Source organism: Polaromonas sp. P1_F2 (assembly GCF_056405735.1).
The window spans coordinates 1-111064 of record NZ_JBFUBN010000011.1; the positions used below are offsets into that span (position 1 = coordinate 1).

At 64.4% G+C, this 111064-nt stretch carries 112 protein-coding genes (1 of these 112 cut by a window edge); 51 read left to right on the forward strand and 61 right to left on the reverse strand.

All coding sequences use genetic code 11. The features are described from left to right. The 23 genes from AC1D0O_RS19415 to AC1D0O_RS19525 form a co-directional block, all read right to left on the reverse strand. On the reverse strand, nt 1-146 hold a 146-nt coding region (locus AC1D0O_RS19415; RefSeq protein ID WP_477655287.1), incomplete at its 3' end, for a helix-turn-helix domain-containing protein. Nucleotides 147-296: 150 nt separating this feature from the next. Further along, nucleotides 297-821 (reverse strand): YgjP-like metallopeptidase domain-containing protein, encoded by a 525-nt coding sequence (locus AC1D0O_RS19420; protein WP_477655126.1) that lies wholly within the window; start codon nt 819-821, stop codon nt 297-299. 35 nt (nt 822-856) lie between these two features. Beyond that, a complete protein-coding gene (gene lysS, locus AC1D0O_RS19425) occupies nt 857-2422 on the reverse strand; it encodes a lysine--tRNA ligase (RefSeq protein ID WP_477655127.1) in 1566 nt (521 codons plus the stop codon). A gap of 142 nt (nt 2423-2564) precedes the next feature. Further along, nucleotides 2565-3224, reverse strand: coding sequence for an LON peptidase substrate-binding domain-containing protein (locus AC1D0O_RS19430; protein ID WP_477655128.1), 660 nt, complete (start codon nt 3222-3224; stop codon nt 2565-2567). A gap of 116 nt (nt 3225-3340) precedes the next feature. Next, nucleotides 3341-4213 carry an acetyl-CoA carboxylase, carboxyltransferase subunit beta gene (gene accD, locus AC1D0O_RS19435; protein ID WP_477655129.1) on the reverse strand — a complete coding sequence of 291 codons (873 nt, stop codon included), beginning with the start codon at nt 4211-4213 and terminating at the stop codon, nt 3341-3343. A 108-nt stretch (nt 4214-4321) separates the two neighbouring features. Further along, nucleotides 4322-5140 carry a tryptophan synthase subunit alpha gene (trpA, locus tag AC1D0O_RS19440; RefSeq protein WP_477655130.1) on the reverse strand — a complete coding sequence of 273 codons (819 nt, stop codon included), beginning with the start codon at nt 5138-5140 and terminating at the stop codon, nt 4322-4324. Further along, nucleotides 5137-6438: a tryptophan synthase subunit beta gene (gene trpB / locus AC1D0O_RS19445; protein ID WP_477655131.1), complete on the reverse strand. Its 1302-nt coding sequence runs from the start codon at nt 6436-6438 to the stop codon at nt 5137-5139. The genes trpA and trpB overlap by 4 nt, the downstream gene beginning before the upstream one ends. Further along, the gene (locus tag AC1D0O_RS19450) at nt 6416-7144 is read right to left on the reverse strand and encodes a phosphoribosylanthranilate isomerase (RefSeq protein WP_477655132.1); all 729 of its coding nucleotides are present in this window, start codon (nt 7142-7144) and stop codon (nt 6416-6418) included. The genes trpB and AC1D0O_RS19450 overlap by 23 nt, the downstream gene beginning before the upstream one ends. Continuing rightward, nucleotides 7141-7935, reverse strand: a complete 795-nt coding sequence (gene truA / locus AC1D0O_RS19455; RefSeq protein ID WP_477655133.1) for a tRNA pseudouridine(38-40) synthase TruA — start codon at nt 7933-7935, stop codon at nt 7141-7143. Before truA ends, AC1D0O_RS19450 begins: the two co-directional genes overlap by 4 nt. A 39-nt stretch (nt 7936-7974) precedes the next feature. After that, the gene (locus AC1D0O_RS19460) at nt 7975-10689 is read right to left on the reverse strand and encodes a FimV/HubP family polar landmark protein (RefSeq protein ID WP_477655134.1); all 2715 of its coding nucleotides are present in this window, start codon (nt 10687-10689) and stop codon (nt 7975-7977) included. Nucleotides 10690-10942: 253 nt separating this feature from the next. Continuing rightward, nucleotides 10943-12082, reverse strand: coding sequence for an aspartate-semialdehyde dehydrogenase (gene asd / locus AC1D0O_RS19465; protein ID WP_477655135.1), 1140 nt, complete (start codon nt 12080-12082; stop codon nt 10943-10945). A 286-nt stretch (nt 12083-12368) separates the two neighbouring features. Next, a complete protein-coding gene (gene leuB, locus AC1D0O_RS19470) occupies nt 12369-13439 on the reverse strand; it encodes a 3-isopropylmalate dehydrogenase (RefSeq protein ID WP_477655136.1) in 1071 nt (356 codons plus the stop codon). Nucleotides 13440-13506: 67 nt separating this feature from the next. After that, nucleotides 13507-14157 (reverse strand): 3-isopropylmalate dehydratase small subunit, encoded by a 651-nt coding sequence (leuD, locus tag AC1D0O_RS19475; RefSeq protein WP_477655137.1) that lies wholly within the window; start codon nt 14155-14157, stop codon nt 13507-13509. Continuing rightward, nucleotides 14158-14295 (reverse strand): entericidin A/B family lipoprotein, encoded by a 138-nt coding sequence (locus AC1D0O_RS19480; protein WP_477655138.1) that lies wholly within the window; start codon nt 14293-14295, stop codon nt 14158-14160. 24 nt (nt 14296-14319) lie between these two features. Continuing rightward, on the reverse strand, nt 14320-15741 hold the full coding sequence (gene leuC / locus AC1D0O_RS19485) for a 3-isopropylmalate dehydratase large subunit (protein WP_477655139.1): 1422 nt from the start codon (nt 15739-15741) through the stop codon (nt 14320-14322). A gap of 44 nt (nt 15742-15785) precedes the next feature. Beyond that, entirely contained in the window at nt 15786-16760 is a 975-nt protein-coding gene (locus AC1D0O_RS19490; protein WP_477655140.1) for a LysR family transcriptional regulator, read from the reverse strand. Nucleotides 16761-16944: 184 nt separating this feature from the next. Further along, a complete protein-coding gene (gene gltA / locus AC1D0O_RS19495; protein ID WP_477655141.1) occupies nt 16945-18255 on the reverse strand; it encodes a citrate synthase in 1311 nt (436 codons plus the stop codon). 49 nt (nt 18256-18304) lie between these two features. Then, nucleotides 18305-18613 (reverse strand): FAD assembly factor SdhE, encoded by a 309-nt coding sequence (locus tag AC1D0O_RS19500; protein WP_436153627.1) that lies wholly within the window; start codon nt 18611-18613, stop codon nt 18305-18307. A gap of 19 nt (nt 18614-18632) precedes the next feature. Beyond that, nucleotides 18633-19337 (reverse strand): succinate dehydrogenase iron-sulfur subunit, encoded by a 705-nt coding sequence (locus AC1D0O_RS19505; RefSeq protein ID WP_436153628.1) that lies wholly within the window; start codon nt 19335-19337, stop codon nt 18633-18635. Nucleotides 19338-19388: 51 nt separating this feature from the next. After that, nucleotides 19389-21182, reverse strand: a complete 1794-nt coding sequence (gene sdhA, locus AC1D0O_RS19510) for a succinate dehydrogenase flavoprotein subunit (RefSeq protein ID WP_477655142.1) — start codon at nt 21180-21182, stop codon at nt 19389-19391. 52 nt (nt 21183-21234) lie between these two features. Beyond that, nucleotides 21235-21600, reverse strand: a complete 366-nt coding sequence (gene sdhD / locus AC1D0O_RS19515) for a succinate dehydrogenase, hydrophobic membrane anchor protein (RefSeq protein WP_436153630.1) — start codon at nt 21598-21600, stop codon at nt 21235-21237. Nucleotides 21601-21618: 18 nt separating this feature from the next. Continuing rightward, nucleotides 21619-22065 (reverse strand): succinate dehydrogenase, cytochrome b556 subunit, encoded by a 447-nt coding sequence (gene sdhC, locus AC1D0O_RS19520; RefSeq protein ID WP_477655143.1) that lies wholly within the window; start codon nt 22063-22065, stop codon nt 21619-21621. Nucleotides 22066-22186: 121 nt separating this feature from the next. Next, nucleotides 22187-22984, reverse strand: coding sequence for a GntR family transcriptional regulator (locus AC1D0O_RS19525; protein ID WP_477655144.1), 798 nt, complete (start codon nt 22982-22984; stop codon nt 22187-22189). A gap of 327 nt (nt 22985-23311) precedes the next feature. Here AC1D0O_RS19525 and AC1D0O_RS19530 point away from each other — a divergent pair, with 327 nt between their 5' ends. The 6 genes from AC1D0O_RS19530 to AC1D0O_RS19555 all read left to right on the forward strand — a co-directional run bounded on the left by AC1D0O_RS19530 (nt 23312) and on the right by AC1D0O_RS19555 (nt 30037). Continuing rightward, nucleotides 23312-24298, forward strand: a complete 987-nt coding sequence (locus AC1D0O_RS19530; protein WP_477655145.1) for a malate dehydrogenase — start codon at nt 23312-23314, stop codon at nt 24296-24298. 56 nt (nt 24299-24354) lie between these two features. Beyond that, nucleotides 24355-25140, forward strand: a complete 786-nt coding sequence (gene tam / locus AC1D0O_RS19535; protein WP_477655146.1) for a trans-aconitate 2-methyltransferase — start codon at nt 24355-24357, stop codon at nt 25138-25140. Then, nucleotides 25137-26138, forward strand: coding sequence for an HpcH/HpaI aldolase/citrate lyase family protein (locus AC1D0O_RS19540; protein ID WP_477655147.1), 1002 nt, complete (start codon nt 25137-25139; stop codon nt 26136-26138). The genes tam and AC1D0O_RS19540 overlap by 4 nt, the downstream gene beginning before the upstream one ends. Before the next feature lie 38 nt (nt 26139-26176). Further along, on the forward strand, nt 26177-26803 hold the full coding sequence (locus tag AC1D0O_RS19545; RefSeq protein WP_477655148.1) for a hypothetical protein: 627 nt from the start codon (nt 26177-26179) through the stop codon (nt 26801-26803). Between the two features lie 65 nt (nt 26804-26868). Then, nucleotides 26869-29484 (forward strand): bifunctional aconitate hydratase 2/2-methylisocitrate dehydratase, encoded by a 2616-nt coding sequence (locus AC1D0O_RS19550; RefSeq protein WP_477655149.1) that lies wholly within the window; start codon nt 26869-26871, stop codon nt 29482-29484. 55 nt (nt 29485-29539) lie between these two features. Beyond that, nucleotides 29540-30037, forward strand: coding sequence for a BON domain-containing protein (locus tag AC1D0O_RS19555; RefSeq protein ID WP_477655150.1), 498 nt, complete (start codon nt 29540-29542; stop codon nt 30035-30037). A gap of 39 nt (nt 30038-30076) precedes the next feature. On the opposite strand, the gene AC1D0O_RS19560 is transcribed toward AC1D0O_RS19555, so the two are convergent. Next, nucleotides 30077-30451, reverse strand: a complete 375-nt coding sequence (locus AC1D0O_RS19560; protein WP_477655151.1) for a hypothetical protein — start codon at nt 30449-30451, stop codon at nt 30077-30079. Nucleotides 30452-30467: 16 nt separating this feature from the next. Then, the gene (locus AC1D0O_RS19565; protein WP_477655152.1) at nt 30468-30971 is read right to left on the reverse strand and encodes a pyridoxamine 5'-phosphate oxidase family protein; all 504 of its coding nucleotides are present in this window, start codon (nt 30969-30971) and stop codon (nt 30468-30470) included. A gap of 326 nt (nt 30972-31297) precedes the next feature. On the opposite strand from AC1D0O_RS19565, the gene AC1D0O_RS19570 reads away from it, so the two are divergent. The 4 genes from AC1D0O_RS19570 to AC1D0O_RS19585 all read left to right on the forward strand — a co-directional run bounded on the left by AC1D0O_RS19570 (nt 31298) and on the right by AC1D0O_RS19585 (nt 35615). After that, the gene (locus AC1D0O_RS19570; protein ID WP_477655153.1) at nt 31298-32323 is read left to right on the forward strand and encodes an iron ABC transporter substrate-binding protein; all 1026 of its coding nucleotides are present in this window, start codon (nt 31298-31300) and stop codon (nt 32321-32323) included. 34 nt (nt 32324-32357) lie between these two features. Beyond that, the gene (locus AC1D0O_RS19575) at nt 32358-33947 is read left to right on the forward strand and encodes an ABC transporter permease (RefSeq protein ID WP_477655154.1); all 1590 of its coding nucleotides are present in this window, start codon (nt 32358-32360) and stop codon (nt 33945-33947) included. 4 nt (nt 33948-33951) lie between these two features. Then, the gene (locus AC1D0O_RS19580; protein ID WP_477655155.1) at nt 33952-35052 is read left to right on the forward strand and encodes an ABC transporter ATP-binding protein; all 1101 of its coding nucleotides are present in this window, start codon (nt 33952-33954) and stop codon (nt 35050-35052) included. A gap of 200 nt (nt 35053-35252) precedes the next feature. Continuing rightward, nucleotides 35253-35615 (forward strand): DUF1428 domain-containing protein, encoded by a 363-nt coding sequence (locus AC1D0O_RS19585; protein WP_477655156.1) that lies wholly within the window; start codon nt 35253-35255, stop codon nt 35613-35615. 13 nt (nt 35616-35628) lie between these two features. On the opposite strand, the gene AC1D0O_RS19590 is transcribed toward AC1D0O_RS19585, so the two are convergent. Beyond that, complete coding sequence (locus tag AC1D0O_RS19590; protein ID WP_477655288.1) at nt 35629-36465, reverse strand: helix-turn-helix domain-containing protein; 837 nt, start codon at nt 36463-36465, stop codon at nt 35629-35631. 153 nt (nt 36466-36618) lie between these two features. Between AC1D0O_RS19590 and AC1D0O_RS19595 the strand changes: the two genes are divergently transcribed. The 3 genes from AC1D0O_RS19595 to AC1D0O_RS19605 all read left to right on the forward strand — a co-directional run bounded on the left by AC1D0O_RS19595 (nt 36619) and on the right by AC1D0O_RS19605 (nt 41232). Then, complete coding sequence (locus AC1D0O_RS19595; protein ID WP_477655157.1) at nt 36619-37032, forward strand: hypothetical protein; 414 nt, start codon at nt 36619-36621, stop codon at nt 37030-37032. Nucleotides 37033-37159: 127 nt separating this feature from the next. After that, nucleotides 37160-40048: an aconitate hydratase gene (locus AC1D0O_RS19600; RefSeq protein WP_477655158.1), complete on the forward strand. Its 2889-nt coding sequence runs from the start codon at nt 37160-37162 to the stop codon at nt 40046-40048. Further along, a complete protein-coding gene (locus AC1D0O_RS19605) occupies nt 40048-41232 on the forward strand; it encodes an FAD-dependent monooxygenase (protein ID WP_477655159.1) in 1185 nt (394 codons plus the stop codon). The genes AC1D0O_RS19600 and AC1D0O_RS19605 overlap by 1 nt, the downstream gene beginning before the upstream one ends. A 91-nt stretch (nt 41233-41323) precedes the next feature. Here AC1D0O_RS19605 and AC1D0O_RS19610 read toward each other — a convergent pair whose 3' ends face one another. From AC1D0O_RS19610 to kynB, 4 genes are all read right to left on the reverse strand, one after another. Then, nucleotides 41324-42424, reverse strand: a complete 1101-nt coding sequence (locus tag AC1D0O_RS19610) for a hypothetical protein (protein ID WP_477655160.1) — start codon at nt 42422-42424, stop codon at nt 41324-41326. A 217-nt stretch (nt 42425-42641) separates the two neighbouring features. Then, nucleotides 42642-43487 (reverse strand): tryptophan 2,3-dioxygenase, encoded by an 846-nt coding sequence (kynA, locus tag AC1D0O_RS19615; protein ID WP_477655161.1) that lies wholly within the window; start codon nt 43485-43487, stop codon nt 42642-42644. A 138-nt stretch (nt 43488-43625) separates the two neighbouring features. Beyond that, entirely contained in the window at nt 43626-44906 is a 1281-nt protein-coding gene (gene kynU, locus AC1D0O_RS19620) for a kynureninase (RefSeq protein ID WP_477655162.1), read from the reverse strand. Between the two features lie 13 nt (nt 44907-44919). Further along, the gene (kynB, locus tag AC1D0O_RS19625) at nt 44920-45579 is read right to left on the reverse strand and encodes an arylformamidase (protein WP_477655163.1); all 660 of its coding nucleotides are present in this window, start codon (nt 45577-45579) and stop codon (nt 44920-44922) included. Nucleotides 45580-45804: 225 nt separating this feature from the next. On the opposite strand from kynB, the gene AC1D0O_RS19630 reads away from it, so the two are divergent. Then, the gene (locus AC1D0O_RS19630; RefSeq protein ID WP_477655164.1) at nt 45805-46569 is read left to right on the forward strand and encodes an SDR family oxidoreductase; all 765 of its coding nucleotides are present in this window, start codon (nt 45805-45807) and stop codon (nt 46567-46569) included. Nucleotides 46570-46614: 45 nt separating this feature from the next. Here the strand turns inward: AC1D0O_RS19630 and argF are convergent, their stop codons facing one another. Then, on the reverse strand, nt 46615-47559 hold the full coding sequence (argF, locus tag AC1D0O_RS19635) for an ornithine carbamoyltransferase (RefSeq protein WP_477655165.1): 945 nt from the start codon (nt 47557-47559) through the stop codon (nt 46615-46617). Beyond that, complete coding sequence (locus AC1D0O_RS19640; RefSeq protein ID WP_477655166.1) at nt 47556-48773, reverse strand: acetylornithine/succinylornithine family transaminase; 1218 nt, start codon at nt 48771-48773, stop codon at nt 47556-47558. Before AC1D0O_RS19640 ends, argF begins: the two co-directional genes overlap by 4 nt. A 283-nt stretch (nt 48774-49056) precedes the next feature. Here AC1D0O_RS19640 and AC1D0O_RS19645 point away from each other — a divergent pair, with 283 nt between their 5' ends. Next, nucleotides 49057-49374, forward strand: a complete 318-nt coding sequence (locus AC1D0O_RS19645) for a DUF3579 domain-containing protein (protein WP_477655167.1) — start codon at nt 49057-49059, stop codon at nt 49372-49374. A gap of 21 nt (nt 49375-49395) precedes the next feature. On the opposite strand, the gene AC1D0O_RS19650 is transcribed toward AC1D0O_RS19645, so the two are convergent. Together AC1D0O_RS19650 and rpsT are read right to left on the reverse strand one after the other, a co-directional pair. After that, nucleotides 49396-50373 (reverse strand): hypothetical protein, encoded by a 978-nt coding sequence (locus AC1D0O_RS19650; protein ID WP_477655168.1) that lies wholly within the window; start codon nt 50371-50373, stop codon nt 49396-49398. Between the two features lie 201 nt (nt 50374-50574). Further along, nucleotides 50575-50886, reverse strand: a complete 312-nt coding sequence (rpsT, locus tag AC1D0O_RS19655; protein WP_007864125.1) for a 30S ribosomal protein S20 — start codon at nt 50884-50886, stop codon at nt 50575-50577. A 308-nt stretch (nt 50887-51194) separates the two neighbouring features. Between rpsT and murJ the strand changes: the two genes are divergently transcribed. Next, nucleotides 51195-52754, forward strand: a complete 1560-nt coding sequence (gene murJ, locus AC1D0O_RS19660) for a murein biosynthesis integral membrane protein MurJ (protein WP_477655169.1) — start codon at nt 51195-51197, stop codon at nt 52752-52754. A 75-nt stretch (nt 52755-52829) separates the two neighbouring features. Continuing rightward, on the forward strand, nt 52830-53684 hold the full coding sequence (locus AC1D0O_RS19665) for a SirB1 family protein (RefSeq protein ID WP_477655170.1): 855 nt from the start codon (nt 52830-52832) through the stop codon (nt 53682-53684). Nucleotides 53685-53696: 12 nt separating this feature from the next. Here AC1D0O_RS19665 and AC1D0O_RS19670 read toward each other — a convergent pair whose 3' ends face one another. Next, nucleotides 53697-54620: a LysR family transcriptional regulator gene (locus tag AC1D0O_RS19670; protein ID WP_477655171.1), complete on the reverse strand. Its 924-nt coding sequence runs from the start codon at nt 54618-54620 to the stop codon at nt 53697-53699. Nucleotides 54621-54741: 121 nt separating this feature from the next. On the opposite strand from AC1D0O_RS19670, the gene metE reads away from it, so the two are divergent. Next, nucleotides 54742-57093 (forward strand): 5-methyltetrahydropteroyltriglutamate--homocysteine S-methyltransferase, encoded by a 2352-nt coding sequence (gene metE / locus AC1D0O_RS19675; protein WP_477655172.1) that lies wholly within the window; start codon nt 54742-54744, stop codon nt 57091-57093. A 15-nt stretch (nt 57094-57108) separates the two neighbouring features. Here metE and AC1D0O_RS19680 read toward each other — a convergent pair whose 3' ends face one another. Together AC1D0O_RS19680 and AC1D0O_RS19685 are read right to left on the reverse strand one after the other, a co-directional pair. After that, complete coding sequence (locus AC1D0O_RS19680) at nt 57109-58086, reverse strand: ParA family protein (RefSeq protein WP_477655173.1); 978 nt, start codon at nt 58084-58086, stop codon at nt 57109-57111. An 87-nt stretch (nt 58087-58173) separates the two neighbouring features. Continuing rightward, nucleotides 58174-59100: a LysR family transcriptional regulator gene (locus tag AC1D0O_RS19685; protein WP_477655174.1), complete on the reverse strand. Its 927-nt coding sequence runs from the start codon at nt 59098-59100 to the stop codon at nt 58174-58176. Nucleotides 59101-59220: 120 nt separating this feature from the next. Between AC1D0O_RS19685 and AC1D0O_RS19690 the strand changes: the two genes are divergently transcribed. Together AC1D0O_RS19690 and AC1D0O_RS19695 are read left to right on the forward strand one after the other, a co-directional pair. Next, nucleotides 59221-59736 carry a hypothetical protein gene (locus AC1D0O_RS19690; protein WP_477655175.1) on the forward strand — a complete coding sequence of 172 codons (516 nt, stop codon included), beginning with the start codon at nt 59221-59223 and terminating at the stop codon, nt 59734-59736. Next, nucleotides 59733-60602, forward strand: coding sequence for an EamA family transporter (locus AC1D0O_RS19695; protein ID WP_477655176.1), 870 nt, complete (start codon nt 59733-59735; stop codon nt 60600-60602). The genes AC1D0O_RS19690 and AC1D0O_RS19695 overlap by 4 nt, the downstream gene beginning before the upstream one ends. A 5-nt stretch (nt 60603-60607) precedes the next feature. On the opposite strand, the gene AC1D0O_RS19700 is transcribed toward AC1D0O_RS19695, so the two are convergent. Beyond that, nucleotides 60608-61843, reverse strand: a complete 1236-nt coding sequence (locus AC1D0O_RS19700) for an MFS transporter (protein WP_477655177.1) — start codon at nt 61841-61843, stop codon at nt 60608-60610. Between the two features lie 28 nt (nt 61844-61871). Then, the gene (purM, locus tag AC1D0O_RS19705; protein WP_477655178.1) at nt 61872-62912 is read right to left on the reverse strand and encodes a phosphoribosylformylglycinamidine cyclo-ligase; all 1041 of its coding nucleotides are present in this window, start codon (nt 62910-62912) and stop codon (nt 61872-61874) included. A gap of 190 nt (nt 62913-63102) precedes the next feature. Between purM and AC1D0O_RS19710 the strand changes: the two genes are divergently transcribed. The 6 genes from AC1D0O_RS19710 to AC1D0O_RS19735 are packed head-to-tail and all read left to right on the forward strand — an operon-like array spanning nt 63103 to nt 69090. Continuing rightward, nucleotides 63103-64176 (forward strand): AI-2E family transporter, encoded by a 1074-nt coding sequence (locus AC1D0O_RS19710; protein ID WP_477655179.1) that lies wholly within the window; start codon nt 63103-63105, stop codon nt 64174-64176. Nucleotides 64177-64209: 33 nt separating this feature from the next. Then, the gene (gene hda, locus AC1D0O_RS19715) at nt 64210-64896 is read left to right on the forward strand and encodes a DnaA regulatory inactivator Hda (RefSeq protein ID WP_477655180.1); all 687 of its coding nucleotides are present in this window, start codon (nt 64210-64212) and stop codon (nt 64894-64896) included. Continuing rightward, complete coding sequence (locus tag AC1D0O_RS19720) at nt 64893-65570, forward strand: HAD family hydrolase (RefSeq protein ID WP_477655181.1); 678 nt, start codon at nt 64893-64895, stop codon at nt 65568-65570. The genes hda and AC1D0O_RS19720 overlap by 4 nt, the downstream gene beginning before the upstream one ends. Nucleotides 65571-65576: 6 nt before the next feature. After that, nucleotides 65577-67190, forward strand: a complete 1614-nt coding sequence (gene pcnB, locus AC1D0O_RS19725) for a polynucleotide adenylyltransferase PcnB (protein ID WP_477655182.1) — start codon at nt 65577-65579, stop codon at nt 67188-67190. A 25-nt stretch (nt 67191-67215) separates the two neighbouring features. Next, the gene (folK, locus tag AC1D0O_RS19730) at nt 67216-67704 is read left to right on the forward strand and encodes a 2-amino-4-hydroxy-6-hydroxymethyldihydropteridine diphosphokinase (protein WP_477655183.1); all 489 of its coding nucleotides are present in this window, start codon (nt 67216-67218) and stop codon (nt 67702-67704) included. Nucleotides 67705-67734: 30 nt separating this feature from the next. Then, nucleotides 67735-69090, forward strand: coding sequence for an ATP-dependent Clp protease adaptor ClpS (locus AC1D0O_RS19735; protein WP_477655184.1), 1356 nt, complete (start codon nt 67735-67737; stop codon nt 69088-69090). A 30-nt stretch (nt 69091-69120) separates the two neighbouring features. Here the strand turns inward: AC1D0O_RS19735 and pdxH are convergent, their stop codons facing one another. After that, nucleotides 69121-69771: a pyridoxamine 5'-phosphate oxidase gene (pdxH, locus tag AC1D0O_RS19740; protein ID WP_477655185.1), complete on the reverse strand. Its 651-nt coding sequence runs from the start codon at nt 69769-69771 to the stop codon at nt 69121-69123. 136 nt (nt 69772-69907) lie between these two features. On the opposite strand from pdxH, the gene AC1D0O_RS19745 reads away from it, so the two are divergent. The 4 genes from AC1D0O_RS19745 to AC1D0O_RS19760 all read left to right on the forward strand — a co-directional run bounded on the left by AC1D0O_RS19745 (nt 69908) and on the right by AC1D0O_RS19760 (nt 73981). Beyond that, complete coding sequence (locus tag AC1D0O_RS19745) at nt 69908-70480, forward strand: TetR/AcrR family transcriptional regulator (RefSeq protein WP_477655186.1); 573 nt, start codon at nt 69908-69910, stop codon at nt 70478-70480. Nucleotides 70481-70656: 176 nt separating this feature from the next. Further along, nucleotides 70657-71115, forward strand: coding sequence for a (2Fe-2S)-binding protein (locus AC1D0O_RS19750; RefSeq protein WP_477655187.1), 459 nt, complete (start codon nt 70657-70659; stop codon nt 71113-71115). 11 nt (nt 71116-71126) lie between these two features. After that, nucleotides 71127-73421, forward strand: a complete 2295-nt coding sequence (locus AC1D0O_RS19755) for a xanthine dehydrogenase family protein molybdopterin-binding subunit (RefSeq protein ID WP_477655188.1) — start codon at nt 71127-71129, stop codon at nt 73419-73421. Continuing rightward, the gene (locus AC1D0O_RS19760) at nt 73421-73981 is read left to right on the forward strand and encodes a nucleotidyltransferase family protein (protein WP_477655189.1); all 561 of its coding nucleotides are present in this window, start codon (nt 73421-73423) and stop codon (nt 73979-73981) included. Before AC1D0O_RS19755 ends, AC1D0O_RS19760 begins: the two co-directional genes overlap by 1 nt. A 5-nt stretch (nt 73982-73986) precedes the next feature. On the opposite strand, the gene AC1D0O_RS19765 is transcribed toward AC1D0O_RS19760, so the two are convergent. Beyond that, on the reverse strand, nt 73987-74502 hold the full coding sequence (locus AC1D0O_RS19765) for a superoxide dismutase family protein (RefSeq protein ID WP_477655190.1): 516 nt from the start codon (nt 74500-74502) through the stop codon (nt 73987-73989). Nucleotides 74503-74594: 92 nt separating this feature from the next. Next, entirely contained in the window at nt 74595-75143 is a 549-nt protein-coding gene (locus tag AC1D0O_RS19770) for a gamma-glutamylcyclotransferase (RefSeq protein ID WP_477655191.1), read from the reverse strand. 109 nt (nt 75144-75252) lie between these two features. Here AC1D0O_RS19770 and AC1D0O_RS19775 point away from each other — a divergent pair, with 109 nt between their 5' ends. From AC1D0O_RS19775 to eda, 3 genes are all read left to right on the forward strand, one after another. Continuing rightward, nucleotides 75253-75849, forward strand: a complete 597-nt coding sequence (locus AC1D0O_RS19775; protein ID WP_477655192.1) for an OmpA family protein — start codon at nt 75253-75255, stop codon at nt 75847-75849. 211 nt (nt 75850-76060) lie between these two features. After that, nucleotides 76061-77878, forward strand: coding sequence for a phosphogluconate dehydratase (gene edd / locus AC1D0O_RS19780; RefSeq protein ID WP_477655193.1), 1818 nt, complete (start codon nt 76061-76063; stop codon nt 77876-77878). Then, nucleotides 77869-78528 (forward strand): bifunctional 4-hydroxy-2-oxoglutarate aldolase/2-dehydro-3-deoxy-phosphogluconate aldolase, encoded by a 660-nt coding sequence (gene eda, locus AC1D0O_RS19785; protein ID WP_477655194.1) that lies wholly within the window; start codon nt 77869-77871, stop codon nt 78526-78528. Before edd ends, eda begins: the two co-directional genes overlap by 10 nt. Before the next feature lie 3 nt (nt 78529-78531). Here the strand turns inward: eda and gloA are convergent, their stop codons facing one another. The 4 genes from gloA to AC1D0O_RS19805 all read right to left on the reverse strand — a co-directional run bounded on the left by gloA (nt 78532) and on the right by AC1D0O_RS19805 (nt 80199). Next, nucleotides 78532-78942, reverse strand: coding sequence for a lactoylglutathione lyase (gene gloA, locus AC1D0O_RS19790; protein ID WP_477655195.1), 411 nt, complete (start codon nt 78940-78942; stop codon nt 78532-78534). Nucleotides 78943-79011: 69 nt separating this feature from the next. Then, nucleotides 79012-79428: a DUF6691 family protein gene (locus tag AC1D0O_RS19795; protein ID WP_477655196.1), complete on the reverse strand. Its 417-nt coding sequence runs from the start codon at nt 79426-79428 to the stop codon at nt 79012-79014. A gap of 10 nt (nt 79429-79438) precedes the next feature. Continuing rightward, a complete protein-coding gene (locus tag AC1D0O_RS19800; RefSeq protein WP_477655197.1) occupies nt 79439-79873 on the reverse strand; it encodes a YeeE/YedE family protein in 435 nt (144 codons plus the stop codon). Next, nucleotides 79870-80199 (reverse strand): ArsR/SmtB family transcription factor, encoded by a 330-nt coding sequence (locus AC1D0O_RS19805; RefSeq protein ID WP_477655198.1) that lies wholly within the window; start codon nt 80197-80199, stop codon nt 79870-79872. Before AC1D0O_RS19805 ends, AC1D0O_RS19800 begins: the two co-directional genes overlap by 4 nt. A 94-nt stretch (nt 80200-80293) precedes the next feature. Between AC1D0O_RS19805 and AC1D0O_RS19810 the strand changes: the two genes are divergently transcribed. Next, nucleotides 80294-81169, forward strand: a complete 876-nt coding sequence (locus AC1D0O_RS19810) for an MBL fold metallo-hydrolase (RefSeq protein WP_477655199.1) — start codon at nt 80294-80296, stop codon at nt 81167-81169. Between the two features lie 230 nt (nt 81170-81399). Continuing rightward, nucleotides 81400-82125: a purine nucleoside phosphorylase YfiH/LACC1 family protein gene (locus tag AC1D0O_RS19815; protein ID WP_477655200.1), complete on the forward strand. Its 726-nt coding sequence runs from the start codon at nt 81400-81402 to the stop codon at nt 82123-82125. On the opposite strand, the gene AC1D0O_RS19820 is transcribed toward AC1D0O_RS19815, so the two are convergent. From AC1D0O_RS19820 to AC1D0O_RS19835, 4 genes are all read right to left on the reverse strand, one after another. Next, nucleotides 82115-82762, reverse strand: a complete 648-nt coding sequence (locus AC1D0O_RS19820; RefSeq protein WP_477655201.1) for a P-loop NTPase family protein — start codon at nt 82760-82762, stop codon at nt 82115-82117. The genes AC1D0O_RS19815 and AC1D0O_RS19820 overlap by 11 nt on opposite strands. Nucleotides 82763-82766: 4 nt before the next feature. Then, nucleotides 82767-83219, reverse strand: a complete 453-nt coding sequence (locus AC1D0O_RS19825; RefSeq protein WP_477655202.1) for an NUDIX hydrolase — start codon at nt 83217-83219, stop codon at nt 82767-82769. Between the two features lie 13 nt (nt 83220-83232). Next, the gene (locus AC1D0O_RS19830; protein WP_477655203.1) at nt 83233-83736 is read right to left on the reverse strand and encodes a GNAT family N-acetyltransferase; all 504 of its coding nucleotides are present in this window, start codon (nt 83734-83736) and stop codon (nt 83233-83235) included. Nucleotides 83737-83842: 106 nt separating this feature from the next. Continuing rightward, complete coding sequence (locus AC1D0O_RS19835) at nt 83843-84400, reverse strand: PaaI family thioesterase (RefSeq protein WP_477655204.1); 558 nt, start codon at nt 84398-84400, stop codon at nt 83843-83845. A 39-nt stretch (nt 84401-84439) separates the two neighbouring features. Between AC1D0O_RS19835 and AC1D0O_RS19840 the strand changes: the two genes are divergently transcribed. The 4 genes from AC1D0O_RS19840 (at nt 84440) to AC1D0O_RS19855 (ending at nt 87735) form a co-directional block, all read left to right on the forward strand. Next, nucleotides 84440-84919 (forward strand): MarR family winged helix-turn-helix transcriptional regulator, encoded by a 480-nt coding sequence (locus AC1D0O_RS19840; RefSeq protein WP_477655205.1) that lies wholly within the window; start codon nt 84440-84442, stop codon nt 84917-84919. Beyond that, nucleotides 84912-86189, forward strand: a complete 1278-nt coding sequence (locus AC1D0O_RS19845) for an MFS transporter (RefSeq protein ID WP_477655206.1) — start codon at nt 84912-84914, stop codon at nt 86187-86189. The genes AC1D0O_RS19840 and AC1D0O_RS19845 overlap by 8 nt, the downstream gene beginning before the upstream one ends. A 28-nt stretch (nt 86190-86217) precedes the next feature. Continuing rightward, entirely contained in the window at nt 86218-86694 is a 477-nt protein-coding gene (locus AC1D0O_RS19850; RefSeq protein WP_477655207.1) for a MaoC family dehydratase, read from the forward strand. Between the two features lie 66 nt (nt 86695-86760). After that, complete coding sequence (locus AC1D0O_RS19855) at nt 86761-87735, forward strand: magnesium and cobalt transport protein CorA (protein ID WP_477655208.1); 975 nt, start codon at nt 86761-86763, stop codon at nt 87733-87735. Nucleotide 87736: 1 nt separating this feature from the next. Here AC1D0O_RS19855 and AC1D0O_RS19860 read toward each other — a convergent pair whose 3' ends face one another. Continuing rightward, nucleotides 87737-88417, reverse strand: a complete 681-nt coding sequence (locus AC1D0O_RS19860; protein ID WP_477655209.1) for a DNA-3-methyladenine glycosylase I — start codon at nt 88415-88417, stop codon at nt 87737-87739. Between the two features lie 90 nt (nt 88418-88507). On the opposite strand from AC1D0O_RS19860, the gene AC1D0O_RS19865 reads away from it, so the two are divergent. Then, nucleotides 88508-89134, forward strand: a complete 627-nt coding sequence (locus AC1D0O_RS19865; protein ID WP_477655210.1) for a LysE family translocator — start codon at nt 88508-88510, stop codon at nt 89132-89134. Between the two features lie 629 nt (nt 89135-89763). Here the strand turns inward: AC1D0O_RS19865 and AC1D0O_RS19870 are convergent. The 6 genes from AC1D0O_RS19870 to AC1D0O_RS19895 form a co-directional block, all read right to left on the reverse strand. Then, nucleotides 89764-90177, reverse strand: coding sequence for an SRPBCC family protein (locus AC1D0O_RS19870; protein ID WP_477655211.1), 414 nt, complete (start codon nt 90175-90177; stop codon nt 89764-89766). Between the two features lie 78 nt (nt 90178-90255). Further along, a complete protein-coding gene (locus AC1D0O_RS19875; protein WP_477655212.1) occupies nt 90256-91047 on the reverse strand; it encodes an SDR family NAD(P)-dependent oxidoreductase in 792 nt (263 codons plus the stop codon). After that, entirely contained in the window at nt 91044-91685 is a 642-nt protein-coding gene (locus AC1D0O_RS19880) for a 2-dehydro-3-deoxy-6-phosphogalactonate aldolase (RefSeq protein ID WP_477655213.1), read from the reverse strand. The genes AC1D0O_RS19875 and AC1D0O_RS19880 overlap by 4 nt, the downstream gene beginning before the upstream one ends. A gap of 26 nt (nt 91686-91711) precedes the next feature. Further along, nucleotides 91712-92593, reverse strand: a complete 882-nt coding sequence (locus AC1D0O_RS19885) for a 2-dehydro-3-deoxygalactonokinase (RefSeq protein ID WP_477655214.1) — start codon at nt 92591-92593, stop codon at nt 91712-91714. Next, nucleotides 92590-93522, reverse strand: coding sequence for a sugar kinase (locus AC1D0O_RS19890; RefSeq protein WP_477655215.1), 933 nt, complete (start codon nt 93520-93522; stop codon nt 92590-92592). Before AC1D0O_RS19890 ends, AC1D0O_RS19885 begins: the two co-directional genes overlap by 4 nt. 137 nt (nt 93523-93659) lie before the next feature. After that, nucleotides 93660-95399: an IlvD/Edd family dehydratase gene (locus AC1D0O_RS19895; protein WP_477655216.1), complete on the reverse strand. Its 1740-nt coding sequence runs from the start codon at nt 95397-95399 to the stop codon at nt 93660-93662. Nucleotides 95400-95489: 90 nt separating this feature from the next. Between AC1D0O_RS19895 and AC1D0O_RS19900 the strand changes: the two genes are divergently transcribed. The 9 genes from AC1D0O_RS19900 (at nt 95490) to AC1D0O_RS19940 (ending at nt 103889) form a co-directional block, all read left to right on the forward strand. Continuing rightward, the gene (locus AC1D0O_RS19900; protein WP_477655217.1) at nt 95490-96452 is read left to right on the forward strand and encodes a 2-hydroxyacid dehydrogenase; all 963 of its coding nucleotides are present in this window, start codon (nt 95490-95492) and stop codon (nt 96450-96452) included. Between the two features lie 130 nt (nt 96453-96582). Further along, nucleotides 96583-97959, forward strand: coding sequence for an ABC transporter substrate-binding protein (locus tag AC1D0O_RS19905; protein WP_477655218.1), 1377 nt, complete (start codon nt 96583-96585; stop codon nt 97957-97959). Between the two features lie 74 nt (nt 97960-98033). Next, nucleotides 98034-98906, forward strand: coding sequence for a carbohydrate ABC transporter permease (locus AC1D0O_RS19910; RefSeq protein WP_477655219.1), 873 nt, complete (start codon nt 98034-98036; stop codon nt 98904-98906). Then, a complete protein-coding gene (locus AC1D0O_RS19915) occupies nt 98903-99754 on the forward strand; it encodes a carbohydrate ABC transporter permease (RefSeq protein WP_477655220.1) in 852 nt (283 codons plus the stop codon). Before AC1D0O_RS19910 ends, AC1D0O_RS19915 begins: the two co-directional genes overlap by 4 nt. Before the next feature lie 19 nt (nt 99755-99773). Beyond that, nucleotides 99774-100844, forward strand: coding sequence for an ABC transporter ATP-binding protein (locus AC1D0O_RS19920; protein WP_477655221.1), 1071 nt, complete (start codon nt 99774-99776; stop codon nt 100842-100844). Nucleotides 100845-100852: 8 nt separating this feature from the next. Next, complete coding sequence (locus tag AC1D0O_RS19925) at nt 100853-101620, forward strand: SDR family oxidoreductase (RefSeq protein WP_477655222.1); 768 nt, start codon at nt 100853-100855, stop codon at nt 101618-101620. Nucleotides 101621-101656: 36 nt separating this feature from the next. Continuing rightward, a complete protein-coding gene (locus AC1D0O_RS19930; RefSeq protein ID WP_477655223.1) occupies nt 101657-102700 on the forward strand; it encodes an L-idonate 5-dehydrogenase in 1044 nt (347 codons plus the stop codon). A gap of 46 nt (nt 102701-102746) precedes the next feature. Continuing rightward, the gene (locus AC1D0O_RS19935; RefSeq protein ID WP_477655224.1) at nt 102747-103130 is read left to right on the forward strand and encodes a cupin domain-containing protein; all 384 of its coding nucleotides are present in this window, start codon (nt 102747-102749) and stop codon (nt 103128-103130) included. A 9-nt stretch (nt 103131-103139) separates the two neighbouring features. After that, a complete protein-coding gene (locus AC1D0O_RS19940; protein ID WP_477655225.1) occupies nt 103140-103889 on the forward strand; it encodes a FadR/GntR family transcriptional regulator in 750 nt (249 codons plus the stop codon). Nucleotides 103890-103999: 110 nt separating this feature from the next. Here the strand turns inward: AC1D0O_RS19940 and AC1D0O_RS19945 are convergent, their stop codons facing one another. Next, nucleotides 104000-104650, reverse strand: coding sequence for an NAD(P)H-binding protein (locus AC1D0O_RS19945; RefSeq protein ID WP_477655226.1), 651 nt, complete (start codon nt 104648-104650; stop codon nt 104000-104002). Then, entirely contained in the window at nt 104568-106319 is a 1752-nt protein-coding gene (locus AC1D0O_RS19950) for a DEAD/DEAH box helicase (RefSeq protein ID WP_477655227.1), read from the reverse strand. The genes AC1D0O_RS19945 and AC1D0O_RS19950 overlap by 83 nt, the downstream gene beginning before the upstream one ends. 367 nt (nt 106320-106686) lie before the next feature. Here AC1D0O_RS19950 and ettA point away from each other — a divergent pair, with 367 nt between their 5' ends. After that, nucleotides 106687-108348, forward strand: a complete 1662-nt coding sequence (gene ettA, locus AC1D0O_RS19955) for an energy-dependent translational throttle protein EttA (protein ID WP_477655228.1) — start codon at nt 106687-106689, stop codon at nt 108346-108348. A gap of 14 nt (nt 108349-108362) precedes the next feature. Continuing rightward, nucleotides 108363-108899, forward strand: coding sequence for a DUF1415 domain-containing protein (locus tag AC1D0O_RS19960; RefSeq protein ID WP_477655229.1), 537 nt, complete (start codon nt 108363-108365; stop codon nt 108897-108899). Between the two features lie 13 nt (nt 108900-108912). Here the strand turns inward: AC1D0O_RS19960 and AC1D0O_RS19965 are convergent, their stop codons facing one another. Both AC1D0O_RS19965 and AC1D0O_RS19970 read right to left on the reverse strand, forming a co-directional pair. After that, nucleotides 108913-109278, reverse strand: coding sequence for a response regulator (locus AC1D0O_RS19965; protein WP_477655230.1), 366 nt, complete (start codon nt 109276-109278; stop codon nt 108913-108915). Between the two features lie 130 nt (nt 109279-109408). After that, a protein-coding gene (locus tag AC1D0O_RS19970; protein WP_477655231.1) for a sensor histidine kinase crosses the window boundary here: on the reverse strand, nt 109409-111064 show its 3' portion. The gene runs 108 nt beyond the window's last position; only the last 1656 of its 1764 coding nucleotides appear in the window; the start codon falls outside the window, past its right edge; the stop codon is at nt 109409-109411.

Genomic DNA, 111064 nt, shown 5'->3' on the forward strand with positions numbered 1-111064 from the left:
CAGCCATTGCGGCGCAGTTCGCGCGAGATCGTGCTCGGTGATCGCCCCAGCACTCTCGCAATCTTGCGGATGCTGCAATTGTGCAGCTTCATGCCCATTACCGTGCCTCGCTCTTCGGCACTCAATTGTCGATATGTTCTTGTCATGCAACTCCTCTTGGATTGGAAGTGTTGCACTTGGTCCTTGAATCCGCCGTGACTTTCTTTTGGCGAAGCAAAAGAAAGTTACTTGCTGCCGGGCAACCCCCGGCCAGCAAGCCTCAGCAAAGAGCGCGAAGGCCGGAGCAAGAACCGGCCCTAACTCCCCGGCCAGGCCAGCTTCCCCACCAGCTCCAGGTGGGTCAGATAAACCCGCAAATCAAATTCATACTGGTGATACTGCGGCTCCATATGCGTACACAACTGGTAGAAAGCCTTGTCATGGTCTCTCTCCTTGATGTGCGCCAGCTCATGCACCGTGATCATGCGCAAAAACTCCGCCGGCACGTCCTTGAACAGGGTGGCGACGCGGATCTCGCGTTTGGCCTTGAGCTTGTTGCCTTGCACGCGTGAGACGGTGGTGTGGGTGCCCAGTGCGTGTGCGATGACGTGGAGTTTGCTGTCAAACGCCACCTTGGATAGGGGCTCGGAGCTGCGCAGGAAATCGTTCTTGAGATCCATCACGTAGTCGTATAGCGCCTTGTCGGTCCGCACGCCGTGCCCCTGCGGATACTTGGCGAGCAGAACCTCGCCCAGCCGGCCCTGATCCAGCAATTGCTGAACCTGGACCCGCAGATTTTCCGGATAGCCGGAAAGGTACTTCAAGGGGGAGGCACTGGCCATCAGGGATTCAGGCCGGGCGCCTCACCGGTTCCGCTTCAGGCCTCGCGACGCAGCGCGGGGAAGAGAATCACGTCCCGAATGCTCGGGCTGTCGGTCAGCAGCATCATGAGGCGGTCAATGCCCACGCCGCAGCCGCCGGTGGGCGGCATGCCGTATTCGAGGGCGCGCACGAAGTCGTGGTCGTAGAACATGGCTTCGTCGTCGCCGCTGTCCTTGGCCGCGACTTGCGCGTTGAAGCGGGCGGCCTGTTCTTCGGCGTCGTTGAGCTCGCTGAAACCGTTGCCGAATTCGCGGCCGGTGATGTAGAGCTCAAAGCGCTCGGTCACTTCGGGCCGGCTGTCATTGGCGCGCGCCAGCGGCGAGATTTCCGTCGGGTGTTCCATGATGAAGGTTGGCTGCCAGAGTTTTTCTTCGACCAACTCCTCGAAGTACAGCACCTGCAGGCTGGCCAGCGAACGGGTCGAGAGGCGGTCTTTTTCCTCGTTCATGCCCAGCTTTTTGAGGGCATTGGTCAGCCACACGGTGTCGTCCACGTGCTCGCCGGCTTCGGTGTGCTTGAGGATGGCTTCGCGAATGGTCAGGCGTTCAAAGGGCTGGCTCAGGTCCACGGGCTTTTCGGCGTAAGTCAGCTGCAGGGAGCCGGTGACCTTCTGGGCGACGTCGCGGATCAGCGATTCGGTGAAACTCATCAAGTCCGAGTAGTTCCACCACGCGGCGTAGAACTCCATCATGGTGAACTCGGGGTTGTGGCGGACGCTGATGCCCTCGTTGCGGTAGCTGCGGTTGATCTCGAACACGCGCTCAAAGCCGCCGACGATCAGCCGTTTGAGGTAGAGCTCGGGAGCAATGCGCAAAAACATTTCCTGGTCGAGCGCATTGTGGTGCGTCTTGAACGGTTTTGCATTTGCGCCGCCCGGGATCGGGTGCAGCATCGGGGTCTCGACTTCCAGGAATTCGTTGGCGATCATGAATTCGCGAATACTGCTGACGGCCTTGCTGCGCGACATGAAGCGCTTGCGCGCCTCCGGGTCCATGATCAGGTCCACATAACGCTGGCGGTACTTGACCTCCTGGTCAGCCATGCCGTGGAACTTGTCGGGCAGCGGACGCAGGCTTTTGGTCACCAGTCGGATGCTGTCGGCGTTGACTGAGAGTTCGCCTGCATTGGTGCGGAATAAGGTCCCGGTGGCTTCGATGATGTCGCCCAGGTCCCAATGCTTGAAGGCTTTGTGGACTTCCTCGCCCACGCCGTCGTTTTTGATATACAGCTGGATGCGACCGTTTGAAGAGCCCAGCGACGCGTCCTGGATGGTGGCGAAGCTGGCCTTGCCCATCACGCGCTTGAGCATCATTCGACCTGCGACGTGGACCTTGAGCGCCAATTCGTCGAGTTCTTCCTTTGTCTTGCTGTCGTATTGCTCAAACAGCGCGGCAGCACGGTGCGTCGGCTTGACATCGTTAGGGAAGGCCACGCCTTTTCCGTCCGCCTGGTCTTTGCGCAAGGCCTTGAGCTTTTCGCGGCGTTCAACGATGAGTTGATTCTCATCTTGCGGAGCGAGGGCGGCGTTGCTGGGGGTGGGCGGAGTCGGCTGTATAGACATAGGGTTCCGGAAAAAGTCCAAAGGAGTCAGACGCCTTGCGTTCAGGGGGAGGCCCGAAAAGCGCCGAATTGTCGATTTTAAGTTTTAACAGGGGCGTTTTGGCACGGCCGCCTGAAAAGGCGTTGAGATCGCCAACAGGCCCTTAAAGCGCGATGCCGGTGCGCTCAAGGATGTCGCTCACCAGCTCCAGCCGCATCAGGGGGTTGTCCAGCTGCATCAGGCGCTGCTTGAGCTCCAGCGGAATCGGCAGCAGTTCGCACCAGCGGTTTGAGACCCAGCCGCAATCGTCAAGCCGGTAGGGCGACTGCAGCGGCATCTGGGCCTGCGGCACCTCGCGCTCCTGCAGACTTCTGATCAGCTTGCCCAGCGCGTCGGCCGTGCCTTGCAGGTCGGGCGGGATTTTTACGGCCTGGTCGTCTTCCAGCCGGGTGACGTCGGCGATCCACAAGCCGTGCTTGAGTTTTTCGCGGCGCGAGATTTCAAAGCGCTGCGCGCCGACGCAGCGGATCACCATCAGGCCCGGCTGCGGCAAGGAAAACTCGGTGATGGTGGCCAGGGTGCCGACCGTGCTGAAGGCCTCGTGCGCAAAGCCGTCGCCGGCGGGGCCAGTGTCTGCGGGACGCCGCACTTCCGAGCCTTCTGTCAGCGACACCACGCCGAAGGGCGCGCCTGCCTTGTGGCACTTGCCTATCATGTCGAGGTAGCGCACTTCAAAGATGCGCAGCGGCAAAATGCCGCCCGGAAACAGCACCGCGCCCAGCGGGAACAGGGGAAGGGAGCTCAAGGTCAAAGCTTCTGGCATGGTTCTCATCGTGCTTTGGGGGGCCGTGAACCACATCATCCCATGTGACCCAAGCGGTGCACTTTTCGTGCGGCTAATACGCCTTGCTTCAGGGGCTATTCAGGCTTGCCAGGTTCTCAACTGACGGCGTCGGCCGGCTGCCTGAGCAGCATGGCCAGTGAACTGGCCACGGTCTTGCGCAGTTCGCGGCGGTCGCAGATGAAGTCGATCGCGCCTTTGGTCTGCAGGAACTCGGCGCGCTGGAAACCTTCCGGCAGCGTCACGCGCACGGTGGATTCAATCACGCGCGGGCCGGCAAAACCGATCAGGGCCTTGGGCTCGGCAATGACCACGTCGCCGACAAAAGCGAAGCCGGCGCTCACCCCGCCCATGGTCGGGTCGGTCAGCACGCTGATGTAGGGCAGGCCTTTTTTGGCCAGGCGGGTCAGCGCAGCATTGGTTTTGGCCATCTGCATGAGGCTGAGCAGGCCTTCCTGCATGCGCGCGCCGCCAGTGGCGGTAAAGCAGATGAAGGGTACTTTTTGCTCGATGGCGGCGTGCACGCCGCGCACGAAGCGCTCGCCCACCACACTGCCCATGCTGCCGCCCATGAAGTCGAACTCAAAGCAGGCCACGACCACGCCTATGCTGTGCACCGCGCCGCCCATGACGATGAGCGCATCGGTTTCCTGGGTGTTTTCCAGGGCTTCCTTGAGGCGTTCGGGGTATTTGCGGCTGTCCTTGAATTTGAGGGCGTCAACCGGCAGCACTTCCTGGCCCAGCTCGTAGCGGCCTTCCGGATCCAGGAAGGCGTCCAGCCGGGCGCGGGCGCCTATGCGGTGGTGGTGGCTGCATTGCGGGCAGACGTTCTGGTTTTTTTCCAGGTCGGTCTTGTAGAGCACCGCTTCGCAGCTGGGGCATTTGATCCACAGGCCCTCGGGTACCTGGCGGCGCTCCGTCGGGTCGGTGGGGCTGATTTTGGGGGGAAGCAGTTTTTCTAGCCAAGACATGAAGTCAGTCCTTGTGGTATCGGGCGGGGCCTGAGGCCCCGCCGGGCGAAAAGCGCAATTATGCGCCGGTTTCCCCAGGCTTCAACCCGGTACCGGCCAGCGCAAAAGTCAGTCCAAAGCAGTACGGATTTCCGTCAAAAACGCCTGTGCAACGGCCGCCACCTTGTCGCGCGGCTGGTTTTCGATCAGCTGGATGATCTTGCTGCCGATGACCACCGCATCGGCCACCTTGCCGATGGCCTTGGCCGTGGCTGCGTCGCGGATGCCGAAGCCCACGCCCACGGGCACGTTCACATGTTTGCGTATGCGCGGCAGCATGGCCTCGACGGCGTCCACGTCCAGCGTGCCCGCGCCGGTCACGCCCTTGAGCGAGACGTAATAGACATAACCGCTGGCGACTTCAGCCACCTGGGCCATGCGCTTGTCGGTGCTGGTGGGGGCCAGCAGAAAGATCAGGTCCATGCCGTGCGCGCGCAGGCGGGCGGCGAATTCCACGCATTCCTCGGGCGGGTAGTCGACGATGAGCACGCCATCCACGCCGGCTTGGGCGGCGTCGCGGATGAAGGCGCTTTCGGTCTTGCTGCCGCCGTGCTTGATGTCGTAGCGCTCCACCGGGTTGGCGTAGCCCATCAGGACCACGGGCGTTGCACTGTCCTTGGCGCGGAACTGGCGCACCATGTCCAGCACCTGGGCCAGGCCGACGCCGAAGGACAGGGCCTTGTCGCCGGCTTTCTGGATCACCGGGCCGTCGGCGCTGGGGTCGGAAAACGGTACGCCCAGCTCGATCACGTCGGCCCCGCCGGCCACCATGGCGTGCATCAGCTCGGGCGTGACGTCGGCAAACGGGAAGCCCGCGGTGACGTAAGGGATCAAGGCCTTGCGGCCCTGGCTTTTGAGCGTGGAGAAGGTGGAGGCAATGCGGCTCATGACTGCACCCCGCTTCCCTTGGCGCCGCTGGCGTCGAAGGATGCCGGCGAAGCCGACCCGCCCTTGACGGACAGGCCGCGCATGGACGGCCGGTCGTAGAAGTCGGCCCCCGAGAGGTCGGCCACCGTGCCGATGTCCTTGTCGCCCCGGCCCGACAGGCACACGAGCAGGCTTTGGTCGCTGCGCATGCTGCGCGCCATTTTCATGGCGCAGGCCACGGCATGGCTGGATTCAAGCGCGGGAATGATGCCTTCGGTGCGGCACAGGTAGTGAAAGGCTTCCAGGGCTTCCTTGTCGGTGATGCCGACGTATTCGGCGCGGCCTATGTCCTTGAGGAAGGCATGTTCAGGGCCCACGCCGGGGTAGTCGAGCCCGGCGCTGATGCTGTGGGTCTCGGTGACCTGGCCGTCCTCGTTTTGCAGCACATAGGTGCGGTTGCCGTGCAGCACGCCAGGCAGGCCGCGCTGCAGCGAGGCCGAATGCTTGCCGCTTTCCAGGCCTTCGCCGGCCGCTTCCACGCCGATCAGGCGGGTTTTGGCGTGCTGGATATAGGGGTGGAAGATGCCCATGGCATTGCTGCCGCCGCCCACGCAGGCGATCACCGCGTCGGGCTGCTTGTTGCCGATGAACTCCGGCATCTGCTGCAGGCATTCGGCGCCGATCACGCTCTGGAAGTCGCGGACCATCATGGGGTAGGGGTGCGGGCCCGCCACCGTGCCGATGATGTAGAAGGTGTTGTCGACGTTGGCGACCCAGTCGCGCATGGCCTCGTTGAGCGCGTCTTTCAGCGTCTTGCTGCCGCTTTCGACCGGCACCACCGTGGCGCCCAGCAGGTTCATGCGGTAGACGTTGGGGCTTTGGCGCTTGACGTCCTCGCTACCCATGTAGACCACGCATTCCAGGCCGTAGCGCGCGCAGATCGTGGCGGTGGCCACGCCGTGCTGGCCGGCGCCGGTCTCGGCGATAACACGCGGCTTGCCCATGCGGCGTGCCAGCATGGCCTGGCCTATGGTGTTGTTGATCTTGTGCGCGCCGGTGTGGTTGAGGTCTTCGCGCTTGAGGTAAATCTGCGCGCCGCCCTGTTCGCGGCTCATGCGCGCGGCGTGGTAGATCGGGGAGGGGCGGCCCACGAAATGCGCCAGTTCGGACTGGAATTCGGCGATGAACTCCGGGTCGTGCTGGTATTTGGCGTAAGCGTCTTTCAGCTCGTTGATCGCGTGGGTCAGCGTTTCCGAAACGAAACTGCCGCCGTAAATTCCGAAATGGCCTGAAACGTCAGGCTGGTGGTACTCGTACATGATGGGGACTCTTTGCAAGTAATTCGTCGGCGGCGCGAACGGCCGCGACGAACTGGTTGATTTTGTCGGCGCTTTTGATTCCCTTGGAAATCTCGACGCCGGAACTGACATCAACGGCCAGCGTTGTGCAACGCGGCCTGACTTGCGAAATGCCATCGATCACGTTTGCAGGCGTCAATCCACCAGACAAAACGAGGTGAGCGCTGACGTTTGGAGGAAGAAGTGACCAATTGAATGTTTTCCCGCCGCCGCCATAACCTTCGACATGAGCGTCGAGAAGGATGGCTTGTGCGGCCTTGAAGTCCTGGGCATATTTTACGAGATCAAAGCCGCCTGGGGAGCCCGGGGTGTTTTCGGCTGATTTTTCACCCAATGGGATGCGTGCCGCGCGCATGAAGGGCCGTCCGGCTGAAAGGCAGTCTTCAGGCGTCTCGTCCCCGTGAAACTGCAGAAAGGCCGTGGGGATGAGGGCGCAGGCGGCGCTGATTTGGGCTGCGGGCGCGTTGACGAAGAGCAGCACCGGCGTGATGAAGGGCGGCAGGCGGCGGGCCAGTCCGGCGGCGTGCTCGGCCGTCACGTAACGCGGGCTGGCCTCGTACATCACAAAACCGACCGCATCCGCGCCGGCCGCCACGGCGGCATCCACGTCTTCTTCGCGGGTCAGGCCGCAGATCTTGATGCGGGTACGGGTGGTGGCGGGCGTCATGGAAGCCAATCATAGGCTGGTGTGCGAGCCGGGAGGCCGTAGTGGTCTTCGTACACGGGGCCCAGAAAGTACAGGCCATCCGGTGAAAATGTGGGCGCGGCGGCATCGCGGCTGCGCGCGGCCATCACCGCGGCCAGCCAGTCCGGCGGGTAGTTGCCCTGGCCTATGGCCACCAGGCAGCCCATGATGTTGCGGATCATGTGGTGCAAAAAGGCGTTGGCCTCGAACTCGAAGCGCCAGTACCTGGCACCTGGCTCACCGCGGTGCGAAATCTCAATGCGGCTGATGGTTTTGACGGGGGACTTGGCCTGGCACTGCGCGGCGCGGAAGGAGCTGAAATCATGTTCGCCTACGAGGTAGGTGACGGCCTGCCGCATGGCCGCCTCGTCCAGCGGCCGGTAGACCCAGCCGACACGCCCGGCTTCCACGCTGGGGCGCACCGGCGACTCCAGTACCACATAGGCATAGCGGCGGGCGATGGCGCTGCCGCGGCAATGGAATTCATCGGGGACCTCGCGTGCCCACTGCACGGCGATGTCTGAGGGCAGAAAGGCGTTGGTACCGCGCACCCAGGAGGCAATGTCGCGCTGCAGGGGCGTATCGAAGTGCACGACCTGCATCAGGCCGTGCACGCCGGCGTCGGTGCGGCCCGCGCACAGGGTGCGGATGGACTGGGCGGCGAATTTGCCCAGCGCCAGCTCCAGCTTGTCTTGCACCGTGTTGCCCGAAAGCTGGCTTTGCCAGCCTTCGTAGCCGCTGCCGTTGTAGCTGACGCCGAGTGCAATCCTCACGGGGGGGGACGCAGTGAACGCGGCGCGTTCAGGCTGCGCTCACGACAGGGCGTTCAGGAAGGCCTGCGCCTTGACCTTCAGCGGACCCTTGGCTTCGGCCATCACCTCTTCGGCCAGGGACCTGGCGCCATCCGAATCGCCCAGCGACCGGAATTCTTCGGCCAGCAGGAATTTGGTTTCCAGCGGGTCGTCGGACGTGACTTCCATCGGGTGGTCCGGGCTTTCCGTCGTGGGGCCGTTCAGGTCCAGTGACAGCGAACCGAGGTCGAACTCCAGCATGCCGTTGTCAGTTACCGGCTCTGGCGCCGGGGCTGCCGCCGCTTTCACGGGGGCGGGCGCCGGTTTGGGGGCCGGTGTGAACGGTTCGGGCGTGAAGTTCAGGCCTTCGTCGAGGAAAGAGGCATCGAGCGCGGCTTCGGCGGGTTTGGCAGCCGGCGCTGGTGGCTTGGCCGTGGGCAGCGCCACTGTGGCGCTGCTGAAATCCATGTTCAGCGGGGCCGGTTCCTGCGCCTTCATGGCCACCGTGGGCTCGACGCGCGCGGGAGCGGGCGGCGGAGGTGGCGGGGCCGAGATCACGGCTGGGGTGGTGGCCGCACCGGGTTCGTCATCGAGCGAGAAGTCCAGGTCGAGGTCGACATCCATCGAAGGCGTGGGCGCGGGAACATGCGCCGGCTGAGCGACCATGGCCACGGTGCCGCCCGGGCTGAACGCCGAGGTGCCGCCCGCATGGGCGCTGCCCGCTGGCTGCCCACCTGGCTGGTACATCGGGTTGGCGGGGTCCAGTTCACGGCCCATCTCGGTGATGTAGGCCCATTCGGGGCCGCTGCCGTGGGTGAGGTTGAACGCCTCGATGGCCACGGTTTCAAAGGCCTTGCTGTCGCGGCGCTTGGCGTAGATTTCCATCAGCTTGGCATGGATGGCGACGCGCATCGGGCTGGTGCGCATGGCCTCCTTCAGGATTTCCTCGGCCTGCAGGTCTCGTCCATAGGCCAGGTACACATCAGCTTCGGCTACCGGGTCGACGTCGCCAGCGGCATCCAATTGACTCGGCGAATACACCAGGGACGAGCCCGTGGCGTTGCCTTCATTCGTGTCAATTCTTTGGCCGCCGCTGGCGCCGAAAAAAGAATCCGGTTGCAGCCTGCTTTCAAGGAAGGAGCTGTCGACCTGGGCCGCACCGCCACGCTGGCGATAGCGGTAAAAGCCGAAACCGGCCAGCAGCAGCAGCAGGCCGCCGGCGATGGGGAGTACCAGCGGGTTGTCGAGCAGTTCGTCGACCAGGCTGGGTTCGGGTGGTGGCGGCGGGACTGCGACGGGCTTTTTGGCGGCGGCCACAGCTGGCGCGACCGCGGCACTGGTGGCCGGTGCGGGCTGGGAGGCCGCAGCTACCGGGGCCACGCTGGTGGAAGCTTCGGATGCGGAAGCGGCCGCAGCTGGCGCGCTGCTGGCGGGCGCCGGCGATGGCGTGACGGCAGCAGCCGGGGCTGGTGCGGGTGTTACGCCCGGGGCGGCGGCGGATGGCGCCGCGGGTGCAGGCGTTGCGGCCGGGGCGGGGGCCGCCAGGGTTGGCACGCTGGCAGGCGCGGGAACCGCCACACCGGGGGCTTTTGCCGCACTGGCTGCGGGCGCCGCCGTGGGGGCGCCGCCCAGCTTGTTCAGCTCGCTGATGTTCTTGGACAGCTCGGCCACGCGCGTGGAGGCTTCCTTGGCCTGGCGTTCCTTGGCGATCTTGTCTTCGGCCGCCGTGGGGGCTGCCTTGCCCTGGATGGCGCCCTTGGAGAGGGTCAGCTTGTCGGGGGTGGTGCTGGCGGGCGCGCGGTCTTCGACCTTGGCCTGCACCTTGCCGCCGGCCTGGCGGTCCGCGCTGGCCATCTGGGTGGCCGGCACGCCTTCGGCGAGCTTGCGGCGGAAGCTGTTGAAGTCCTTGCTTTGCGCGACGATGGTCTGGGTGGCTTCGCCGGCGGAAAGCGCTCCGGCCGTTTCGGCGCCCGGAATGTCGAGCACAGCGCCCGACTTGATGCGGTTCACGTTGCCGCCGATGAAAGCGTCCGGATTGCTGCGCAGCAGGGCGACCAGCATCTGGTCCAGCGACACGCTGGCGGGCTTGTTCTGGGCGGCGATCTTGCCGGCGGTGTCGCCGGCTTTGACGGTGACCTGTTTGTCACCGCCGGCCGGTACTTTTTCGAGGGGCACGGCAGGGGCCTTGGCGACCGGCGCGGGCCGGGTGCTGGGGCCGGCTGGCGGCGAATAGGGGATGGAGGCAATGCCCTTGGCGGGAGGGGCCGAGGGACGAGAAGACAGCACGGGTGCCGTGGGCGCGACCGCTGTACCCGAGCGCAGGGCCGGCGGGTCGAACAGCATGGTGTAGTCGCGTGTGATGCGGCCGTTGGCCCAGCTGGCTTCCAGGATCAGGTCGACAAAAGGCTCGGTGACGGGACGGTTGCTGCTCAGGCGCAGAAAGGAGCGTCCGTCAGGGCGGCGTTGCAGGGTGACTTCGACACCGGAAACGACGCTGCCGTATTCAAGCCCGGCCGCCTTGAAGGCGTCGACCGGCGCCACGCCGGCCTTGAGGCTGGAGGCTTCCTCCGGTTTGATGTCGGGGATCTCGATTTCGGCGCGTAGGGGTTCGCCCAATGCCGATTGAACCGTGATACGGCCCAGCGCGAGCGCGTGGGCTTCCAGACTTGCCAGGCTGCCCAGCAGTGCAATGGCACTTGCCAGGGCGCCGATACGCCAACGACCGCGATTATTCATGGGGTTGTGAGCCTCCAGTGCTCGGTCTGCATGTAACTTTATTCTGCTTAAGCGCACAAAAACCTCGATGCGAATTTTCGAAAAACAACCTTAACATCAAGGCATTAGGCTGACAAGCTAAGACACCACTTAAGTTTTGACACAGCGAGTTAGCAGCAACTTACAAGTTTCGGATGTTGTCTGACGACAACGTCTTGTGACATGTAGTTACGGATGGGCGGCTGTATGTTGGCAGCCGCTCACCTCAATTAATTCATGCCTGCAGCAAGATGCGCAGCATGCGGCGCAGCGGTTCGGCGGCGCCCCACAGCAGCTGGTCGCCCACGGTGAAGGCGCCCAGGTAGTCGGGGCCCATGGCCAGCTTGCGCAGGCGGCCCACCGGGATCTGCATGGTGCCGGTGACGGCCACAGGCGTGAGGTCCTGGATGGAGGCTTCGCGCGTGTTTGGCACGACTTTGACCCATTCGTTGTCGGCCGCGATCATGGCCTCGATGTCGGCCAGCGGCACGTCCTTCTTGAGCTTGAAAGTCAGCGCCTGGCTGTGGCAGCGCATGGCGCCTATGCGCACGCAGAAGCCGTCAACTGGGGTTTCGGCGGTGCCGAAGCTCGCGCCCTGGCCGAGGATCTTGTTGGTCTCGGCGCCGCCCTTCCATTCTTCCTTGCTCATGCCGTTGCCCAGGTCCTTGTCGATCCAGGGGATCAGCGAACCGCCCAGCGGCACGCCGAAGTTGGCGGTTTCGGCGGCGCCCAGGCCCTGTTGTTTGGCCAGGATGCGGCGGTCGATCTCGAGGATCGCCGACTTGGGGTCGTTCAGCAGCGTACGGACCTCGCTGTTCAGCGTGCCGAACTGCGTGAGCAGTTCGCGCATGTGCTGCGCGCCGCCGCCCGAGGCCGCTTGATAGGTCATGCTGGTCATCCACTCGACCAGGCCGGCCTTATACAGCGCGCCCACGCCCATCAGCATGCAGCTGACCGTGCAGTTGCCGCCGATCCAGTTGCTGCCGCCCTTGGCCAGCGCGTTCTGGATCACGGGCAGGTTGACCGGGTCCAGGATGATGACGGCGTCGTCGTTCATGCGCAGCGTGGAGGCCGCGTCGATCCAGTGGCCCTTCCAGCCGGCCGCGCGCAGCTTGGGGAAGACCTCGGAGGTGTAGTCGCCGCCCTGGGCCGTGATGATGACGTCGCACTTCTTCAGGGCTTCAATGTCAAAGGCGTCTTTCAGCGTGGTCTCGTTCTTCGCCTGGGCGGGGGCTTTGCCGCCCGCGTTGGAGGTCGAGAAGAACACCGGCTCGATCAGGTCGAAATCGCCTTCAGCCTGCATGCGGTCGATCAGGACCGAGCCGACCATGCCGCGCCAGCCGACGAGCCCGGTGAGATTGCCTTTGAGTTTCATTGGAACTGCCCCTTCAAAAAGTACATAAAAATGGCTTTTTGGCCCGGCTCATCGAGCCGGCAGGGCACGACGAACCAGGCTTGCTAGCCTTTAATGGTGGTCGTTTTGGTGATCTGGGCAAAAACCGGCGCCGCACGTCCCGCGCGCAGGGCGGCGGGGCAGTGGGTGAAAGCGGGGTTTTTGCGCATAGGTGTCGATTGTAGCCAGGCTTGGCTTTGCCGAGACTGACAACTGCCTCAAACCCGTGTTTTGACGCCGGTTTGAGGTGGTTTGCTGCAAAAAAACGTCAGGCCAAGGCTTTTACGACAGCATCACCCATCTGCACCGTGCCGACCTTGGTCGTGCCTTCGCTGTAGATGTCGGGTGTGCGCAGGCCCTGGCTCAGCACGGCGTCCACGGCTTTTTCGATGCGGGCGGCGGCTTCGGGCTGGTTCAGGCTGAAGCGCAGCATCATGGCCGCGCTCAAAATCGTCGCCAACGGATTCGCCACGCCCTTGCCGGCGATGTCGGGCGCGCTGCCGTGGCTGGGCTCGTACAGGCCCTGGTTTTTGTCGTTCAGGCTGGCTGAGGGCAGCATGCCGATGGAGCCGGTCAGCATGGCGGCGGCGTCGCTCAAGATGTCGCCGAACATATTGCCGGTGACCACCACGTCAAACTTCTTGGGCGCCTTGACCAGCTGCATGGCGGCGTTGTCCACGTACATGTGGTCCAGCGCGACGTCGGGGTACTCCTTGCCGACCTCGGTGACCACGTCTTTCCAGAGCTGAAAGGTTTCCAGCACATTGGCTTTGTCGACGCTGGTCACGCGCTTGTCGCGTTTGCGGGCCGCCTGGAAGGCGACGTGGGCGATGCGTTCGATTTCGGGGCGCGAATAGCGCATGGTGTCGAAAGCCTCTTCCGAGCCGGGGAAGTGGCCGTCGGGCGAGACGCGGCGGCCGCGCGGCTGACCGAAGTAGATGTCGCCGGTCAGCTCGCGGATGATGAGGATGTCCAGGCCGGACACCAGTTCGCGCTTGAGGCTGGAGGCGTCGACCAGTTGGGCGTAGCAGATCGCGGGGCGGAAGTTGGCGAACAGGCCCAGGTTCTTGCGCAGGCCCAGGATGGCCTGCTCGGGGCGAAGCGGCCGGTCGAGCTTGTCGTATTTCCAGTCGCCGACCGCGCCGAACAGCACGGCGTCGGCGTCCTTGGCGAGCTTGAGCGTGGCTTCGGGCAATGGATGGCCGTGGGCCTCGTAGGCGGCGCCGCCGACCAGCGCGCTTTCGGTTTCGAACTTCAGGTCAAGCGCCTTCAGGACCTTGACGGCTTCCGCGACGATTTCAGTGCCGATGCCGTCACCCGGCAGGATTGCGATTTTCATTTGCTGTCTTTGTGATGGCCGCGCGCGCCCTTGGGGGCGGCCCGCGGCGGATTCTTGGGAAGGGTGTTCAGCCCGCGGCGGTGTGGCTCAGCCACGGCTTGGTCGCCAGGCGCTCGGCTTCAAAGGCCTTGATCTTGTCGCTCTGGCGCAGGGTCAGGCCGATGTCGTCCAGGCCGTTGAGCAGGCAGTACTTGCGGAAGGCCTGCACCTCGAAGGGGAGCTCCTCGCCTTGCGGCTTGACGACGACCTGGCGCTCCAGGTCCACCGTGAGCTGGTAGCCGGGGAAGGCCAGCGCTTCGTCGAACAGCTGGGCCACCTGCGCCTCGGGCAGCACGATGGGCAGCAGGCCGTTCTTGAAGCTGTTGTTGAAGAAGATGTCGGCGTAACTGGGCGCGATGATGGCGCGAAAGCCGTACTGGTCCAGCGCCCAGGGTGCGTGTTCGCGCGAGGAGCCGCAGCCGAAGTTCTTGCGCGCCAGCAGGACGGAGGCACCGGCGTAGCGCGGCTGGTTCAGCACGAAGTCGGGGTTGGGCTTGCGCGTGGCCGGGTCCTGCCCGGGAAAGCCCGCGTCCAGGTAACGCCATTCGTCAAACAGGTTGGGCCCGAAGCCCGTCTTGCGGATGGACTTGAGGAACTGCTTGGGGATGATGGCGTCGGTGTCGACGTTCTCGCGATCCATGGGGGCCACGAGGCCCTTGTGTACGGTGAATTTTTTCATTTACTTCTTTGCGGCGTTTTCGATTTTTTCGCCGACCTTCTGGACGTCTTGCCCGACACCCCGGAAGGTGTTGCATCCGGCCAGCAGAACGGCCGCAGAGGCCAGTGACAGCGCAAGCAGGGTTTTGATTTTTTTCATGGAAGTTCCTCCTGGGGCTGGTGGTTAGACAAATTTCCGGATATCGACAAAGTGGCCGTGCACGGCCGCCGCCGCCGCCATCGCGGGGCTGACCAGGTGGGTGCGCCCGCCGGCGCCCTGGCGGCCTTCGAAGTTGCGGTTGCTGGTGGAGGCGCAGCGCTCGCCCGGCTCCAGCCGGTCGGCGTTCATGGCCAGGCACATGGAGCAGCCCGGTTCACGCCACTCAAAGCCGGCGGCCACAAAAATCTTGTCCAGGCCTTCGCGCTCGGCCTGTTCCTTGACCAGGCCGGAGCCCGGCACCACCAGCGCGAGCTTCACATTTTTAGCGACCTTCTGGCCTATCTTCTTGATCACGGCCGCGGCTTCGCGCATGTCCTCGATGCGGCTGTTGGTGCAGGAGCCGATGAACACCTTGTCGATGTAGAGGTCGTTCAGCGCCTTGCCGGGCTCCAGGCCCATGTATTTCAGGGCGCGCTCGATGGCATCGCGCTTGTTGGCGTCTTTTTCCTTGTCGGGGTCGGGCACGCGGTCGTCGATGGACAGCACCATTTCGGGCGAGGTGCCCCAGGTGACCTGCGGCAGGATCTGGCTGGCGTCGAGTTCGACCACGGAGTCGAACTTGGCGTCAGGATCGGAGTGCAGTGTGTTCCAGTATTTGGCGGCCATGTCCCATTCGACGCCGGTGGGCGAGAGCAGGCGGCCTTTGACGTAGTCGATGGTCTTCTGGTCCACCGCCACCAGGCCGGCGCGCGCGCCCGCTTCAATCGCCATGTTGCAGACCGTCATGCGGCCTTCCATGCTGAGCGCGCGTATCGCCGAGCCGGCGAATTCGATCGTGTAGCCGGTGCCGCCGGCCGTGCCGATCTTGCCGATGATCGCCAGCACGATGTCCTTGCCGGTCAGGCCGGGCGCGAGCTTGCCCTCGACCTTCACGAGCATGTTCTTGGCCTTCTTGGCCAGCAGGGTCTGCGTGGCCATCACGTGCTCGACCTCGCTGGTGCCTATGCCGTGCGCCAGCGCGCCGAAGGCGCCATGGGTGGAGGTGTGCGAGTCGCCGCAGACCACCGTCATGCCGGGCAGGGTGGCGCCGCTTTCGGGGCCGATGACGTGCACGATGCCCTGGCGCTTGGACAGGAAGGGGAAGAAGGCGGCCGCGCCGAATTCCTTGATGTTGCTGTCCAGCGTGGTGATCTGTTCCTTGCTGACCAGGTCGGTGATGCCGTCGTAACCGAGCTCCCAGCCGGTGGTGGGCGTGTTGTGGTCGGCGGTGGCGACGATGGAGCTGATGCGCCAGACCTTGCGGCCGGCCTCGCGCAGGCCTTCGAAGGCCTGCGGGCTGGTGACTTCGTGCACCAGGTGGCGGTCAATGTAGAGGATGGCCGTGCCGTCTTCTTCGGTATGGACGACGTGTTCGTCCCAGATTTTGTCGTAGAGGGTGCGTCCCATGGTTTCCTTCGTGGTCTCTTGTTGTCGTCTGTCGTGGAGTGATTTTAGGCGGCTGCGTGGGCCGGGGCTGCCGCGTTTTTCGCGGCCTTCAGGCTGCCGGTTTGGTGTGCGGGCAGCGTCAGGTGGTCGACCAGCAGCCGCGCCGTCAGCGGCAGGGTGGAAAAGTCGCGCGCCACCAACTGGATCTGGCGCTCCGCCCAGCTGTCCAGCAGCGGAATGGATTCAAGTTCGCCGACGCCGTGCGTCAGTTCAAAGGCGCGCTGCGGCATGACGCCCACACCCAGGCCGTTGTGGATCATGCGGCACATGGCGTCCAGGCCGGTCACATGGATGCGCAGCTTGATGGTGCGTCCCAGCCGCGCCGCGGCCTCGCGCATGGCCAGGTAAATCGAGCTGTTGGAATGCAGGCCGACCTGGTCGTAGTCCAGCGCCGCTTCGAATCGGATGGCGCCCTGTGCGCACAGCGCATGGCCGCGCGGGACGATGAGCACGAGTTTGTCGGTGCGGTAGGGCAGGGTCTGCAGGTCGCCCGCGCCGTCGGCGGTGTTGCAGATGCCCAGGTCGGCCGCGCCCTCTTGCACGGCGCGGACGACTTCGGTGCTCAGGTGCTCTTCGAGGTCTATCTTGATGCCGGAGTGTTCTCGCGTGAAAGCGCCCAGATCCTCGGGCAAGAACTGCACGATGGCCGAGATGCTGGCATGCACGCGCACATGGCCGCGCACGCCGTCGGCGTATTCGCTGAGTTCGCTCTGCATTTTCTCGAGGCTGAACAGCACCGAGCGCGCATGGTGCAGCAGGCTTTCGCCGGCCGGCGTCAGGTCGACGCCGCGGGTGTGGCGGTACAGCAGCGGGGTGTCCAGCGTGGCCTCGAGGTCGGAGAGGCGCTTGCTCACGGCGGAGGCAGCGATGAATTCGCGCTCGGCCGCCTTGCCGATGCTGCCCAGCTCGCACACGGCCACAAAGAGCTGAAGCGAGGTCAGGTCAATGCGGCGGGCAAAGTTGCGTTCTGAGCTTTTCATGGGGCTTGTCGCGTGGCGTCATCGCGTTCGACGACGGTGGATCGCTATTTTGCCGCTAAGAACCGGGTTTTGTCATCGCAATACGCGATGACCCGCTTGCCGATGGGCGTTTTCCGCTGGTTCGGACGTAAAAAAGCCCGCCGATGTTGCCATCAGGCGGGCTTTGCGCCAGGGCGCGGGTGGCTTAGCGCTTGGCCAGCGGCAGGACCTGGCGGGTCGTGGAGCCGGTGAACAGCTGGCGTGGGCGGCCGATCTTGTACTCGGGGTCGCCGATCATTTCATTGAGCTGGGCGATCCAGCCGACCGTGCGGGCCAGGGCGAACACGGCGGTGAACAGCGGCACGGGGATGCCGATGGCGCGCTGCACGATGCCGGAGTAGAAGTCGACGTTGGGGTAGAGCTTGCGCGAGACGAAGTAGTCGTCTTCCAGGGCGATCTTTTCCAGGGCCATGGCCAGCTTGAACAGCGGGTCGTTTTCCAGGCCCATTTCCTGCAGCACTTCCTTGCAGGTTTCCTGCATGAGCTTGGCGCGCGGGTCGTAGTTTTTGTAGACGCGGTGGCCGAAACCCATCAGCTTGACGCCGGAGCTCTTGTCCTTGACCTGCTTGATGAATTCGCCGATTTTCTCGACGCCGCCCTGCTTCTGGATGTCGCCCAGCATGTTGAGGGCCGCTTCGTTGGCGCCGCCGTGGGCCGGGCCCCAGAGGCAGGCCACGCCGGCCGCGATGGCGGCAAACGGGTTGGTGCCGGAGGAGCCGCACAGGCGCACGGTGGAGGTCGAGGCGTTCTGTTCGTGGTCGGCGTGCAGGATGAAGATGCGGTCCAGGGCGCGTTCAAGCACCGGGTTGACCTTGTACTCTTCGCACGGCGTGGCGAACATCATGTGCAGGAAGTTGCCGGCGTAGCTCAGGTTGTTCTTGGGGTACATGTAGGGCTGGCCCACGGTGTACTTGTAAGCCATGGCGACCAGGGTCGGCATCTTGGCGATCAGGCGGATCGCGGCGATTTCGCGGTGTTCCGGGTTGTTGATGTCGGTGCTGTCATGGTAGAAGGCCGACAGGGCGCCGACCAGGCCGGTCATGATGGCCATCGGATGCGCGTCGCGGCGGAAACCGCGCAGGAAGAACTGCATCTGCTCGTTGACCATGGTGTGGTTGGTCACGCGGTGCACGAAGTCGGTCTTCTGCGCCACATTGGGCAGCTCTCCGTACAGCAGCAGGTGGCAGGTTTCCATGTAGTCGCAGTTGGTGGCCAGCTGCTCGATGGGGTAGCCGCGGTACAGCAGCTCGCCCTTGTCGCCGTCGATGTAGGTGATGGCCGACTGGCAGGCGGCGGTCGACAGGAAACCGGGGTCATAGGTGAACATGCCGGTCTGCGCGTACAGCTTGCGGATGTCGACGACGTCCGGGCCGACATTGCCCTGGTATACCGGCAGGTCGATGCTGGGGCTGCCGTTGCTGAAGGACAGGGTGGCTTTGTTGTCAGCTAGCTTCATTTCTTGCTTCTTTCTTTCGTATCAGTGTCAATGAGGGACGGGCGGGTAATCAGGGGGCCGGCGCCGCGGGCTGCAGCAACTTTAAAACCTCGTGGGCTTCAGAAGTAGAGGCGCTTGCCTTGGCGGCTTCATCGGGCAGCTGGCCGGCTTCTTTTCGTTTTAACAGCAGGTCCAGCAAATCGTTGTCGGACAACTCCATTAAATCATTCAACCCTTTAGCCTGCCTGACGGTGAGGGTGGCCTCGTGGCCCTGGAAGAAGCGCTCTATCAGCAGGTCGTTTTCGAGCAGGCCGCGCCGGCAGCGCCACTTGAGTTTGCTCAGGGCTCGCTCGTCTAGCAGGGCGTCGGCGGTTTCCATATTTTCGGCCAGTGGACGGTCAAACTGTCCTCATCACCATCATTTCCTTGATCTTGCCGATGGCTTTCGTCGGGTTCAGGCCCTTGGGGCAGACGTCGACGCAGTTCATGATGGTGTGGCAGCGGAACAGGCGGTAGGGGTCTTCAAGGTTGTCCAGGCGCTCGGCGGTGGCTTCGTCGCGGCTGTCGGCGATGAAACGGTAGGCCTGCAGCAGGCCGGCCGGACCGACAAACTTGTCCGGGTTCCACCAGAAACTGGGGCAGGAGGTCGAGCAGCTGGCGCACAGGATGCACTCGTAGAGGCCGTTGAGCTCTTCGCGCTCTTCGGGGCTCTGCAGGCGCTCTTTCTCGGGCGGCACGTTGTCGTTGATCAGGTAGGGCTTGATCGAGTTGTACTGCTTGAAGAACTGCGTCATGTCGACGATCAGGTCGCGCACCACGGGCAGGCCCGGCAGCGGCTTGAGGATGATGACCTCGGGCAGCGTGCGCATATTGGTCAGGCAGGCCAGGCCGTTCTTGCCATTGATGTTCATCGCGTCCGAGCCGCAGACACCTTCGCGGCAGGAGCGGCGAAAGCTGATGGACGGATCCTGCGCCTTGAGTTTCATCAGCGCGTCCAGCAGCATGCGCTCATGGCCGTCGAGCTCCACCTCGATGGTCTGCATATAGGGCTTGGCATCGGTGTCCGGGTCGTAGCGGTAGATCTTGAAGGTGCGTTTGGTCATGGGGTTCTCGCTTCTTGTGGGGTCGCAGGCCGTCTGTCGGGGCTGTTTTTTTTAGAACGTGCGCGTCTTGAGCGGCACAGACTCGACGGTCAGGGGCTTCATCTGCACCGCCTTGTAGGCCAGGCGGCTGCCTTCGCTGTACCACAGCGTGTGCTTGTGCCATTCGGTGTCGTTGCGGCCGTTCGGGTGTTCGGGCGTGTCGCCGTAGTCGTCGACCGAATGCGCGCCGCGGCTTTCCCGGCGGGCGGCGGCCGACACGATGGTGGCCTGCGCGGCCTCGATCAGGTTCTCAACCTCCAGCGCCTCGATGCGCGCGGTGTTGAAGATCTTGGACTTGTCTTTCAGGCCGATGCTGTTGACGCGCGCGCGCAGGGCGGCGATCTTGCTCACGCCTTCGTCCATGATGGCCTGGGTACGGAACACGCCGGCGTGCTGCTGCATGGCGGCGCGCAGGTCGTTGGCCACGTCCTGGGCGTATTCGCCGTCGGTCGCGTTGTCCAGGCGCGCGATGCGGGCCAGGGTCTTGTCGGCGGCGTCAGCCGGCAGCGGCTTGTGCGTGGTGGTCTTGGCGAACTCGACGATGTGGTTGCCGGCGGCCTTGCCGAAGACCAGCAGGTCCAGCAGCGAGTTGGTGCCCAGGCGGTTGGCGCCGTGCACGCTGACGCAGGAGCATTCGCCCACCGCGTAGAGGCCGTTGACAACCTGGCTCTGGTTGCTGGCGTCCTGCGTGACGACCTGGCCGTGGATGTTGGTCGGGATGCCGCCCATCTGGTAGTGGATGGTCGGCACCACGGGAATCGGTTCCTTGGTGATGTCGACGTTGGCGAAGTTGTGGCCGATCTCGAACACCGAGGGCAGGCGCTTCATGATGGCGTCCACGCCCAGGTGGGTCATGTCCAGCAGGATGTAGTCCTTGTTGGGGCCGCAGCCGCGGCCTTCCTTGATTTCCTGGTCCATGGAGCGCGAGACGAAGTCGCGCGGCGCCAGGTCTTTCAGCGTGGGCGCGTAGCGCTCCATGAAACGCTCGCCGTTGCTGTTGCGCAAAATCGCGCCTTCGCCGCGGCAGCCTTCGGTCAGCAGTACGCCGGCGCCGGCCACGCCGGTCGGGTGGAACTGCCAGAACTCCATGTCTTCCAGCGGGATGCCGGCGCGCGCCGCCATGCCCAGGCCGTCGCCGGTGTTGATGAAGGCGTTGGTCGACGCGGCAAAGATGCGGCCGGCGCCGCCGGTGGCCAGCAGCGTGGTCTTGGCTTCAAAAATGTGGACGTCGCCGGTTTCCATTTCGAGGGCGGTCACACCCACGACGTCGCCCGCGGCATCGCGGATCAGGTCCAGCGCCATCCACTCGACGAAGAAGCTGGTTTTTTCCTTGACGTTTTGCTGGTACAACGTGTGCAGCATGGCGTGGCCGGTGCGGTCGGCCGCGGCGCAGGCGCGCTGCACGGGTTTTTCGCCGTAGTTGGCGGTGTGGCCACCGAAGGGGCGCTGGTAAATCGTGCCGTCGGGGTTGCGGTCGAAAGGCATGCCCATGTGCTCGAGGTCGTAGACGACCTTGGGTGCTTCGCGGCACATGTATTCGATCGCGTCCTGGTCGCCGAGCCAGTCGGAGCCCTTGACGGTGTCGTAGAAGTGGTAGTGCCAGTTGTCTTCGCTCATGTTGCCGAGCGAGGCGCCGATGCCACCCTGGGCCGCGACGGTGTGCGAGCGTGTGGGGAACACTTTGGAGAGCACGGCGACATTGAGGCCGGCGCGCGCCAGTTGCAGCGAGGCGCGCATGCCGGAGCCGCCGGCACCGACGATGACGACGTCAAATTTGCGCTTGGGGAGTTTGGAGGTTGCGGTCATGATTTTTGTGGGGTGTCGGTCTTCTTGTCGGGTCTGCGGGATCGGTGGCGGCTCAGAGGCGCCACAGGACCTGGATGCCCCAGCCAGCGCAGGCCACCAGCCAGACGATGGTGAACACATTCAGCACGAGTTTGAGGGACGCCGCCTTGAGGTAGTCCATCCCGATCTCGCGCATGCCGACCCACACGTGGTAGAGCAGGGCGATGATGACCGTGAAGGTCAGCACTTTCATCCACTGCGCCGAGAAAATGCCGGCCCATTTGTCGTAGCCGATAGGGCCCTTGCTGAAGATGACCTGGGCCAGCAGCAGCACGGTGAAGAGGGCCATCAGGACGGCCGTGACGCGTTGCGCGAGCCAGTCGCGCAAGCCGTAGTGGGCACCGACAACGATGCGCTTGGAGCCGTAGTTAACTGCCATTTTTTGTGCTCCTTGTGATCAGTAAAGGCCGAACAGCTTGGCGCCGAGGACCAGCGTCAGGGCGATGCTCACGACCAGCGTGAAGATGGCGGACGACTTGCCGAACTCCTTGCTGACGGCGGCGTGGCTGACGTCCATCCAGAGATGGCGCAGGCCGGCGATGAAGTGGTGCAGGTAGGCCCAGATCAGGGCCAGCGCCACGAGCTTCCAGATGATGCCGGGCAGGCCCAGCATGCCGATGTTGAACGCCGCCTTGAATTTCTCGAACGAGATCTCGGAAGAAATCGAGGTGTCGAACATCCAGATGATGAAGGGCAGCAACAGGAACATGATGCCCCCGCTGATGCGATGCAGGATGGAGATGATGCTTGCGACGGGGAAGCGGTAGGTGGGGAGGTCGGTGAGCGCGTTGATGTTGCGGAATTCGGGCCGCTTGGGACGCTGTTTGGAGGCCAGCTCTGTCATTTTTAGGCTTTCGTGGGTGTAACTGGGTGGTAACCGGGTCTGCAATTACAGCTAAACAGCCGAATTCTATTGCAACGCAACAATCAGCTTACAAACGTTTGCAGCTTCCTGAGGGTTCCCGTCAACTAAGGTCGTTTTTGTAGTGATGGGTGTCGGTGCGGTACAAGCCCCGGCGCAATTCCATGGGCAGGTCGTTGTAGGTATAGGCGGTGCGTTCCACGCTGAGCAGCGGCGCGCCCACCGGCACGCTGAGCAGCGCGGCGGAGGCCTCATCGGCCGCGACGGCGCGGATTTTTTCCTCGGCGCGCACCATGCGCACGCCGAACTCGGTTTCAAACAGCGCGTACATGGGGCCGCGGTGCGTGGCCAGTCGCTCGGCGGTCAGGCCTTTGAACGGGCCGCCCGGCAGCCAGACGTCTTCGAGAATGGTCGGCGTGCCCTGGAAGGCCAGCACGCGGCGCAGCTGCAGCACGGCGTCGCCGGTGCGCAGCGAGAGCGGGCGCGCGATGTCGGCCGGCGCGCGCAGGCGCTTGCAATCGATGATCTGCCGCTCGGCCGGGCCTTCGCTGGTGGTGTCGCCGCTGTCGGGCATGAGTCGCAGGAAGCGGTACTGCACATGCTGCTCGGCATGCGTGGCCACAAAGGTGCCCTTGCCCTGGCGGCGCACCACGAGGTTCTCGGCCGCCAGTTCGTCGATCGCCTTGCGCACCGTGCCCTGGCTCACGCGAAAACGCGCGGCGAGGTCCATCTCGCTGGGAATGGCCTCACCGGGTTTCCATTCACCGGCCTGCAGGCTTTGCAGGATCAGCACCTTGATCTGCTGGTAGAGCGGGCTGAAGGCCGGTGCCACGCCGGTAACCGCGCCGGCATCGCCGGAAAGCGTGGCGGAATCGGTCAATGAGGACGGGTTGATGGCCATGGGAGCAGCAGGTTAGCAGCAGTAAGTGGCGTTTGGCGGCGGGTTAAAGCGGGTTGCAGGGGGTGCCGCAACAGGCACGCGGCAATCCCGGAAATAAAGTCCGAATCAAGCCTGAATCATATCTTATATAAGACATAAGACAAATTGACGCCCGTCACTTTTCGAGCGTAAAATCTTGGGCTGAGCCAGTGCATGGCCTGCCATTTTGCGGTGATTTTGAGGGGCTAAAACCCTGAACAAGCATCCCCGAATATCCCAGGCTCGCGCCAGACATCTCACATCACACCCTCATTCAACCGATTCTTAACTTTCCTGGAGCCCTCGATCATGAGCAAAAAACCCGTCCGTGTTGCAGTCACCGGTGCAGCTGGCCAAATCGGTTACGCATTGCTGTTTCGCATTGCCTCCGGCGAGATGCTCGGCAAGGACCAGCCCGTCATCCTGCAATTGCTCGAAGTGCCTGTTGAGGGCCCGCAGAAGGCGCTCAAGGGCGTGATGATGGAACTCGACGACTGCGCCTTCCCGTTGCTGGTCGGTATGCAAGCGTATGACGACCCAATGAAAGCCTTCAAGGACGCTGACTACGCGCTGCTGGTCGGTTCGCGCCCACGCGGCCCCGGCATGGAACGCGCCGAACTGCTGGCCGTCAACGGCGCCATCTTCACGGCGCAGGGCAAGGCGCTCAACGCCGTCGCCAGCCGCAACGTCAAGGTGCTGGTGGTCGGCAACCCCGCCAACACCAACGCCTACATCGCCATGAAGAGCGCACCCGACCTGCCGCGCAAGAACTTCACCGCCATGCTGCGCCTGGACCACAACCGTGCCGCCAGCCAGATCGCCGCCAAGACCGGCAAAGCCGTGGCCGACATCGAAAAACTCACCGTCTGGGGCAACCACTCGCCCACGATGTACGCCGACTACCGCTTCGCCACCATCAAGGGCGAAAGCGTCGCCAAGATGATCAACGACCAGGAATGGAACGCCAATGTGTTCCTGCCCACCGTCGGCAAGCGCGGCGCCGCCATCATTGAAGCGCGCGGCTTGTCCTCGGCAGCTTCCGCCGCTAACGCCGCGATCGACCACATGCGCGACTGGGCGCTGGGCACCAACGGCAAGTGGGTCACCATGGGCATTCCGTCGGACGGCCAGTACGGCATCCCTAAGGATGTCATGTTCGGTTTCCCCGTGACCTGCGAAAACGGCGAGTACAAACTCGTCGAAGGCCTGGAAATCGACGCCTTCAGCCAGGAACGCATCAACAAGACGCTGGACGAGCTCAAGGGTGAGCAGGACGGCGTCAAGCACCTCCTGTAAACGGTACGCAGTACGAGGCCGCCCAGCACCTTGCCCGCACACCGCTGTCCTCGTCCATGAGCGACTGGAATCCCGCACTCTACAGCCGCTATGAGGACGAGCGCACGCGCCCGGCCCAGGAACTGCTGGCGCGGGTGCCGCTGGGGCAGGCGGCCCGGGTGTTCGACCTGGGCTGCGGGCCGGGCAACTCCACCGAGTTGCTGGTCCGCCGTTTTCCGGGCGCCGTGGTCACGGGGACCGACAATTCCGAAGCCATGCTGGCCAGCGCGCGCAAGCGCTTGCCGGCCGCGCATTTCGAGTTGAGCGATATCGCCGATTGGCAAGCCGCATCCGGCGATGCCGCACCCCAGCTCATCTACGCGAATGCGGCCCTGCAATGGGTGCCCGACCACGCCAGGCTGGTCCCGCGGCTGTTCGCCGCCTTGGCGCCCGGCGGCGTGCTGGCCATTCAGATGCCCGACAACCGCGACGAGCCTACACATCGCCTGATGCGCGAGCTGGCTTCCGAGGCGCCGTGGACCGAAGCGATCGGCGACTATTCGAAGCTGCGCACCGAGCTGTTTTCCATAGACCGCTATTACGACCTGCTGGCCGCCGAGGCCGCGCACGTCGATGTCTGGCGCACGGCCTACCAGCACCCCATGGCTTCGGCCGCCGCGATTGTCGAATGGGTGCGCGCGACGGGCCTCAAGCCCTTCGTGGATCGCCTCCCTCCGGAATTACAAGCGAGTTACCTCGCCGAATACGAACGCCGTGTTGCCCAGGCTTACCCGCCACGAAGCGACGGCAAGCTGTTGCTGGCTTTCCCGCGCATGTTCATCGTCGCCCAACGCAAGCCATGAGCGCCACCGCCCTTCATCCCGCGCAAGTGCTGCTCGGCGCCCAGGCCGGCGCCATGACGCTGCCGGTCTGCGACCACTACAGCGGCGTCGAAGCGCGCATGCGCAAAAGTCTGCAGCTGCAGGCCGAGATGATCGAGGAGTTCGGCGCCTGCGTGTTTGACGTGACCCTGGACTGCGAAGACGGCGCGCCCGTGGGCGGCGAGGCCGAGCACGCGGCCATGGTGGTGGCGTTGGCGGCACTGGCCGGCGACAAGGCCCGCGTCGCCGTGCGCGTGCACGCGGTGGACCATCCGGCCTTTGAGTCCGACATGGCCGTGATCGCCGGCAAGCTGGCGCGTCACCTTTCGCACATCATGGTTCCCAAGGTCGAATCGCTGGCCGACGTGCTGCGCGCCGAGCAGGCGCTGCTGGCCGCTTGCGCCGGGGATTTGCCACTGCACGTGCTGATCGAATCGCCGCTGGCGGTGCGCAATGCCTTTGAGATCGCGGCGCACCCGCGCGTGCAGTCGCTGAGCTTCGGGCTCATGGATTTTGTGTCGGCGCATGCGGGCGCGATTCCCGCCGACGGCATGAGCAGCCGGGGCCAGTTCACGCACCCGCTGGTGCTGCGCGCCAAGCTCGAAATCGCCTCGGCCTGCCACGCCCACGGCAAGGTGCCCTCACATTGTGTTGTCACGGAATTCAGCGACATTGAGGTCATGACCGCCGCCGCACGCCATGCCGCCCGCGAACTGGGCTACACCCGGATGTGGAGCATCCACCCGAACCAGATCCGCCCCATCCTGGAGGCCTTCGCACCCGGCGAAGGCGAGATTGAGGACGCTACCAAAATAATTACCGCCGCCGCCCTTGCCGACTGGGCGCCTATCAACTTTGAAGGAAAGCTGCACGACCGCGCGAGCTACCGTTACTTCTGGCAGGTCCTGGAGCGCGCGCACCAGACCGGCCGTGTCTTACCGCACGAGGCGCAGGCGTATTTTTCTGTCCCGCTTCACTGATTTTCCCGATTGACTGTTGACCGTTCCAAAGGACCCTCATGAAACATTTCGCTCTCTCTGCCTTGATGCTGGCCGCCCCGGCCCTGTTGCTGGCCCAGACGGCGGCCCCTAAAGCCGCCGCACCCAAGGCTGCGGCCGCAGCTGACCAGCCTGTCCAGGCCGCCAAGCGCGCACCGATCAGGCGCTCTGCCGCCAAGGTGGTGGAAGAAAGGACGCCCATTGACGATGACCTGTCGGTCACCTTGACCGCTGAAGACCTGGAGCTCGCCAAGCGGGTTTACATCGGCACGATTCCCTGCGAACTGGGCGCCTCCGTCACCATCACGCCGAACGAAAAACGCCCGGGCTTCTTCCTGGTGCAGACGGGCAAGATGCGTTTTCGCATGCACCCGGTCGGAAGCCGCACCGGCGCCATCCGCCTGGAAGACGGCCGTGCAGGCGCCATGTGGCTCCAGTTGGGCAACAAGTCGATGCTGATGAGCCAGAAATTGGGCCAGCGCCTGGCTGACGAGTGCATGAGCCCGGCGCAGGTGACTTTTGCCGACGACATGAAGAAGAACCCCCCGACCAGCATTCTGGAGGCCTTGCCTGCCGCCAAAGCTGCGCCAGCTCAGGCTGGCACGGGTTCTGCTCAGCCAGAAACTGCCCCGGCCAAAACCCAATAACAGACACAGACCACGACCGCACGCGCATCGACCGTGCAAATTTTTGAGTACAGGAGAAAAAAACCATGATGTCCGACTTCTTGCAAACCTACCGCGCCCACGTCGCCGAGCGCGCCGTCACCGGCATCCCGCCGCTGCCGCTGTCCGCCAAGCAGACCGGCGAAGTCATCGAGCTGCTGAAGAATCCGCCCAAGGGCGAGGAAGCCTTCCTGGTCGAACTCATCACCCACCGCGTTCCGGCCGGCGTTGACGACGCCGCCAAGGTCAAGGCCAGCTATCTGGCGGCCGTGGCCCATGGTACGGAAAAATGCACGCTGATCTCGCGTGAAAAAGCCACGCAGCTGCTGGGCACCATGCTGGGCGGCTACAACATCAGCCCCATGGTCGCGCTGCTCGACGACGCTGAAGACAGCGTCGCCACGCAAGCCGCCAGCGGCCTGAAAAACACCCTGCTGATGTTCGACCAGTTCCACGACGTCCAGGAAAAGGCCGAGAAGGGCAACAAGTACGCCAAGGCCGTGCTGCAAAGCTGGGCCGATGCCGAATGGTTCACCAGCCGCCCCGAAGTCCCCGAGTCCATCAAGCTGACGGTCTTCAAGGTGGCCGGTGAAATCAACACCGACGACCTTTCCCCCGCGCCCGACGCCTGGAGCCGCCCCGACATCCCGCTGCATGCCATCGCCATGCACAAGAACGCGCGCCCCGGCGTCACGCCCGAGGAAGACGGCAAGCGCGGCCCGGTCAAGTTCATTGAAGAACTCAAGGCCAAGGGCAACCTCGTGGCCTATGTGGGCGACGTGGTCGGCACCGGTTCTTCGCGCAAGTCGGCCACCAACTCGGTGCTGTGGTGGACGGGCCAGGACATTCCTTTTGTGCCCAACAAGCGCTTCGGCGGTGTCTGTCTGGGCGGCAAGATCGCCCCGATTTTCTACAACACCATGGAAGACTCCGGCGCGCTGCCGATCGAACTCGACGTGAGCCAGATGGCCATGGGCGACGTGATCGAACTGCGTCCCTACGACGGCAAGGCGCTCAAGGACGGCAAGGTGATCGCCGAGTTCAAGCTCAAGAGCGACGTGCTGTTCGACGAAGTGCGCGCCGGCGGCCGCATTCCGCTGATCGTCGGCCGCGGCCTGACCGCCAAGGCGCGCTTCGCGCTGGGCCTGCCCCTGTCCACCCAGTTCCGTCTGCCGCAGAACCCGGCCGACAACGGCCGCGGCTTCACGCTGGCGCAAAAAATGGTCGGCCGCGCGGTCGGCCTGCCGGAAGGCCAGGGCGTGCGCCCCGGCACCTATTGCGAACCGAAGATGACCTCGGTTGGTTCGCAGGACACCACCGGCCCGATGACGCGCGACGAACTGAAAGATCTGGCCTGCCTGGGCTTCAGCTCCGACCTGGTCATGCAGTCCTTCTGCCACACGGCGGCTTATCCCAAGCCCGTCGACGTGAAGATGCACCACGAGCTGCCTGATTTCATCAGCACGCGCGGCGGCATTTCGCTGCGTCCCGGCGATGGCATCATCCACAGCTGGCTCAACCGCATGCTGCTGCCCGACACCGTGGGCACCGGCGGCGACAGCCACACGCGTTTCCCCATCGGCATCAGCTTCCCCGCGGGCTCCGGCCTGGTGGCCTTCGGCGCCGCCACCGGCGTCATGCCGCTGGACATGCCCGAATCGGTGCTGGTGCGCTTCAAGGGTGAAATGCAGCCCGGCATCACGCTGCGTGACCTGGTCAACGCGATCCCGCTGTACGCCATCAAGGCCGGCCTGCTGACGGTTGCCAAGCAGGGCAAGAAGAACATCTTCTCGGGCCGCATCCTGGAAATCGAAGGCCTGCCAGACCTCAAGGTGGAACAGGCGTTCGAGCTCTCCGATGCCTCCGCCGAGCGTTCCGCCGGCGGCTGCACGGTGCACCTGAACAAGGAACCCATCATCGAGTACATCAACAGCAACATTACGATGCTGAAGTGGATGATCGCGACGGGTTACTCGGACGTGCGCACCATCAAGCGCCGCATCGCCGCCATGGAAGCCTGGCTGGCCGACCCGCAGCTGCTCAAGGGCGATGCCGACGCCGAATACGCCGCCGTCATCGAAATCGACCTGGCCGACATCCACGAGCCCATCGTGGCCTGCCCGAACGACCCTGACGACGTGAAGACGCTCAGCGAAGTGGCCGGCAGCAAGATTGACGAAGTCTTCATCGGCAGCTGCATGACCAACATCGGCCACTTCCGCGCGGCCTCCAAGCTGCTCGAGAACAAGCGCGACATCCCCGTCAAGCTGTGGATGGCGCCGCCGACCAAGATGGACGCCAAACAGCTCACGGAAGAGGGCCACTACGGCGTGCTCGGTTCCGCCGGCGCGCGCATGGAAATGCCCGGCTGCAGCCTGTGCATGGGCAACCAGGCGCAGGTGAAAGAGGGCGCGACGGTGTTCTCCACCTCCACCCGTAATTTCCCGAACCGCCTGGGCAAGAACTCCAACGTCTACCTCGGCTCCGCCGAGCTGGCCGCGATCTGCTCCAAGCTGGGCCGCATCCCCACCAAGGCCGAATACATGGCCGACATGGGCGTGCTGACGGCTGCCAGCGCGCAGATTTACCAGTACCTCAATTTCGACCAGGTCAAGGATTACACCGACATGGCCGATACGGTGAAGGACGGCGTGCCGGCCTAAGTGGACACCCTGCCTGCGGCTTGACAGCCGTAAGGTGAAATGGAAGGATGAAGTGATGATGAAACCGTCACTTCTCTCCTTCCTTTTTTTTGTTCTTTTTTCGGCAACCACTACCAGTGCCGGCGCCCAGGAGCTGCGCACCAACGCCTTCAATGACCCCTTCCTCCAGGTCACCTCGGCCATCGCCCAGTGCCCTGTTCCCGAGGGGCCGCTTTACACCGAGCAGGAAGTGCGTGACGTGGCCCATGTCCGGGCGCAGCACGGCGGCAGCTGCTACCGCGTGGGGCGCTGCCGGCTGGCCAACTCCTATTGGTACGACCAGGAGATCATTCCGCGTGTCTCGCAGTACATCAAGCTGGACGGCCGCTTCGACGACACCAGCGTCTGGGTGCAAGGCGAGCGCCGGCTGGTTTTTTTGAAAGGCTGCGTCAAGACACGCGAGCAGTCGGAGGCGCTCGAAAAAGCCGTCTGGCTGGTCGACGACGTGATGGGGGTGGTGAACTACCTGCGCGTGGGCGATGAGCCCGTGCGTTATGTGCCCGCACAGAAATAAGGGCGTGGCACGGCGCCAGTCCGAAGCGCCCTGGGGTGTCTAGGGCAGAGGCTCGACCACCCGCAATTCCGAACCGTCGACAAAGGTCAAGTACCAGAACTCCGGCGACAGCGGCAGGTTGGGGCGCATATAACTCACGTTGGACGCCTGCACATAGACCGTGCTCGCGCCGGTGTCGGGCGGCGGCGCCAGGTAGTGGCGCCTGAGGCCCACCAGATTGCCTATGCTGGTGACCACGGTGCCTACCGATTCGGTGACGGCATTGACGGTCGTCCCCTGGCCCAGCATGTGGATGGTGGTCTGGCCGACCAGGTCGGGAGGCGAGGCCTCCACGTACAGCACCGCGGTGGTGTTGATGCGCAGGTCGTCCGGTGCGGCCGGTTCGGTGGATTTGTTGAATGAGATGAAGGGCATGGGACCTCGCGCCGGTTCAGGACAAGTGCAGTTCTTTGTGTTCGCCCAACCTGGGCGGCGTGTCTCCGGTGAGCGCGGCCTTCGCCATCTTGGCCAGCTGCACCATCTTGCTTTCCTTCACGTCCCAGTATTCCGCGTGGTGGATATGCACTTCCAGCAAGGCCAGGTCCGGGTCGTTCACGCCGGCCGGAAACCAGGCCCGTGCCGCCGGCGACCAGAGTTCTTCCTTTTTGGCTTGGTCTTCGGCAACCAGAGCCTGGCCTGACAGCGACACATAGCTGTCGTCACCCGGGTCCGCATACGACACATTGACATTGCCGTCCTGCTGCAGGCGCTGGGCCAGCTCGCTTTTGCGCGAGATGAAAAAGTACAGCCGCGCGCCTTCGTCGATGGCGCGGTTCTGCGTGGTCAGCGGATGGGCGTGCAGCATGCCGTTGGCGTGGCGGTGCGTGAGCATGCCGTACTTGATGTCCTTGATCAGGGCCCAGAGGGTGTCGTGGTCTGATTTGGCTGTGCTCATGAAAGCTCCCTGAATGGATGTGTATCGATGTGCATGGGTGGATGCTTCAAGGCTAGGCATCAGGCTGCATGCCGCTCATCGGCCAGCGGCCCGGACAGCTGTCAGCTAGTGCCGACAGCTCCGGCTTGCTCACGCCGCTTATGTAAACCATTGCCCTACCGCGGAACCAAATGGCGGAGCGGTTACCATATAGATGAGAGTAATTCGCATTTGCATGACTGGTTCCTTACAGGCGCGGCGCAAGACATGACTGTTTTTCCGCCTTTTCGTCTTTTCGCCTGCCGACCCGGTCCCCTGCGTGCCCGCTTCTTTTGTAAAGGTGTTCCATGAAATTGTTGTCCTTCTCCCTTGCCGGCGCCGCGCTGGCCGCCGGCCTCCTGGCCGCTCCGCTGGTTGCCACAGCGCAAGCCGTCAAACCGACCCCCGAGGGCATCGTGGTCTACAACGCCCAGCACGCCAGCCTGACCAAGGCCTGGGCCGATGCCTTCAGCAAGGAAACCGGCATCAAGGTCACCTTGCGCAACGGCAGCGATACCGAGCTGGGCAACCAGATCGTGCAGGAAGGCAAAGCCTCGCCCGCCGACGTGTTCCTGACCGAAAACTCTCCCGCCATGGCGCTGGTCGATATGGCAGGGCTGTTTGCCCCGCTGGATGCGGCCACCTTGTCTGAAGTGCCTGCCAACTTCCGTCCCGAGCATGGCCGCTGGACCGGCATCGCCGCGCGCAGCACGGTATTTGTCTACAACAAGGCCAAGCTCACACCAGCGCAACTGCCCAAGTCCATGCTGGACCTGGCCACGCCCGCCTGGAAGGGCCGCTGGGCCGCGTCGCCTTCCGGCGCCGACTTCCAGGCCATCGTGAGCGCGCTGCTTGAACTCAAGGGCGAGGCCGCCACCGCCGCCTGGCTCAAGGCCATGAAGGAAAACGCCACACCTTACAAGGGCAACGGCACGGTGCTCAAGGCCGTCAACGCCGGCCAGATCGAGGGCGGGGTTATCTACCACTATTACTACTACGGCGACCAGGCCAAGACCGGCGAGAACAGCAGCAATACCCAGCTGCATTACTTCCGCAACCAGGATGCTGGCGCTTTCGTCAGCATTTCCGGCGGCGGCGTGCTGGCCTCGAGCAAGCACCAGCCCGAAGCCCAGGCTTTCGTGAAGTGGATCGCCGGCAAGGGCGGCCAGGAAATTTTGAAGACCGGCGACGCCTATGAATACGCCGTCGGTACCGGCGCGCAATCCAACCCCAAGCTGGTGCCGTTGGCCGAACTGCAGGCGCCCAAGGTCGAGCCGTCCAAACTCAACAGCAAAAAGGTCACCGACCTGATGACCCAGGCCGGCCTGCTGTAAACCGCTTTCAAGCCCGCGGATCGGATACCTTCCCTTGAGTGCCTTGCCCCTTGATGCCGGCGCCGACGCCGTGCTGCGGCCTTTCCCGGCTGCTGCGGCGGCAGGGCATAGCGGCTGGCGCCTGTCCTGGGTGGGTGGCGCGGCCCTCGTGGTTTCGCTGCTGGCTTTGCTGCCGCTGGGCTTTGTGCTCTGGGTCGGCGTCCAGACCGGCTGGGATACCGCCTCGGCCCTGATCTTCCGGCCGCGCGTCGGCGAACTGCTGGTCAACACCGCGCTGCTGGTGGCGCTCACCGTGCCGCTGTGCATCGTGGTGTCCGTGGCCCTGGCCTGGCTCACCGAGCGCAGCGACCTGCCCGGCGCGCGCACCTGGGCCTGGCTGGCGGTCGCGCCGCTGGCGGTGCCGGCTTTTGTGCACAGCTATGCGTGGATGACGGTGGCGCCCGGGCTGCACGGCCTGGCGGCCGGCGTGATGGTCTCGGTGATCGCCTATTTCCCTTTCCTGTATTTGCCGGTGGCCGCGGCCCTGCGGCGCCTCGACCCGGGCATGGAAGACAGCGCCGCCTCGCTGGGCCTGAGCCCCTGGGCGGTGTTTTTCCGTGTGGTGCTGCCGCAACTGCGGCTGGCGGTGTGCGGTGGCTCGCTGCTGGTGGGGCTGCACCTGCTGGCCGAATACGGCCTCTACGTGATGATCCGCTTCGACACCTTCACCACGGCCATCGTCGACCAGTTCCAGTCCACCTACAACGGCCCCGCCGCCAACATGCTGTCGGGCGTGCTGGTGGTCTGCTGCTTCGCGCTGCTGGGGCTGGAATCGGCCGCGCGCGGCAAGGAGCGTTATGCGCGCGTAGGCGCCGGCGCGGCGCGCATGCCTTTGAAGCGCAGCCTGGGCCGCTTCACCGCGCTCGGCCTGTTCCTGCCCGCGCTGCTCAGCGTGCTGGCACTGGGCGTGCCGCTGGCCACGCTGGGACGCTGGCTGGTGGCGGGCGGTGCGGCTGTGTGGCGCTTTGATGAACTCGGCCCGTCGCTTTTCCAGACCCTGGCGCTCGCGCTGGCCGGTGCGCTGCTGACCACGCTGGCCGCCGTGCCCATGGCCTGGCTGTCGATACGCTCGCCGGGCCGGCTGCAGCGTGTGCTCGAGGCCTGCAACTACATGGTCGGCTCGCTGCCCGGCGTGGTGGTGGCGCTGGCGCTTGTTACGGTGACCGTGCGCCTGCCGATTTACCAGACCGCGCTCACGGTGCTGCTGGCCTATCTGCTGATGTTTTTGCCGCGCGCGCTCATCAGCCTGCGCGCCGGCATCGCGCAGGCGCCGGTTGAACTGGAGCAGGCCGCGCGCAGCCTGGGCCGCACGCCCGCGCAGGCGCTGTGGGCCATCACGATGCGGCTGGCCGCGCCCAGCGCGGCGGCCGGCGCGGCGCTGGTCGGCCTGGGCATCACCAACGAACTCACCGCCACGCTGATGCTCGCGCCCAACGGCACGCGCACCCTGGCGACTTCCTTCTGGGCCTACAGCAGCGAGATCGACTACGCCGCTGCCGCGCCCTATGCGCTCATCATGGTGCTGCTCTCGCTGCCCATGACCTGGCTGCTCTACCACCAATCCAAACGCACGGCGGGACGATGACGCGATGACGACCTCTCTGGAACTGCAAGCCATCCGCAAACACTACGGCGCCGTTCAGGCCCTGGGCGGCGTGGACCTGAGCGTCGCGCCCGGCAGCCGCACCGCCATCGTCGGCCCTTCCGGCTCGGGCAAGACCACGCTGCTGCGCATCATCGCCGGCTTTGAAGCGCCGGACGCGGGCCGCGTTACCCTGGGGGGGCGCCAACTCGCCGACGGGCCCGATGCCGTGCCAGCGCACGAACGCGGCATAGGCTATGTGCCGCAAGACGGTGCGCTGTTTCCGCACCTCACGATTGAAGGCAACGTCGGCTTCGGCCTGCCGCGCAACACGCCCCAGCGCGCAGAACGCATCGCCGAGCTGATGGACATGGTCGCGCTGGACACGGCCATGCTGGCGCGCCGCCCGCACGAGCTTTCGGGCGGCCAGCAGCAGCGTGTGGCGCTGGCGCGGGCTCTGGCGCAACGACCGAAGCTGATGCTGCTGGACGAACCTTTCTCGGCACTCGACACCGGCCTGCGCGCCAGCACCCGCAAGGCCGTGGCGCAATTGCTGGGCGCGGCGGGCATCACCACCATCCTCGTCACGCACGACCAGGCCGAGGCCTTGTCGTTCGCCGACCAGGTGGCCGTGATGCGCGGCGGGCTGCTGGTGCAGGCCGGCCGCCCGCTGGACCTGTATTTGCGGCCGCGCGATGCGGCTGTGGCCGGCTTCCTGGGCGACAGCATCGTGCTGCCCGCGCAACTGGCCGACGGCTGGGCCGACTGCGCACTGGGACGCATCGCCGTCAACGACAGCGGGCGCCAAGGCGCGGCGCAGATCATGCTGCGGCCCGAGCAGCTGCAGGTGGCGGAGGTGCCGGCCGAAGCGGCGGCGCAGGGCTCGCAAGGCGAGGCCTGCTACGGCGCGGTCACCGACACCGATTTCGGCGGCTCGGTCTGTGTGTTGTCGGTGCGCCTGGTGCGCGGCACCGGTGCGGCCATGACCGCGCCGTCAACTGGCTGGGATGAGCCTTTGCTGGTGCACAGCGCGGGCATGCATGCGCCGGCGCTGGGAGCCATGGTGCGCATCACGGTGGCCGGCCAGGCGCACGTCTTCAGCGCCTGAGCCCGGTCGCTGGTGGCGCTTCGCGGGCGGCGCCGTCTCGCCCGGAAGGCAGCAAGTTTTGTTACTTTTTCCAGAGAGAGATTTGCTGTTTTTCGGTATATTGTGTACGGTGTACACAAGATGTGGTGAATCCTCGGCTTCTGCTGCTTTGCTGTGTTGCATCCGCTTTTCACCGACCCCTCAAACAAGGAGATTTCTTTATGGCCCGCTACGTAGATGGATTCATCGTCGCCGTTCCCACCAAGAAAGTGGAGGCCTACCGCAAGCTGTCCCGCAAGGCTGGCAAGATCTGGAAAGAGTACGGCGCGATCGAATACACCGAATGCATCGCCGACGATGTGAAACCCGGCAAGCTCACCTCCTTTCCGCAAAGCGTCAAGCTCAAGAAGGATGAAGTGGTGGTGTTCTCATGGATCACCTACAGATCGCGCAAGCAGCGCGACAGCGTCAACAAAAAGGTCATGTCCGACCCCCGCCTCGAAGCCATGATGGACCCGAAGAACCTTCCCTTTGACGGGAAGCGGATGATTTTTGGCGGCTTCAAGACAATCGTCGAGTTGTGAAGGCTGCTGACGTCTAGGCCTGCGCCGCCAGCGCCAGCAACGCCTGACGCGTGAAATCATCGGCCGGGAAAAAGGTCTCCATCGCGAGTTCCTGCAGCGTCACGTCCACCGGCGTGCCGAAGATGGTGGTGGTGCTGATGAAACTCAGCATGCCGGCCGGTGTCTTGAACAGGAAGGGCATGAGCACGCCCGGGTGTTCGCCTTCGAGGTGTTCGTTTTTCGCTTCCTCAGGCAGGGGGTAGGCCTTGAGTTCTTCGAGCAGGGCGGCCAGCACCGCGTCGGCCGTCGCCGCGACCTGCTGGCGCAGGCGCTCAAATATATGCGCGCGCCACTGCGGCAGGTTGCCGATGCGCGGCGCCAGGCCCTTGGGGTGCAGGCTTAAGCGCAACACATTCACCGGGCCCTGCAGCAGCGAGGCATCGGCGCCCTCCATCAGGTGCGGCACCATGCGGTTGGCGGCCACCAGGTTCCAGTGCCGGTCCACCGCCAGGGCCGGGTAGGGCTCATGGCTTTTGAGCAGCAGCTCCACCGCCTGCCGGGCTGAGGCCAGGGCAGGGTCGTCCAGCGGCCGTTCGCGGTACATGGGCGCATAGCCGGCCGCGACCAGCAGCGCATTGCGCTCGCGCAGCGGAATGTCCAGCCGCTCTGACAGCCGCAGCACCATCTCGCGGCTGGGTACCGAGCGCCCGGTTTCCACAAAACTCAGGTGGCGCGTCGAAATGTCGGCCTCATGGGCCAGGTCCAGCTGGCTCAGGCGCCGGTGCTGGCGCCAGTGGCGCAGGTGGTCGCCAAAAGGCTGGGGCGCATTTCGCGGCGCGGGGCGGCTGGGGTGGTGGGTGCTGGCGGTCATGGCGCCATCGTAAAGCCATGCGGGCAGGTTTCCATTACCTGCCAGGTTATCGACGGGCCGCTGCCGCACGGGAATGATGACCTCCATGCGCACCGATCCGGCGGCCCGGCGCGTTGACCAACATCACCGGCTGCTACTTTCAGGAGTTTTGCCATGTCTTCGAATTCCATCCTGTCTTCCCCCAACTTTCTGCGCAATGTGCTGCGTGTGGACGCGCTGTCGTGCATTGCCTGCGGCGTGCTGCAAGTCGCCTTTCCGGCCGCGATGGCGCGCCTCTTGAACCTGCCCGAGGGCCTCATCGCCTATACCGGCGAGTTCCTGCTGGCCTATGCGGCGGCCGTTGCTTTTGTTTCAACGCGTAATCCTTTGCCGCGCGGCGTCATCTGGGCCTTGGTGGCAGGCAATGTCGGTTGGGCGCTGGCCTGCGTGCTGCTGCTGGTCAGCGGCCGCGTGTCGCCCTCTATGCTGGGCGTGGCTTATGTGGTGATGCAAGCGCTGACGGTGGCGGTGCTGGCGGAGTTGCAGTACTTCGGCATGCGCCGTGCGGCGCCACAGCCGGCCTGGTAAGAACGCACCAGAAGCGCGCAAGACCGGCACAAGCCTGGGTAGGCGGGCAGGGTATGCGGGCGCGGGCCCCCACGGGGCCGCAGTGCCTGCCAGAATGGGGGCTGCCGTCAATAAAAAGGAGTCCGCCATGGCCAAACCGCCTCCCCACGCTTTTTCGTCCACGCTCAAAAGCTTCAAGACCGCCTCCGGTAAAGCCGGCAAGTTCTACTCGCTGCCGGAACTCGCCAAACAATTCCCCAAAGTCGCCCGCCTGCCGGTGTCCATGCGCATCGTGCTCGAGTCGGTGCTGCGCAACTGCGACGGCAAAAAAGTCACGGCCGAACACGTGGCCCAACTGGCCAACTGGCTGCCCCAGGCCGAGCGCAGCGAGGAAATCCCCTTTGTGGTTTCGCGCGTGGTGCTTCAGGACTTCACCGGCGTGCCGCTGCTGGCCGACCTGGCCGCCATGCGCAGCGTGGCGCTCAAGCTGGGCAAGAACCCCAAGGCCATCGAGCCCCTGGTGCCGGTCGACCTGGTAGTCGACCACTCCATCATGGTCGACTACTACGGCAAGAAGAATTCGCTGGACCTCAACATGAAGCTGGAGTTCCAGCGCAACCGCGAGCGCTACGAGTTCATGAAGTGGGGCATGCAGGCCTTCGACACCTTCGGCGTCGTGCCCCCGGGCTTCGGCATCGTCCACCAGGTCAACCTTGAATACCTGTCGCGCGGCGTGCACAAGACCAAGGACAACGTGTACTACCCCGACTCGCTGGTGGGCACCGACAGCCACACCACCATGATCAACGGCATCGGTGTGGTGGCCTGGGGCTGCGGCGGCATCGAGGCCGAAGCCGCCATGCTGGGCCAGCCGGTGTACTTTCTCACGCCCGACGTGGTGGGCTTCGAGCTGACCGGCCGCCTGCGCGAAGGCGTCACCGCCACCGACCTGGTGCTGCGCGTGACCGAGCAATTGCGTAAAGAGAAGGTGGTGGGCAAGTTCGTCGAGTTCTTCGGCGAAGGCACGCGCACGCTGGCCCTGCCCGACCGCGCCACCATCGGCAACATGGCGCCCGAATACGGTGCCACCATGGGTTTCTTCCCGGTGGACGAAAAAACCATTGACTACTTCAAGGGCACGGGCCGCACCAAGGAGGAGATCGAAGCCTTCGAGGCCTACTTCAAGGCGCAAGGGTTGTTCGGTGTGGCACAAGCCGGGCAGATTGATTATTCGCATGTGGTCAAGCTTGACCTGGGCGACGTCACGCCCAGCCTGGCCGGCCCCAAGCGCCCGCAGGACCGCATCGAGCTCGGCAACGTCGCCGGCCAGTTCAAGTCGCTCTTCAGCAAACCGATCGCCGAGAACGGCTTCAACCAGCCGCCGGCCATGCTCAACACGCGCCATCTGGTGCGCCGCACCGACGAAGGGCGGCTGGACACCTTGCCCTCCGCGCCGCCCACCCCGGCGGGTGCCGCGCGCCCCGTGATGGAGATGGAGGGCAACAGGCCCACCTTGGCCCATGCGCGTGCCAGCAACACCACCGATTCACCCGCCACCGCGCAGACCGAGGTTGTGCATTCGCCGCCCGGCATCACGGTGGGCAACGGCGACGTGCTGATCGCCGCCATCACCAGCTGCACCAACACCTCCAACCCCAGCGTGCTGCTGGCCGCGGGGTTGCTGGCCAAGAAGGCGGTGGAAGCGGGCCTCAAGGTGCAGCCGCACATCAAGACCTCGCTGGCGCCCGGTTCGCGCATCGTGACCGAGTACCTGACCGAGACAGGCCTGCTGCCTTACCTTGAAAAGCTGGGCTTCGCGCTGGCCGGCTACGGCTGCACCACCTGCATCGGCAACGCAGGCGACCTGACGCCCGAGCTCAACGAAGCCATCAGCAAAAGCGACCTGGTGTGCGCGGCCGTGCTTTCGGGCAACCGCAACTTCGAGGCGCGCATCCATCCCAACCTCAAGGCCAACTTCCTGGCCAGCCCGCCGCTGGTGGTGGCCTACGCGATCGCCGGCACGGTGATGCGCGACCTGATGACCGAGCCCGTCGGCAAGGGCAAGGGCGGCAAGGACGTGTACCTGGGCGACATCTGGCCGACCAGCGATGAGATCTACAAGCTCATGAAGTACGCGATGAACGGCAAGGCTTTCCGCGCCAATTACGCCAAGGTCAAGACCGAACCCGGAAAGCTCTGGGAAAACATCAAGGGCGTCAAAGGCACGTCGTACACCTGGCCCGCCAGCACCTACATCGCCGAGCCGCCTTTCTTCAAGGACTTCACCATGAAAGCGGGCGAGGCCGGCAGTGTGTCGGTCAAGGGCGCGCRCATCATGGCGCTGTTCGCCGACTCCATCACCACCGACCATATCTCGCCGGCCGGCTCCATCAAGGCCAGCTCGCCCGCAGGCTTGTGGCTGCAGGCCAACGGCGTGCAGAAGGCCGACTTCAACAGCTACGGCGCGCGGCGCGGCAACCACGACGTCATGATGCGCGGGACGTTTGCCAACGTGCGCATCAAGAACCTGATGATCCCGCCCGACGCCGAGGGTTCGCGCGAAGAGGGCGGCGTGACGCTGTTCCAACCCGGCGGCGAGAAGATGTTCATCTACGACGCCGCCATGAAATACATGGAGCAGGGTACGCCCACGGTGATTTTTGCCGGCGAGGAATACGGCACGGGTTCGTCGCGCGACTGGGCCGCCAAGGGAACGCAGCTGCTGGGCATCAAGGCCGTGGTGGCGCGCAGCTTCGAGCGCATACACCGCAGCAACCTGGTCGGCATGGGTGTGCTGCCCCTGCAGTTCAAGCCGGGCGACTCGTGGCAGACGCTCAAGCTCACTGGCACAGAAGTCATCGACGTGATTCCGCACCCCGAACTCAAGCCGCAAAGTGAAGCCAAGCTGGTCATCACGCGCGCCGACGGTTCGCGCGAGGAAGTCACCGTGATCCTGCGCGTGGATACGCCCATCGAGGTCGACTACTACCGCAACGGCGGAATCTTGCCGTTCGTGCTGCGACAGTTGCTCGCTTGATGCTCCGGCAGGCTCTGATTGCCGGTGGCGGCATCGGTGGGCTCGCCGCTGCGTTGGCAGCAACGCGCGCGGGCTGGGACGTGCGGCTGTTTGAACGCGCCAACGCCTTCAGCGAAGTCGGCGCCGGCATCCAGCTCGGCCCCAATGTGGTCAAGGTGCTGCACGGCTGGGGGCTGGTCGACGCGCTGCAGGCCGTGGCCGCGGTTCCCGAACGTCTGCAGGTGCGTAGTGCCGTGTCGGGCCAGCTGCTGGGCGAGTTGCCTCTGGGCGCCGCCATGGTCGAGCGCTATGGCGCGCCTTACCTCACCATTCATCGCGCTGACCTCCACGATGTGTTGCTGCAGGCCGTACAGCAGCATGCCGATGTGAAGCTGCACCTGAGCCGGCCATTGCAATCCTTCAGCCAGACCGCACAAGCAGTCACCGTGCGGGCCGACGACGGCCCCGGTATTGAATGTGACGCCCTCATAGGCGCCGACGGCATCTGGAGCACGGTGCGCCAGGAACTGCTGGGGGACGGCCTGCCGCGCCGCACCGGCCACCTGGCTTACCGCGCCCTGATGCGGCAATCCGATCTGCCTGAACTGCTCAGGAGCCACCAGGTCACCGCCTGGCTGGGGCCGCGCATGCATGTGGTGCAGTACCCCGTGCGCGGCGGTGAATTTCTCAACGTGGTGGCCATCGTGCACGGCGAAGTTGCGGCCGAAGCCGACCTTTGGGACCACAGCGCCAACGCCGCCGACCTGGCCTCAGCGACAGCCGGCTGTTGCGCCGCGCTGCGCGAGGTGATGGACGCCATTGAGGGTTGGCGCCTGTGGGTGTTGCACGACCGCGCGCCCATGCAGGGCGCTCATCAGCACGCCGTGGGCCGCGTCGCCTTGCTGGGCGACGCCGCCCATCCCATGCGCCCCTACCTGGCGCAAGGCGCCGGCATGGCAATTGAAGACGCAGCCGAACTGGGCCACGCCCTGGCCCAGGCGCTGGACCCGGCGCTTGGTGTGCCGACCATGCTGCAGCGCTATGCGCTCAACCGCTGGCAACGCAATGCGCGGGTTCAGGCGAGGGCTTTGCGCAACGGGAAAATATTTCACGCCGATGGCCTGCTGCGTTGGGGCCGCGATGCCTCGCTCAAACTGCTGGGCGAGAAACTGCTGGATATGCCTTGGCTGTATGGTGCAAGCTGAACATATCTTGATGGGCATTGCACCGGCGTAAACCAATAGCTGTTTGCGCACGCCCTTAGAGACGTTTGCAGGTGCGCGGTGCGCCCACTATTCAGTCACGGATTTTGTTTTTCTCGGACTTTGGAACTTGTATGTACTTCCTCATCCGGTCGAATTTTTCATCGTAAACCAGCACGGTGTCCCTCTGTTCGGGCCGGAGAATTCTCAAGCTGTTGTACCTGGTTTCCACTTTCTCTTCAGTGTTCAAAAAAACCTTGTGATCCCAGCGCTCTTCCGGGTCTTTATAAACAGTTTCGATGATGACCTTGCCTGGGAAAACTTCGTTAAATGCGATGTAGTACTCCGGATGAAGGGAGGTGTCGTTCTTTCTGAGGAGTACCAGGAGGAGGTAGGCATCGTTCAGTCCTTCCCGCGTGTCCTTGAGCAGAATGGCGATTTCTTTCTTGTCCTCGCCGCTGAAATCCCCTTCCCTTAACAGGCTTGAGTATTTGAGGTTTCCGGAGTTCATGAATCGGTAGGCCGTTCCTTCGTCGGATGCATAAAAATCGATGAGCTTCTCTTTGACGCCATACGGCAATTCCTTGAGATAAAACGCATCGAAGTCGTGGCCGTATTTTCTGCTGAAGTCTTCTGCTGAAACCAGGTAGTTGTCGTTAAGCAGGGCTGGCAGCAGGGTGGGGTATTCAACGGCACCCTTCATCGCGAGCTTTAAATAAGCTTTCCAGTTTTCCTGGCCGACCCTCGGTTGATACTTTTCCAGGTCCTGGGGCGAATTCGTTTCGATCACGGAGTACCCGCGCTGCTTTTCGCCCTTATCACTCTTGTCGCCCTTGTCGTCTTTGCAGGTAACGCAATAAATGGTTTCACCAAAACCGAGGGCGTAGAGTTTTTCAGGGAGTTGGTCGTACTCTTTTTTGTAGCTTGCATCCAGGAGTTTGCCCTTGGTGATATGACCTGTATCACCGGTGAAGATAGCGACCGTTTTTGATGCGGCGACAGCATGTGCCACCGCGTCTCCTGTCGTTTCCGCTAACGCGGCAGATCTATCCCTGTCACTTTCGTGCGTGAGGTCGTAGACGTAGTATTTGACGTATTCAAAACCATTCCTGGCAAAGAAACAAACAAGCGCAAACACAATCAATGCAAGCGCGACTAAAGCTTTTTTGGTCTTGGATAGGGGCGGAAAATTCATGTTAGATGAGTGGCTGATGAGCAACAGGCGAACAATATGTGCTGACTGAAGGGTTGGCCCATGAAGTGCAGTCAAGAACGGAGCCGGATAGTCGGAGTATCGCTGACGATTTTGGCTGATACAACAACGCAGGATTCTGCCAAGCAAGTTGATGAACCGGAGAGGGATAGCGGTTTGTGTTTTTTTGGGGAAGGGCCGTGGCTAGTTTTATGAATTCTTATAGATCCGTTCGCAGCTTCCAGATCTCCGGAAACAACACCACATCCAGCATCTTGCGCAGGTAACTCACCCCACCGGTCCCGCCGGTGCCCCGCTTGAACCCAATCACCCGTTCCACGGTAGTCACATGCCGGAATCGCCAGAGCCGGAACGCGTCCTCGAGGTCGGTCAGTTCTTCGCCAAGCTGGTACAGGTCCCAGTATTTCTTGGGGTCGCGATAAACCACCAGCCAGGCCTGTTCGACGGCGTCGCTCTCGACGTAGCCCTGGGTCCAGTCGCGTGTCGTGTGGCTGGCAGGCACGGCCAGGCCGCGGCGAGCCAACAGGCGCAGGGCTTCGTCATACAGTGACGGGGCTTCATAGGCAGCCTGCACCTGCGCCAGCAGGTCGGGCCGATGCGCGTGGGGCTTGAGCATGGCGGCGTTCTTGTTGCCGAGCGCGAATTCGATGCAGCGGTACTGCGCGCTCTGGAAACCGCTGGAATTGGCAAGGTAGGGTCGTATCGCGCTGTACTCGGGCGGCGTCATGGTGGCGAGCACATCCCAGGCATGTACCAACTGCTCCATGATGCGGCTCACGCGGGCCAGCATCTTGAAGGCGCCGCCCAGCTCGTCGTTCGCGACGTTGGCGATCGCCGCGCGCAGCTCGTGCAGCATCAGCTTCATCCAGAGTTCGCTGGTCTGGTGCTGGATGATGAACAGCATTTCATTGTGGTCGGGCGAGAGCGGCTTTTGCGCACCCAGGATCGCGTCGAGCTGCAGGTAGTCGCCGTAGCTCATGGATTTGCTGAAGTCGAGCTGCGCTTTTTCGTCGCGCACGATGTCTGCCGGCCGTTGTGTGTTCATGGATGATCTTTCACGGAAAAGCGATCTGGGTATTGAAACAAGCAGGGGCCGCGGAACCGGCTTTGCCGGGCCGCAGGCGCAGCGGCCCCCCTGGGGGGCAGGGAGCACACGCAGTGGACGACCGTGGGGGCCATGTCATCATGTGACGGCGTGTTTCTGGTTGAATTCGGCTTTTCGCCATTCGGCGCTTTCGAGGACCTGCTTCAAATGCTCGACGGCGTTCCAGACGTCTTCAAAGCCGATGTAGAGCGGTGTGAAGCCGAAGCGCAGGATGTCGAGGTGCTTGCCGGTTTCGCCGTCACCGGCGCGGAAGTCACCGATGACGCCGCGCGCGATCAGCGCCTGCACGATGGCGTAAGCGCCTTCGGTTCTGGTGAGGCAGACCTGCGAGCCGCGATGCACATGTCCGCGCGGTGTGGCCAGACCCAGGCCGTGGCCCGCGCAGCGTTCTTCGACCAGTTGGATAAACAAGTCAGTGAGTGCCAGCGACTTTTTGCGCAGGGCCTGCATGCCGCCCAGCGGCTCGGCTGCCAGCACGGTGTCCAGCCCACACTCCAGCGCGGTCATGCTCAGGATGGGTTGGGTGCCGCAGAGGTAGCGTGAGATACCTGCGGCAGGTCGGTAGTCGGGCGTGAACTCGAAGGGTGCGGCGTGGCCCCACCAGCCGGCCAGCGGTTGCCAGAAGCGGTCGGCGTGCTTGGGGTTGACCCAGACAAAGGCCGGTGCGCCTGGGCCGCCGTTGAGGTATTTGTAGCCGCAGCCTATGGAGAAGTCGGCCTTCGCAGCGTTGAGGTCGACTGGCACGGCGCCCGCGCTGTGCGCGAGGTCCCAGACGGTGAGCACGCCGGCAGCATGCGCTGCCGCGGTGAGGCCGGCCATGTCATGCATGGCGCCGGTGCGGTAGTTCACATGGGTCAGCATCAGCACGGCGACTTCAGCGGTGAGCGCTGCGCCGATCTCTTCAGGCTCCACCAGCTGCAGGCGAAAACCGCGCTCGCGGCACAGCGCTTCGGCGATGTAGAGATCGGTCGGGAAGTTGCTGCGCTCGCTGACGATCACTTTACGCGTGGGCGCGTCCTGCGCCGCGATGTGCAGCGCGGCGCTCAGCACCTTGTAGAGGTTGATGGAGGTGCTGTCGGTGGCAACCACCTCGCCGGGGGCCGCGCCTATCAGCCGCGCGATCTTGTTGCCCAGGCGCTGCGGTAGCTCGAACCAGCCGGCGCTGTTCCAGGAACGGATCAGGCCCTGGCCCCATTCGGCCGTCACCGCTTCGGCGACGCGGGCGGCCGCGGTGTTCGGCAACACGCCCAGCGAGTTGCCATCGAGGTAGATCACGCCTTCGGGCAGCGTGAATTGCTTGCGCAATTCGCACAGCGGGTCTTGCGCATCGAGGGCGCGGCAGTCTTGCAGAGTTGTCATGGTGAATTTCATATCAGGGGAGTTCGCGCAGGATGGCGCGCACGGGGGAGGCATCGGCCTTGGTGAGCTTAAGCGGCAGGGCAATCAGTTCGTAATCGCCTTCAGCGACTTCATCGAGCACCAGGTTTTCCAGCACGCGCAGGCCGTGCGCCAGCAACTGGTGGTGGCTGGGCAGGTCCTGGCTGGTGGAGGGGTCTACGCTGGGTGTGTCTATGCCGATCAGGGTGATGTGTTTGCTTGCCAGCAAGGCCAGCGTTTCGGGGGCGATGGCGGTGAAGGCGTCCCAAGCCTGGCTGGCGCTGCGTGCGGTGCGCAGCAGCACGCGCGCCGGCAGGTCTTGCAGCGCGTGGGCGATGTGCCCGGGCAGGACCAGCGGGCCGCAGTCCAGGCAATGGATCACGCGGCAGGGCCCGAGGTAGGGGGTGAGGTCCAGTTCGCCGACGCTGGCTTCGCCATTCGCATAGTGCAGTGGCGCATCGGCATGCGCGCCGGTGTGCGGCGACAGCGTGATGCTGTTGACGTTGACCGGGCAGTTCGGTGCCAGCGAAAAATGCAGTGTTTGGGAGTAAGCCGTGTCACCGGGGAATACCGCGGCGTTTTCATCGACCGATGGCGAGATGTCCCAGATTTTGAGCGGTGGTAATGCGCTTGGGTCGTGTGTGCGGGCTGTCATGGGTGCAAAGGTAGCACCGGCAAAAAAGCCGTGGTGTCGGTTATTTCCAACAATTCCAAAAATAGTTGAAACCTAAAGTATTGAGCGGCGACGGCCTGCGGCGGGCCTCAGGCGCGGCCTGTGCAATTGCGCGGGCTGGGGCACAATCCAGACCTGCGGCGCTCGCTGCTGCATCGATTTACCAACCCCCTCCTGCAACCCCTTCAAGAGAGACAAAGGCACATCATGAATCCCGACAACAAGTCCAACGGCAAAGTCGCACTCGTCACCGGCGCGGGCACCGGTATCGGCAAGGCCGTGGCGCTGGCCCTGCTGCGTGAAGGCTATAGCGTGGCATTGGTCGGGCGGCGCGTGGAGCCGCTCAATGAAGTCGCCAAAGAGGGCGGCACCGATCGCGCGCTTGCGCTGCCGACCGACGTGAGCAAGCCCGAGTCGGTGGCGGCGGCGTTTGCCAAGGTCAAGGAAAAGTTCGGCCGCCTCGACCTGCTGTTCAACAACGCCGGCGTGGGCGCGCCGCCCGTGAACCTCGAGGACATCACCTTCGAGCAATGGACCAACGTAGTCAACATCAACCTCACGGGCTCCTTCCTCTGCGCGCAAGCCGCCATCAGGCTGATGAAAGACCAGTTGCCCCAGGGCGGCCGCATCATCAACAACGGCTCGATTTCCGCCCACGCGCCGCGGCCCAATTCGGCGCCTTACACCTCCACCAAGCATGCGATCACGGGCCTGACGAAGTCCATCTCGCTGGACGGGCGCAAGTACAACATCGCCTGCGGCCAGATCGACATCGGCAACGCCATGACCGAGCTCGCGGCCCGCATGGCCAAGGGCGTGCCCCAAGCCAACGGCGAGATCGCCATCGAACCCATGATGGATGCGAAGGAAGTGGCCGAGGCGGTGGTGCATATGGCGTCACTGCCGCTGTCGACCAATGTGCAGTTCATGACCATCATGGCCACGAAGATGCCGTTTGTGGGGCGGGGCTAAGGGCCCGGTTCTTAACGACGGCGCTGCGCGCCGCCAGCTCGCGTGTTACGCGAGCTGCCCGAGCAAAAGGAACTCCATGAGTGCCTTTTGCGCGTGCATGCGATTCTCTGCCTCGTCCCAGACGACCGATTGCGGGCCGTCGATGACCTCGGCCTCGACTTCCTCGCCGCGGTGCGCGGGCAGGCAGTGCATGAACAGTGCGTCGGGCTTGGCCGCGCGCATCATTTCGGTGTCCACGCACCAATCGGCAAAGGCCTTTTTGCGCGCTTCGTTCTCGGCTTCATAGCCCATGCTGGTCCAGACGTCGGTGGTGACCAGGTCGGCACCGGCGCAGGCCTGCATCGGGTCCTTGAAGACCTTGTAGCTGTCGGCCGAGCGTATGCCGGCGATGGACTGGTCCACCTCGTAGCCGCCCGGCGTGCTCAGGTGCACCTTGAAACCCAGGATTTCGCTGGCTTGCAGCCAGGTATTGGCCATGTTGTTGCCGTCGCCCACCCAGGCCACCGTCTTGCCCTTGATGGAGCCGCGATGCTCGATGTAGGTGAAGATGTCGGCCAGGATCTGGCAGGGATGGAATTCGTTGGTCAGGCCGTTGATGACGGGCACGCGCGAATGCTCGGCGAAGCGGTCTATCTTGGTCTGCTCGAAGGTGCGGATCATCACCAGGTCGACCATGCGGCTGATGACCTTGGCGCTGTCCTCGATGGGCTCGGCGCGGCCCAGCTGGCTGTCGCCGGTGGTCAGGTGCACCACGCTGCCGCCCAGCTGGTACATGCCGGCCTCGAAGCTCACGCGGGTGCGTGTTGAGGCTTTTTCGAAGATCATGGCCAGCGTGCGGTCGACCAGCGGTTGGTGTTTTTCGTAGGTCTTGAATTTCTTCTTGATGATGGCGGCGCGTTCGAACAGGTAGGCGTATTCAGCCGCATTCAGGTCACTGAACTGCAGGTAGTGCCGCACGGGGGCGGGGGTAGAGGGGATCGCAGTGGTCACGCGTTTTTCTCTTTCAGCAATTGCTTGATCAGCGGCACCAGGATGGCCACCGCCTCGTCGGCCTCGGCCGTGGTCATGGTGAGCGAAGGCACCAAGCGGATCACGGTGTCGGCGGTCACGCTCAGCAGCAGGCCGTTCTCGGCGGCGCGGCCCAGCAGCTCACCGCAGGGCACCGTCAGTTCAATGCCCAGCATCAGGCCGCGGCCGCGGATTTCTTTCAGGCCTTTCTCGCCGGCCAGGCCGCTCGCCAGCGCCGCGCGCAGGTGGTCGCCGACCTTCACGGCGTTGGCCAGCAGGCCTTCTTCTTCCATGATGCGCAGGGTTTCCACGCCGGCCCGCATGGCCAGCGGATTGCCGCCGAAGGTGCTGCCGTGGTTGCCGGGGCCGAAGATGCGGGCGGCCTTGGGGCCGGCCACGACGGCGCCGACCGGCACGCCAGAGCCCAGGCCCTTGGCCAGCGGCATCACGTCGGGCTTGATACCGGCCCACTGGTGGGCAAACCACTTGCCGGTGCGGCCCATGCCGCACTGCACCTCGTCGATCATCAGCAGCCAGTCGCGCTCGTCGCACAGTGCCCGCACTTCGCGCAGGTACTCGTCCTTCATGCTGTTGATGCCGCCTTCGCCCTGGATGGCCTCAAAGAACACGGCGACCACATTGGGGTTGTTGGCGGTGGCGGCTTTCAGTGCGTCGATGTTGTTGAGCGGCACGCGGATAAAACCCTCGACCAGCGGGCCGAAACCGGCCTGCACTTTGGGGTTGCCGGTGGCGCTCAGCGTGGCGATGCTGCGGCCGTGGAAGGCTTTTTCATAGACCACGATTTCCGGGCGCTCAATGCCCTTGTCGTGGCCGAACTTGCGCGCCAGCTTGAGCGCGGCCTCATTGGCTTCCAGGCCGGTGGAGCAGAAAAACACGTTTTCCAGGCCAGACAACTCCACCAGTTTGGCGGCCAGGGCTTCCTGCAGCGGCACATGGTAGTAGTTGGAGGTGTGGATCAGTTTGGTGATCTGCTCCTGCAGGGCCGGAACCAGCTTGGGGTGGTTGTGGCCCAGGGTGTTGACGGCAATGCCGCCCAGTGCGTCGAGGTAAGCCTTGCCGTTGACGTCCCAGACGCGGCAGCCCTGGCCGTGGTCCAGCGCGATGGGCAGGCGGCCGTAGGTGTTCATCACGTGGGGAGAGGCGGCTTCGATGTGCTTGGGCAGGGCTGCGGTCATGGAAAACTCCGGAACAAGGGCTGTAACAGTGCGGAAAATCCGAGGCCCGCAGTGTTTGATGCGGGCCTGGACTGATTTTAGGCGCAGACTTTGCGGGCTTTTGTGACGTTTCCGCATTGCTGCAATGCCGGCGCCCGGCGCTCCCCCGCCTTGGCCTCCATTGAAAATTTGTCTGCCAAGTCTTATATAAGAGTCCGAGTTAAGCTAGAATTGTTGTGCGCTGCAGCATGGGGTGAATCCCATCCTTTTCCCATGCCGGGCGGCGCAAAAAACCCTCCACCCGATGGTCTCCAATACCGCCAAAGAAGTCTTCATCCAGGGTATTACCCGCGACGGCAAAACCTTCCGGCCCAGCGACTGGGCCGACAGGCTGTGCGGTGTGATGAGCCATTTCCGCCCGGGCGGCCCCCAGCCCGGCAGCCACCTGACCTATTCCCCCTGGTGCGTGCCTACCGTCATCAACGGCGTGAAATGTGTGGTCGTTAATTCTGAACTGCGCGAGGCCGAGCCCATGGCCTGGGATTTCGCCATCAATTTCGCCAAAGACAACGATTTGCAGGTGGCTGAAGCCTGCCTGATTCCCGAGCCGCCCGTTCGCTGAGGGCAGGCCGGCTTCACCGGCTTATTTCTTTTTTCCTTCGGTCAGCCAGGCCTGTATCTGGGCATCCGCCACGCCGGATTTGCACCATGCGGCCACGAGCAGCGCTTCAGACCCCAGTTGGTGATGCTTGGCATCGGCGGCCGGGGCGGTCAGCAAGGTGGCGGGCGTTCCGGCCGCCACCAGCTTTTGCTGGAACTCCTGCTGCGACTCAAAGGCCACGGCCGAGTCCTGCGGGTCGCCTAATACAAATACACGGCGCCGGCCGTCAGGCTTGACGCCGCCGATGTGGTCTATCGGGTCGTACACGGCCGACAGCGGCTGTCCCGTCTGGTCCAGCCCGCGCTGGGCTTCCTTGCTGCCGAGCAGGCGGGCCCGCGTCTTCATGCTTACCGCGCCGCTGGCGACCACTGCGCAATCGATGTCCGTGCGGCCCAGCGTCAGTGCCGCACCCACCAGCCCGCCGCCGCCGCTCAGGCCCGTCACCTGGATGCGCTGGTAACCGTATTTTTTCTTGATGGCGTCGATCGCCGCGTTTGTCAGATGGGCTTCGACCGGCATGCGGCGCTCGCGCAAATGGCTCGCGCCAGTGCTGCCGTAAGCGCCCGGACGGCCTATGCGGATCACCGGCAGGCCGATTTCTTTGGCCGAGCGTTCGGACCGCGCGATCTGCAGGCTCCGGCTGGCGGACTTGACATAGGCCTCCCTGGCCTGCGCCATGCCGCCGCTCAGGACGTCGCCATGCATGAAGAACACGGCGGTTTCTGCGCCGAGCGCATTGGCGCTGGGAAAGTAGCGAATGCAGCCTTTTGCGGTGCGTTCGGCGGCACCCTGTTCGCGCCACTGCGTTTCCACCCAGACGGCATCCTGCTTGGCGTTGCACTCCGCCTGGCTGATGGTGCCGGGATTGAGCAACTCGTTGAAGTCGAAGATTTCGTCGTCGGCGGCATGGGCAGTGCCCAGACTGGCCGCGATGAGGGCCGGCAGAACGAGTGCGCGCATGGGCCGCCTTTTCTTGTTGAGTAACAACAGTGGAAGAGGGCGGTTTGTCCCTTTTCGCCCCATCTGCGCCCGAGTCTAAGTGAAGCGCCCAACAAAAAAGCCGTCTTTCGACGGCTTTTTTGCTTTGCTGCAGCGCACCCTACAAAACGGCGGACGGTATTTTCGTGAGAAGAATGCCGTCCGGGCGATTTGCCTAATTACTTAGGCGGCCTTTGCGGGGGCCAGTGCCAGGGCCTTCACCTTGGCGGACAGGCGGCTCTTGTCGCGCGCTGCCTTGTTCTTGTGGAAGATGCCCTTGTCGGCAACCGTGTCCACAATGCTCTGGGCCTTGGCGAACAGGTCCTTGGCTTTGTCTTTGTCACCGGCTGCAACGGCTTTTTCGACGTTTTTCACAGCGGTGCGGTATTTGGAGCGCAGCGAGGTGTTCGCGGCGTTGAGTTTGACGTCCTGGCGGACGCGTTTGCGGCCCGACGCAAGGCGCGGGTTCTTTTTCTTGGGTTTGGCGGTGGCCATATATAAATTCCTTTAATCCTGGGGAGGAGTCTGTGGATGTTGCAGCAAAGCCCACGATTATATACCCCCACGGTCGCTCACTGCGTGTAGCTCCCGAGGCCTTGCAGGCCGCGGCTCGCGAGACGCTTCGCCTCTGTCGCCCGTCCAAGCCTGCGCAGGCAGGCTTGGAGCCGCGGGCTCCAGCCCCTCGGGGACCGCTGCGCCTGCGGCCCGGCAAAGCCGGTTCCGCGGCCCCTGCTGGTAAAGAGCCCCAAATACGGCCGCAGGGAACTGCAGGTCGCCCCTGTCGTGAAGGCTAAACTCCAGCGGTGTCATTATTCAAAGCCGCCTCCACCGTTTCCCTGCTGACCCTGGCCTCGCGTGTCACGGGCCTTGTCCGGGACCTGCTGATGGCCTCGGTGTTTGGCGTCAGCGCCATGACCGACGCCTTCAACGTCGCTTTCCGGATACCCAACCTGTTTCGCCGGGTACTCGGCGAGGGTGCTTTCAGCCAGGCTTTTGTGCCGGTGCTGGCGGCCTGCAAGGCTGAAAAGGGTGAAGAGGGCGCAAAGCAGCTGATTGACCACGTCGCGACCCTGCTGACCTGGACGCTGGTGCTGCTGTGCGTGGCCGGCGTTCTGGCCGCGCCGCTGATGGTGTGGGCCATGGCGAGCGGCTTGAAGCCGCAGGGCTACAACGCTGCCGTGGTGATGACGCGCTGGATGTTTCCTTATATCGGTTTCATGTCGCTGGTCGCGCTGGCCGGCGGCATCCTCAACACCTGGCGCCGGTTTGCCGTGCCCGCCGCCTCGCCCGTATTGCTGAATGTGGCGCTGATAGGCTCCATCACCCTGGGTGCTCCCTGGTTTGCCAGGCATGGCATCGAGCCGATCTACGCCCAATGCGTGGGGGTGATGGTCGGCGGCCTGCTGCAACTGGGCTTGCAACTGCCCGCGCTGCGGAGTTTGGGCTTGCTGCCGCGGATAGGCGCCAGTTTCACGGCCTTGCGCCAGTCCTGGAATGACCCGGGCACACGCAAGGTGCTGAGCCTGATGCTGCCGGCCCTGCTGGGCGTGAGCGTCGCGCAGATTTCGCTGCTCATCAACACCCAGATCGCCTCGCACCTGGCCACCGGCAGCGTGAGCTGGATCACCTATGCCGACCGCCTCATGGAATTTCCCACCGCCATGCTGGGTGTCGCCCTGGGGGTCGTGCTGATGCCGCAACTGGCTGCGGCGCGCGGCAGCCAGGATGAGGAACGCTACTCGGCCATGCTCGACTGGGGCCTGCGCCTGGTGGTCCTGCTGTCGGTGCCCTGCGCGGTGGCCCTGCTGGTGTTCTCGCAGCCGCTGGTCGCCGTGCTGTACCACTATGGCGCCTTCAGCGACCTCGACGTGCAGCGCACGACGGCGGCGCTCAGCAACTACGGCGTGGGGCTGATGGGCATCGTAGCCGTCAAGGTGCTGGCCCCGGGCTTTTATGCCAGGCACGACATGCGCACGCCGATGCGTATCGCCGTCTGCGTGCTGGTGTTCACGCAGGTGTTGAATTATTTTCTGGTGCCGGTGCTGCAGCATGCGGCCCTGACGCTGTCGATCGCCATCGGCGCCCTGGTCAACGCCTTGTGGCTTTTGCTGGGGCTTTTGAAACGAGGAAGTTACAAACCGGTGCCCGGCTGGGGCAAGTTTGCACTGCAGGTGGGGGGCGCCAGCGCCTTGCTGGCGGCCTTTTTGTTGTGGGCCGCCGGGGCGGTGAGATGGGTCGCCCTGAAAGGCCACTCCATGGAACGCATCGGCTGGCTGGCGCTGGTATTGCTGGCGTCGGCGCTGCTGTATTTCGCGGCGCTGTGGCTGTCCGGCCTCAAGGTAACAAAGCTGCTGAGACATTGACGGGCGGCGCGCTCCAGGTACCGAGCGGCATTTTCCGGATGCCTTTTTGCGCCGGATTATGAGAAAGTAGGGGTCATGCAATTAAATCTGGCTGTACCGTCACCATTGCAATATTTCTCCAGCCTGGTGGAAAGCGACGAGCATTTCCCCCTCCTGGAAGCCGCCATCAGTCTGGCGCAGGACGAATATCCCGACCTGGACGTGCAGCAGGTGCTGGGCGACGTCGACCAGCTGCTGGCCCGCCTCAAGCGGCGCCTGCCGGCAGACGCACCGGCGCTGCAGCGGCTGCGTGCGCTGAACCAGTTCTTTTTCCACGACCTGAATTTCGGCGGCAATGTCAACGACTACTACGACCCCGACAACAGCTACCTGAACGCCGTGTTGCGCACGCGCCGCGGCATTCCGATCACGCTGGCGGTGCTGTGGCTGGAGCTGGCGCTGGGCCTGGGCCTTAACGCGCGCGGCGTGGCCTTTCCGGGGCACTTCATGGTCAAGGTCAACCTGCCCAAGGGCCAGGTGGTGATAGACCCGTTCAGCGGCCAGTCGCTGAGCCGCGAGGAGCTGTCCGAGCGGCTCGAGCCCTTCCGGCAGCACGGCGGCAGCCCGGGCGACGAGTTCGAAGTGCCCATGGGCCTGTACCTGCAGTCGGCGCCGCCGCGCGAGATCATCAGCCGCATGCTGCGCAACCTCAAGGAAATCCACAAGACCCAGGAAGACTGGCAGCGCCTGATCCCGGTGCAGGATCGCCTCATCGTGCTGCAACCCGAAGCCTGGACGGAATACCGCGACCGCGGCCTGGCCTGGGCCGCTCATGGCGAACCCGAACGCGCGATGGCCGACCTGGAAACCTACCTGGCCAACGCCGAGGATGCGCTCGACATCGACGCCATGTCCGAGCGCCTGGCGCAGCTGCGCCAGGGCCGGCACTGAGCGCCGCGGCTCTTACAGCAGCTCGATCTCGCTGAGCGTGAGAAAACAGCTCTCGCGCGTGATCGCCACAAAGTCGGCCAGCCAGGGCCGGCCTGAGGTGTTTTCGGTGCAAGCTACATAGAGACGACCGGTCAGCCCTTTTTTGCCTATGGGCCTGGCGCTCACATAACCGCGGTCCAGGTAGCTCTGCACCGCCCACTTGGGCAGCGCGGCGACGCCACGGCCGCTGGCGACCAGCTGCAGCATCGCAATCGTCAACTCGGTGGTGCGGCGCGCGGGCTTCACGCCTGCCGGCTCCAGCACCTGGCGCACCACGTCCAGCATTTCGTCGGGAACCGGGTAGGTGATCAGGGTTTCATCGGCGAAGTCTTTGGCCGTCAGGTGTGTCTTGGCGACCAGCGCGTGGTGGTTGGCCAGCAGCGCCATGATTTCAAAACGGAACAGCGGATGGAAGTCCACCGTTTCATCGGCGTCGGCCTCCGACACGATGGCGATGTCGGCGCGGTCCTGCAGCACCAGCGCGATCGGGTCGGGGTGAAAGCCCGAGACGATATCCAGCTCCACCTCGGGCCAGCGGGTGCGGAAGGCGTCCATGGCCGGCATCAGCCAGTCAAAACAGGTGTGGCACTCGACCGCGATTCGCAACTGGCCGGAGCGCCCGGTGGCCAGGCGCGCCACGTCGCGCTCGGCTTCCTCGACCTGCGGCAGCACCGTGTCGGCCAGCGCCAGCAGGCGCAGGCCGGTGGTGCTGAACTGCGGCGGCACGGATTTGCGCTCGAACAGCGGCGCGGAATAGCGCTCTTCAAGCAATTTGACCTGATGCGACAGTGCCGACTGCGTGAGATTGAGCAACTGCGCCGCGCGCACCAGGCTGCCGCTGTCGCGCAGGGCGGTCAGGGTGCGCAGGTGGCGCAGTTCAAGGATCGAAAGCGTCATGACGGGTGTGTGGATGAATCAATAATTTTCATGTTGAAAGGCAATATCTTTCGTTTGAATAATAGTTGAATCTGCACGACCATGCGTTCTTTGTTTGATTTGCAATTGGGAGATAAGCGGCATGGTCTACACACACACCCTGGGTTTTCCGCGCATGGGCGCGCACCGGGAACTGAAATTCGCGCTTGAAAAACACTGGCGCGGCGAGATCGGCCTGGCCGCCTTGGAAGCCGCCGGCGCCGAACTGCGTGAGCGCCATTGGGCCGTGCAGAAAGAAGCCGGACTGGACTTCGTGACAGTGGGCGACTTCGCTTTTTACGACCACGTGGCCAACCACATCCAGATGCTGGGCTGCGAGCCGGCGCGCTTCGGCTTCACTGGGCAGGAGCCGGCACTGAGCCGCTACTTCGCGATGGCGCGCGGCGTGATTGCCGAGGGCGGCCAGACCCACTGCCTGGACTGCGGTTGCGGCTGCGGCAATAGCAAAGAAAAAGATCAGGCTGAGAGCGGAACATTCGCGCTCGAGATGACCAAATGGTTCGACACCAATTACCACTACCTGGTGCCGGAGTTCGGCCCGGGCACCGAATTCAGCCTGGCCTCCGAACGCCTGTTTGACGAAGTCGCGCAGGCCCAACTGGCCGGCCATGTCGTCAAGGCGGTGCTGCTGGGGCCGCTGAGTTTCCTCTGGCTGGGCAAGGAAAAGACGCCCGGCTTCGACCGCTTCAGCCTGCTGGGCAAGTTGCTGCCGGTGTACGAAAAAATCCTGGCCCGCCTCAAGGCCCAGGGCGTGAAATGGGTGCAGATGGACGAGCCCATCCTGGGCCTGGACCTGCCGGCGGCCTGGAGCCAGGCTTTTGAATCGAGCTACTGGCAGCTCTCGCGCGGCGGCGTCAAGCTACTGCTGGCGACCTACTTTTCGCCGCTGCAGGAGAACCTGCGCATGGCCTGCCAGTTGCCGGTCGCGGGCCTGCATGTGGATGCGGTGCGTGCACCCGAAGAACTGGTCGGCGTGGCCGACTGGCTGCCCAGCCACAAGGTGCTGTCGGTCGGCATCGTCGACGGCCGCAACATCTGGCGCACCGACCCTGATGCCGCCCTGGCCAGGCTGAGGCCTGTCGCTGAGAAGCACCAGGGCGAGCTCTGGCTGGCGCCGTCCTGCTCGCTGCTGCACGTGCCTTACAGCCTGGAAGCCGAGGACAGGCTGGACACCGAACTCAAGTCCTGGCTGGCCTTCGCGGTCGAGAAACTGTTTGAACTGCGCATGCTGAAGGCCGTGCTCGAGGGCCGCGAAAACTCCGTGGAATCCGAACTGGCCGCCGCCTGCCTGGCGGCCCAGGCGCGCCGCAACAGCCCGCGTGTGCACCGCGCCACCGTGGCGGCGCGGCTGGCCCAGGCCGCCGCGGGCGGCGACCAGCGGCCGTCGCCTTTCAGCCGGCGCCAGCAGCTGCAGCGCGCGCGCTTTGCCTTGCCCTTGTTCCCGACCACCTCGATAGGCTCGTTTCCGCAGACCGCCGAGATACGCGCCGCGCGCGCGGCCTTCAAGCGCGGCGAGATCGGCAAATCGCAGTACGCCGAAAAAATGCAGGCCGAAATCCGGCTGGCGGTGCGCAAGCAGGAAGCGCTGGGCCTGGACGTGTTGGTGCACGGCGAGGCAGAGCGCAACGACATGGTCGAATATTTCGGCGAGCAGCTCGACGGTTTTGCCTTCAGCGCCAACGGCTGGGTGCAGTCCTACGGTTCGCGCTGCGTCAAGCCGCCGGTGATCTACGGCGACGTGGCGCGCCCCGCGGCCATGACGGTGGCCTGGACGGTGTACGCGCAAAGCCTCACGAAACGACCCATGAAGGGCATGCTGACCGGTCCCATCACCATATTGCAATGGTCGTTTGTGCGCGACGACCAACCGCGCAGCCTGACCGCCGGGCAGATCGCCTGGGCGATACGCGACGAGGTGGTGGATCTGGAGGGCGCGGGCATAGGCATCATCCAGATCGACGAGCCGGCGATACGCGAAGGCCTGCCGCTGCGCCGCGCCGGCTGGAAGCCCTACCTGGAATGGGCTACGCGCGCCTTCCGCATCAGCGCCAGCGGCGTGGCGGATGAAACGCAGATCCACACCCACATGTGCTATTCGGAGTTCAACGATATCCTGCCGGAAATCGCGGCCATGGATGCCGACGTGATCACGATTGAAACCAGCCGCTCCGACATGGAACTGCTGCGCGGCTTCGGCGACTTCAAGTACCCCAACGAGATAGGCCCGGGCGTCTACGACATCCATTCACCGCGTGTGCCCACGGTGGACGAGATGGTGCGGCTGCTGCGCAAGGCGGCGGCGGTGATTCCGGCAGAAAACCTCTGGATCAATCCCGACTGCGGCCTGAAAACCCGGGGCTGGCCCGAGACCGAGGCGGCGCTGGGCAATATGGTGCAGGCTGCGCGCGAGGTCCGCGAAGAACTCGCGGCCTGAAGCCAGTCCGGCGCGTCAGGTGCCGCGCTTGAGGAACTGCGGAATCTGCATGCCGTCGGGCGAATTCACGTTGCGTGACATGACAGGCGCGCTGCTGACCTGCACCGGCCGGCCCACCGCGCGGGCTGTGCTCTGGGCGGACATGCGCGCGCCGTGTATCAGCGATTCCTGCGCGGGCATCAGGCTGCCGGGCAGGGAGCTGCCCGGGCGCGACGTGGCTGTTTTTTGCGCGGGCGCCGGGTTGAGCGGCCTGGCGCCCAGTGTCGCGGCGACCGAAGGCCGGGGCGCGACCATCTGCGTCGGGACCTTGGCCACGGTCCTGGCTTGCGTGTGCTCGGGGGCATCGTTGGCCGCCTGTGGCGGGTACAGCGTGGGCCTGAGCCAGTTGAGAATGGGTTGCCATTGAGCGAGGTCGGGTGCTGCGGCGCTGGCCGGCAAATCGAACATCGTCATGCCGCGTTCCAGGCTGCGCACATACAGCTGGGTTTCGCGCAGCGCGCCCAGAAAGGGCATGCCCAGGGTTTCCGACCATTCCTCGAGGACTTTCGCGGCGCTGGTGCGCCCGTCGATGCGCATGCCCACGGTGGCGAGGCGGCAGCGGCCGCTGGCCACGCGCGGCAGCGCCATCAGGTCGGCGTGGCATTGCGCGGCGGACTCGCGGTCGAACATGGAATTGCACACCGGCATGATGATGGCGTCGGCGAACATCACGACCCGCGCGAGTTCAAAGCCGTGCATGCCGCCCGGCGTGTCGAGCACCACATGCGTGATGCCGGTGGGCACGCGCAGCATGTTTTTCTGGTCCACGGCCCAGGGGGCGATGGCCGGCAGCCCGGCGTCGCGGCGCTTGAGCCAGCTGCGCGCCGACTGCTGGCGGTCCACGTCGCCCAGCATGACAGAGCTGCCATTGCGCGCGCACCAGGCGGCGATGTGCGCGGCCAGTGTGCTTTTGCCACTGCCTCCCTTGCGGTTGACGACTGCGATGACCGGCATGCGTGCTCCAAAGACGGATCAGAGGAACAGTTTGATACAGAAATAACAAAAAGTCCAGCGCAAGCCAGTCGGCATCGGTCCCCGCAGCTAGTGTTTTTGTAGCGCAGGCGACTCGCCTTCCGCCGCCTCCCTGAGCCATCCCTTGAGCCAGCGGCAAAACGCCCGGCCTGTTTCGGGGACAGTGCTGCGCGGGTTGATATAGGCCGAATAGCTGGCGTCGCCGCGAACCGCGTCAGGCGCGGCCCGCAGCAGGTGGCCCCGGCGCAAGGGCTCGGCCACCAGCAGTTCAGGCACCACCAGGTGGCCCATGCCGCCTGTCGCCGCCGCGATCGCCAGGAAGTAGTGGTCGAAACTGGCGCTGACCTGGATGCCGGCCGCCTGCAGGCCCACCTGCGCAGACCAGGCGGCCAGTACGTCGGGCCGCGACTGCGCCGCGAGAAACTGCCACTGGCTGACGGGCTTGTTCGCGAACTCGCGGCAACGCGCCGGGGACGCCACGCACACCAGGTTTTCGGCGGCCAGCAGCCAGTGCTCGGCGCCGGCGACGGCCAGGTCGCGTGTGATCAGCACGTCATAGTTGTCGGCCGGGCCCGGCGGCGACAGCGAGGTGACCAGGTCCACCGCCACCGGGGCCGCGGGCTGGAAGCCGGGCAGGGCGGGGATCAGCGTCGTCATCGCAAAGGTGGGCAGCGAGGTGCGCACGATGAGGCGGGCGCCGGCCTGGCTTTGCGCCAACTGGCGGGTGGCCAGCTCTATGGTCGACAGGGCTTCCTGTACCGTGTCGAAATACAGGCGCCCGGCATCGGTCAGGCGCACCGACGTGCCGCTGCGCGCGAACAGAGGCTGGCCGAAGTAGCTCTCCAGCGTGGCGACATGGCGGCTGACACCACCCTGGCTCATGCCCAGCACGCGGCCGGCGCGGCTGAAATTGAGCTGGCGGGCGGCTTCCACGAACACCCGCACGGCATTCAACGGCAGCGCTTGGTGATTGGAGTCATCTGATTTACTCATCATTGGAAGCTGCTTTATTGATGGGTGATGGTGTTATTTCCAGGAAATTCATCGATTATGGCGGTCAACCAGAACATCGCTTGATGATTCCTGCTCATCATTCACTGTCAAAGGCTTTTCCTCATGCCCCTTGTTTTGCATAGCTGCCCCGGCGGCACCCTGCTCCTCCCCGATGCCCTTTTGTGCGACCGCCGCGACGGCGGCCACCTGGTCGTCAACCCGCCGCGGCCGGTCTGGGAGCGCAGCGAACTGGCGCCGCTGGAACTGGCGCGCTGGTCCTGCCTGGTGGCCGCCACCGGCCGCGCCATGCTGGACGTGCTGCCGGCCCTTCACGACGGCTGCCTTAATTACTGGGAGGCCGGCAACTGGGCGCTCAACGACCAGGCCCCGCCCGCCGGGCCCAAGGACGTCCAGGCGCATCGCCGCGTGCATCTGCATGTGCTGGGGCGCAACCGGCAGGCGCTGAATCCCGACTGGCGCTGGGGCGAGTCGCCCAAATTCCCGCGCTGGGCGGACATGGCGGCCTGGGCATCGGGGTTCGTGCCGCTCGGCCCGGAAGAGTGCGAAGCCGTGGCCGGGCGCGTCAAGGTCTTGCTGGACAGCCGTTTCCGCCTGCCCGAGCCCGGCGCGCCGGCATGAATGCCCACACGCTGGCACTGGTGCTCGCGGGGGCGGTCTGCCATGCGCTCTGGAACATCGTGGCCAAGCGCGCGGCCGGCGGTACGCTCTTCGTCTGGCTGTTCGGCTGCGTCAGCGTGGCGGCTGCAGCGCCGGTCGCCCTGGTGGCCTGGCATCTGCATCCGCAGGCCTTTGACCGCTGGATGTGGCTGGCCGTGCTGGCCAGTGCGCTGGTGCACGTGGTGTATTTGCTGGTGCTGCAAAAAGGCTACCGGGCGGGCGACTTCGCCGTGGTCTATCCCATGGCCAGGGGCACCGGGCCGCTGCTCGCGGTGCTGGGGGCTGTGGTGTTGCTCGGCGAACTGCCCAGCGTGCTGGGCTGGCTCGGCGTGGCTCTGGTGCTGGCCGGTGTTTTCATGACGGCGGGTGGCGCCACGGGTGCCGCCAGCGGTGATGTGCAGCGGCGCCGGCGCGGCGTGCTCTGGGGCGCGCTGACCGGCGTCTGCATCGCCGGCTATACCGTGATTGATGGCTGGGCGGTGAAGTCGCTGGGCATGGCGCCTGTGCTGTTCTACGCCACGAGCCTGGCGTTTCGCACGGTGCTGCTCGCGCCTTGGGCCTTGCACCAGCGCGGCGCGCTGTGCGGGCAGTGGCGGAAGCACCGCGCGGCGATTCTGCTGGTCGGTGTGCTCTCGCCGCTGGCCTACTGCCTGGTGTTGTTCGCCGTGCAGTCCGCGCCGCTCAGCTATGTGGCCCCGGTGCGCGAGATGTCGATGTTGATAGGCACGCTGGTGGGCGCCCGGCTGCTCAAGGAATCGCTCAAGCCCTCGCAGGTGTTGGGCGCGGCGCTGATGTTGCTGGGTGTGGCGGGGCTGGCGCTGGCATGAGCTGCTCAGGCGGTGGTGATGGGGGTACTCGCCTGCGGCCGCAGGGAGTTGCGCCAGACCCACAACAACCCTAGCGCCGCCACGCTGAAAATGGCGCCTGAGGCAAAGCTGGCCGGCGCGCCCCACTGGTCCCAGAGCACCCCGGCCAGCGTGCTGGCCAGCAGCAGCGCCAGGCCGCTCACGAGGTTGAAGAAGCCGAAAGCCGTTCCGCGCAGGTCCACCGGCGCCGTGTCGGCCACCATGGTGGCGAGCAGGCCCTGGGTCATGGCCATGTGCAGGCCCCACAGCGCGATGCCCGTCGCCATCGTGCCCCAGTGGCTGGCGGCGGCCAGCAGCAGGTCGGCCGCCGCGAGCACCGCCAGGCCCCAGGCCAGCAAGGCGCTGTGGCTGACACGGTCGGCCAGCTTGCCGAAAGGGTAGGCGCCCAGGGAATAGACGACGTTCATGGCCACCAGCACCAGCGGCGTGTAAGCCACCGGCAGGCCGCCCTGCATGGCGCGCAGCAGCAAAAACGCTTCGCTGAAGCGCGCCAGCATGAATACCGCGCCCAGCACCGCCACGCGCCAGTAAGGCGCGCCCAGGCGTTTCAGGTTGGCGCGCGTGATGGGGTTGAGCCGCGGGGCGCCCGGCACCTGCTCGCGATCGGGCTCGCGCACGCCGAACAGCAGCAGCGCCACGGCCAGAAAACCGGGGATGACGGCGACCCAAAACACCGCGCGGAAGTCGTTGGCCCAGAGCAGCATCAGGCCCATGGCCAGCAGCGGCCCGACAAAGGCGCCCACCGTGTCCAGCGACTGGCGCAGCCCGAAGGCCGCGCCGCGCATGCCGGCCGGGGCCAGGTCGGCCACCATGGCGTCGCGCGGCGCGCCGCGCAGGCCTTTGCCCACGCGGTCCGCCAGGCGGGCGGTGAGCACCATCCCCGTCGTCGCGGCCAGCGCGAACAGCGGTTTGGAGGCCGCGCCCAGGCCATAGCCCAGCAGCGCCAGCGGCTTGCGTTTGCCCCAGTAGTCGCTGAGCACGCCCGAGAACACCTTGACGATGAGGGCCGTGGCTTCGGCCAGGCCTTCGATCAGGCCCACAGCCCAGAGGCTGGTGCCCAGCACCGTGACCATGAAGACGGGCAGCAGGCTGTGGATCATCTCGGACGAGATGTCCATCAGCAGGCTGACAAAGCCCAGCGCCCAGATGGCCGCCGGAAGGCGGCGGGGCGGGGTGGGGGAAGGAGGGGTGGATTGCGGCATGGGGTGTTGGCTTGCCGCGCCGGGGTGTTCAGCCGACCGTGACTGCGGCGCCTTCGCCCTTGGCGGCGATCACGCCGATCTCATAGACCTGCTCACCCGCGTCGCGCAGGGTCTTGGCCGTGGCCTGGGCGTTGGCGGCATCCACCACCACGACCATACCGATGCCGTTGTTGAAGGTGCGGTTCATCTCGAAGTCGTCGATGCCGGCGGTTTTTTGCAGCCAGGCGAACAGCTCGGTTTGCGGCCAGCTGCCTTTTTTGAGCTGGGCGGCCGTGCCTTCGGGCAGCACGCGCGGGATATTTTCAAGCAAACCGCCGCCGGTGATGTGGGCCAGTGCCTTGATGGGGTGGGCGGCCAGCGCGGCCAGCACGTTCTTGACGTAAAGGCGGGTGGGTTCCATCAGGGCCTGCTTGAAGGGTTTGCCGTCCAGTGTGGCGGGGGCGTTGCCGGCCGCGCGCTCTATGCACTTGCGCACCAGGCTGAAACCATTGGAATGCACGCCGCTGCTGGCCAGGCCCAGCACCACGTCGCCGGGCTTGACGTCCTTGCCGGTCAAAATCTTGGATTTTTCGACCGCGCCCACGGCAAAACCGGCCAGGTCGTATTCGCCGGCCGGGTACATGCCGGGCATTTCGGCGGTTTCGCCGCCAATCAGGGCGCAGCCGCTCAGTTCGCAGCCCCTGGCGATGCCGCCGACCACGGCCGCGGCCGTGTCCACGTCCAGCTTGCCGCAGGCGAAGTAATCGAGGAAAAACAGCGGTTCGGCGCCCTGCACCAGCACGTCGTTGACGCTCATGGCCACCAGGTCTATGCCCACGGTGTCGTGCATCTGCCATTCAAAGGCCAGCTTGAGCTTGGTGCCCACGCCGTCGGTGCCGCTGACCAGCACGGGTTCCTTGTAGCGTTTGGGCACTTCAAACAGCGCGCCGAAGCCGCCAATGCCGGCCAGCACGCCTTCACGCATGGTTTTTTTGGCCAGGGGCTTGATGCGCTCGACCAGCGCGTCGCCCGCGTCGATGTCGACGCCCGCGTCTTTGTAGCTCAGGGGGGAAGAAGAAGAGGTGGTCATGGTGTCGGCTTTGCTACGGGTTGGGGCGGTAGAGGGACGGTAGGGCGGATGAGGGGGCTGGAAGGCGGGTTTGCGGCGCTGGAGGGGCCTGCAAGCCCGATAGAATTCAGCCTGAGATTCTAAAGGCTACCCATCCGGCCGCTTTCAGGCCCTTATGCGGCCTGTTCCGGCCCGCTCAACCCAAGGCTTTATGCAATTCACCACCGCTCAAAAACGCGCCGCCGCCTGGTGCCTGATCGCCGCCCTGGTCGTTCTCGCGCTGTGGCTGCTGGGGCCGGTGCTCACGCCCTTTGTGGTCGCAGCGGTGCTGGCCTATGCGCTGACGCCGCTGGTCAACCGGCTGGATTCCACGGGCAAGGGCCGCCTGCCGCGCGTGGTGGCGGTGATAGTGGTCGAATTCCTCTTCATCGTTGTGCTGCTGAGCCTGTTCCTGCTGATCGTGCCCATCATGGCCAAGGAACTGCCGGTGCTGCGCGAGCAGGTGCCGCTGCTGGCCGACAGGCTCAACACCAGTCTGGCCCCGTGGCTGGCGCAGTTCGGCATCCATGTGTCGCTGGACGTGGGCAGCATCAAGGCCTTTGTGGTGAAGTACCTCAATGCCAATTTCGAGGACCTGTTCACCTCCCTGATGTCCTCGCTCAAGCTGGGCGGCAGCGTGGCGCTGGCCATCATCGGCAACGCCGTGCTGATTCCGGTGGCGCTGTTCTACCTGCTGATGGACTGGGAAAAGTTCGTCGCCCGCGTGCTGGAGCTGGTGCCGCCCCACCTGCGCGGCGGCTTCGACAGCTTCACGGCGGAAGCCGACGCGGTGCTGGGCCAGTACCTGCGCGGCCAGTTGCTGGTCATGTTGATCATGGCGGTGTTCTATGCCGTGGGCCTGGCCCTGTTCGGCCTGGACCTGGCCGTGCCGATCGGCGTTTTCACGGGCCTGGCGATGTTCATCCCCTACCTCGGCTTCGGCCTGGGCCTGATGCTGGCGGTGCTGGCCGGCCTGCTGGAATTCGCCTCGCTCAAGGCGCTGGTCATGGTGGCCGTGGTCTACGGCATCGGGCAAGTGGTGGAAAGCCTGTATTTCACGCCGCGCCTGGTGGGCGAGCGCATAGGCCTGCACCCGCTGGCGGTGATTTTTGCCTTGCTGGCTTTCGGCCAGGTGTTCGGCTTTGTCGGTGTGCTGGTGGCCCTGCCGGCCAGCGCCGTGCTGCTGGTGGGCATACGCCGCGTCAAGGCCAGCTATATGGCCAGTCGGCTTTACAAGGCTGGGTGACAGCAATGGGGCTGGAATAGACACATGGCGGGCATGAAACAGATTGCGCTGGACATCGGGCTGGCCTCGGCTCCCTCGTTCGCCAATTTTTTTGGCGGGCCGAACGAAGCCGCGCTCAAGCACCTCGAACTGTGGGCCGGCAATACGCTGCGTTCACCCGTGCCCACCTACCTCTGGGGTGAAACCGCCAGCGGCAAGACCCATCTGCTCAAGGCCGTGCGCGAGGCGCTGCGCGAGCAGGGCGCCGCCAGCGGCTGGATGGACGCCTCGCTGCTGGAGCCGCCCGAATTCAACGACGCCTGGGCCGCCGTCATCCTGGACGACTGCCACCTCTACACCGCGGTGCAGCAGCAGGCGGCCTTCAACTGGTTCGTCAACGCGCTCAGCGCCTCTGACGGCCGGCCGCGCTGGGTGCTGGCCGCCGGCAACGTGCCGCCCGCCGACCTGGCGCTGCGCGAGGATTTGCGCACCCGCCTGGGCTGGGGCCATGTGTTCGCGCTGCAGGCCCTGACCGAGCCCGAGCGGCGCGCCGTCTTGCGGCGCGAGGCCGACGCGCGCGGCGTGTTCCTGAGCGACGAGGCCATGGATTTCATGCTGACCCGCTTTTCGCGCGACCTCGGCAGCCTGATGCAGCTGCTCGACCAGCTCGACGGCTACGCCCTGCAAACCAAGCGCGCCATCACCATCCCCCTGATCAAGTCCATGCTGGAGAGTGAATGACGGGCAAGAAAAAGATTGCATTGTTCGACCTGGATCACACGCTGATCCCCATCGATTCCGATTACGAATGGGGCGAGTTCACGATTGCGCTGGGCTGGTGCGATAGCACCGAGTTCAAACGTCGCAATGCCGAATTCTTCGAGCATTACCGCGCCGGCACGCTGGACATCCACGACTACGTGCGTTTCGCCACCCAGGCCATCCGCGAGCAGGGCGCCGCCAGTTCGGCCGCCGCTCATGCCCGTTTCATGCGGGAGGTCGTGCAAAAAGCCATCACACCCCAGGCCCTGGCCCTGGTGGATGGCCACCGCGCGGCGGGCGACGAACTGGTCATCGTCACCGCCACCAATGAATTCGTCACGCGCCCCATCGCCGACGCTTTCGGCGTCAAGGAGCTGATAGCGGTGGAGCTCGAACGCGACGCCCAGGGCTGGGTGACCGGGGAAATCCGGGGCACGCCCTCGGCCCGTGAAGGCAAGGTCACGCGCATGGAACAATGGCTGGCCTCCCGCCGGCTGTCCTGGGACGACGTGGAAACCACGTTCTACACCGATTCCCTGAACGACCTGGCCTTGATGGAGAAGGCGGCCCACCCCGTCGCCACCAACCCCGACGAGCGCCTGCGGGCGCTGGCGGTAGAGCGCGGATGGCGCATACTTGAGCTGTTTACCTAGTATTTCATGATCAAAAAATTCATCGACAAGCTGTTCGGCAAGTCCGACAGCACGGAGCCCGGTGCCAAGCGGGCCAAAAAATCCCCCTTCGGGCAGCGCCAGGACGTAGGCGTCAAGGAACACGGCATCGACGTCAAGCTGGTGGACGACCGCGCCATGGACGTGGTGCACACGCTCCAGGACGCCGGTTATGAGGCCTACATCGTCGGCGGCGCGGTGCGCGACCTGCTGGTGGGCCTGCGGCCCAAGGACTTCGACGTCGCCACCGACGCCACGCCCGAGCAGGTCAAGTCCCTGTTCCGCCGCGCTTTCATCATCGGCAGGCGCTTTCGCATCGTGCACGTCATCTACGGCCGTGGCCGCGAGCATGAGGTCATCGAGGTCTCGACCTTCCGTGCCCACCTCGACAGCAGCCTGGCCGAGCAGGTCGGCGGCAACGAGCGCACCAGTAAGAGCGAACTGGCCGGCATGAAACACGCCGTCGACGCCTCCGGCCGGGTGCTGCGCGACAACGTCTGGGGCCCCATCGAGCAGGATGCCGCGCGCCGCGATTTCACCATCAACGCGATGTACTACGACCCTGAAACGCAGGTGGTGGTCGACTACCACAACGGCATCAAGGACGCCAAAAAACGAATCATCCGCATGATCGGCAGCCCGGCCGTGCGCTACCGCGAAGACCCGGTGCGCATCATCCGCGCCGTGCGTTTCGCGGCCAAGCTCAGCGCGCTGGGTTTCAAGTTTGAAGACAAGACGGTGGCGCCGCTTCGCGAGATGAAGGGCCTGCTGGCCGACGTGCCGCAGTCGCGCCTCTTCGACGAAATGCTCAAGCTGCTGCAGACCGGCCATGCGCTGGCCAGCATCGCCCAGCTCAAGTTCCTGGGCCTGGGCACCGGCATCTACCCGCTGCTCGACGTGGTGGTTGAAAACGCCGACGAACCCTTCCTCAAGCTGGCCCTGCAGGACACCGACCGCCGTGTCGGCGAAGGCAAGCCGGTGGCACCCAGCTTTTTGCTGTCCTGCGTGCTGTGGGCCGACGTGCGCGAAGGTTGGGAGCAGCGCAAGAAGCGCGGCGAGCACCTCATGCCCGCGCTGCAGGACGCGATCGACGATGCCTTCAACGCCAAGATCGGCGACGTGTCGGGCCGCGGCAAGCTGGGTACCGACATGCGCGAGATCTGGACCATGCAGCCGCGCTTTGAAAAACGCAGCGGCAGCGCGCCCTATTCATTGCTCGAGCAGCCGCGCTTTCGCGCCGGCTTCGATTTCCTGCGCCTGCGCGCGCAGACCGGCGAGATTGACATGGAACTGGCCGAGTGGTGGGAGAAATTCAGCACCGCCTACGACGACGAACGCCACGCGATGATCGAAGAGGCGCGCCAAGCGCAGCAACATAAACCGCAGGCGCCTCGGGTTCGCGTCAAGCGCCCTGATGCCGAAGCGGGCGCCGGCCAGGCAGACCGCGCCGAACGCGGCACGCCCGATGCGGATGCGTCCGGCGAGCAGGGCGACGCCGCACCCGCCAAAAAACGCCGGCGCCGCCGCAAGCCGGCCAATCGCGGTGGTGCGGGTGGCGACGCTGCTGCGGCTCCTGCTCCCGCAGGCAACGACGGCGAGTAAGCCACGAGGCGCGCAGAGCACGGGCATGGTTGACGCCTACATCGGCCTGGGCGCCAACCTCGGTGATGCGGCCGCCGCGCTCGCACAGGCTACGAAGGATGTGGCCAGCCTGCCGGGCACCGCACTGATCGCCCGATCCAGCCTTTACCGGACTGCGCCCATCACCACTGCCGATGGCGCGCAAGTCCAGACATCGGGAGAGGATTACCTCAATGCTGTTCTCAGAATCGAAACCAGCCTGCCGGCGCCGGTTTTGCTGCAGCATCTGCTCCGGATCGAATTGTCTGCAGGCCGCGAGCGGCCCTACCTGCACGCCCCGCGAACGCTGGATCTTGACTTGCTGATGTACGGCAGCGGGCACATTGAGTCGCCCCACCTGACGGTGCCCCATCCGCGTATGTGGCAACGCGCTTTTGTGTTGGTGCCGCTGGCGGAAATCGAGCCTGGGCTGGTCAGTGCCGCGCAGCTGGCGGCCGTGGTGCAGCAGCGCATCGAGAGGCTTTCAGGCCTGTAGCGCACTCAACGGATTCACGGTTCACCCGCTATGGCAGATTCAATCAACGATTCGCTTAAACGCGGAGTGGACCCATGGGTGCTGCGCGGCATTGGCGCGCTTGCACTGGTGGCAGGCATGCCGTTCGTAGCCTTGGTTGGTTTTGCTGCGATCAAATTGAACTCAAGGGTTTTTGCCGAGCAGCCTGTTTTTGTCCTGGCGATGCTGGCTGTACCAGGGCTGATCGCAGCATTCCTGCTGTCTGTCGGTTGGCGCCTGCTGCTCAATCGGCCTAACAAGTACCAATCATTGCTGCATCCCGTTGCGTGGTGGGTGATCGCAACTCTCTTGATTGTTGCAGGCGCATGGCTGGCGTTCGTGCTGGTTTCCGGGAAACGGTATGAAGGCCTTGTCTGGGCGGTGTTCGTGGTACTTCTGGGTCTGGTTTCCACGGTGATCGGCATGCGAACAATGCGTGGTACCTGGGGTGTGAACAACGCGGCACCATCGGGCGTTGCAGGCGTGAATTCCTGGTCCCTCAAGGTTGCAACAGTGCAAGGTGCCCCGTTACGGATTCATTGGTCCTTGCCGGCCGGTGGTTTGATGCTCTCCATCTTTTCAGGGTTCAGTCTGACAGAGTGGCTCTACTACTGCCTCGCATTTTTGGCTCTCATTTCAATTCACGAGCTAGGTCATTTTGCCGCCGCGCGATTGCTTGGTCTCAAAGTGTTCTCTGTTGATATTTCCGGCTTGGGCGGTCAATGCAATGTCCAGGCCCCACGCGGAGTTCGAGACACCCTGCTTGTGTTCTCAGCGGGCCTGCTGGCTCAGTGCGCCTTGTTTCTGCTGACATTGCTGTACATCGCAATTTTTGGTTGGCCCACGAGCGCGTTTGGCAAGTGCGTGGCCTTTACGTTTACCGCTTACAACGCTTTCCTGTTTGTGCTGAATCTGATTCCCGGCAAAACTTTTAGCGGCCTTTCGACCGATGGGAATATCATTTGGAAGGTGATCCTGCATGCCACAAGAGGCACGCCTCATCCGTTCCCGGATCCTATTGCGGCAACGCGTGTCTTTCCCGCGGAAACAAGCTTGTTGTCGTTGGACGATTTTTCGACACCTGGCTTTACCACGGGTGTCGAAATACTGAATGACAGCAAGACACCGATGGAATTCGTCGTCACGACCCTCATGCAGCAACTGCAGCTTGACCGGGAAAAAGCGATCATCTTGATGTTGGAGATCCACAAGAATGGTGGCGCTTTGGTGCCGACAGCCGGATTGGACAGGGCAGAGGCCATTGCAGCGGCTGTCACCGAGGCGGCTCGCAATCAAGGTCATCCATTCGTTTGCCGGGCTGTGGAGGCTCGGGCTTGCCAGGAGCCGCCACACCACAATGGCAACTGACGTTCAACAGCTCCGTGAAGCGAGTGTCGACTAAGGCGCCAGCCGCTCGCGCAGCCAGCCGCCATCACCCTGCAGCGTGTAGCGCAACCGGTCATGCAGCCGGCTCTTGCGGCCCTGCCAGAACTGCCAGTTGTCGGGCTTGAGGCGGTAGCCGCCCCAATGCGGAGGGCGCGGGGGCTGCAGCAAAAATTTCGCGCCGTACTTGGCCGCATTGGCCACGAGCACGCCGCGCCCGGCGATCACCTCGCTTTGTGGGCTGGCCCAGGCGCCTATGCGGGAATCCAGCGGCCGGGTGTTGAAGTAGGCGTCGCTTTCCTCGGCGGAAACCTTTTCGACCACACCCTCGATGCGTACCACGCGCTCCAGTTCCACCCAATGGAACTGCAGCGCCGCGTAAGGGTTGCCGGCCAGTTCCCGGCCCTTGCGGCTGTCGTAATTGGTGAACCAGGTGATGCCGCGCTCGTCATAGCCCTTGATCAGCACGATGCGGGTGGAGGGGCGCAGGTCGCTGGCCACGGTGGCCAAGGTCATGGCATTGGGCTCGGGCACCTCGGCCGCGATGGCTTCCTGCAGCCATTGCTCGAACTGCCTGAGCGGGTCGGCCTGCGAGGCATCTTCGTTGAGTTCGGCGCGTTCGTAGCTTTTGCGCAGGTCGGCAATGGAGAGGGTGGGCTGGCTCATGCCCATGATTGTGCCCGCTCGGCTCATGCCCCTGCGCGCAGCCGGCCTTGGTCCGCACCTTATGGCTTGCCTTTTTGCGAGGCTTGAGGAGGGGCTTGATAACGAATTAATATTCGCTTATATTCTGAGCTTCCCCATGAAGCCCAAAGACGACGAAAAGCAGCGCGCGATTGCCGAGGCCACCTTCAACCTGGTGGCCCAGACCGGCCTGAGCGGCCTGACCATGGCCGACATCGCCCGCACGGCCGGCATCGCCACCAGCACGCTTTACGTCTATTACCCATCCAAGGACGAGCTCATCAGCCAGCTCTACGAAGAAGCCAAGACCGCGACCATGCAGCGGCTGATGGACGGCGTGCTCCCCGGCGCACCCCTTCGTAGCCGGGTGCGGCGCATCTGGTGCAACCTGCTGCGGCACCGGCTGGAGCGCCACGCCGAGGTGGTGTTCCAGGAGCAGTACTACAACTCCCCCTGGTTCACGCAGGGCAACCGCGAGCTGTCGGCCCGGCTGGCGGCGAGCTTCCTGGCGCTGATGGAAGAAGGCCAGCAGCAGGAAATCTTCAAGCCCGTGCCGCTGCCCCTGCTGACGGCCAGCGTGGTGGGCTCGGTGCGGGAAACCGCCAACCTGATACGCACACAGGTACTGCCCGATGACGAGGCCGTGCGGCAGGCGGCCTTCGGGCTGTGCTGGGACGCCATCAAGGCCTGATCGCCTGGATAGCCTCCCGAAAGTGAATACCCCCTGATATCCGCGGGCCAAGTTATTTTGATAAAAACCGTGCTTTAAGCGAATATAAATTCGACAAGTCGCTTCCAGATTTCTCCGCTGACCCGTTTCCCCCCGTTTTCCCGCTTCCCCTAACAACAACTGCAAGGAGTTCCACGATGCCCACCCTCAACATCAACGGCAAGGACACCGCCGTCAACGCCGATGGATCCACCCCCATACTCTGGGCCCTGCGCGATACGCTGGGCATGACGGGCACCAAGTTCGGCTGCGGCGCCGCGCTGTGCGGCGCCTGCACCGTGCACCTCAACGGCACGGCCATACGTTCATGCATCACGCCGATCTCGGCCGCCGCCGGCCAGAAAATCACCACCATTGAAGCCGTGGCCACCGACCGCGTGGGCAAAGCGGTGCAGGACGCCTGGGTCAAGCATGACGTGGCGCAATGCGGCTACTGCCAGAGCGGCCAGGTGATGAGCGCCACGGCCTTGCTCAAGGCCAACGCCAAGCCCAGCGACGCCGACATCGACGGCGCCATGGCCGGCAACATCTGCCGCTGCGGCACCTATGTGCGCATTCGCGCGGCCATCAAAGACGCCGCCCAAACCCTGGCTTGAAGGAGAACACCATGTATTCCAATTCCACAGACACCTTCGACATCGCCTCGCAATTGCCAAAAGGCCTGCAGGCCCTCATGCAAAAAGCGCAAGCGGCTACCAAAACCATAGCGGATGCCGAGCTGCCGCGCCGCAGCTTCCTCAAGGTCGCAACTGCCGGCGGCTTTGCGCTCGGGGCGTTTCCGCTGCTCACGCAAGCGCAAACCATGGCGACGGCGGGGACACCCGCCGCATCCAGCCTCAAGCCGACCCAGCAACCCTCGGCCTTTGTGCGCATCGACAAGGACGGCACGGTGACCGTCACCATCAACCGGCTCGACTTCGGGCAGGGTGTGCAGACCGGCCTGCCCATGATCCTGGCCGAAGAGCTTGACGCCGACTGGGCTCTGGTCAAAAGCCAGCACGGCAATGCCGACCCCGCTTATGTGGACCCGGCTTTCGGCATGCACCTCACGGGCGGTTCGGGTTCGATCAAGAACTCCTACACGCAGTACCGCGAACTCGGCGCGCGCACCCGCGCCATGCTGGTGTCCGCCGCGGCGGCGCAATGGGGCGTCGATGCCGGCAGCCTGCGCACCCAGCAGGGTGTTGTCATCGGCCCCGGTGGCAAGCGCCTCACCTATGGCGAGCTCGCCGAGGCGGCCATGAAGCTGCCGGTGCCCGAGGCGGTCACGCTCAAGGACCCGAAGCAGTTCCGCATCATCGGAAAACCCACGGGCCGGCTCGATGCGCGCGCCAAATCCACCGGCAACCAAAGTTACGGCATTGACGTGCGCCTGCCCGGCATGCTGACGGCCGTGGTGGCGCATCCGCCGGTGTTCGCCGGCAAGCTCAAGTCGCTGGACGACAGCGCCGCCAAAGCCGTTCCCGGCGTGAAAGCCGTGCTGCGCGTGCCGCTGGACCGCGGCGGTGAGGGCGTGGCGGTGGTGGCCGATGGCTACTGGGCCGCCAAGCAGGGCCGCGATGCACTCAAGGTGGAATGGGATACCAGCGGCGTCGAAAAGGTTGACAGCGCGCAACAGCTCGCGAGCTACCGCGCGCTGGCTCAAAAGACCGGTGCGCTCAAGTACAACGACAACATCGGCAAGCTGGCAACGGCTCCCAAAAAGATCAGCGCCGAGTTTGTCTTCCCCTACCTGGCCCACGCGCCTATGGAGCCGCTCAACTGCACGGTGCAGCTCAGCGGCCAGGGCGCGGATGCCAAAGCCGAACTCTGGCTGGGCACGCAGATGCCGGGCCTGGACACGCTGGCCGCGTCCAAGGCCCTGGGCGTGGCGCCGCAGAACGTCAAGATGAATGTGCAGATGGCCGGCGGCGGTTTTGGCCGCCGCGCGATTGCCACCAGCGACTACGTCGTGGAGGCCTGCAATGTCGCCAGGGCCGCGCGCGGCGCCGGGCTGACGGCCGCGGTGCGCACGCTGTGGAGCCGCGAGGACGACATCAAGGGCGGCTACTACCGTCCCATGCATGTGCACCGCGCCGAGATCGGCTTTGACGAAAAGGGCGAGATCCTGGGTTGGGACCATGTCATCGTCGGCCAGTCCATCGTCGGCGGCACGCCGTTTGAAGCCTTCATGGTCAAGGACGGCGTGGACGGCACCATGGTCGAAGGCATGAAAGAGCCTTACGAGATCCCGATGCGGCTGTCGGTGCACCACCCCAAGCTCAATGTGCCGGTGCTCTGGTGGCGCAGCGTGGGCTCCACCCACACGGCCTACGTGATGGAAACGCTGATCGATGAGGTCGCGCGCAGCTCGGGGCAGGACCCGGTGGCCTACCGCATGAAGCAGTTCGGCAGCAAGCACCCGCGCCACGCCGCCGCGCTGCAAGTGGCGGTCGACAAATCCGCCTACGGCAAACGCACGCTGGCCGCTGGCCGCGCCTGGGGCGTGGCGGTGCACGAATCCTTCAATACCGTGGTGGCCTATGTGGTCGAAGCCTCGGTCAAGGACAACACGCCGGTGCTGCATGGCATCACCGCGGGCGTGCACTGCAACCTCGCGATCAACCCGACCAGCATCGAAGCGCAGATCCAGGGCGCGGCGCTGATGGGCTTGTCGATGTGCCTTCCAGGCGCCGCCATCACGCTGAAAGACGGCGTGGTGGAACAGAGCAACTTCGGCGACTTCCCGGTGCCGCGCATCACCGACATGCCCACGGTGGCGGTGTTCATCGTGCCCAGCGCCGATGCGCCCACCGGCCTGGGCGAACCCGGCCTGCCGCCGCTGGCTCCGGCCTTTGCCAATGCGATCGCCAAACTCACGGGCAAGCCCGCGCCGCGCGAGCTGCCTTTTAAACTGGCGTGATGGACAAAGGCGTGGCGAGGGGCGACCCCACGGTGCTGGTGCTGGCCTCGGGCCGGGGGGAGCGCTTTGCCGCGTCGGGCGGCGGTACGCACAAGCTGCAGGCCTTGCTGGCCGGCAAACCGGTGCTGCGCCACACCCTGGACGCCGTGGCCGCCAGCGGCCTGCCCTGGCACCTGGAGGATGCGGGCCATCCCGGCATGGGCGATTGCATCGCGGCTGCCGTGCGGGCCACACCTGAAGCCTCGGGATGGCTGGTCTTGCCGGGTGATCTGCCGCTGGTGCAGGCCGCCACGCTGCGGACGGTGGCCGATGCGCTGGCGCGGCATGCGGTGGTGGTGCCGATGTTCAAGGGGGTACGCGGCCACCCGGTGGGTTTTTCGGCCGCGTGCCGCGAGGCGCTGCTGGCATTGACCGGAAACCGGGGCGCGTCCCCGGTGGTCCAAGCGCAGGCCGCGCTCCAGTCCGTAGAGTTGCTCGACCTGGCCGATGAAGGCATCGTCACCGACATCGATACGCTGGAAGATTTGCAGCGCGCCGAAGCGCTGCTCGCGCGGCGCTGAGTTTTCTAGCTTAGCGCGATCACTGCGCAGGCCAGCCGCGGGCCGGAGTTTCCGGTGGGCTGGGTTTTGAAGTCGTCAGGATCGCGGTGCACGATGAGGCCCTTGCCCACAATGTTGTTCATGCCGTTGCCGACGGCAATGGTTTTCGATTCAAAGCTGAATTTCGCGACACCGGACGCGTCGGCCTTGAGGCTGGGCAAGTCGCCGGTATGGTGAGCCATGTCCGAATGGCTGCCGTGGGGCTGGCCGCCGGGGTTGAAGTGGCCGCCGGTGCTCATGCCGTCGCCGCTGGAGCAATCGCCTTTTTCATGCACATGAAAGCCGTGCTCGGCGTTCGGCTTGAGGCCGCGAATCTCGCCCGAGACCAATACCTTGTCACCGCTCTGGGTGAAGTTCACGGTGCCGGCCGCGCTGTTGCCGGTGGTGCTTTGCAGCTGGGCCACGGCGCGCGGGCCGCTCGTGGTGGATGCGCAGGCGCTGAGCACAAGGGCGGCGGCGAGTGGCGCCAGACGGTAGATCATGATGCGGTCTCCTGAAGAGTTGGTGGGGACATGAAAAAATCAAAGGCCCACTGTAGGCCGCATGGCCCGCGCTGGCAAGACGCAAACGGTGCCTAGCCATTAACCAGCGCCAACAGTTTGCCCAGTGCATGGTCGTGAATGCCCAGGGTCTTCAGCTTGTCGTAGGTGAGCTGCGCGTATTCGCGCGTGGTGCCGTAGCGTCCGCAGGAGTCTGAAAAAATCCGCCGGTAGACGTCCTCGCTGAGCACGCCGGTGTGGCTGGGGCTGCGCTTGGACAGCGTGAAGGCCAGTGCTCGCAGGTCGCCCTGCGTGGTCTGGCAGCGCAGCCATTTGGGGTCGTAGACGCCGTTGGGCATCTCGCGCGCCCACAAGGCGGGCAGGGCGCCCGCCACCTGAGCTCGCGGGATGCGAAAGGCCATTCCCTTGCAACTGCCGCCGGGCAGCAGGCCGAAGACCAGGCCCGGGCATTCCGGCGTGCCGCGGTTCACGCGGCTCCACATTTTCAGCGCGCGGTGGTAGCCGTGGATGGTGGCAAAGCGCTCTTCCGCATGCTCGAACTCCGGGCGCCAGATCAGCGAGGCGTAGGCGAAGATCCACAGGTCGTGCTTGCCGCCCCACTCGCGCATGACGGTCTCCAGCATATGGTCGGGGTTGCGGGGAACGGAAAGACCGGGACCGGCCAGTTGCTTTGCTGAGTTTTCCACAGACGCACTTTACAATGGGCCGAGTTTTTGTGACGGGAGTCGGGCAATGTTTTCTCAGGACGATGAAGGCCAGCAGGGCCTGGTGTTGGCGGTCGTTCTTGGCCTGATTGTTTTTGTCATGACGCTGGTCATAGGCATCAGCCTGCACCGGTTGCATCGCGCCAAGCCTTCGGGCGCTCCGCCTGTTCCCGCAATCGCGGTCGCCGCGACGGCCCCCGCAACTGTGGCCTCGGCGCCTGCCGCTGCTGCCTCCGCCATCCTTCCCGACGTCGCCCAGGCCATCCAGGCTTCCCAAGCCTCGCAAGCCGCGGCCGATGCCGCCAGCGTCAAGGTCGAGCAGAGCGTGGTGCGCTTTTATTTTGCCTCCGGCAATGCCGACTTGGCCGCCGGCGCGGTAGATGCGATGGCCGACCTGGTCAAGGCCGCCAAAGCGGGCGGCCGTACGCTGGTGATCTCGGGCTTTCATGACGCGACGGGCGACGCCGCCAAAAATGCGGCCCTGGCAAAACAGCGGGCCGTGGCGGTGCGCGATGCGCTCAAGGCCGCGGGTGTTCCCGAACGGCAGATCGAACTGAAGAAGCCCGAGCAACTGACCGGGAGCAGCGATGCCGAGGCGCGCCGCGTCGAAATCTCGCTGCAGTAAAAGCCAGGCGCCCGGCGGCGTAGTGCATCGCTGACAAGGGCAAGGGCAGGGAACCGACGTTGGGCCGGCGGCCCTGGCGGCAGACTGTGTTTGGTAACCGTACCGTAACCACATTGGCCTCAAAGGGGGCGGTAACCCGTTACCATAGAGTCAGTAATAAAGTTACATTGCCCCTCCGGCAGCCCCCGCCACCCAGACCTAAAGCTCCACCATGGCACTTCATCCCAAAGTCTCAGACATCACGGCCCGCATCGCGGCGCGCAGCCGTCCCACGCGCGAGGCCTATCTCGCGCAATTGCACGCGGCTTCGACACGCGACCCCGGCATGGACCGCATGGGCTGCGCCAACATCGCGCATGCGGTGGCCGGCATCCCGCTGGACGACCGCTTCAAGGTCGTGACGCAGCGCGCGCCCAACATCGCCGTCGTCACCGCCTACAACGACATGCTGTCGGCGCACGTGCCGCTGCAGGGCTACCCGGCGCTGATCAAGGACGAGGCGCGCAAGCAGGGCGCAACGGCCCAGGTGGCCGGCGGCGTGCCGGCCATGTGCGACGGCGTGACCCAGGGCACCAGCGGCATGGAGCTCAGCCTGTTCAGCCGCGACGTGATCGCCATGGCCACCGCCGTGGCGCTGTCCCATGACATGTTCGACGCGGCGCTGATGCTGGGCGTGTGCGACAAGATCGTGCCCGGCCTGCTGATAGGCGCGCTGCAGTTCGGCCATCTGCCCACCGTGTTTGTACCGGCGGGGCCCATGCCCTCGGGGCTGTCCAACAAGGAAAAAGCCCACGTGCGTGAGCAGGCCGCGCAAGGCCTGGTGGGGCGCGAAGGCTTGCTCGACGCCGAACTCAAGAGCTACCACAGTCCCGGCACCTGCACCTTCTACGGCACGGCCAACAGCAACCAGCTGCTGCTCGAGGCCATGGGCCTGCATGTGCCCGGCACCGCCTTTGTGAACCCCGGCAATGCCCTGCGCGAGGAACTCACGCGCGAATCGGCGCGCACCGTGCTGGGCATCGTCAAGGCGAAACGTTTCGCGCCCATTGGTCTGGTCGTTGATGAGAAAGCCATCGTGAATGCGATGGTCGCCTTGCTGGCCACTGGTGGCTCCACCAACCATTTGATCCATTGGGTGGCCGTGGCGCATTCGGCCGGCATCGTGATCGACTGGAATGATTTTTCCGATCTCTCGGACGTCGTGCCCACGCTGGCCCACGTCTACCCCAACGGCAGCGCTGATGTGAACCAGTTCCAGGCAGCCGGCGGCCCCGGGCTCATCATCCGTGAACTGCTGGACGCGGGCTTCATGCATGAAGACGTGCTCACGGTGCGCGAAGGCGGCATACGCGAGTACACACGCGAGCCGGCGATGGCCGGTGCCGCACTCGCCTGGCACGAACTGGGTGCGTCCAAGGATGAGTCCATCGTTCGTCCAGTCGCCAAACCTTTCAGCCCCACCGGCGGGCTCAAGCTGCTGCAGGGCAACCTGGGCCGCAGCGTGATCAAGGTTTCCGCCGTGCCCGACGACCGGCATGTCATCGAAGCGCCGGCCCGTGTGTTTGATTCGCAGGAAGCCCTGCACCTGGCCTTTAACGCCGGCGAACTCGATCGCGACGTGGTCTGCGTGGTGCGCTGGCAGGGCCCGCAGGCCAACGGCATGCCCGAGCTGCACAAACTCACGCCGCCGCTGGCGGTGCTGCAGGGCAAGGGCTTCAAGGTCGCGCTGGTCACCGACGGCCGCATGAGCGGCGCCTCCGGCAAGGTGCCGGCCGCCATCCATGTGTCGCCCGAAGCGGCCGCCGGCGGCCCGCTGGCCAGGGTCCGCGACGGCGACCTGGTGCGCGTGGACGCCGTCACCGGCGAACTCAATGTTTTGGTGGCCGAGGCGGAATGGGCCGCTCGGCCTGTCGAAACCATGCCCACCGGCTTGCGCGCAAGCAATGCCGTCGGCATGGGCCGTGAACTGTTTACCGGCATGCGCCGCCACGCGCTGACGGCTGAAGAAGGAGCTTTATCGTGGATGTGACCATCAATCTCAGCGGCAAGCTGACCGCCCTGCAGGTGATGCAGGATGCGCCGGTAATTCCCGTCATCGTGCTCAGCGACGCCAAGCAGGCCGTGCTGCTGGCGCGCGCGCTGGTGGCCGGCGGCATCCGCATGCTCGAGGTCACGCTGCGCACGCCGCAGGCGCTGGCCTGCATCGAAGCCATCGCGCGCGACGTGCCCGAGGCCGTGGTGGGCGCGGGGACAGTGCGCAGCGCCGCCGACGCCCAGGCCTGCGCCATGGCCGGCGCGCGTTTCGCCGTGAGCCCGGGCTACACCCATGCCGTGGGCCAGGCCTGCCGCGATGCCGGCCTGCCGCTGTTGCCCGGCGTCGCCACCGGGAGCGAAATCATGATGGCCCAGGAAGACGGCCTGACCGAACTGAAATTTTTCCCCGCCATGCAGGCCGGCGGCCCGGCCATGCTCAAGGCCTGGAGCGGTCCCTTCGGAGATGTGCGCTTTTGCCCCACGGGCGGCGTCTCCACGGCCAACGCCGCGGAATTTTTAAGCCTGCCGAATGTGATTTGCGTGGGCGGCTCCTGGCTCACGCCATCCGATGTGCTGGCGCGCGGTGACTGGACGCAGGTGACGGCGCTGGCGCAGCAGGCCTGCCGGCTGCAGCGCGACGCCTAGCGCTTAACGCAGGCCCGCGCCTGCAGCGTTCTCGGCGCGCTGTATCAACTCGATCTTGTAGCCGTCCGGGTCCGTCACAAAAGCGATCACGGTGGTGCCGCCCTTGACCGGGCCGGCCTCACGCGTGACATTGCCGCCCGCGGCCTTGATCTTTTCGCAAGCCGCGTACGCATCCGGTACACCCAGTGCGATGTGGCCAAAGGCCGTGCCCATGTCGTAGCTTTCGGTGCCCCAGTTGTAGGTCAGCTCGATCTCGGCATGCTCGGGGTTGTTGCCGTAGCCGACAAAGGCCAGGCTGTATTTGTACTCGGGGTTCTCCGAGGTGCGCAGCAGTTTCATGCCCAGCACCTGGGTGTAGAAGTCGATGGAGCGCTGGAGATTGCCAACGCGCAGCATGGTGTGTAGGAGTCGCATCGGGCGATTATCCTGCGCTGCGCGCGAACGTGCACGGGCCGCTTCCCATGGCCCTGGGCTACGTGCCGTTTAGGTCCGCCGCCTTTCGAGCAGCTCGAAGACCGCCATGCCGGCCAGCATGGCAAGCACAAACACGGCGGCTTTGGGTTCACCCATGCCAAGCGCCACCAGCCCCGGGCCGGGGCAGAAACCGGCAAGCCCCCATCCCACGCCGAAAAGAACGCTACCGGCCAGCAGCCTGCGATCCACAGGGCCTGCGGCCGGCAGTTTCATATCGGCGCCCAACAGGGAACAGCGCCTTTTTTTAGCCAGCAGGAAAGCGAAGAAGCCCACGGCAATGGCGCCGGCCATGACAAAGGCCAGCGACGGATCCCATGGGCCGGCAAGGTCCAGGAAGCCGAGAACCTTGGCGGGATTGGCCATGCCCGAGACGATCAGGCCCAGGCCGAACACCAGGCCGGCCAGCAGGGAGGACAGTATCAACATGGTCCTTCTCCTAAAGCTTGAACAGGTGGCGCGCCAGGAACACTACGGCAAAACCGGCCCCCATGAAGGTCGCCGTGGCCACCAGCGAACGCGGCGACAGCCTTGAAAGCCCGCACACACCATGGCCGCTGGTACAGCCCGCGCCATAGCGCGTGCCGACACCTACCAGCAAACCGGCGGCGACCAGCATGCCGTGAGCGGCGTCCACCTGCACGCGAGGCAAGGCCGAGAACATGCCATAGGCCAGCGGCGCACCCATCAGGCCGGCGATAAAGGCCACGCGCCAACCTATGTCGCCGCGCATCGGTCTGAGCAGTCCGCCCAGAATCCCGCTGATGCCGGCGATGCGCCCGTTGAGCAGCACGAACATCGCGGCGGCCAGGCCTATGAGCAGGCCGCCCGCCAGTGCGGGCCAGGGTGTGAAGGCGCTCCAGTCCAGGGTCATCGTTGGCCTCCTTCGGGGCAGTACAGGCGGTAGAGCAGCGCCAGGATTTCCAGCGTCCCGGGTTCGGCCACGCGGTAATAAATGTTCTTGCCGTCCCGGCGCGGGGTGATCACGCCTTCATTGCGCAGCACACCGAGCTGCTGCGAGAGCGTGGGTTGGCGTATGCCCAGGTCCTGCTCAAGCTCGCTCACGCAGCGCTCGCCCTGCGAGAGCTGGCAGAGCAGCAGCAGGCGGTCTTCATTGGCCAGTGCCTTCAGTGCGCCCACGGCTTGCGCGGCAGCCTTGCGAAGTTGCCCGGTGTCTAAAACTGGAGAGGATGAAGTCATGGCTATGCGCTGGGGATTGCTTGATGGGACTGCTTGATATTATATGTAAATATATAATGTAGTGACACACGCCTTGAATGAAGGAACCCGGTCCATGCAAATCCCGCTCGATCCCCAGGCTTTTTTTGATACCGCGACCGGGACTGTCACCTATGTCGTGGCGGATCGCGGCACGAGGCAGGCGGCCATCATCGACCCGGTGCTGGGCTACGACTTCAAATCGGGATGCACCAGCACGGAACTGGCCGACCAAGTGCTGGTCCATGTGGCGCGGCAGGGTCTTCAGGTCGAGTGGATCCTGGAAACCCACGCGCACGCCGACCACCTCTCGGGCGCGCACTACCTGAAGGCGCGGGCCGGCGGCAGGATCGCCATTGGCGAACATATACGCGCCGTGCAAGCCACCTTCAAATCGATTTTTAACCTGGAGCATTCATTCGCGCCAGACGGCAGCCAGTTCGACCACCTGTTCAAGGACGGCGAGACATTCGCGATAGGCGACGTGGAGATGACCGCGCTGCATGTGCCCGGCCACACGCCCGCGGACATGGCCTACCTGGCGGGTGACGCGGTGTTTGTGGGCGATACGCTCTTCATGCCCGACGTGGGGACCGCGCGCGCGGATTTCCCAGGCGGCGACGCTCGCCAGCTCTACCGCTCCATCGGCAAGCTGCTGCGATTGCCGGCGCAGACCCGGGTCTTCGTCTGCCACGACTATCCGCCTGGCGAACGCGCGCCTCAATGGGAAACGACGGTGGACGAGCAGCGCAAGGCCAACATCCATGTGCATGATGGCATCTCCGAAGAGGCCTTTGTCGCCATGCGCGCGGCCAGGGACGCCGTGCTCGAAATGCCCACGCTGATGCTTCCTTCCATCCAGGTCAATATCCGCGCGGGCAGCCTGCCGGCGGCTGAGGACAACGGCGTGAGTTACCTCAAGATTCCAGTCAATGCGTTGGGAGTTGCCTAGTTCCTCATCGATGCGTTGGCGCGCTTTTTTTCGGCTGATACCAGAGCGAGATGGCATCGGTTCGTGCAGAAGCGTCCGGCCCACATCGTCATGGTGGTTTGTTGGGACAAACTCCCCTAGTGGGGATAGCCAGTGGTCCTTGGCTTTTCCTCGCGGGCCCCGTATTGATACAGTAACTCCAATAGCTACTGGCTCGTGGCTCGGATCCAATTCATCAGTCATCGAAAACCGTGAATGCTGCGATTGCAGGATGTTATGTACTTCCAGATTGGAGCGCCAAATTGCTGATCAGTCCTTTATTGTCGGAAATCCCGAACATCCGTCATGGCTTCGGCAACCTGGCCGAGCCATTGCCGCCATTTGCCACTCCGTACTGGGATGACCGTCCTGTCAAGACGCAAGTCCATGGCGTGCGGATCTGCTGCGTCCACGAAAAGAAAAGCGAGGTTGGGGAAGCCGACGGGCTTTTTACGGCAACGGCCAGCTTGCTTCTGACGCTTGCCAACGCGGATTGCTTTCCGGTTTTGCTGGCGCGCTCGGATGGCTCGGCCGTCATGGCAATTCATGTGGGCTGGCGAGGGGCCTTGGGTGGAATCGTGAAGGAGGCCGCAGACCTGATATCAAGGAACGGGGATCACCCCAAAAACTGGGTCGCGGCACTTGGGCCAGGCGCGCGCCCTTGTTGTTATGAAGTGTCTGCGGAATTGATCGAAAGATTTGCCGCCGGATTTCCCTTGCCCAGGCACATAATTGAACCTGCCCATCGGAAACTGGATCTCCCGTCCTTGATAGGGTGGCAATTGCAGGCGTACGGATTCAGCGCGTTCTCGGATGCCAACGCGTGCACCATTTGCAGCACGGTGATGGACGAAAAAGGAAACACGCAGCCAGGCTTTCTCAGCTACAGAAGGGGCTGCGGAAAATCCGTTCAACGGTCCGCGATCATCAGGATTTAGGTGACGGGCATTTAACAGCGCCTACCGCGGCGCGCTGAAGCGCCTCTGCTACACCGGCTTGCGTTGCGAAGTTCGTCAAGTCGGCGGCCTCTTCCTCGCTCTGCAAATAGAGCCGGTGCATGGGAAAGCGTTGAAACAGCGAAAGGTGTCCTTCATAAGACCGAGTGTCGCCACGTGAGGGATAAGCCGACGCCCATTCAAGGAGCCTGGCAAGCCCAGCCTCGGATTGGGCTCTTCCCATATGAGCCTTGCTATCTGATCCTCTAGCCAATAAGCGTTGCCGACAAACCGGCCACTCAATATTGAGCCAGATGAGCGCTTGCGCATCCTCGAGAAAGGACGCGGCCAGCTCACCAAAAACGCCTTCTACAACCCACCCCGGCATGACCCTGCTTTGTGCTGTCAGAGATGCAATTTCCCCGTCGGACCGCCTTTCGTCGAAGCCGCCAGGCAACCAGAATAATTCGTCTAGATGAATGATAGGGACCGACGCAAGTGCGGCAAGCCGTGTGGCAAGCCATGTTTTTCCACTTCCGCTGTTCCCGATGATCACGATTTTCATCAATGCCTTATAGACGAATTCGCCATCGTCTTCGCCGATAGCAGGGAGGATGGCTTGGCTGATTGAAGGGGGCAAGCCTCTATGTCACGAGTGCCCGAAAGACGGCCTCAATACACCGTGCATTGTTGGCAAAGGTGAGTAACGCAAGAGATTCCGCCTCGCTGCACCAAAGAAATGCCTTGTGTTCGTGCGAGAGCTTGGGTCGTACTTCCCCCGGAACTACCGCATAGAAAACTTTTTCCAGCACCTGCGCGGGTTCTGGTCCGTAGGTTTCACGCCATTCCGGCCTGATGGGAAAAACCTGCTCGAAACCGGTATCGTTTGCGGACGTGAGGCGCACGGCAGTCTCTTCATACACTTCGCGAATCGCCGCCGCCTCGTAGGACTCTCCCGGTTCCAGTGCGCCGGAAACGCCTTGCCAGAAGTCCGGCAAGCCGAGTTCCGGCCGCGCGTTACGTTGAAGCAGTAGAACAGACCAGGCGGTTTCGTGCCTGGCAACCAGAAACACCTGGACGGAGAACGGAAGCCTCATCCGGGGCATTGCGCTACGAGGCCAGGATGGCCCAGCGTTCGTGGTCTCGCCAGCGGCCGCCGATCTTCAGGTATCGCGGTGAATACCCTTCTTGTGTAAACCCGCAGGAAGCAACCAGTGCAATAGAAGCCGCGTTCGCCGGCTGGATATTCGCTTCCAGGCGGTGCAGCTTGAGTGACTTGAAGGCCTGCCCCACGGCGGCCCGCAGGCCCTGGCGCATGAGGCCTTGCCGCTCATGCCCCGCGAAAGCGTAATAGCCAAGGTAGCCGCTGCGAAACAGGCCCAGGACGATATTTGTGATGTTGACGACACCCACCAGAGCGTGGGTGTCGCGGCGGCAAATGAGGAAAGCGCTGTTGGTGGGCAAGCCCATGCGTTCGATGTAGGCGCGAAACAGGGCCGGTGTGTCCGGCGCGGTCGTCCATGGGTGATGCAGCTTGCGGCTGGCGCGCGCCGCGGAAAGAAACACGCGCTCGTCGGCGAGGACCGGGCGACGAACATAGATTACGGCGTTCAATGTAGATGCATCCATGGCGGCTCTGAAGGAATGGGCAGGCCGGATTCTAGACCTGCAAGGGCGGATGCCCTGTTGTTCCTGGACGCCGTTGCACGCCTTGCCGATGCTACTTCTGCCCCGGCACCTCAAACACCAGGCAAGTCGTGGTCGCATGCGCATACAGCTTGCCGTCCGGCCCGACGATGCGGCCTTCAGCGGTGGCCAGCTGGCGGCCGCAGTGGATCACGGTGCCTATGGCGCGCAGCGGCCCAGTCTTGTGCGAGGCGGCACGCACGATGTTGATGCTCAGTTCGGCCGTGGTGTAGGCCCGGCCCGCGGGCATCATGGTGTGCACGGCGCAGCCCACGGCGGAATCGAGCAGCGTGGCGTACCAGCCGCCGTGCACCGTGCCCAGCGGGTTGTAGTGCTTGAGCTGCGGCGTGCCCTGGAACACGGCCTTGCCGGGCTCGACCTCGATCAGCGCGAAGTCCAGGGTGTCGGCGATGTGGGGGTAGGGCAGTTTGCCGGCCAGCATGGCGGTCATCACTTCCATGCCGGTTTTGCCGGCCACGTCTTCCGGCCGCGCCAGGCCCGGCCGGCCGCCGCCTTTTTCCATGCGGTCGCGCACCGCGGCGCTCTGTTCCATCCACTGAGTCAATGTGTCTTGTAGGGTCATGGCATTCATAAGTGTTGCATATGCAATAGTTGTAGCTACAATCAAATTATGAACGAGAAAATCCGCCTGTCAACCCAGGCTGAACTCAAGGTGCAGGGCTGCACCAATGTCAAGCTGCGGCAGCTGATGCGCCGCGTCGCGCACCACTACGACCTTGAAATGACCAAGGCGGGCTTGAAGACCACGCAGTACTCGCTGTTGACTTATGTACTCAAGCTGGGCCCCATGCGACCGGGCGAGCTGGCGCGCGGCATGAAGATGAGCGCCTCCACCTTGACGCGCAACCTCAAGCCGTTGATAGACGCCGGCTGGATAGAACTCACCGCGGGCAGTGACGCGCGCAGCCGTACCGTGGTGCTCACCGACGCGGGCCGCGCCAAACGCGAAGAAGCCCGCTCGCGGTGGAGGGTGGCGCAAGAGCAGCTCAACGCGCTGTTGGGCATCGAAAGGGTGCTGGCGCTGCACACGCTGATCAATGAATCCCTGGAACTTTTATCCCCCATCGAATCAGGAGCCGACGATGAATAAACCCCCAACTTCCAGTTCCGCCGCCGCGGCTTCACCCCCCGCCGCGCGCCATATCGCCATGTGGCTGGTGCTGCTGGCGGCCGGCGGCACCTTTGCCCTGACCATGGGCGTGCGCCAGACCATGGGCCTGTTTCTCTCGGCGCTCAATACCTCGACCGCGCTGGGCATAGGCAGTATCAGCCTGGCCTTCGCCTTCGGCCAGCTCTGGTGGGGGCTGACGCAGCCCTTTGCCGGCGCGGTGGCCGACCGCATAGGCACCGGCCGCGTGATTTTTTTCGGTGTGCTGCTGGTGGCCGTGGGCACCATCATCACGCCGCTGATGACCAGCACGGCCGGGCTGATCTTTGCCATCGGCGTGCTGGCCGCGGGAGGCGCCGGCATGGCCGGGCCCTCGGTGCTGATGGCCGCGAGCACACGCCTGGTGGCGCCGGAAAAGCGCGGCCTGGCCACGGGCATCGTCAACGCGGGCGGCTCTTTCGGCCAGTTCGCGATGGCGCCGATTGCCATCGGCCTCACCGCCGCGGTCGGCTGGGCCAGCGCGATGCAGTGGCTGGGCGCGCTGGTGCTGCTGGCTGTGCCGGCGGTGCTGGTGCTCAAGGGCAACTCGAAAGCGCTGGCGGCGCAGGCTGCCGCGGCCTCAGGCACCAAAGCGCTCAGTGCGCGCCGGGCCATCAGCCAGGCGATCGCCACACCCAGCTACCGCTACCTTGCCGCGGGTTTTCTGGTCTGCGGTTTTCACGTGGCGTTCCTGGCCACCCACCTGCCCGGCGTGGTGGCGGCCTGCGGCCTGCCGCCTGAAATCGGCGGCTGGTCGCTCGCGATGATTGGCCTGTTCAATATCGTCGGCAGCCTGTCCATGGGCTGGGCCGTGGGGCGGTGGCGCATGAAGTCCCTGCTGGCCCTGCTGTACGCGACGCGTGGACTGGCCGTGCTCATCTTCCTGCTGGCGCCCAAGACACCGGCCGTGATGCTGATTTTTGCCGCCGTCATGGGCGTGACCTTCCTGTCGACCGTTCCCCCCACGGTGGGCCTGGTCGCGAAGATGTTCGGCACGGCCAACATGGCCATGCTGTTCGGCGTGGTCATGCTGTCGCACCAGGTGGGCGGCTTCCTGGGCGCTTTCCTGGGCGGCTATGTGTTCCAGGCCACGGGCAGCTACGACTGGGTCTGGTACATCGATATCGTGCTGGCTGTTGGCGCCGCGCTGGTGAACCTGCCGATACGCGAGGCCTTGCTGCCGAGGCAGATGGCCGCCAAGGCCGCAGCGTGAATCGGCGATCTCGCATCAAGGACAGCCCATGAATACCATGACGCAAACGCCCGGCGCGGCCACGCTGCACTACCTCGATGACCTGAGGGTGGGCGACCGTTTTGTGAGCGGTGAGTACGCGCTGGACGAGGCGCAAATCACCTCGTTCGCAGCACAGTTTGATCCCCAGCCTTTTCATCTGGACCACGAAGCCGCCAAAGCCACTCTCTTTGGCGGCCTGGCCGCCAGCGGCTGGCACACGGCGGCCGTCACCATGCGATTGCTGGTGGGCGGCGGCCTGCCGCTGGCCGGCGGCATCATAGGCGCCGGTGGTGAAATCAGCTGGCCCAAACCGACACGCCCCGGCGACGTGCTGCATGTGGAAACCGAGGTGGTCAGCGTGACCCCCTCGGCGTCGCGGCCCGACCGGGGCCGGGTGGTGGTGCGCAGCCGGACACTCAACCAGCACGGCGACGTGCTGCAGCAGTCGACCTACAAGCTGGTGGTGCCGCGTAAAGCTGTCTGAGCCTGGGCTTGTGCCCGGTGGCCGCTGTGCCAGAATCCACGCAAGAGGCCAACTTGGGATTCACAGATGCTTATCAATTGCGTGGTTTACCAGAACGGCACCAAACTCGCCGACATCCCGGTCAGCGAGATCAGCGACTACATCTGCCGGCCCGATGCTTTTGTCTGGGTGGCGCTGCAAGACGCCACGCCGGAAGAACTCGAGGAAATGCAGCACGAGTTCGGCCTGCATGAACTCGCGGTCGAAGACGCCCGGCACGGCCACCAGCGGCCCAAGATCGAGGAATACGGCGCTTCGCTGTTTTCGGTGCTGCACCTGGTAGAGCCTTCCACCGACAAGCCGGGTGAGCTTCATGTCGGCGAGGTCGACGTGTTCACCGGCAAGAACTATGTGCTCTCGGTGCGCAACCGCAGCAACAAAGGCTTCCTGGGCGTGCGCGAACGCTGCGAGCGCGAGCCCGAGCTGCTGCGCCACGGCTCGGGTTTTGTGCTGTACGCCTTGATGGATGCCGTGGTGGACCGCTACTTTCCCGTTCTTGACGAACTCGAAACCGAACTTGAACTGATTGAGAAGGAAATCTTCACGCCCGGCGCCGCGCGCAAGAACATTGAACGGCTCTACGAACTCAAGGGCAGCGTGATGGTGCTCAAGCATGCGGTCGCGCCGCTGCTCGAAGGCGCCAGCAAGCTTTACGGCGGCCGCGTGCCGCAGATCTGCGCCGGCGTGCAGGATTATTTCCGCGACGTCGTCGATCATTTGACGCGCATCAATGCGCTGATCGAGAACATGCGCGACACGATTGGCACGGCCATCCAGGTGAACCTGGCGATGGTGACCATCGAGGAAAGCGAAGTGACCAAGAAGCTCGCGGCCTGGGCCAGTATTTTTGCGGTCTGCACGGCGTTTGCCGGTATCTGGGGCATGAACTTTGAGGCCATGCCCGAACTTAAATGGCGCTACGGCTACCTCATGGCGATCAGCATGATTGTGGTGGCGTGCTCGTTGCTGTACTGGCGCTTCAGGCGCGCGCGCTGGCTATAACTTACGGCAGCTTGGGCGGGGTGAAGGCCTTGCGCGCGGCCAATGCTGCTTTGCGGCTCGCGCAACCTTCGATGTGGTCGTTGACCAGGCCCATGGCCTGCATGAAGGCATACATCGTGGTCGGTCCCACAAAAGTCCAGCCGCGTTTTTTCAGGTCTTTGGACAGCGCGATGGATGCCGGCGAAGTCGGCATAGCCTTGACGGCCTCGTGCGTGATGCGCGCTGGCCGGCTTTTGGCCTCGGGCTCCAGCCGCCAGACAAAAGCGCCCAGCGAGCCGAACTCTTTGCGCAGCTCAATCACACGCTGTGCGTTGTTGATCGTCGAGGCGATCTTGCCCGCGTGGCGAACGATGCCGGCGTCGTTGACGAGTCGCTTGATGTCGCGCGCGTCGAAGCGCGCCACCTGCTCGGCGTCGAAGTTGGCGAAGGCGCTGCGAAAGGATTCGCGCTTGTTCAAAATCGTCAACCAGCTCAGGCCGGCCTGGAAACCTTCGAGGCAGATCTTCTCGAACAGCCGGCGTTCGTCGTCGACCGGGAAGCCCCATTCGCTGTCGTGGTAGTTGCGGTAAACCGGCGTGGCCTGGCACCAGGCGCAACGCGTGGTACGGCTGTCGTCGGTAAAAAGGCCCGCGGCAGGCGATGCGGCTGTTGCGGGGGGCTTGGGTGGGGTGGCGGAAGGCATGGGCGATTTTAGGCAGATGCGGGCGGCCGGCGTTATCATGAAACCGAATCCCCCGCAGCCCCTCAGCCCCGCAACTTCGGAACACGCACCATGTCCCTCCAGCTCTGGCTCGCTTTTGTCGCCGCAACCGCCGTCCTGCTGATCATTCCCGGCCCGACCATCCTCACCGTCATCAGCTATTCGATGGCGCATGGCAGGCGCGCGAATATTCCACTGGTTACCGCCGTGGCGCTGGGCGACTCGACGGCGCTGGTCGTGTCGCTGTTCGGCCTGGGCGCGCTGCTGGCGGCGTCGGCCTTCTGGTTCACGGTGGTCAAGTGGGCCGGCGGCCTGTACCTGCTCTATCTGGGCATCAAGCTCTTGCGTGCCGGCATTTCACCCATGCAGGCCGCGGCGCCCGAAGCCCCGGGCTCCTTGTGGAAGCTGTTCGGCAACACTTATCTGGTCACCGCGCTCAACCCCAAAGGGATTGTGTTTTTTGTGGCCTTCCTGCCGCAGTTCATCAACCCGGCTGCCGACGTCACTCGCCAGCTGTGGGTGCTTGCTACGACCTTTGTGGTGATGGCCAGTTTGAACGCCACGCTTTATGCGGTGTTTGCCGCCTCGGCCCGCAGCTTGCTGGCTTCGCCGCGTGCGCAGCGGCGGTTTAATTTTGCGGGTGGGGCGTTGTTGTCTATGGCTGGGGTTTGGGCTTTGTTGGCTCGGCGGCCGGCCTGACGCCGGGTCTTGCTCCGGCTTGCGCGCTCGCTGCTGAGATTTGCTGGCCGGGGTTGCCCGGCGGCAAGTAACTTTCTTTTGCTTCGCCAAAAGAAAGTCACCAAAGAAAAGGCGACCCGCAGTCTGGGTCCCCTACGCTGCGCTACGGGGCAACCTGCGGTGCTCGAGCCAAGCGGGGTCCGGCTAAACTCGCCTTCGGCTCAGACAACGCCGGCCCTGATCCGCTTGTCTCTGCGCTCCTCGGCCCAGCCAGGACGGGGCAAGCGGGAGCGGAAGCGGGAACAGAAGACAGAAATACAAAGAACCAATCAAGACAAACAAGGACTCGCCAAGGCGAGTCCTTGTTTCTCAGGTATTGGTATTCCTTCCCCACCCCTTGTGGATGCGCCGAGGAGCGGAGGTCCAGACGGATCAGGGATCGCGTTGTTTGAGCGAAGCGAGTTTAGCGAGACCCCGTCTGGACTGAGCACCGCAGGTCGCCCGTAGCGCAGCGGAGGGACGCAGCAACCAGGGTCGCCTTTTCTTTTGCTTACTTTTCTTTTGGCGAAGCAAAAGAAAAGTGAGTAGCTGCCGGGCTACCCCCGGCCCCGGAACCAAACCCAACATCAGCGTATGAAATAAACAAAGGCTTAGCCCGCGGGCTCTTCCGGAGGGCCGCCAAGCGCCCGCTGCATCACCACCGCCCCCTGACTCATCATCGCGTCAATGTATTCCTCCAAAGCATCGGGAAGCACATCGGTAATCCAGACAAAACGCGTGCGCTTGTCCCCCTCGGCAAACAGCTGCGCCGAGGCCATGTGATGGCTGGCCTTGCCGCCGACCACGGTATAGCTGAGGCGATGCGCCGCTTCATGGATGCCGACCAGCACTTCGTGCGCGACCGCGCCGTTGGCAAAGGTCACGGTGCGGCCGCCTTCGCCGGGCTTGCAGTCGACCACAAAGCCCGGCGCCAGGCGCCGGTGCACCGCATTGAAATCGCGCAGCGCATCCCAGACGCTGTCTATGCTCGCGTCGACGGTGAATTCCTTGTAGATCGTGGCCATGGTGCCTCCAGTCTGGCGGCGCCGGGGTGGCGCCTTGCCACTACAGGCTAGCAGTCAAAGCGGCCAAAGTCAGCCCGATTAAACCGGGACTGTGTAATTGAGTGTCATGCGCCCGCCATCCACCACCACAATCTCGCCGGTGATGTAGCTGGCCGCATCGCTGGCCAGGTAGGCCACGGTGTCGGCAATTTCCGAAGGCTCGCCGAGCCGTTTCATGGGCGTGCGACTCATGATTTTGGCTTTGGCTTCGTCACTGGTGAGCACGGCCTTGGCGGCCAGTTCGGTCGCGATGGTGCCGGGCGCCACCGCGTTGACGCGCACGCCCTGGCCGGCCAGCGACAGCGCCATCACGCGCGTGAGCTGGTTGATGCCGCCCTTGCTGACGTTGTAGCTGGCGATTGTGGGAATGGCGAGCACGCCGTTGACCGAGCTCATGTTGACGATGCTGCCCTTGCCGGCGGCCGCCATGACGCGCGCCACGGCCTGGCCCACCAGGAAGGAACCTTTGAGATTGATGCGCAGCACGGCGTCGAAGTCGGCTTCGGTCACGTCGAGGAACTCGGCGGCCCTGAAGATGCCGGCGTTGTTGACCAGCACGTCGATGCGGCCGTGCCCGGCCACGGTTTGCGCGACCAGCGCGTCGACCTGGGCCTTGTCACCCACGTCGCAGTGCACATACAGGCCGCCCAGTTCCTTGGCCAATGCCGCGCCGGGCGCGTCGGCGACGTCGGCGATCACCACGATGGCCTGCTCGCGCGCGAAGCGGCGCGCGCAGGCCTCACCTATGCCTTGCGCCCCGCCGGTGACGATGCAGACGCGGCCGGCCAGGCCGAAGGAGATAGTGGGCGCTGGCGCCGGGAAAGTGTTCATGCCCGCATGGTACCCGTGTAGGCGGCGATGAAGTTCTTCGCGCTGTCGGCCACCTGGGCCGCCGTCATGCCGGGTTTGTACAGCGCCGAGCCTATGCCGAAGCCGTTGGCGCCGGCCGCGAGGTAAGCGCCCATGTTGTCCGGCGTGACGCCGCCCACCGGCATCACTGGAGTCTGCTTCGGCAGCACGGCGCGCAGGGCTTTCACCACCGCCGGCGTGATCATCTCGGCCGGAAAAATCTTGAGACCCGTGGCGCCGGCTTCCAGCGCGCCAAAGGCCTCGCTGGCGGTCATCACGCCGGGCAGGCAGACCATGCCGAGGCGCACGGCCTCGCGCACCACGGCCGGGTTGAAGTTGGGCGAGACGATGAGCTGGCCGCCCGCGGCCTGCACATTGCGTACGTCTTCAGGCGTGAGCACGGTGCCCGCGCCTATCAAGGCCTCGGGGTAGGCGCTTGCCATCGCGGCGATGCTGTCCAGTGGCTGCGGTGAATTGAGGGGAATCTCGATCAGCGTCCAGCCCGTGGAGACCAGTGCCTGGCCGACCGGCAGAGCCTCGGCCGGTGTGAGCCCGCGAAGGATGGCGACCAGGGGGAGTGTCGTGAGTGCTTTGGAAAATTTTGGGTGTGCGTTGTTCATGGTGTTCTATCGATGGGGTGGCGCGCTCAGCCAAGCGTGTCGGCAATGGCGCGCAGGCCGCGCCAGGTGGCGCCCGCGCCTACGCGCTGGACCGGCACGCCGAGCTGGGCCAGCGCCTGTTCGTAGCGGGCCGTGAGCGCCTCCGCGCCCATGACCACCACGGGCTCGCCGCGCGGCAGCGTTTGAGCCTTGAGTTCTTCGCCTATGACCAGGCCCGACAGATAGCTTGGCAGTGCCTCAGTCTTCATCCGGTTGAACAGCGACAGCGTGCGTGTGCTGAAAGCGGTGTTCAGCAGGCCGGGGCCGGCCAGCGCATGGGCCACGCCCTGGTCGAAGGCGGCGGCGTCCAGCGCGGGTTCGTCCTCGGGCAGCATGCGCGCCAGGATGGAGTGGCGGCGCAGCAGCGCATAGAACTCGCCGGTCATCCAGGTGGAGAAATCCGTCACCTTGCGATCGCTCACGGTGGCCCACTTGCTGTGCGTGCCGGGCAGTACCAGGCGGGCATGCTCCAGGCCGAGCAGTTGCAACGCGCCGAAGATTTGCGTTTCCTCGCCGCGCATCACGTCGGGCACGCCGTTTTTGTCGATGCTCAGCCCGGGCACGATAGCGATGCGCCCTGGCTCCACCCATTCGAGCGCGGCGGCAATCGCGCCAAAGCCGGCGGGGCAGGCGCAGTAGGGCGCCTCGCGCCAGCCTTGTTTGCTGCCGGCCATGCCGGAGATCAGGCACAGCGTGCCGGGTGTCATCCAGTCGCCGAAGCAGCTTTCAAAAACATCGGGAAAGCCGCCGGCGTCTACCGTCAGGATGCCGCGCGGGAAGGCGCGTTCTTCGAGTGCGGCGCCATCGGCGTCGAGCAGCGCGCCGCGCAGCGACGAGCTGCCCCAGTCGACCGCGAGCAGGCGGCTCACAGCAAGGCCCTGACCTGTTCGGGCCGCGGCAGCGGCGCCACGGCGCCATAACCCTGCACCGTGAGGGCCGCGGCCGCATTGGCGTAGCGCGTGGCGTCGAACACCGTGTCGCCCTGGGCGATGCGCGCCAGCAGGTTGCCGCAGAAGCAATCGCCCGCGCCGGTGGCGTCCACCAGCTTCACGCGGTGCACCGGCACGCGTTCGCGCCGCGTGCCGTCGCTGACCAGCGCGCCGTCGCCGCCCAGCTTGAGCACCACGGTTTTGGCGCCCAGGGCATGGCCCCAGTCGACCACTTCATCGGGAGCTGTCATGCCGTTGAGGGCGGTGATGTCTTCCAGGCTGGGCAGGAAGATGTCGCACAGCGATACCGCATGGCGTGTGCAGGCCAGCGCGCGGTCCAGCGGCCAGAGCTTGAGCCGAAGGTTGGAATCAAAGGACACCAGCGTGCCGGACTCCTTGGCCAGCTTCATCGCGGCAAAGGCCGTGTCGCAGGCGCTCGCGGAAATCGCCAGCGAGATGCCCGACACGTGCAGGACTTTGGCCTGGCGCACGGCATCGGCCGCGCCGGCCTGTTGCAGCCAGGCCGGCGTCATGCGGCTGGCTGCTGAGCCCGCGCGCAGGTAGCTGAACTCGTGCCCCTTGGGGCCGTGGGTGACGAAGTACAGGCCGGTGCTGGCTTCGCTGTCCTGCTGGACGGCGGCCGTGGAGACGTTCTCGGCGGCCCATAAGGCCATCAGCGACTGGCCGAAGGTGTCGCCGCCCAGGCGGGTCAGGTAGGCGGTGCTGGCGCCGGCGCGCGCGGCGGCGATCACGGCATTGCTGGTGTCGCCGCCAAAGCCCTGCAGATAGTTGGGCTGGCCGGCGGTGGTCTGGTTGAATTCCACCATGGCTTCGCCAAGCGCGACGACATCGAATTTTCTGGCTTGCATTGGGTTTCCTGGCTTCTTGCGGCATCCCGGCGCGGGCTTTTTTCAGGGGAGAAAAACCGGAAAAAGCACGCCGCGCCTCAAAACCCCCAATGGTACCCGCGGGCCGGGTGCCGCCCCGTACCCGCGCTGTACCCTGCTCAGTGGTTGTCGCGCGGCACAAAGGAGCCGCGTTTGCCCACCAGGAAATCCAGGTCCACGCCTTCGTCGGCTTGCAGCACGTGGTCGATGTAAAGCTTCCAGTAGCCCGAGGATAGCGGGGGCTCGGGCGCCTTCCAGCCGGCCATGCGCCTGGCCAGTTCCTCGTCGCTCACATGCAGGTGCAGGCGGCGATTCGGCACGTCGAGTTCGATGATGTCGCCGTTCTGCACCAGGGCCAGCGGGCCGCCGGCGGCGGCTTCGGGCGCGGTGTGCAGCACCACGGTGCCGTAGGCCGTGCCGCTCATGCGCGCATCGCTGATGCGCACCATGTCGGTGATGCCCTTGCGCAGCACCTTGGGCGGCAGCGGCATGTTGCCGACCTCGGCCATGCCGGGGTAGCCCTTGGGCCCGCAGTTCTTCAGCACCATCACGCAGTTCTCGTCGATGTCCAGGTTCTCGTCGTCGATGCGCGCGTGGAAGTCTTCAATGGTTTCAAACACCACGGCACGGCCCTTGTGCACCATGAGGGCCGGCGTGGCGGCGCTGGGTTTGATGACGGCGCCGCGCGGCGAGAGGTTGCCGCGCAGCACGGCGATGCCGGCCTTGTCCTTGAAGGGCGCGGACAGCGGCTTGATCACGTCGGTGTTGTAGTTCTCCGCGTCGGCGATGTTTTCGCCTATGGTTTTGCCGTTGGCGGTAATGGCGCCGGTGTGCAGGTGTTGTGCGATCTCCTTCATCACCACCGGCAGGCCGCCGGCGTAGCAGAAATCTTCCATCAGGTATTTGCCCGAGGGCTGCAGGTTGACCAGGCACGGCAGTTCGCTGGCCAGCCGATCGAAGTCGTCGACGGTGAGCTTCACGCCGATCCGGCCGGCCATCGCAATCAGGTGGATGACGGCATTGGTTGAGCCGCCTATCGCGGCCAGTGTCTTGATGGCGTTCTCGAACGCTTCGCGCGTGAGGATTTTCGACAGCGTGAGGTCTTCGTGCACCATCTCGACGGCGCGGCGGCCGGCCATGCGGGCCAGCACGTTGCGCCTGCCGTCCACTGCGGGGTAGGCGGCGTTGCCGGGCAGGCCAATGCCCAGCGCTTCGACCATGCTGGCCATGGTCGAAGCCGTGCCCATGGTCATGCAGTGGCCGTGGCTACGGTGCATGCAGCTCTCGGCTTCGAAAAAGTCCTGGAGTTTCAAGGTGCCGGCGCGCACCTGCTCGCTCATGCTCCAGACGCCGGTGCCCGAACCGAGCTCCTGGCCGCGCCATTTGCCGCTCAGCATGGGCCCGCCGCTCACGCCCACCGTGGGCAGGTCGACGCTGGCGGCGCCCATCACCAGCGAGGGTGTGGTTTTGTCGCAGCCCATCAGCAGCACCACGCCGTCGATGGGGTTGCCGCGTATGCTTTCTTCAACGTCCATGCTGGCCAGGTTGCGGTACAGCATGGCGGTGGGGCGCAGCAGGGTTTCGCCCAGCGACATCACCGGGAATTCGAGCGGAAAGCCGCCGGCCTCATAGACGCCGATCTTGACCTGCTCGGCGATCGTGCGGAAATGCGAGTTGCAGGGCGTCAGCTCGCTGAAGGTATTGCAGATGCCGATGACCGGCCGGCCGTCGAACTGGTCGTGCGGGACGCCCTTGCCCTTGACCCAGCTGCGGTAGGCAAAGCCGTCGCGGTCCTGGCGGCCGAACCATTGCTGGCTACGGAGTTCGTGGGCGGGTTTTTTCTTGGGTGGTGTGCTCATGCGGGAAAGTCCTTAATTCGTCAAACATATTATCGTCATACCATTGACCTCGCTATCTTAGTGAAAACCATGACCGCAGGAGTCCGCCCTTTGTCCGCCCCGTCCAACCGCCCGCACATCCTCGCCGTCGCCAAGCTTCCGCCCTTCCTGATGGATCCGCTGCAGGCGGCCTATGAAGTCCATGACAGGCTGCATGAGAGCGACCCGGCGGCTTTCGCCAGGGTGGCGCCGCTGATCCGCGCGGTTGCAGGGGGCGGGGAGTCCAAGGTGCCGCGTTCCCTGATGGAACAACTGCCCGCGCTGGAGATGGTTTCCATCATGGGCGTGGGTTACGACGGCGTGGACGTCGCCGCCGCGCTGGAAAAACGCATCCCGGTCACGCACACGCCCGGTGTGCTCAACGACGAGGTGGCGGACCTGGCCATAGGCCTCATGCTGTCGGTGGCGCGCCGCATTCCGCTGGCCGACCGTTATGTGCGCGCCGGCCGCTGGGCCAAAGAGGGGGCCATGCCCCTGGCGCGCAAGGTCTCGGGCGCGCGCCTGGGCATCGTCGGCCTGGGCCGCATAGGCCAGGCCATCGCCAGCCGGGCCGAAGCCTTCGGCATGTCGATTGCCTATACCGGGCGCGGCGCCAAACCGGAACTCGCTTACACCTTTTACCCCACGGCACAGGCGCTGGCCGCGCAGGTGGATTTCCTGATCGTGATCACGCCCGGCGGCGCCGGAACGCGCCACATGATCAATGGCGAAGTGCTCAAAGCCCTGGGTCCCGAGGGTTACCTGATCAACGTGGCGCGCGGTTCGGTGGTCGATGAGGCGGCCCTGGTTGACGCGCTGCAGCAAGGCGTGATCGCCGGCGCGGCGCTCGATGTGTTCGAGAAAGAACCGCACCCCACGGAGGCGCTCTGGTCCATGGACAACGTGGTGCTGACGCCGCACATGGCGAGCGCCACGGTGCAGACACGCCACGCCATGGCGAAGCTGGCCGTCGACAACCTGCGCGCCCATTTTGCCGGGCAAGCCCTCTTTACCCCGGTGCCGGAATGGCATTGAATCAGGGGCGGAATGCTTCGGGTTTTCCATAGAAGACTCGGGGTTTAATCATCATATGATAACAATGCGTCAACGAACCCTTCCGAGTTTTTTGCCGTTCAACAACCCACCCGCAGAGGAGACAAATCCAATGAGACTCAAGACAATTCTGGCCGCCGCGATGGTCGCGGCCGGCCTCATCACGGCGGGGCAGGCCGCCGCCCAGGAAAAGCTCACCGTCTGGTGGGTCAAGGGCTTTTATAAAGCCGAGGACGACGCGCTGTTCGCCGCGATCAAGAAGTACGAGGAAAAACACAAGGGCGTGAAGGTCGAGCTCTCGCAGTACCCCGTGCAGGACATGATCCCGAAAACCGTCGCGGCCCTCGACTCCGGCAGCCCGCCCGACGTGGCCTATGCCGACGTCTACGACTTCCAGGTCGCCGGCAAGTGGGCCTTCGACGGCAAGCTTGAAGACATCAGCAGCGTGATCAATCCCATGCGCGCGCGTTTCGCGCCCAACACGGTGGAGACCGCCTTCCTCTACAACGACGTCACCAAGACGCGGGCCTATTACGCCTTCCCGATGAAGCAGCAGACCATGCACATCGAGTACTGGGTGGACATGCTCAATGAGGCCGGCTTCAAGGAATCCGACATTCCCACGGCCTGGAAAGACTACTGGTCTTTCTGGTGCGACAAGGTGCAGCCCGCCCATCGCCAGAAAACCGGCAACCGCACTTTCGGCATAGGCCAGCCGCTGGGCGTGGATTCGAGCGACTCGTTCTATTCCTTCCTGACCTTCATGGACGCCTACAACGTGAACCTGGTCAGCGACAGCGGCAAGCTGCTGGTCGACGATCCCAAGGTCCGCGCCGGCCTGATCGGTGCGCTGACGGATTACACCCAGCCTTATGCCAAGGGCTGCACGCCGCCGTCGTCCACCAGCTGGAAGGACCCGGACAACAATGTCGCCTTCCATAACAAGACCACCATCCTGACCCATAACGCCACGATTTCGATCGCCGCGAAATGGCTGGACGACATGAACAACGCCTCGCTCAAGCCGGAAGAGCGCGAGACCGCGAAGAAGAACTACACCGAGCGCATCCGCACGGCGGGCTTCCCGAACAAGCCCGACGGCAGCAAGATGGTCTACCGCGCCGCCGTCAAGGTGGGTGTGGTGTTCAACCAGGCCAAGAACAAGGCCCGCGCCAAGGAGTTCGTGTCCTTCCTGATGCAGGAAGAAAACCTCACGCCTTATGTGGAAGGCTCGCTGGGCCGATGGTTCCCGGTGACCAAGACGGCGCAGCAGCGTCCGTTCTGGAAGGCCGATGCGCACCGCCTGTCGGTCTACAACCAGTTCACCGCCGGAACCGTCAACTTCGAGTTCACCAAGAACTACAAGTTCACCATCCTGAACAACGAGAACGTCTGGGCCAAGGCGGCCAACCGCGTGATCAATGAAAAGGTGCCGGTGGACAAGGCCGTTGACGAAATGATCGCCCGCATCAAGACCGTGGCGAACTAAACGGTATCGACTGAAGAAAGCCGCGCCGCCCGCCCGGGATCCCGGGCAGGCGGCGCGCGTCAACAAAGCAAAGCATGAGCACTGCAACCATTCAACAGGCCGCCCCTTCCGTGCGCGCCGAACGCGCCGCCATGACTTCGTGGGAGAAGTGGGGGCTCGCGCTGGTCGTTCCCTACCTGCTGATCTTCCTGGTTTTTGTCATCTACCCGGTGGGCTACGGCCTGTGGCTGGCACGCCATCCGGATAGTTATGTCAGGCTGTTCGCCGACCCGATTTTTTTCCGCTCATTGGTCAACACGGTGGTGTTCATCGTCGTGGCGGTGAACATCAAGATGGCGGTGGCCTTGTTCCTGTCGGGATTTTTCCTGAACACGCGCTGGTGGATCAAGGCGCTGTCGGTGATTTTCATCCTGCCCTGGGCCGTGCCCTCCATCCCGACCATTTTGTCGATGCGCTTCATGCTCAACCCCGAGTGGGGCGTCATCAACACCCTGATTTTCAAGTTGACGGGCATAGACGGGCCGAACTGGCTCAATGACCCGACGCTGGCCCTGTCCTTCTCCATGCTGGCCCACATCTGGAAGTCCCTGCCGTTCTGGACGCTGATCCTGCTGGCCGGCCGCATGGCCATACCGGCCGAGCAATACGAGGCCGCGTCGGTGGACGGCGCCACGATCTGGCAGAAGTTCCGCTTCATCACCTGGCCGTCGATGCGCTCGCTCTACCTGACCTCGACCATCCTGTCGATGATCTGGACGCTGGGCGACTTCAACAGCGTCTACCTGCTCACGGGCGGTGGACCGGCCGACCTCACGCACGTGCTGGCCACGCTGGGCATCCGTTACCTGCGGCTGGACCAGGTCGATTTGTCCCTGGCCTCCATCGTCGTGGCCCTGCCCCTGGTGCTGCCGCTGGTGTATTTCATGATGAAAAGGTTGTCCAAATGAGCCGCGTCACACTGCGTACCGTAAGCCGGGAGGCCAGGCTGCTGCTGATCGGCATCCCGGTCCTGCTGTGGACGCTGATCCCGATCTACCACATGGTGCTGTTCGCGATCTCGCCGCGCAACGAAGCCACGACCGGGCGGCTCTGGCCCAAAAAGCCCACGCTGGACAACTTCGAGACGGTGTTCTGGCAAAAGCATTTTTACCTCGACCATTTCTGGGAACAACTTGGCAACTCGCTGGTGATCGCGATTTCGGTGGGTGTGCTGACGCTGGTGATCTCCACCACCGCGGCCTTTGCCATCAGCCGCCTCAAGGTGCGCGGCGGCCGCACGGTGATGAACATGGCGCTCTTCACCTACTTCATCCCCGCGGCCTTCCTGGCCGTTCCCATGTACAAAACCATGGGCAACTACGGCTTGCTGAACCACCAGTGGTCGCTGATCCTGGCCATGGTGACCATCGCCTCGCCGTACTGCATCTGGGTGCTCAAGCAGGCCTCCGACAAACTGCCTTACGAACTCGACGAGGCGGCCAAGATGGACGGCGCCACGGCCATGCAGCTGTTCCGGCTGGTCTACCTGCCGCTCATGGTGCCCTCGCTGGTGGCGGTCGGAACTTATGCGCTGCTGCTGGCCTGGAATGAATACCTCTACGCTTTCCTGCTGCTGTCCAGGGACACCAGCGTGACGCTGGCGGTGGCCCTGGGTAATTTCCTCGCCGCCGACGACTCGCCGTGGGAACTGCTGATGGCCACGGGCCTGATTTACGCGCTGCCTCCGGCGGCTATCTATTACACATTCAAGCGCTACATGGTGTCAGGCCTGACTGCCGGCGCCGTGAAAAGCTGATCCCCGGGAAATACCAAACATGGCTTCTGTATCGTTTCGCAATATTGAAAAGGCCTTCGGCAAGGTCAAGATCATTCACGGCATCAGCTTCGACATCTCCGACGGCGAATTCGTCGTGCTGGTGGGGCCGTCGGGCTGCGGCAAATCCACGCTGCTGCGCATGCTCGCCGGCCTGGAGGAAATCAGCGGCGGCGAAATGTCGATTGACGGCAAGGTCATCAACGAGCTCGACTCCAAGGACCGCGACATCGCCATGGTGTTCCAGAGCTACGCCCTGTACCCGCACATGACGGTGCGCGACAACATGGCTTTCAGCCTGAAGCTGCGCAAGGCCGATGCCGAACTCACCAACAAGCGCGTCGGCGACGCCGCCCGCATCCTGAACCTGGACCCGCTGCTGGACCGCTTCCCGCGCGAGCTCTCGGGCGGGCAACGCCAGCGCGTGGCCATGGGGCGGGCCATCGTGCGCGACCCCAAGGTCTTCCTGTTCGACGAGCCGCTGTCCAACCTGGACGCCAAGCTGCGCGTGGCCATGCGCGCCGAAATCAAGGCCCTGCACCAGCGCCTGAAGACCACCACGGTTTACGTCACGCACGACCAGATCGAAGCCATGACCATGGCCGACCGCATCGTGGTGATGCACGACGGCATCATCGAGCAGATCGGCACGCCGCTGGAGCTGTTCGACCGGCCCGGCAACCTGTTCGTCGCGCAATTCATCGGCTCGCCCGCCATGAACGTCTTCAAGGGCGTTCTGCGCAAGGACGGCGGCCGGGCCTGGGTCGAAGCCCAGGGCCACCAGTGGCCCATAGGCGCGATCGCGCAGGCGCAGGACGGGCAACCGGTGCACTACGGCGTGCGCCCCGGCGACCTGTCGCTGTCCGCCACCGGCCAGGGCATCCCGGCCAAGGTCATCGTGGTGGAGCCCACCGGCGCCGAGACCGAACTGCTGCTCGACGTGAACGGCGCCAAGGTCATTCTGGTGATGCACGGCCGCACGGCCGTGCGCCCCGACGAGATCGTGCACCTCGAAATCGCGGCCGGCAAAACCCACGTGTTTGACGACGCCAGCGGCGCCCGGCTGGACTGAGGCAGCCCATGGTCGTGAACACTTTCAGGCTTGATGGGCGCCTGGCGCTGGTCACCGGCTCTTCGGCCGGCATCGGCCTGGCGCTCGCGCGCGGCCTGGGGCAGGCCGGTGCCCGCCTTGTGCTCAACGGCCGCGACAGCGCCAGGCTGGCGCAGGCCGCCGCTGTGCTGCGCGACGAAGGCCTGGAGGTCCACACCAGCGGCTTCGACGTGACCCAGGCCGGCGCGGTGCTGGCGGCCGTGGACGACATTGAGGCGACCCTGGGCGGCATCGACATCCTCGTCAACAACGCCGGCATGCAAAAGCGCATGGCCCTGCAGGATTTCCCGGCCCAGGACTGGCATGAGCTGATGCGCACCAATGTCGACAGCGTCTTTTTTGTCGGCCAGGCGGTCGCCCGGAAAATGATAGGGCGCGGCAAGGGCAAGATCATCAACATCTGCTCGGTGCAGAGCGAGCTGGGGCGTCCCAACATCGCGCCCTATATGGCCAGCAAGGGCGCGGTGAAGATGCTGACCAAGGGCATGGCGATCGACTGGGGTCCTTACGGCATCCAGGTCAACGGGCTGGGCCCGGGCTACTTCAAGACCGAACTCACCGAAAAACTGGTGGCCGACGAACAGTTCAGCGCCTGGCTCACGGGGCGCACGCCCAGCAGGCGCTGGGGTGAGGTGGCCGAGCTGGCCGGCGCTGCCGTGTTCCTGGCCAGCGATGCCTCCAGTTTTGTCAACGGCCATGTTTTATATGTCGACGGCGGGGTGACGGCGACGCTGTGAAGCCGCCGCCGGCCCGCGCAACCAGGGAGAAACATCATGCGTGGACTTGTCTGTCATGCGCCCCTAGACCTGCGCCTTGACGCACTGGATGCCGAACACCTCGGTCCGCAGCAGCTGCGTGTGCGGGTGGCTTTCGGCGGGATTTGCGGTTCCGACCTGCACTACTTCCAGCACGGCGGTTTCGGCACCGTGCGTATCAAGGAACCCATGGTGCTGGGCCACGAGGTGTCTGGCGTTATCGAGGCCGTGGGCAGCGAGGTCAGCGGCCTGCGCGCCGGCCAGCGCATCGCGATTTCGCCCTCGCGGCCCTGCGGCGCCTGCCGCTTCTGCCAGCAAGGCCTGCACAACCACTGCATGGACATGCGCTTTTACGGCAGCGCGATGCGTTTTCCGCACATCCAGGGCGCTTTCCGCGAAACCCTGGTCATCGAGGCTGCCCAGGCGCATCCCGTGGCCGACGACCTGCCTTTGTCCGAGGCCGCGCTGGCCGAGCCCCTGTCGGTAGGCCTGCACGCCATTTCGCGGGCCGGCTCGGTCTTCGGCAAGCAGGTGCTGGTGACCGGTTGCGGCCCGATAGGCGCCCTGCTGATCGCCGGCCTGCGCCGCGCGGGCGCGGCCCGCATCGTTGCGGCTGACATCGCCGAGCTTCCCCTGGCCTGCGCCAAAAAAATGGGCGCGGACCAGACCCTCAACCTGGCCCAGGAGCCCGACGGCCTGGCGGCCTTTGCCGCCGGCAAAGGCCAGTTCGACGTGATGTTCGAGGCCTCGGGCAATGAGAAAGCCCTGGTCGCGGGCCTGGATGTGGTGGCGCCGCGCGGCGTCATCGTGACGGTGGGCCTGGGCGGCAACGTCTCCCTGCCGCTCAACACCCTGGTCGCCAAGGAGCTGGAGTTGCGCGGCACCTTCCGCTTCCATCCGGAATTCGCCGTCGCGGTGGCCTTCCTGAACCAGCGGCTCATTGACGGGCGGCCCGTGATCACCGACATCGTCGCCTTCGACCAGGCCATGCATGCCTTTACACTCGCCGGCGACAAACGCCAATCCATGAAAGTACAAATCGCCTTTGGCGGCGAAACCTGATGGGGCGTCTGCTTTTTCTTTTTATAGCCATTCACCGGAGTCCCTTGTGACCGTTTTCTCCAAAGTCATTCTCTACACCGATACCGACGGCCGGGCCAAATTCCGGGAGGAGGCCATACCGCTGGGCGAAGGCTCGCCTCAGGCAATGCTGTCCGAATTGTTCGCCTCGGGCGGCTACCAGCTACGCCACAGCCCGCTGGGTTTTCGCAGCCAGTTCCATTGCACGCCGAACCCGCAGTGGGTGTTCATCCTGGGCGGCGAGATGGAAATCGGGTTGCAGGGCGGCGTCTCACGCGTGTTCAAGCCGGGCCAGCATTTCTATTCCGCCGACGTGCTGCCGGCCGGCGCCACTTTTGACCCGGCACTGCACGGCCATTGGAGCCGCCAGGTAGGGCCGGACCCGCTGGTCACGTTGTTCTTGCGGGGTTAAGGCGACACCATGGCCACCATGAAAAACGTCCACGGCAACACGGTTGACCATATCGGGGAAGCCATCGTCGCGGGGCGTTATACCGCCGGCATGTCCATGCCGCCGGAGCCGGTGCTCTGCGAGGAACTGGGCGTGAGCCGCACGGTGGTGCGCGAAGCGGTCAAGTCGCTGATCGCCAAGGGCCTGGTCACCACCGGGCCCAAAGTGGGCACTCGCGTGCTGACCGAGGAGCACTGGAACTGGTTTGACCCTGACGTCATCGCCTGGAAGGCCAAGGCCGGCATCACGCCTGAATTTTTACGCGACCTGCTGGAACTGCGGCGCCTGGTCGAACCGGCCGCCGTGCGCATGGCCGCCGAGCGCGCCAGCGCGGAGGAAATCGCCGGGATCGAGGACGCTTATGCGGGCATGAAGCGTGCCGTGGAAGGCGGCGGCGACTACGTTACCTACGACCTGCGCTTTCATCAGGGGCTGCTGCGTGCCGCGCACAACCGCATGCTGGTCCAGATGAGCAAGGCGCTCAGCGCCTTGCTGCGCACCAGTTTTGAAATTTCCACCGTCCGCAAGGACGGGCCCAAGCGCTCGCTGCCGCTGCACCGGGCGGTGCTCGACGCGGTGATCGCCCGCAACCCGGCCAAGGCCGAAAAAGCGATTCTGGTACTGATTGACGGCGCGCACGAGGACATCGAGCTGGTGCTCGGCTCGCGACGCCGTTTGCCCAAGCTGAGCAACCCGGCCAAGCAGCTCAAGGCGGCTTGAGCGGCTCACAAAACCCTCCTGGCGTTGTTGTGGCCGCCTTGCCATGCTGGTGCACTGTCTGCGGCGTCACGCCTAGCCAGGACCGCTTCGCCGGGTTTTGTGAGCCGCTCTTAGCGCTGCTGCATCTCGCCAGACAGGATCACGTGGTGGCCCTGGCGAGTAGCCACTTCCTCGACCAGCGTGCGCGCGACGCGTTCCGCCGAAATGGACTGGTAGTTGAGCGGTATCACGCGGTTGAGAAATTTTGAGAGGCCCATTGCCAGCTTTTCACCGCCGCGCGTGGGCTGACCCAGGGATTCCCGGTCGCCCGCCAGAAAGGACGGCCGCACCACCACCAGCGTGGAAAAACCGAGCTGCGAGAGCGCTTCTTCGGCTTCGCCTTTAACACGGGTGTAGAAGAGGACGGAATGGGAGTCTGCGCCCATGGCGCTGACCACACCCAGCCGCGTGGCGCCGGCAATGCGGGCGGCTCGGGCTACGGCCAGCACGGCATCAAAATCCACCCCCCTGAAAGCCGCGCGGCTGCCTGCTGTCTTGATGGTGGTGCCCAGGGCGATGAAGACGTCGTCCACCGGCGGTGCGGTGAATCCGGCGAAAGAGTCCGCCAGGTGCACGGCCAGCTTGAGGTCGCGCTGGGCTGGTGCGCGACGGCCCACGCAGTGGACCGCCGAATAGTGCTTATCGGCCAGTAAACGAGCCAGGACCGCCCGGCCGACGAGGCCCGTTGCCCCGGCCACCAGCGCCACCCGAGCCGCCGCCACCGCCGGAGCGGTTGCCGCCCCCCCGGTAGTTGCCGCGGTTGCCGCCCGTGGGCTGGCCGGAGGATGGGAAGCCTGAGGAGGCGTGGCTGGCGGGTTGCTGGTTGTCGAAGTCATTGCGTGGCTCCCTTGACTCATTGCGGGGCGCACGCGGCTGCTGGTCGTCGCGCGGCGGGCGCTGCGCCTGCTGGCGTGGCGGCTGGCCGTTCTGTGAGTAGCCCGAAGCCTGGCGTGGCTGGCCGGGATTGGGCGTGCGGGGACCGCGGCCGCTGCCGCCGCCATTGCCGCCACCCCCGTTGCCGCCGCCGGCGGGGCCGCGTCCGCGCGCGCCGCCATTGCCATTGCCGCCACCGTTGCCGCCGCCTGCGCCACGCGCGGGCTGTGCACCCTTGGTGTCGCGGATGCGCTGCATCATCTCGGTGCGGGCGGCCTTGGCCGCTGCCTGCATCACGTCACGGCTTGGCGGCTTGCCCAGGCCGCCCCAGATGGTCTGGCGGCCCATGGCCAGCGGCTCGGCGCGTTCGCCGGGCTCGGCTTCAAAGCCGGGGACCAGGACTTTTTCGATGTTCTGCTTGGTGAAGCGCTCGATGTCCTGCATGAAGCCTTCTTCATCGAGGCACACCAGGCTGACGGCTTCGCCGCTGTTGCCGGCGCGGCCGGTGCGGCCGATGCGGTGAACGTAGTCTTCGCTGACGTTGGGGATTTCGTAGTTCACCACGTGCGGCAATTCGTCGATGTCGATGCCGCGGGCGGCGATGTCGGTGGCCACCAGGGCGCGGATCGTGCCGCTCTTGAAATCGGCCAGGGCCTGGGTGCGGGCGGTCTGGCTCTTGTTGCCGTGCAGCGCCATCGCGGGGATGCCGTTTTTGGTCAGGTGCTCGGCCACGTTGTTGGCGCCGAACTTGGTGCGGGTGAACACCAGCACCTGGCTCCAGTTGTGCTCGTTGATGATGTGAGTCAGCAGCGCTTTTTTCTTGCTGCGGCCGACGGGATGGATGGTCTGCGTGATGCGCTGCACCGTGGTGTTGCGCGGCGTGACCTGGATGGATTCGGGGTTCTTGAGCAGGCCGTTGGCCAGCTCGCGGATCTCGTCGCTGAAGGTCGCGCTGAACAGCAGCGACTGCTTCTGCTTGGGCACCAGGGCGAGCACCTTCTTGATGTCGTGGATGAAGCCCATGTCCAGCATACGGTCGGCTTCGTCGAGCACCAGGATCTGCACCTGGCTCAGGTCCAGCGTGCCCTGGCTCGCGTGGTCCAGCAGGCGGCCGGGGGTGGCGACCAGGATGTCGACGCCGCGGCGCAGTTTTTCAATCTGGGCGCCCATGCCGACGCCGCCGAACATCACCATGGAGGTGAGGTCGGTGTATTTGCCGTAGGTGCGCACGCTTTCTTCGACCTGGGCCGCGAGTTCGCGGGTCGGGGTCATGATCAGGGCCCGCACGGCATTGACGCCGCGGCGGTTGGTCAGGCGCGCTTCGGTGGACAGGCGCTGCAGCAGGGGGAGGGTGAAGGCAGCGGTCTTGCCGGTGCCGGTCTGGGCGCCGCCCAGCAGGTCCACACCCTTGAGCACGGCGGGGATGGCTTGGGCCTGGATGGGGGTGGGGGTGTCGTAGCCCTGCTCGAGCACAGCCTTCAGAATGGCCGGGGCCAGGTTCAATTCTTCAAATGTCATGATGTTGCGCCGTGTGGCGCTTTAGATCGGCCTGTTGGGCGCCTTGCTGAAAGGCAACCCGCCAGTCAAAGGCAGATGGGGTCAGAAAGTGGGCCGAAAACATCGTAAGCAGCCACTTGAAGCGGTACCCGGATGTGCCCAAATGTTGTAGGCAACTGGAGCCAGCAACCCCTGTATTGTCGCACAGCAACGATAATGGGGGCATTCACGCATAAATCACGCCTTGCCAAAAGGCGTTTGCGCCCAGGCGCAGCGTGTCGTTCCAGCCCGCAAGAAAGCCTGCTGACAGCCTGTAGAGATAGCCTTTACAGGCGGCAAGCAGCCCGTTTTCTGGCATTGTTTTTCATTTTTACCAAAGTTAATCCTGATGGCTCAGTACGTATTTACTATGAACAAGGTCGGCAAGATCGTGCCGCCCAAGCGCCATATCCTCAAAGAGGTGTCGCTCAGTTTCTTCCCGGGCGCCAAGATCGGCGTGCTGGGCACCAACGGCTCCGGCAAGTCGACCTTGCTCAAGATCATGGCCGGCCTGGACACGGAAATCGAGGGTGAAGCCACCCCCATGCCGGGCCTGAACATCGGCTACCTGCCGCAGGAACCCAAGCTGGACCCCGAGCACACGGTGCGTGAAAGCGTGGAAGCCGGCATGGGCGCGGTGTTCGCCGCCAAGGCCCAGCTCGAAGCCGTGTACACGGCCTACGGCGAGCCCGACGCCGATTTCGACGCACTGGCCGCGGAGCAGGCCCGCCTGGAGGCCATCATCGCCACGGCAGGCACCGACTCCGAGCACCAGCTTGAAATCGCCGCCGACGCGCTGCGCCTGCCGCCCTGGGACGCCAAGATCGGCGTGCTGTCGGGCGGCGAAAAACGCCGCGTGGCCCTGTGCAGCCTGCTGCTGTCCCGGCCCGACATGTTGCTGCTCGACGAACCCACCAACCACCTGGACGCCGAATCGGTGGACTGGCTGGAGCAGTTCCTGCAGCGTTTCTCGGGCACCGTGGTGGCCATCACCCATGATCGCTACTTCCTGGACAACGCCGCCGAGTGGATCCTGGAGCTGGACCGCGGACACGGCATCCCCTGGAAGGGCAACTACAGCAGCTGGCTGGACCAGAAGGGCGAGCGCCTGGCGCAGGAGCAAAAGGGCGAGGAAGCCCGCGCCAAGGCCCTGAAGAAGGAACTTGAATGGTCGCGCCAGAACCCCAAGGCGCGCCAGGCCAAGAGCAAGTCGCGCCTGGCCCGCTTCGAGGAGCTCTCCGATTTCGAATACCAGCAGCGAAACGAAACCCAGGAAATCTTCATCCCCGTGGCCGAGCGCCTGGGCAATGAGGTCATCGAGTTCAAGAACGTCAGCAAGTCCTTCGGCGACCGCCTGCTGATCGACAACCTGAGCTTCCAGGTGCCAGCGGGTGCCATCGTCGGCATCATCGGCCCCAACGGCGCGGGTAAATCCACGCTGTTCAAGCTGATCGCCGGCAAGGAGCAGCCCGACAGCGGCGAGGTCGCCATCGGCAAGACCGCGCGCATGGCCTTTGTCGACCAGCACCGCGACGACCTGGCCAATGAAAAGACCGTCTGGGAAGATATCTCCGGCGGCCTGGACATGCTGACCGTCGGCAAGTTCACCATGCCCAGCCGCGCCTATGCCGGCCGCTTCAACTTCAACGGCGCCGACCAGCAAAAGCGCGTCGGCATGCTGTCGGGCGGTGAGCGCGGGCGCCTGCACCTGGCCAAGACCCTGATCGCGGGCGGCAACGTGCTGATGCTCGATGAACCCTCGAACGACCTGGACGTGGAAACCCTGCGCGCGCTCGAAGACGCGCTGCTGGAATTCGCCGGCTCGGTGCTGGTGATCAGCCATGACCGCTGGTTCCTGGACCGCATCGCCACCCACATCCTGGCCGCCGAAGGCGACAGCCAGTGGACCTTCTTCAACGGCAACTACCAGGAGTACGAAGCCGACAAGAAGAAGCGTTTGGGTGAAGAGGGTGCCAAGCCAAAACGCGTCCGTTTCAAAGCCCTGCACTAGGCTTGGGAACTGTCATGACAGACCAGGAGGTCCTGGATAAAACCCGTTTATGGCTCGAAAAAGCCGTGATCGGGCTCAACCTGTGCCCGTTCGCCAAGGCGGTCTACGTGAAGAACCAGGTGCGTCTGGTGGTGAGCCGTGCCCGGCATGCGGACGACCTGCTCGAGGAACTTGACCGCGAACTGGACTTGCTGGCGGCGACGCCGGCCGAAGAGGTCGACACCACGCTGCTGATCCATCCCACCTTGTTCGAGGACTTCCTGGATTTCAATGACTTCCTGGAAATCGCCGAAGGCGTGGTGGATGAACACGGCCTGGAAGGCGTGATCCAGCTGGCCAGCTTTCACCCGCAGTTCCAGTTTGACGGCACCGAGCCTGACGACATCGGCAACTACACCAACCGCGCCCCCTTCGCCATCCTGCATTTGCTGCGCGAGGAGAGCGTCGAAAGGGCCGTGGAGGCATTCCCCGAGGCCGAGGCCATCTTCGAGCAGAACATCGCGACGCTCGAAAAACTCGGCCACACGGGCTGGAAAGCGCTGGGCCTGTAGAGCCGCGGCGCTCCTATTTGGGCAAATACTGTTTGAGCACCGCCTGAAGCTGGGCGAAGTTAAATGGCTTGGTCACATAGCCGCTGGCGCCCAGGCGCAGGGCTTCCTCGAGCCGCTCCGACTCCGCGCTGGCCGACAGGAACACAAAGGGCACCTGCCTGAGCGCGGGTTCGGCCTGAAGCGCGGCCAACACTTCCATGCCGTTCATCTGCGGCATCATCACGTCGCAAAAAATCAGGTCCGGTAGCTGCGCCCTGGCCGCCTGCAGGCCGGCGCTGCCATCCGCCGCCGCGACGCCTTCATGGCCCTCCAGCCGGACGAAGCGCAGCAGGTTGTCCCGTATATGGGACTCGTCTTCAATCACCAGGATGCGCGCCATTTTTCTTTCGCGTTGAAGGCCCCGCTGTCGTTGTTTGGAGGGGGCGGATATTCCCTGTGCCGCCAGCCGGCGGGATACGCCGCAGCGCCGGTCTGGTGGCCCATCTTATAGCGTTGCCGGGCTTGAATGTTCAAATCGTGACGGTAAAGCGCGTGCCCTGTCCCACGGTGCTGGCAACTTCGATGCGGCCGCCGTGCAGGTCGACGGAATTCTTGACGATGGCCAGGCCCAGGCCCGTGCCCTGGATTTCGCCGACGTTGCTGGCCCGGTGAAACCATTCAAACAGGTGGGGAAGTTCTTCGGCCGGAACCCCTATGCCCTGGTCCGAGACCTCAAAGGCCACCCGTCCCTCTGAAGAAAAGACGCGAAACAGGACTTTCCCGCCCTGCGGCGAATATTTGATGGCGTTGGACAACAGGTTGCCGAAAATATGCCGCAGCAGCTTTTCATCGAAGAGCCCGACCGCCGGACTGGCCTCGAATTCCAGGGCCAGCTCGCAGCCCCCTTCCGAATGCTGGATGCGGGCATCTTCGACCAGGTCCTGGCACAGCGTTTGCAGGTTGAGCTCGGCCGGCTGGAACTCCAGCATCTGAGCCTCCACCTTGCCCAGCAGCAGCACGCGGTCCAGCATCTGGGTCATGCGCTGCACGCCGGTTTCTATGGTGGCGATGACTTCGGCTTTTTCGGGTTCGGGCAGGCGGTCGCCGTAGTGCTTGAGCAGCTCCGCGGACGACAGGATGAAGGCCAGCGGCGTGCGGAATTCATGCGAAGCCACCGAGATGAAGCGCGACTTCATGTCGTTGAGTTCGGTCTGCCGCTGCAGCGTCTGGCGCTGCGTCAGCTCGGCCTGCAGGCGGGCGGTGGCGTCCACCACGAAAATCAGGGTTGCCTCGCGCTTGCCCCATTCGATCTGCACGGCGGAGAGCTCCAGCGAGCGCACCTCGCCGGCCTGGGTGATCACCCGAAAACCGTACATCGAGTCGACCTCGTCGCCCCGCAGGCGGCGTTCGTGGCGCTCGCGCATCACCGGCAGGTCGTCGGGGTGGACGGTCGCCGTGTAGGGCTGGGACAGCAGGTATTCCCGCGGATGGCCCACGATGCGTTCCAGGCTGGGGTTGGCGAACACCATGCGGCCGTCCTGCACCACCACGACGCCGACGCCGACGTTTTCAATCACCGTGCGGTAGCGCTCTTCCGATTTGCGCAACTCGTCGAGCGCCTGGTAGCGCTCGATAGCGCTGCTGACGTGATTGGCCACGAAGGAGAGGATGTCCGCGTCCGAATCACTGTAGGCTACGCCCGGTTCATAGCCCTGCACCGCGAGCACGCCGCCTATGCTGCCGCGTATGTGCATGGGAACGCCCAGCCAGGAGCTGAAGGTCATGTCGCCGCTGCCTTCCGTCACCTGGCCGCCGGCTTCGAGCAGCTTGAGCCGCGCGGCATCGATGATCTGCGGCCGGCCGGTGCTCAGCACGAACTCGGTCAGACCGCGCCGGTAGGGCACGTCGCTCAACTGCAGGGTGTCGCCGTCGCGCTCGTCCACGTAGTAGGCGAAATTCTTGCGTTGTTTTTGCGCGTCGTAGAGGCAGACGTAACAGTTCTTCGCATACAGCAGTTCGCCCAGCAGGCCGTGCACTGATTGCAGGAAGTCATAAAAGGAAAGGTCGGCCGCGGCGCGCTCGGCGATGCGGTAGAACACCCGCTGCAAGGTTTCGGCTTTTTTCTGCTCCAGCGCCTCGGCCTGCAGTTCACGCGTGCGTTGCTCCAGCCACAGCGTGGCCGAGGT

Coding starts and splice junctions, on each gene's coding strand:
- AC1D0O_RS19795 (WP_477655196.1), bottom strand. CDS start 79,428: ATGTTGATACTGTCCTCCCTGCTGGCCGGCCTGGTGTTCGGCCTGGGC.
- AC1D0O_RS19930 (WP_477655223.1), top strand. CDS start 101,657: ATGCGTGGACTTGTCTGTCATGCGCCCCTAGACCTGCGCCTTGACGCA.
- edd (WP_477655193.1), top strand. CDS start 76,061: ATGGCACTTCATCCCAAAGTCTCAGACATCACGGCCCGCATCGCGGCG.
- purM (WP_477655178.1), bottom strand. CDS start 62,912: ATGACCACCTCTTCTTCTTCCCCCCTGAGCTACAAAGACGCGGGCGTC.
- AC1D0O_RS19550 (WP_477655149.1), top strand. CDS start 26,869: ATGATGTCCGACTTCTTGCAAACCTACCGCGCCCACGTCGCCGAGCGC.
- rpsT (WP_007864125.1), bottom strand. CDS start 50,886: ATGGCCACCGCCAAACCCAAGAAAAAGAACCCGCGCCTTGCGTCGGGC.
- AC1D0O_RS19950 (WP_477655227.1), bottom strand. CDS start 106,319: ATGACATTTGAAGAATTGAACCTGGCCCCGGCCATTCTGAAGGCTGTG.
- AC1D0O_RS19490 (WP_477655140.1), bottom strand. CDS start 16,760: ATGAAAAGCTCAGAACGCAACTTTGCCCGCCGCATTGACCTGACCTCG.
- AC1D0O_RS19910 (WP_477655219.1), top strand. CDS start 98,034: ATGAGCACTGCAACCATTCAACAGGCCGCCCCTTCCGTGCGCGCCGAA.
- AC1D0O_RS19430 (WP_477655128.1), bottom strand. CDS start 3,224: ATGCCAGAAGCTTTGACCTTGAGCTCCCTTCCCCTGTTCCCGCTGGGC.
- accD (WP_477655129.1), bottom strand. CDS start 4,213: ATGTCTTGGCTAGAAAAACTGCTTCCCCCCAAAATCAGCCCCACCGAC.
- AC1D0O_RS19680 (WP_477655173.1), bottom strand. CDS start 58,086: ATGCCGGTCATCGCAGTCGTCAACCGCAAGGGAGGCAGTGGCAAAAGC.
- kynB (WP_477655163.1), bottom strand. CDS start 45,579: ATGACAGCCCGCACACACGACCCAAGCGCATTACCACCGCTCAAAATC.
- trpB (WP_477655131.1), bottom strand. CDS start 6,438: ATGTACGAGTACCACCAGCCTGACGTTTCAGGCCATTTCGGAATTTAC.
- AC1D0O_RS19770 (WP_477655191.1), bottom strand. CDS start 75,143: ATGCTGGAGACCGTCATGCGCGAGTGGGGCGGCAAGCACGACCTGTGG.
- trpA (WP_477655130.1), bottom strand. CDS start 5,140: ATGAGCCGCATTGCCTCCACCTTCTCCACGCTCAAAAGCCAGGGCCGC.
- AC1D0O_RS19560 (WP_477655151.1), bottom strand. CDS start 30,451: ATGCCCTTCATCTCATTCAACAAATCCACCGAACCGGCCGCACCGGAC.
- AC1D0O_RS19565 (WP_477655152.1), bottom strand. CDS start 30,971: ATGAGCACAGCCAAATCAGACCACGACACCCTCTGGGCCCTGATCAAG.
- AC1D0O_RS19665 (WP_477655170.1), top strand. CDS start 52,830: ATGCAATTAAATCTGGCTGTACCGTCACCATTGCAATATTTCTCCAGC.
- AC1D0O_RS19905 (WP_477655218.1), top strand. CDS start 96,583: ATGAGACTCAAGACAATTCTGGCCGCCGCGATGGTCGCGGCCGGCCTC.
- AC1D0O_RS19690 (WP_477655175.1), top strand. CDS start 59,221: ATGCCCCTTGTTTTGCATAGCTGCCCCGGCGGCACCCTGCTCCTCCCC.
- AC1D0O_RS19750 (WP_477655187.1), top strand. CDS start 70,657: ATGCCCACCCTCAACATCAACGGCAAGGACACCGCCGTCAACGCCGAT.
- leuC (WP_477655139.1), bottom strand. CDS start 15,741: ATGGGACGCACCCTCTACGACAAAATCTGGGACGAACACGTCGTCCAT.
- AC1D0O_RS19540 (WP_477655147.1), top strand. CDS start 25,137: ATGAGCGCCACCGCCCTTCATCCCGCGCAAGTGCTGCTCGGCGCCCAG.
- AC1D0O_RS19875 (WP_477655212.1), bottom strand. CDS start 91,047: ATGAACACTTTCCCGGCGCCAGCGCCCACTATCTCCTTCGGCCTGGCC.
- AC1D0O_RS19605 (WP_477655159.1), top strand. CDS start 40,048: ATGCTCCGGCAGGCTCTGATTGCCGGTGGCGGCATCGGTGGGCTCGCC.
- AC1D0O_RS19965 (WP_477655230.1), bottom strand. CDS start 109,278: ATGGCGCGCATCCTGGTGATTGAAGACGAGTCCCATATACGGGACAAC.
- AC1D0O_RS19960 (WP_477655229.1), top strand. CDS start 108,363: ATGACAGACCAGGAGGTCCTGGATAAAACCCGTTTATGGCTCGAAAAA.
- AC1D0O_RS19765 (WP_477655190.1), bottom strand. CDS start 74,502: ATGATCTACCGTCTGGCGCCACTCGCCGCCGCCCTTGTGCTCAGCGCC.
- kynA (WP_477655161.1), bottom strand. CDS start 43,487: ATGAACACACAACGGCCGGCAGACATCGTGCGCGACGAAAAAGCGCAG.
- gloA (WP_477655195.1), bottom strand. CDS start 78,942: ATGCGACTCCTACACACCATGCTGCGCGTTGGCAATCTCCAGCGCTCC.
- AC1D0O_RS19745 (WP_477655186.1), top strand. CDS start 69,908: ATGAAGCCCAAAGACGACGAAAAGCAGCGCGCGATTGCCGAGGCCACC.
- AC1D0O_RS19870 (WP_477655211.1), bottom strand. CDS start 90,177: ATGGCCACGATCTACAAGGAATTCACCGTCGACGCGAGCATAGACAGC.
- folK (WP_477655183.1), top strand. CDS start 67,216: ATGGTTGACGCCTACATCGGCCTGGGCGCCAACCTCGGTGATGCGGCC.
- AC1D0O_RS19545 (WP_477655148.1), top strand. CDS start 26,177: ATGAAACATTTCGCTCTCTCTGCCTTGATGCTGGCCGCCCCGGCCCTG.
- leuD (WP_477655137.1), bottom strand. CDS start 14,157: ATGAAAAAATTCACCGTACACAAGGGCCTCGTGGCCCCCATGGATCGC.
- AC1D0O_RS19530 (WP_477655145.1), top strand. CDS start 23,312: ATGAGCAAAAAACCCGTCCGTGTTGCAGTCACCGGTGCAGCTGGCCAA.
- AC1D0O_RS19860 (WP_477655209.1), bottom strand. CDS start 88,417: ATGCCTTCCGCCACCCCACCCAAGCCCCCCGCAACAGCCGCATCGCCT.
- AC1D0O_RS19500 (WP_436153627.1), bottom strand. CDS start 18,613: ATGGAAACCGCCGACGCCCTGCTAGACGAGCGAGCCCTGAGCAAACTC.
- AC1D0O_RS19685 (WP_477655174.1), bottom strand. CDS start 59,100: ATGATGAGTAAATCAGATGACTCCAATCACCAAGCGCTGCCGTTGAAT.
- AC1D0O_RS19735 (WP_477655184.1), top strand. CDS start 67,735: ATGGCAGATTCAATCAACGATTCGCTTAAACGCGGAGTGGACCCATGG.
- AC1D0O_RS19920 (WP_477655221.1), top strand. CDS start 99,774: ATGGCTTCTGTATCGTTTCGCAATATTGAAAAGGCCTTCGGCAAGGTC.
- AC1D0O_RS19855 (WP_477655208.1), top strand. CDS start 86,761: ATGCTTATCAATTGCGTGGTTTACCAGAACGGCACCAAACTCGCCGAC.
- AC1D0O_RS19800 (WP_477655197.1), bottom strand. CDS start 79,873: ATGACCCTGGACTGGAGCGCCTTCACACCCTGGCCCGCACTGGCGGGC.
- AC1D0O_RS19925 (WP_477655222.1), top strand. CDS start 100,853: ATGGTCGTGAACACTTTCAGGCTTGATGGGCGCCTGGCGCTGGTCACC.
- sdhA (WP_477655142.1), bottom strand. CDS start 21,182: ATGACCGCAACCTCCAAACTCCCCAAGCGCAAATTTGACGTCGTCATC.
- AC1D0O_RS19555 (WP_477655150.1), top strand. CDS start 29,540: ATGATGAAACCGTCACTTCTCTCCTTCCTTTTTTTTGTTCTTTTTTCG.
- ettA (WP_477655228.1), top strand. CDS start 106,687: ATGGCTCAGTACGTATTTACTATGAACAAGGTCGGCAAGATCGTGCCG.
- AC1D0O_RS19525 (WP_477655144.1), bottom strand. CDS start 22,984: ATGGCCATCAACCCGTCCTCATTGACCGATTCCGCCACGCTTTCCGGC.
- AC1D0O_RS19450 (WP_477655132.1), bottom strand. CDS start 7,144: ATGACGCCCGCCACCACCCGTACCCGCATCAAGATCTGCGGCCTGACC.
- pdxH (WP_477655185.1), bottom strand. CDS start 69,771: ATGAGCCAGCCCACCCTCTCCATTGCCGACCTGCGCAAAAGCTACGAA.
- AC1D0O_RS19850 (WP_477655207.1), top strand. CDS start 86,218: ATGAATACCATGACGCAAACGCCCGGCGCGGCCACGCTGCACTACCTC.
- sdhD (WP_436153630.1), bottom strand. CDS start 21,600: ATGGCAGTTAACTACGGCTCCAAGCGCATCGTTGTCGGTGCCCACTAC.
- AC1D0O_RS19670 (WP_477655171.1), bottom strand. CDS start 54,620: ATGACGCTTTCGATCCTTGAACTGCGCCACCTGCGCACCCTGACCGCC.
- AC1D0O_RS19755 (WP_477655188.1), top strand. CDS start 71,127: ATGTATTCCAATTCCACAGACACCTTCGACATCGCCTCGCAATTGCCA.
- AC1D0O_RS19505 (WP_436153628.1), bottom strand. CDS start 19,337: ATGACCAAACGCACCTTCAAGATCTACCGCTACGACCCGGACACCGAT.
- tam (WP_477655146.1), top strand. CDS start 24,355: ATGAGCGACTGGAATCCCGCACTCTACAGCCGCTATGAGGACGAGCGC.
- pcnB (WP_477655182.1), top strand. CDS start 65,577: ATGATCAAAAAATTCATCGACAAGCTGTTCGGCAAGTCCGACAGCACG.
- asd (WP_477655135.1), bottom strand. CDS start 12,082: ATGAAACTCAAAGGCAATCTCACCGGGCTCGTCGGCTGGCGCGGCATG.
- AC1D0O_RS19630 (WP_477655164.1), top strand. CDS start 45,805: ATGAATCCCGACAACAAGTCCAACGGCAAAGTCGCACTCGTCACCGGC.
- AC1D0O_RS19775 (WP_477655192.1), top strand. CDS start 75,253: ATGTTTTCTCAGGACGATGAAGGCCAGCAGGGCCTGGTGTTGGCGGTC.
- AC1D0O_RS19895 (WP_477655216.1), bottom strand. CDS start 95,399: ATGAGCACACCACCCAAGAAAAAACCCGCCCACGAACTCCGTAGCCAG.
- AC1D0O_RS19835 (WP_477655204.1), bottom strand. CDS start 84,400: ATGAATGCCATGACCCTACAAGACACATTGACTCAGTGGATGGAACAG.
- AC1D0O_RS19420 (WP_477655126.1), bottom strand. CDS start 821: ATGGCCAGTGCCTCCCCCTTGAAGTACCTTTCCGGCTATCCGGAAAAT.
- hda (WP_477655180.1), top strand. CDS start 64,210: ATGAAACAGATTGCGCTGGACATCGGGCTGGCCTCGGCTCCCTCGTTC.
- AC1D0O_RS19845 (WP_477655206.1), top strand. CDS start 84,912: ATGAATAAACCCCCAACTTCCAGTTCCGCCGCCGCGGCTTCACCCCCC.
- AC1D0O_RS19570 (WP_477655153.1), top strand. CDS start 31,298: ATGAAATTGTTGTCCTTCTCCCTTGCCGGCGCCGCGCTGGCCGCCGGC.
- AC1D0O_RS19650 (WP_477655168.1), bottom strand. CDS start 50,373: ATGCGCGCACTCGTTCTGCCGGCCCTCATCGCGGCCAGTCTGGGCACT.
- AC1D0O_RS19610 (WP_477655160.1), bottom strand. CDS start 42,424: ATGAATTTTCCGCCCCTATCCAAGACCAAAAAAGCTTTAGTCGCGCTT.
- AC1D0O_RS19580 (WP_477655155.1), top strand. CDS start 33,952: ATGACGACCTCTCTGGAACTGCAAGCCATCCGCAAACACTACGGCGCC.
- AC1D0O_RS19590 (WP_477655288.1), bottom strand. CDS start 36,465: ATGACCGCCAGCACCCACCACCCCAGCCGCCCCGCGCCGCGAAATGCG.
- AC1D0O_RS19695 (WP_477655176.1), top strand. CDS start 59,733: ATGAATGCCCACACGCTGGCACTGGTGCTCGCGGGGGCGGTCTGCCAT.
- sdhC (WP_477655143.1), bottom strand. CDS start 22,065: ATGACAGAGCTGGCCTCCAAACAGCGTCCCAAGCGGCCCGAATTCCGC.
- AC1D0O_RS19890 (WP_477655215.1), bottom strand. CDS start 93,522: ATGCAAGCCAGAAAATTCGATGTCGTCGCGCTTGGCGAAGCCATGGTG.
- kynU (WP_477655162.1), bottom strand. CDS start 44,906: ATGACAACTCTGCAAGACTGCCGCGCCCTCGATGCGCAAGACCCGCTG.
- AC1D0O_RS19640 (WP_477655166.1), bottom strand. CDS start 48,773: ATGACCGCAGCCCTGCCCAAGCACATCGAAGCCGCCTCTCCCCACGTG.
- AC1D0O_RS19915 (WP_477655220.1), top strand. CDS start 98,903: ATGAGCCGCGTCACACTGCGTACCGTAAGCCGGGAGGCCAGGCTGCTG.
- AC1D0O_RS19760 (WP_477655189.1), top strand. CDS start 73,421: ATGGACAAAGGCGTGGCGAGGGGCGACCCCACGGTGCTGGTGCTGGCC.
- metE (WP_477655172.1), top strand. CDS start 54,742: ATGGTCTACACACACACCCTGGGTTTTCCGCGCATGGGCGCGCACCGG.
- AC1D0O_RS19880 (WP_477655213.1), bottom strand. CDS start 91,685: ATGAACAACGCACACCCAAAATTTTCCAAAGCACTCACGACACTCCCC.
- AC1D0O_RS19585 (WP_477655156.1), top strand. CDS start 35,253: ATGGCCCGCTACGTAGATGGATTCATCGTCGCCGTTCCCACCAAGAAA.
- AC1D0O_RS19460 (WP_477655134.1), bottom strand. CDS start 10,689: ATGAATAATCGCGGTCGTTGGCGTATCGGCGCCCTGGCAAGTGCCATT.
- AC1D0O_RS19805 (WP_477655198.1), bottom strand. CDS start 80,199: ATGACTTCATCCTCTCCAGTTTTAGACACCGGGCAACTTCGCAAGGCT.
- AC1D0O_RS19480 (WP_477655138.1), bottom strand. CDS start 14,295: ATGAAAAAAATCAAAACCCTGCTTGCGCTGTCACTGGCCTCTGCGGCC.
- AC1D0O_RS19810 (WP_477655199.1), top strand. CDS start 80,294: ATGCAAATCCCGCTCGATCCCCAGGCTTTTTTTGATACCGCGACCGGG.
- AC1D0O_RS19825 (WP_477655202.1), bottom strand. CDS start 83,219: ATGAGGCTTCCGTTCTCCGTCCAGGTGTTTCTGGTTGCCAGGCACGAA.
- leuB (WP_477655136.1), bottom strand. CDS start 13,439: ATGAAAATCGCAATCCTGCCGGGTGACGGCATCGGCACTGAAATCGTC.
- lysS (WP_477655127.1), bottom strand. CDS start 2,422: ATGTCTATACAGCCGACTCCGCCCACCCCCAGCAACGCCGCCCTCGCT.
- AC1D0O_RS19840 (WP_477655205.1), top strand. CDS start 84,440: ATGAACGAGAAAATCCGCCTGTCAACCCAGGCTGAACTCAAGGTGCAG.
- AC1D0O_RS19940 (WP_477655225.1), top strand. CDS start 103,140: ATGGCCACCATGAAAAACGTCCACGGCAACACGGTTGACCATATCGGG.
- AC1D0O_RS19865 (WP_477655210.1), top strand. CDS start 88,508: ATGTCCCTCCAGCTCTGGCTCGCTTTTGTCGCCGCAACCGCCGTCCTG.
- AC1D0O_RS19710 (WP_477655179.1), top strand. CDS start 63,103: ATGCAATTCACCACCGCTCAAAAACGCGCCGCCGCCTGGTGCCTGATC.
- AC1D0O_RS19595 (WP_477655157.1), top strand. CDS start 36,619: ATGTCTTCGAATTCCATCCTGTCTTCCCCCAACTTTCTGCGCAATGTG.
- AC1D0O_RS19700 (WP_477655177.1), bottom strand. CDS start 61,843: ATGCCGCAATCCACCCCTCCTTCCCCCACCCCGCCCCGCCGCCTTCCG.
- AC1D0O_RS19645 (WP_477655167.1), top strand. CDS start 49,057: ATGGTCTCCAATACCGCCAAAGAAGTCTTCATCCAGGGTATTACCCGC.
- gltA (WP_477655141.1), bottom strand. CDS start 18,255: ATGAAGCTAGCTGACAACAAAGCCACCCTGTCCTTCAGCAACGGCAGC.
- AC1D0O_RS19720 (WP_477655181.1), top strand. CDS start 64,893: ATGACGGGCAAGAAAAAGATTGCATTGTTCGACCTGGATCACACGCTG.